96 protein-coding genes, 1 tRNA gene, 1 pseudogene and 1 riboswitch (2 of these 99 running past the window's edge) are annotated in these 115,343 nt (G+C 73.0%); of the genes and pseudogenes, 55 read left to right on the forward strand and 43 right to left on the reverse strand.

The annotated features are described in order from the left end of the window. Positions 1-420, reverse strand: partial view of an FAD-dependent oxidoreductase gene (locus ACIRQY_RS01135; RefSeq protein ID WP_403921347.1) — the start only. The gene continues 540 nt to the left of window position 1, outside the view; the window shows 420 of its 960 coding nt (coding positions 1-420); it begins with the start codon at positions 418-420; its stop codon lies off the left edge, out of view. Between the two features lie 82 nt (positions 421-502). On the opposite strand from ACIRQY_RS01135, the gene ACIRQY_RS01140 reads away from it, so the two are divergent. The 3 genes from ACIRQY_RS01140 (at position 503) to ACIRQY_RS01150 (ending at position 3,306) form a co-directional block, all read left to right on the forward strand. Continuing rightward, a complete protein-coding gene (locus ACIRQY_RS01140; protein ID WP_403921351.1) occupies positions 503-1,075 on the forward strand; it encodes a hypothetical protein in 573 nt (190 codons plus the stop codon). A 34-nt stretch (positions 1,076-1,109) separates the two neighbouring features. Continuing rightward, a complete protein-coding gene (locus tag ACIRQY_RS01145; RefSeq protein ID WP_403921354.1) occupies positions 1,110-2,747 on the forward strand; it encodes an ABC-F family ATP-binding cassette domain-containing protein in 1,638 nt (545 codons plus the stop codon). 151 nt (positions 2,748-2,898) lie between these two features. Then, positions 2,899-3,306, forward strand: coding sequence for a hypothetical protein (locus tag ACIRQY_RS01150; protein WP_403921357.1), 408 nt, complete (start codon positions 2,899-2,901; stop codon positions 3,304-3,306). A gap of 226 nt (positions 3,307-3,532) precedes the next feature. Here the strand turns inward: ACIRQY_RS01150 and ACIRQY_RS01155 are convergent, their stop codons facing one another. Both ACIRQY_RS01155 and ACIRQY_RS01160 read right to left on the reverse strand, forming a co-directional pair. Beyond that, on the reverse strand, positions 3,533-6,016 hold the full coding sequence (locus ACIRQY_RS01155) for a Tex family protein (protein ID WP_351779973.1): 2,484 nt from the start codon (positions 6,014-6,016) through the stop codon (positions 3,533-3,535). Positions 6,017-6,132: 116 nt separating this feature from the next. Next, positions 6,133-6,999, reverse strand: coding sequence for a hypothetical protein (locus ACIRQY_RS01160; RefSeq protein WP_403921359.1), 867 nt, complete (start codon positions 6,997-6,999; stop codon positions 6,133-6,135). A 140-nt stretch (positions 7,000-7,139) separates the two neighbouring features. On the opposite strand from ACIRQY_RS01160, the gene ACIRQY_RS01165 reads away from it, so the two are divergent. Together ACIRQY_RS01165 and ACIRQY_RS01170 are read left to right on the forward strand one after the other, a co-directional pair. Next, on the forward strand, positions 7,140-8,111 hold the full coding sequence (locus ACIRQY_RS01165; RefSeq protein ID WP_403921362.1) for a GlxA family transcriptional regulator: 972 nt from the start codon (positions 7,140-7,142) through the stop codon (positions 8,109-8,111). A 351-nt stretch (positions 8,112-8,462) separates the two neighbouring features. Next, positions 8,463-9,107, forward strand: a complete 645-nt coding sequence (locus ACIRQY_RS01170; RefSeq protein ID WP_403921365.1) for a DJ-1/PfpI family protein — start codon at positions 8,463-8,465, stop codon at positions 9,105-9,107. A 13-nt stretch (positions 9,108-9,120) separates the two neighbouring features. On the opposite strand, the gene ACIRQY_RS01175 is transcribed toward ACIRQY_RS01170, so the two are convergent. Beyond that, positions 9,121-9,864, reverse strand: coding sequence for an enoyl-CoA hydratase/isomerase family protein (locus tag ACIRQY_RS01175; RefSeq protein WP_351779961.1), 744 nt, complete (start codon positions 9,862-9,864; stop codon positions 9,121-9,123). A gap of 66 nt (positions 9,865-9,930) precedes the next feature. On the opposite strand from ACIRQY_RS01175, the gene ACIRQY_RS01180 reads away from it, so the two are divergent. After that, a complete protein-coding gene (locus ACIRQY_RS01180; protein ID WP_403921367.1) occupies positions 9,931-10,635 on the forward strand; it encodes an HdeD family acid-resistance protein in 705 nt (234 codons plus the stop codon). 130 nt (positions 10,636-10,765) lie between these two features. After that, the gene (locus tag ACIRQY_RS01185; RefSeq protein WP_403922260.1) at positions 10,766-11,287 is read left to right on the forward strand and encodes an ATP-binding protein; all 522 of its coding nucleotides are present in this window, start codon (positions 10,766-10,768) and stop codon (positions 11,285-11,287) included. Here ACIRQY_RS01185 and idi read toward each other — a convergent pair. From idi to ACIRQY_RS01200, 3 genes are all read right to left on the reverse strand, one after another. Then, the gene (idi, locus tag ACIRQY_RS01190) at positions 11,253-11,873 is read right to left on the reverse strand and encodes an isopentenyl-diphosphate Delta-isomerase (RefSeq protein ID WP_351779955.1); all 621 of its coding nucleotides are present in this window, start codon (positions 11,871-11,873) and stop codon (positions 11,253-11,255) included. The two genes, ACIRQY_RS01185 and idi, sit on opposite strands and share 35 nt — an antisense overlap. A gap of 152 nt (positions 11,874-12,025) precedes the next feature. Beyond that, positions 12,026-13,270 carry a GNAT family N-acetyltransferase gene (locus ACIRQY_RS01195; protein WP_403921370.1) on the reverse strand — a complete coding sequence of 415 codons (1,245 nt, stop codon included), beginning with the start codon at positions 13,268-13,270 and terminating at the stop codon, positions 12,026-12,028. A gap of 238 nt (positions 13,271-13,508) precedes the next feature. Then, positions 13,509-14,450, reverse strand: a complete 942-nt coding sequence (locus ACIRQY_RS01200) for a cation diffusion facilitator family transporter (protein ID WP_351779949.1) — start codon at positions 14,448-14,450, stop codon at positions 13,509-13,511. A gap of 416 nt (positions 14,451-14,866) precedes the next feature. On the opposite strand from ACIRQY_RS01200, the gene ACIRQY_RS01205 reads away from it, so the two are divergent. From ACIRQY_RS01205 to ACIRQY_RS01295, 19 genes are all read left to right on the forward strand, one after another. Beyond that, on the forward strand, positions 14,867-16,657 hold the full coding sequence (locus ACIRQY_RS01205; RefSeq protein WP_403922262.1) for a DUF5941 domain-containing protein: 1,791 nt from the start codon (positions 14,867-14,869) through the stop codon (positions 16,655-16,657). Continuing rightward, positions 16,654-17,391: a phosphocholine cytidylyltransferase family protein gene (locus tag ACIRQY_RS01210; protein WP_351779946.1), complete on the forward strand. Its 738-nt coding sequence runs from the start codon at positions 16,654-16,656 to the stop codon at positions 17,389-17,391. The genes ACIRQY_RS01205 and ACIRQY_RS01210 overlap by 4 nt, the downstream gene beginning before the upstream one ends. Continuing rightward, a complete protein-coding gene (locus ACIRQY_RS01215) occupies positions 17,379-18,440 on the forward strand; it encodes an iron-containing alcohol dehydrogenase family protein (protein WP_403921373.1) in 1,062 nt (353 codons plus the stop codon). The genes ACIRQY_RS01210 and ACIRQY_RS01215 overlap by 13 nt, the downstream gene beginning before the upstream one ends. Further along, positions 18,418-19,197, forward strand: a complete 780-nt coding sequence (locus ACIRQY_RS01220) for a CDP-alcohol phosphatidyltransferase family protein (protein WP_351779941.1) — start codon at positions 18,418-18,420, stop codon at positions 19,195-19,197. The genes ACIRQY_RS01215 and ACIRQY_RS01220 overlap by 23 nt, the downstream gene beginning before the upstream one ends. Before the next feature lie 8 nt (positions 19,198-19,205). Continuing rightward, a complete protein-coding gene (locus ACIRQY_RS01225) occupies positions 19,206-20,090 on the forward strand; it encodes a glycosyltransferase (protein WP_351779938.1) in 885 nt (294 codons plus the stop codon). A gap of 49 nt (positions 20,091-20,139) precedes the next feature. Further along, entirely contained in the window at positions 20,140-21,069 is a 930-nt protein-coding gene (locus tag ACIRQY_RS01230; protein ID WP_351779935.1) for an ABC transporter permease, read from the forward strand. Further along, on the forward strand, positions 21,062-21,847 hold the full coding sequence (locus tag ACIRQY_RS01235; protein WP_403921377.1) for an ABC transporter ATP-binding protein: 786 nt from the start codon (positions 21,062-21,064) through the stop codon (positions 21,845-21,847). The genes ACIRQY_RS01230 and ACIRQY_RS01235 overlap by 8 nt, the downstream gene beginning before the upstream one ends. A gap of 113 nt (positions 21,848-21,960) precedes the next feature. Then, a complete protein-coding gene (locus ACIRQY_RS01240; RefSeq protein WP_403921380.1) occupies positions 21,961-22,629 on the forward strand; it encodes a TetR/AcrR family transcriptional regulator in 669 nt (222 codons plus the stop codon). 313 nt (positions 22,630-22,942) lie between these two features. After that, on the forward strand, positions 22,943-23,854 hold the full coding sequence (hpnC, locus tag ACIRQY_RS01245) for a squalene synthase HpnC (protein WP_403921383.1): 912 nt from the start codon (positions 22,943-22,945) through the stop codon (positions 23,852-23,854). Further along, a complete protein-coding gene (gene hpnD / locus ACIRQY_RS01250) occupies positions 23,851-24,801 on the forward strand; it encodes a presqualene diphosphate synthase HpnD (protein WP_403921385.1) in 951 nt (316 codons plus the stop codon). The genes hpnC and hpnD overlap by 4 nt, the downstream gene beginning before the upstream one ends. Next, positions 24,801-24,932, forward strand: coding sequence for a hypothetical protein (locus ACIRQY_RS01255; protein ID WP_403921388.1), 132 nt, complete (start codon positions 24,801-24,803; stop codon positions 24,930-24,932). Before hpnD ends, ACIRQY_RS01255 begins: the two co-directional genes overlap by 1 nt. After that, entirely contained in the window at positions 24,929-26,329 is a 1,401-nt protein-coding gene (hpnE, locus tag ACIRQY_RS01260) for a hydroxysqualene dehydroxylase HpnE (protein WP_403921390.1), read from the forward strand. Before ACIRQY_RS01255 ends, hpnE begins: the two co-directional genes overlap by 4 nt. Beyond that, the gene (locus ACIRQY_RS01265) at positions 26,326-27,426 is read left to right on the forward strand and encodes a polyprenyl synthetase family protein (protein WP_403921392.1); all 1,101 of its coding nucleotides are present in this window, start codon (positions 26,326-26,328) and stop codon (positions 27,424-27,426) included. Before hpnE ends, ACIRQY_RS01265 begins: the two co-directional genes overlap by 4 nt. 109 nt (positions 27,427-27,535) lie before the next feature. Continuing rightward, positions 27,536-29,563 (forward strand): squalene--hopene cyclase, encoded by a 2,028-nt coding sequence (shc, locus tag ACIRQY_RS01270; RefSeq protein WP_403921395.1) that lies wholly within the window; start codon positions 27,536-27,538, stop codon positions 29,561-29,563. Continuing rightward, positions 29,563-30,234 carry a 1-hydroxy-2-methyl-2-butenyl 4-diphosphate reductase gene (locus ACIRQY_RS01275; RefSeq protein WP_403921398.1) on the forward strand — a complete coding sequence of 224 codons (672 nt, stop codon included), beginning with the start codon at positions 29,563-29,565 and terminating at the stop codon, positions 30,232-30,234. The genes shc and ACIRQY_RS01275 overlap by 1 nt, the downstream gene beginning before the upstream one ends. 7 nt (positions 30,235-30,241) lie before the next feature. Further along, positions 30,242-31,264 (forward strand): adenosyl-hopene transferase HpnH, encoded by a 1,023-nt coding sequence (gene hpnH / locus ACIRQY_RS01280; RefSeq protein ID WP_351779910.1) that lies wholly within the window; start codon positions 30,242-30,244, stop codon positions 31,262-31,264. A 7-nt stretch (positions 31,265-31,271) separates the two neighbouring features. Next, the gene (locus ACIRQY_RS01285; RefSeq protein ID WP_403921401.1) at positions 31,272-32,657 is read left to right on the forward strand and encodes an aspartate aminotransferase family protein; all 1,386 of its coding nucleotides are present in this window, start codon (positions 31,272-31,274) and stop codon (positions 32,655-32,657) included. A 128-nt stretch (positions 32,658-32,785) separates the two neighbouring features. Next, entirely contained in the window at positions 32,786-33,415 is a 630-nt protein-coding gene (locus ACIRQY_RS01290) for an XRE family transcriptional regulator (protein WP_351779906.1), read from the forward strand. 32 nt (positions 33,416-33,447) lie between these two features. Further along, complete coding sequence (locus ACIRQY_RS01295; RefSeq protein WP_351779903.1) at positions 33,448-33,600, forward strand: DUF6126 family protein; 153 nt, start codon at positions 33,448-33,450, stop codon at positions 33,598-33,600. 259 nt (positions 33,601-33,859) lie between these two features. On the opposite strand, the gene ACIRQY_RS01300 is transcribed toward ACIRQY_RS01295, so the two are convergent. Beyond that, positions 33,860-34,681, reverse strand: coding sequence for a tyrosine-protein phosphatase (locus ACIRQY_RS01300; RefSeq protein WP_403921406.1), 822 nt, complete (start codon positions 34,679-34,681; stop codon positions 33,860-33,862). 392 nt (positions 34,682-35,073) lie between these two features. After that, positions 35,074-35,229: riboswitch (cyclic di-AMP (ydaO/yuaA leader) on the forward strand. A gap of 4 nt (positions 35,230-35,233) precedes the next feature. Here ACIRQY_RS01300 and ACIRQY_RS01305 point away from each other — a divergent pair. Beyond that, complete coding sequence (locus ACIRQY_RS01305) at positions 35,234-36,208, forward strand: peptidoglycan DD-metalloendopeptidase family protein (RefSeq protein WP_403921409.1); 975 nt, start codon at positions 35,234-35,236, stop codon at positions 36,206-36,208. A 153-nt stretch (positions 36,209-36,361) separates the two neighbouring features. Further along, positions 36,362-37,156, forward strand: a complete 795-nt coding sequence (locus tag ACIRQY_RS01310; RefSeq protein WP_351791688.1) for an SGNH/GDSL hydrolase family protein — start codon at positions 36,362-36,364, stop codon at positions 37,154-37,156. On the opposite strand, the gene ACIRQY_RS01315 is transcribed toward ACIRQY_RS01310, so the two are convergent. From ACIRQY_RS01315 to ACIRQY_RS01335, 5 genes are read right to left on the reverse strand one after another with little or no spacing between them, the layout of a single operon-like run. Continuing rightward, positions 37,143-38,003: an STM4011 family radical SAM protein gene (locus tag ACIRQY_RS01315; RefSeq protein WP_403921412.1), complete on the reverse strand. Its 861-nt coding sequence runs from the start codon at positions 38,001-38,003 to the stop codon at positions 37,143-37,145. The two genes, ACIRQY_RS01310 and ACIRQY_RS01315, sit on opposite strands and share 14 nt — an antisense overlap. 9 nt (positions 38,004-38,012) lie before the next feature. After that, the gene (locus ACIRQY_RS01320) at positions 38,013-39,359 is read right to left on the reverse strand and encodes an STM4012 family radical SAM protein (protein ID WP_403921415.1); all 1,347 of its coding nucleotides are present in this window, start codon (positions 39,357-39,359) and stop codon (positions 38,013-38,015) included. After that, complete coding sequence (locus ACIRQY_RS01325) at positions 39,356-40,177, reverse strand: STM4013/SEN3800 family hydrolase (RefSeq protein ID WP_351791882.1); 822 nt, start codon at positions 40,175-40,177, stop codon at positions 39,356-39,358. The genes ACIRQY_RS01320 and ACIRQY_RS01325 overlap by 4 nt, the downstream gene beginning before the upstream one ends. A 56-nt stretch (positions 40,178-40,233) precedes the next feature. After that, on the reverse strand, positions 40,234-41,400 hold the full coding sequence (locus ACIRQY_RS01330) for an STM4014 family protein (protein ID WP_403921418.1): 1,167 nt from the start codon (positions 41,398-41,400) through the stop codon (positions 40,234-40,236). Beyond that, a complete protein-coding gene (locus tag ACIRQY_RS01335) occupies positions 41,397-42,356 on the reverse strand; it encodes an STM4015 family protein (RefSeq protein WP_403921421.1) in 960 nt (319 codons plus the stop codon). Before ACIRQY_RS01335 ends, ACIRQY_RS01330 begins: the two co-directional genes overlap by 4 nt. 182 nt (positions 42,357-42,538) lie before the next feature. On the opposite strand from ACIRQY_RS01335, the gene ACIRQY_RS01340 reads away from it, so the two are divergent. The 3 genes from ACIRQY_RS01340 (at position 42,539) to ACIRQY_RS01350 (ending at position 45,175) form a co-directional block, all read left to right on the forward strand. Beyond that, positions 42,539-42,865, forward strand: coding sequence for a hypothetical protein (locus ACIRQY_RS01340; protein ID WP_351791702.1), 327 nt, complete (start codon positions 42,539-42,541; stop codon positions 42,863-42,865). Between the two features lie 347 nt (positions 42,866-43,212). After that, on the forward strand, positions 43,213-44,229 hold the full coding sequence (locus tag ACIRQY_RS01345; protein ID WP_403921424.1) for a DUF6745 domain-containing protein: 1,017 nt from the start codon (positions 43,213-43,215) through the stop codon (positions 44,227-44,229). Between the two features lie 175 nt (positions 44,230-44,404). Continuing rightward, the gene (locus ACIRQY_RS01350) at positions 44,405-45,175 is read left to right on the forward strand and encodes an SIMPL domain-containing protein (RefSeq protein WP_403921427.1); all 771 of its coding nucleotides are present in this window, start codon (positions 44,405-44,407) and stop codon (positions 45,173-45,175) included. 496 nt (positions 45,176-45,671) lie between these two features. Here ACIRQY_RS01350 and ACIRQY_RS01355 read toward each other — a convergent pair whose 3' ends face one another. Then, on the reverse strand, positions 45,672-46,373 hold the full coding sequence (locus ACIRQY_RS01355; RefSeq protein WP_403921430.1) for a TetR/AcrR family transcriptional regulator: 702 nt from the start codon (positions 46,371-46,373) through the stop codon (positions 45,672-45,674). Positions 46,374-46,542: 169 nt separating this feature from the next. Beyond that, positions 46,543-47,721, reverse strand: a complete 1,179-nt coding sequence (locus ACIRQY_RS01360; RefSeq protein ID WP_403921433.1) for a Glu/Leu/Phe/Val dehydrogenase dimerization domain-containing protein — start codon at positions 47,719-47,721, stop codon at positions 46,543-46,545. Between the two features lie 520 nt (positions 47,722-48,241). Between ACIRQY_RS01360 and ACIRQY_RS01365 the strand changes: the two genes are divergently transcribed. From ACIRQY_RS01365 to ACIRQY_RS01395, 7 genes are all read left to right on the forward strand, one after another. Further along, positions 48,242-49,525, forward strand: a complete 1,284-nt coding sequence (locus ACIRQY_RS01365) for an MBL fold metallo-hydrolase (protein ID WP_403921435.1) — start codon at positions 48,242-48,244, stop codon at positions 49,523-49,525. A gap of 393 nt (positions 49,526-49,918) precedes the next feature. Continuing rightward, positions 49,919-51,775 (forward strand): ATP-binding protein, encoded by a 1,857-nt coding sequence (locus ACIRQY_RS01370; RefSeq protein WP_403921438.1) that lies wholly within the window; start codon positions 49,919-49,921, stop codon positions 51,773-51,775. Positions 51,776-51,782: 7 nt separating this feature from the next. Next, the gene (locus ACIRQY_RS01375; protein WP_351791721.1) at positions 51,783-52,223 is read left to right on the forward strand and encodes a roadblock/LC7 domain-containing protein; all 441 of its coding nucleotides are present in this window, start codon (positions 51,783-51,785) and stop codon (positions 52,221-52,223) included. Continuing rightward, the gene (locus ACIRQY_RS01380; protein WP_351791724.1) at positions 52,220-52,591 is read left to right on the forward strand and encodes a DUF742 domain-containing protein; all 372 of its coding nucleotides are present in this window, start codon (positions 52,220-52,222) and stop codon (positions 52,589-52,591) included. The genes ACIRQY_RS01375 and ACIRQY_RS01380 overlap by 4 nt, the downstream gene beginning before the upstream one ends. Continuing rightward, positions 52,569-53,192: an ATP/GTP-binding protein gene (locus ACIRQY_RS01385; protein ID WP_351791727.1), complete on the forward strand. Its 624-nt coding sequence runs from the start codon at positions 52,569-52,571 to the stop codon at positions 53,190-53,192. The genes ACIRQY_RS01380 and ACIRQY_RS01385 overlap by 23 nt, the downstream gene beginning before the upstream one ends. Beyond that, positions 53,189-53,770 (forward strand): GAF domain-containing protein, encoded by a 582-nt coding sequence (locus ACIRQY_RS01390; RefSeq protein ID WP_351791730.1) that lies wholly within the window; start codon positions 53,189-53,191, stop codon positions 53,768-53,770. The genes ACIRQY_RS01385 and ACIRQY_RS01390 overlap by 4 nt, the downstream gene beginning before the upstream one ends. Positions 53,771-53,873: 103 nt before the next feature. After that, positions 53,874-53,947, forward strand: a tRNA-Pro gene (locus tag ACIRQY_RS01395). Between the two features lie 738 nt (positions 53,948-54,685). Here the strand turns inward: ACIRQY_RS01395 and lanKC are convergent. Beyond that, positions 54,686-57,274, reverse strand: a complete 2,589-nt coding sequence (gene lanKC / locus ACIRQY_RS01400) for a class III lanthionine synthetase LanKC (protein WP_403921443.1) — start codon at positions 57,272-57,274, stop codon at positions 54,686-54,688. 536 nt (positions 57,275-57,810) lie between these two features. Here lanKC and ACIRQY_RS01405 point away from each other — a divergent pair. The 5 genes from ACIRQY_RS01405 to ACIRQY_RS01425 all read left to right on the forward strand — a co-directional run bounded on the left by ACIRQY_RS01405 (position 57,811) and on the right by ACIRQY_RS01425 (position 63,841). After that, entirely contained in the window at positions 57,811-58,203 is a 393-nt protein-coding gene (locus tag ACIRQY_RS01405) for a hypothetical protein (protein ID WP_403921446.1), read from the forward strand. Positions 58,204-58,998: 795 nt separating this feature from the next. Beyond that, on the forward strand, positions 58,999-59,385 hold the full coding sequence (locus tag ACIRQY_RS01410) for a glyoxalase (RefSeq protein WP_403921449.1): 387 nt from the start codon (positions 58,999-59,001) through the stop codon (positions 59,383-59,385). Between the two features lie 225 nt (positions 59,386-59,610). Then, entirely contained in the window at positions 59,611-60,279 is a 669-nt protein-coding gene (locus ACIRQY_RS01415; protein WP_403921452.1) for a DUF4097 family beta strand repeat-containing protein, read from the forward strand. 144 nt (positions 60,280-60,423) lie between these two features. Then, positions 60,424-62,700: a DPP IV N-terminal domain-containing protein gene (locus ACIRQY_RS01420; RefSeq protein ID WP_403921454.1), complete on the forward strand. Its 2,277-nt coding sequence runs from the start codon at positions 60,424-60,426 to the stop codon at positions 62,698-62,700. A 259-nt stretch (positions 62,701-62,959) separates the two neighbouring features. Continuing rightward, the gene (locus ACIRQY_RS01425; RefSeq protein WP_403921457.1) at positions 62,960-63,841 is read left to right on the forward strand and encodes a LysR family transcriptional regulator; all 882 of its coding nucleotides are present in this window, start codon (positions 62,960-62,962) and stop codon (positions 63,839-63,841) included. 258 nt (positions 63,842-64,099) lie between these two features. Here ACIRQY_RS01425 and ACIRQY_RS01430 read toward each other — a convergent pair whose 3' ends face one another. From ACIRQY_RS01430 to ACIRQY_RS01440, 3 genes are all read right to left on the reverse strand, one after another. Then, positions 64,100-65,272, reverse strand: a complete 1,173-nt coding sequence (locus ACIRQY_RS01430; protein ID WP_403921460.1) for a nuclear transport factor 2 family protein — start codon at positions 65,270-65,272, stop codon at positions 64,100-64,102. Between the two features lie 181 nt (positions 65,273-65,453). After that, on the reverse strand, positions 65,454-66,011 hold the full coding sequence (locus ACIRQY_RS01435; protein ID WP_403921463.1) for a flavodoxin family protein: 558 nt from the start codon (positions 66,009-66,011) through the stop codon (positions 65,454-65,456). A gap of 50 nt (positions 66,012-66,061) precedes the next feature. Then, entirely contained in the window at positions 66,062-66,898 is an 837-nt protein-coding gene (locus tag ACIRQY_RS01440; RefSeq protein WP_403921465.1) for a class I SAM-dependent methyltransferase, read from the reverse strand. Between the two features lie 171 nt (positions 66,899-67,069). Between ACIRQY_RS01440 and ACIRQY_RS01445 the strand changes: the two genes are divergently transcribed. Continuing rightward, entirely contained in the window at positions 67,070-68,023 is a 954-nt protein-coding gene (locus ACIRQY_RS01445; RefSeq protein ID WP_351791783.1) for a LuxR C-terminal-related transcriptional regulator, read from the forward strand. A 109-nt stretch (positions 68,024-68,132) separates the two neighbouring features. Here the strand turns inward: ACIRQY_RS01445 and ACIRQY_RS01450 are convergent, their stop codons facing one another. The 15 genes from ACIRQY_RS01450 to ACIRQY_RS01520 are packed head-to-tail and all read right to left on the reverse strand — an operon-like array spanning position 68,133 to position 87,501. Continuing rightward, on the reverse strand, positions 68,133-69,002 hold the full coding sequence (locus ACIRQY_RS01450) for a thioesterase II family protein (protein WP_403921469.1): 870 nt from the start codon (positions 69,000-69,002) through the stop codon (positions 68,133-68,135). Then, positions 68,999-70,006, reverse strand: a complete 1,008-nt coding sequence (locus ACIRQY_RS01455; RefSeq protein WP_403921472.1) for a 3-oxoacyl-ACP synthase III family protein — start codon at positions 70,004-70,006, stop codon at positions 68,999-69,001. The genes ACIRQY_RS01450 and ACIRQY_RS01455 overlap by 4 nt, the downstream gene beginning before the upstream one ends. Next, positions 70,003-71,070 (reverse strand): LLM class flavin-dependent oxidoreductase, encoded by a 1,068-nt coding sequence (locus ACIRQY_RS01460; protein WP_403921475.1) that lies wholly within the window; start codon positions 71,068-71,070, stop codon positions 70,003-70,005. Before ACIRQY_RS01460 ends, ACIRQY_RS01455 begins: the two co-directional genes overlap by 4 nt. A gap of 27 nt (positions 71,071-71,097) precedes the next feature. Continuing rightward, positions 71,098-72,342 (reverse strand): MFS transporter, encoded by a 1,245-nt coding sequence (locus ACIRQY_RS01465; RefSeq protein WP_351791793.1) that lies wholly within the window; start codon positions 72,340-72,342, stop codon positions 71,098-71,100. Next, the gene (locus tag ACIRQY_RS01470; RefSeq protein ID WP_403921478.1) at positions 72,326-73,966 is read right to left on the reverse strand and encodes an amino acid adenylation domain-containing protein; all 1,641 of its coding nucleotides are present in this window, start codon (positions 73,964-73,966) and stop codon (positions 72,326-72,328) included. Before ACIRQY_RS01470 ends, ACIRQY_RS01465 begins: the two co-directional genes overlap by 17 nt. After that, positions 73,959-75,095, reverse strand: coding sequence for an HAD-IIIC family phosphatase (locus ACIRQY_RS01475; RefSeq protein WP_403922264.1), 1,137 nt, complete (start codon positions 75,093-75,095; stop codon positions 73,959-73,961). Before ACIRQY_RS01475 ends, ACIRQY_RS01470 begins: the two co-directional genes overlap by 8 nt. Before the next feature lie 44 nt (positions 75,096-75,139). Then, entirely contained in the window at positions 75,140-76,180 is a 1,041-nt protein-coding gene (locus tag ACIRQY_RS01480) for a 3-oxoacyl-[acyl-carrier-protein] synthase III C-terminal domain-containing protein (RefSeq protein WP_403921481.1), read from the reverse strand. After that, on the reverse strand, positions 76,177-77,304 hold the full coding sequence (locus ACIRQY_RS01485) for an acyl-CoA dehydrogenase family protein (protein WP_403921484.1): 1,128 nt from the start codon (positions 77,302-77,304) through the stop codon (positions 76,177-76,179). The genes ACIRQY_RS01480 and ACIRQY_RS01485 overlap by 4 nt, the downstream gene beginning before the upstream one ends. After that, entirely contained in the window at positions 77,297-77,599 is a 303-nt protein-coding gene (locus ACIRQY_RS01490; RefSeq protein ID WP_403921487.1) for an acyl carrier protein, read from the reverse strand. Before ACIRQY_RS01490 ends, ACIRQY_RS01485 begins: the two co-directional genes overlap by 8 nt. Beyond that, a complete protein-coding gene (locus ACIRQY_RS01495; RefSeq protein WP_351791807.1) occupies positions 77,596-78,486 on the reverse strand; it encodes a 3-hydroxyacyl-CoA dehydrogenase family protein in 891 nt (296 codons plus the stop codon). The genes ACIRQY_RS01490 and ACIRQY_RS01495 overlap by 4 nt, the downstream gene beginning before the upstream one ends. Beyond that, positions 78,483-81,944, reverse strand: coding sequence for a thioester reductase domain-containing protein (locus ACIRQY_RS01500; RefSeq protein ID WP_403921490.1), 3,462 nt, complete (start codon positions 81,942-81,944; stop codon positions 78,483-78,485). Before ACIRQY_RS01500 ends, ACIRQY_RS01495 begins: the two co-directional genes overlap by 4 nt. Positions 81,945-81,961: 17 nt before the next feature. Continuing rightward, positions 81,962-82,315 (reverse strand): acyl carrier protein, encoded by a 354-nt coding sequence (locus ACIRQY_RS01505; RefSeq protein ID WP_403921493.1) that lies wholly within the window; start codon positions 82,313-82,315, stop codon positions 81,962-81,964. Further along, positions 82,312-85,371: a condensation domain-containing protein gene (locus tag ACIRQY_RS01510; RefSeq protein WP_403921495.1), complete on the reverse strand. Its 3,060-nt coding sequence runs from the start codon at positions 85,369-85,371 to the stop codon at positions 82,312-82,314. Before ACIRQY_RS01510 ends, ACIRQY_RS01505 begins: the two co-directional genes overlap by 4 nt. Continuing rightward, positions 85,368-87,218: an amino acid adenylation domain-containing protein gene (locus tag ACIRQY_RS01515; protein ID WP_403921498.1), complete on the reverse strand. Its 1,851-nt coding sequence runs from the start codon at positions 87,216-87,218 to the stop codon at positions 85,368-85,370. Before ACIRQY_RS01515 ends, ACIRQY_RS01510 begins: the two co-directional genes overlap by 4 nt. A gap of 52 nt (positions 87,219-87,270) precedes the next feature. Next, positions 87,271-87,501, reverse strand: coding sequence for a hypothetical protein (locus ACIRQY_RS01520; RefSeq protein ID WP_403921501.1), 231 nt, complete (start codon positions 87,499-87,501; stop codon positions 87,271-87,273). A gap of 273 nt (positions 87,502-87,774) precedes the next feature. On the opposite strand from ACIRQY_RS01520, the gene ACIRQY_RS01525 reads away from it, so the two are divergent. The 7 genes from ACIRQY_RS01525 (at position 87,775) to ACIRQY_RS01555 (ending at position 93,562) form a co-directional block, all read left to right on the forward strand. Beyond that, positions 87,775-88,320: a GNAT family N-acetyltransferase gene (locus ACIRQY_RS01525; protein ID WP_403921504.1), complete on the forward strand. Its 546-nt coding sequence runs from the start codon at positions 87,775-87,777 to the stop codon at positions 88,318-88,320. A 1,037-nt stretch (positions 88,321-89,357) separates the two neighbouring features. After that, a complete protein-coding gene (locus tag ACIRQY_RS01530; RefSeq protein ID WP_403921506.1) occupies positions 89,358-91,076 on the forward strand; it encodes an RNase A-like domain-containing protein in 1,719 nt (572 codons plus the stop codon). 10 nt (positions 91,077-91,086) lie between these two features. Then, positions 91,087-91,746, forward strand: a complete 660-nt coding sequence (locus ACIRQY_RS01535; RefSeq protein WP_403921511.1) for a hypothetical protein — start codon at positions 91,087-91,089, stop codon at positions 91,744-91,746. A 54-nt stretch (positions 91,747-91,800) separates the two neighbouring features. Beyond that, a complete protein-coding gene (locus ACIRQY_RS01540) occupies positions 91,801-92,202 on the forward strand; it encodes a WXG100 family type VII secretion target (protein WP_403921514.1) in 402 nt (133 codons plus the stop codon). A 40-nt stretch (positions 92,203-92,242) separates the two neighbouring features. Beyond that, positions 92,243-92,545: a WXG100 family type VII secretion target gene (locus tag ACIRQY_RS01545; protein ID WP_351791836.1), complete on the forward strand. Its 303-nt coding sequence runs from the start codon at positions 92,243-92,245 to the stop codon at positions 92,543-92,545. Position 92,546: 1 nt separating this feature from the next. Continuing rightward, entirely contained in the window at positions 92,547-92,912 is a 366-nt protein-coding gene (locus ACIRQY_RS01550; protein WP_351791839.1) for an RNase A-like domain-containing protein, read from the forward strand. 11 nt (positions 92,913-92,923) lie between these two features. After that, positions 92,924-93,562: a contact-dependent growth inhibition system immunity protein gene (locus ACIRQY_RS01555; RefSeq protein WP_403921518.1), complete on the forward strand. Its 639-nt coding sequence runs from the start codon at positions 92,924-92,926 to the stop codon at positions 93,560-93,562. Between the two features lie 153 nt (positions 93,563-93,715). Here ACIRQY_RS01555 and ACIRQY_RS01560 read toward each other — a convergent pair whose 3' ends face one another. The 6 genes from ACIRQY_RS01560 to ACIRQY_RS01585 all read right to left on the reverse strand — a co-directional run bounded on the left by ACIRQY_RS01560 (position 93,716) and on the right by ACIRQY_RS01585 (position 110,494). Continuing rightward, complete coding sequence (locus ACIRQY_RS01560; protein WP_403921521.1) at positions 93,716-94,957, reverse strand: cytochrome P450; 1,242 nt, start codon at positions 94,955-94,957, stop codon at positions 93,716-93,718. A 207-nt stretch (positions 94,958-95,164) separates the two neighbouring features. Continuing rightward, entirely contained in the window at positions 95,165-96,808 is a 1,644-nt protein-coding gene (locus tag ACIRQY_RS01565) for a phytoene desaturase family protein (protein ID WP_403922266.1), read from the reverse strand. A 40-nt stretch (positions 96,809-96,848) separates the two neighbouring features. Then, positions 96,849-98,534 carry a phytoene desaturase family protein gene (locus ACIRQY_RS01570; RefSeq protein WP_403921524.1) on the reverse strand — a complete coding sequence of 562 codons (1,686 nt, stop codon included), beginning with the start codon at positions 98,532-98,534 and terminating at the stop codon, positions 96,849-96,851. After that, positions 98,524-108,255 carry an amino acid adenylation domain-containing protein gene (locus tag ACIRQY_RS01575; protein ID WP_403921527.1) on the reverse strand — a complete coding sequence of 3,244 codons (9,732 nt, stop codon included), beginning with the start codon at positions 108,253-108,255 and terminating at the stop codon, positions 98,524-98,526. The genes ACIRQY_RS01570 and ACIRQY_RS01575 overlap by 11 nt, the downstream gene beginning before the upstream one ends. 112 nt (positions 108,256-108,367) lie before the next feature. Then, positions 108,368-109,222 carry a sterol desaturase family protein gene (locus tag ACIRQY_RS01580; RefSeq protein WP_403921530.1) on the reverse strand — a complete coding sequence of 285 codons (855 nt, stop codon included), beginning with the start codon at positions 109,220-109,222 and terminating at the stop codon, positions 108,368-108,370. Between the two features lie 630 nt (positions 109,223-109,852). Next, positions 109,853-110,494: a CatB-related O-acetyltransferase gene (locus tag ACIRQY_RS01585; protein WP_403921533.1), complete on the reverse strand. Its 642-nt coding sequence runs from the start codon at positions 110,492-110,494 to the stop codon at positions 109,853-109,855. 336 nt (positions 110,495-110,830) lie between these two features. Here ACIRQY_RS01585 and ACIRQY_RS01590 point away from each other — a divergent pair, with 336 nt between their 5' ends. Next, positions 110,831-111,892, forward strand: a complete 1,062-nt coding sequence (locus ACIRQY_RS01590) for an NAD-dependent epimerase/dehydratase family protein (protein WP_403921536.1) — start codon at positions 110,831-110,833, stop codon at positions 111,890-111,892. 45 nt (positions 111,893-111,937) lie between these two features. Here ACIRQY_RS01590 and ACIRQY_RS01595 read toward each other — a convergent pair. Beyond that, a pseudogene (locus ACIRQY_RS01595) lies at positions 111,938-112,143 on the reverse strand (two-component sensor histidine kinase); the annotation flags it as partial. Between the two features lie 141 nt (positions 112,144-112,284). Here ACIRQY_RS01595 and ACIRQY_RS01600 point away from each other — a divergent pair. The 3 genes from ACIRQY_RS01600 to ACIRQY_RS01610 are packed head-to-tail and all read left to right on the forward strand — an operon-like array spanning position 112,285 to position 114,259. After that, positions 112,285-112,962 carry a glycosyltransferase family 2 protein gene (locus ACIRQY_RS01600; protein ID WP_403922268.1) on the forward strand — a complete coding sequence of 226 codons (678 nt, stop codon included), beginning with the start codon at positions 112,285-112,287 and terminating at the stop codon, positions 112,960-112,962. Then, complete coding sequence (locus ACIRQY_RS01605; protein ID WP_403921540.1) at positions 112,959-113,597, forward strand: DUF2064 domain-containing protein; 639 nt, start codon at positions 112,959-112,961, stop codon at positions 113,595-113,597. Before ACIRQY_RS01600 ends, ACIRQY_RS01605 begins: the two co-directional genes overlap by 4 nt. Before the next feature lie 5 nt (positions 113,598-113,602). Continuing rightward, the gene (locus ACIRQY_RS01610; RefSeq protein WP_403922270.1) at positions 113,603-114,259 is read left to right on the forward strand and encodes a class I SAM-dependent methyltransferase; all 657 of its coding nucleotides are present in this window, start codon (positions 113,603-113,605) and stop codon (positions 114,257-114,259) included. A gap of 313 nt (positions 114,260-114,572) precedes the next feature. On the opposite strand, the gene ACIRQY_RS01615 is transcribed toward ACIRQY_RS01610, so the two are convergent. Further along, a complete protein-coding gene (locus ACIRQY_RS01615; RefSeq protein WP_403921541.1) occupies positions 114,573-115,028 on the reverse strand; it encodes a hypothetical protein in 456 nt (151 codons plus the stop codon). Further along, on the reverse strand, positions 115,025-115,343 hold the 3' end of the coding sequence (locus ACIRQY_RS01620) for a molybdopterin-dependent oxidoreductase (protein WP_403921544.1). Its footprint extends 851 nt past the window's final position; only the last 319 of its 1,170 coding nucleotides appear in the window; the start codon falls outside the window, past its right edge; its stop codon occupies positions 115,025-115,027. The genes ACIRQY_RS01615 and ACIRQY_RS01620 overlap by 4 nt, the downstream gene beginning before the upstream one ends.

The raw sequence follows: 115,343 nt of genomic DNA on the forward strand, positions 1-115,343 counted from the left end.
CCGCAGCCATGCCAGATGCACCGGCATGTCGACCAGCGGGAGCCGCGCCGCGAGACCCGTCGCGTACGGCCCCGGCACCTCCTCCGGCGCCAACTGCCGGAGCCCCGGAACCTCCCGCGCCCACGGGCCCAGTTCCGTCAGGACGGTGTCGGCGTGCACCCCCGGCACCAGTCGCACCCCCGTCGTCCCGGGATCGTCGGCCAACTCCTCGTACACGCGCAGCGATTCCAGCGCCCACCGCCCCACCTCGGCCTCGGGCTCGATGCGGTACGGCCACCACAGCGCGCCCGCCACCGCCGAGGTCGTCGCGGTCACCTCCTCCCGCGACCAGACCCGTACCCGCAGTCCCCGCTCCGCGAGCGTCACCGCGGTCGTCAGACCCACGACCCCGCCACCCACCACGATCACGTCGTTCTCCATGGCCGGGACCGTACCGGGACCGGGACATTTCCGGGACCGATCAGCCATGGAACCGGAGGCTCCCCGGCGGAATGCTGGACTCATGCCGGTCCCGTACACGCCCCTCGACCTCACGCCCGCCGACCTCCCCGGCGGGACCGCCCCGGTACGCCCGCCGACCGGCGACGCACCCCCGCCGACCGGTCACACGGACCTTCCCGTCGGCGGAACGGACCGCACGGTCATCGACACGGGTCTCCCGCTCGACGACGAGGGCCTTCTTCTCGACGACGCGGACCTCCTGGTCGACGGCCGGTCCCTGCTCCTGCGGCTCGACGCCTGTGAGGGCGCCGACACCGTCTCACCGCTCGCGGGCGACCTCCGCCCCGTCCTGCGCGCCGAGCACATCCGGCTCCTCCTCGCCCCGGGCGCCGCCGCCCGCCGGGTGATCTACTCCTGCCCCGACTGCGACGACCCCGGCTGCGGAGCCGTCACCGCCGTCGTCGAGCGGGACGGCGACGACGTCGTCTGGCGCGACTTCCGCTGGCAGACCGGCCCCGACACCGACCCGGTCCGCGACGGATACCCCGGCGTCGGCCCGTACCGCTTCCACGGCCCCGGCTACCGGGCCGCCCTGCGGGCGCTCCCCGTCCCGGCCCCCGCCCCGCGCCCCTGAGCAGGTCCCGCCGTCACCTAGGATTCGTACCCTGATGACTGCAACCCTCGTCGCCAAGGACCTCGCCGCCGGCCACGGCGAACGCACCCTCTTCGCCCAGCTCGACCTGGTCGTCGCCCCCGGCGACGTCATCGGCCTCGTCGGCGTCAACGGCGCCGGCAAGTCGACGCTGCTGCGCCTGCTGGCCGGGACCGACACGCCGGAGGAGGGCGAGGTGCGGCTCTCCCCGCCCACCGCCGCCGTCGGCCACCTCCCGCAGGAGCCCGAGCGGCGCGCGGGCGAGACCGTCCGCGAGTTCCTCGCCCGGCGCACCGGTGTCGCCGACGCCCAGACCGCGATGGACGAGGCCACCCAGGGCCTGGTCGACGGCACGCCCGGCTCCGACGACGCCTACGCCACGACCCTGGAACGCTGGCTGAACCTCGGCGGCGCCGACCTCGACGAACGCGCCGAGGAGGTCGCGGCCTCCCTCGGCCTCACCGTCGGGCTCGACCAGCCCATGACCTCCCTCTCCGGCGGCCAGGCGGCCCGCGCGGGCCTCGCCTCCCTGCTGCTCTCCCGCTACGACGTCTTCCTGCTCGACGAGCCCACCAACGACCTCGACCTGGAGGGCCTGGAGCGCCTGGAGAGCTTCGTGAAGGGGCTGCGCGCGGGCACCGTCGTGATCAGCCACGACCGCGAGTTCCTCACCCGCACCGTCACCAAGGTCCTCGAACTCGACCTCGCCCAGCAGCAGATCACCCTCTACGGCGGCGGCTACCAGGCCTATCTGGAGGAGCGGGACACCGCCAGGCGCCACGCGCGCGAGGAGTACGACGAGTACGCGGGCCGCAAGGCCGCCCTCGAAGCACGCGGGCACATGCAGCGGTCCTGGATGGACAAGGGCGTCAAGAACGCCCGCCGCAAGTCCACCGACGGCGACAAGCTCGGCCGCAACGCGCGCAGCGAGGCCAGTGAGAAGCAGGCGGCGAAGGCCCGCCAGACCCAGCGCATGATCGAACGCCTCGACGTCGTCGACGAGCCCCGCAAGGAGTGGGAGCTGCGGATGGAGATCGCCCCCGCGCCGCGCTCCGGCTCGGTCGTCGCGACCCTCCGCGGGGCCGAGGTGCGCCGGGGCGACTTCGCCTTCGGCCCGGTGACCCTCCAGATCGACTGGGCCGACCGGGTCGCGGTCACCGGCGCCAACGGCGCGGGGAAGTCCACCCTGCTCGCCGCCCTCCTCGGGCGTCTGCCGCTGGACTCCGGCGACGCGGTCCTCGGCTCGGGTGTCGTCGTCGGCGAGGTCGACCAGGCCCGCAAGCTGTTCCACGGCACCGAGACGCTCCTGGAGGCGTTCTGCGCGGCCGTGCCCGACACGGAGCCCGCCGAGGTCCGCACCCTGCTCGCCAAGTTCGGTCTGAAGGCCGTCCACGTGCTGCGGCCCGCCACCACCCTGTCCCCGGGCGAGCGGACCCGGGCCGCCCTCGCCCTGCTGCAGGGCCGGGGCGTGAACCTGCTGGTCCTCGACGAGCCGACCAACCACCTGGACCTGGTGGCCATCGAGCAGCTGGAGTCCGCGCTCGACTCGTACACCGGCACGCTGCTGCTGGTCACCCACGACCGGCGGATGCTCGACGCGGTCCGCACCACCCGCCGGATCGAGGTCGCCGACGGCAAGGTGACCGAGCTCTGACGGCCCGCCCGGACGGCCGGGGCCCCGCCGCCCCGCACGGCCGCGGACCGGGCCGTGAACTGTACCCGTACGGCCCTCCACGGGCCGGGAACGCCGGGCCGGACGGCCCGGCACCCCCCTGTCCCGTGGACGGCGCACCTCTGGAGGCACCATGACCGACGACGGCATCATCACCCGGCTCCTCGCGATGCTGGACGACCTCGACGCGGACGTCGACGCCACGATCGACCTCGCCGACGAGATCACGGCGACGGGCGACCCGGCACTGCTCCCGCGGCTGACGGCCGAACTGGGGAAGGCGGTCGAGGAGCGCAACGGGTACGCCCGTGAGCTGCTCGGCGGGGTCGTCGCGGGCCTCGGCGGCGCCGAGACGCTGCCCGTCCTGGTGCGGGCCTCGGCGGTGGACCTCGGCGACGACCAGGACGGTCTGGCCGCCGAGATCGTCGATCTCGTCCAGGCCGACCCGCAGCGGGCCGGAAGCCTCCTCCGGCCGCTGAAGGAGGACGACGACCTCGCCGTCGCGCACCGCGCCGACTGGGCCCTGCGCTTCCTGCCGTAGCGCGAGGGGCTGCCACGGCGCACCCGACGGGTGCCGTTCGTACGGGTCCCGGACCGTGGTGCCCGTGCGAGCCTGGCGCGCGGGCGCTCGTACGGGCGGACCGTGGCGCTCGTACGGCGCCGGGCCGTGGCGCCCTCGCGTGCGCCCGGACCGTGTGTTCCCGCGTACCGGAGAGTGACACCCCCGCCCCCTCCCGGGGGAGGACGGCGTCACTCTCCGGGCAACTTCAGCGGCGCTTGCCGCCGCCCTCGTCCAGCAGGCCCGCCTTGCGCAGGGCGTCCGCCATGGCGCCGTTCGCGGGCGCGGGCGAGCCGGAGCGCTCCCGGCCTCCCTGACCGCCCTGAGCACCCCGGCCACCTTGACCGCCTTGAGTGCCCCGGCCGCCCTGACCGCTCTGGCCGCCGCGCTCGGAGCGGCGGCCACCGCCACCGCCCCCACCACCGCCCTGCCGCTGCTGCGGCGGACGGCCGGAACGGTCGCCCTGTCCCTGACCGCCCCGCTCCCGCCGCGACCCGCCCTCGGGAGCCTCGGCGCCCACCTGGTCGTCCAGCCGCAGCGTCAGCGAGATCCGCTTGCGCGGGACGTCCACGTCGAGCACCTTGACCTTGACCACGTCACCGGGCTTGACCACGTCACGCGGATCCTTGACGAAGGTCTTCGACATCGCCGAGACGTGCACCAGACCGTCCTGGTGCACCCCGATGTCCACGAACGCCCCGAAGGCGGCGGCGTTGGTGACGACCCCCTCCAGGACCATGCCCGGCTCCAGGTCCCCGATCTTCTCGACGCCGTCCTTGAAGGTGGCGGTGCGGAACGCCGGACGCGGGTCGCGGCCCGGCTTCTCCAGCTCGCGCAGGATGTCCGAGACCGTCGGCAGACCGAAGGTCTCGTCGACGAAGTCACCGGCCCGCAGCGAGCGCAGCCGGGACGTGTCACCGATGAGCGCGGCGACCTCGCCGCCCGCCGCCTTCACCATCCGGCGCACCACCGGGTACGCCTCCGGGTGCACCGAGGAGCCGTCCAGCGGGTCGTCACCGCCCCGGATGCGCAGGAAGCCCGCGCACTGCTCGTACGCCTTCGGGCCGAGCCTGGCCACGTCCTTGAGCGCCCGGCGGGAACGGAACGGACCGTTGGCGTCCCGGTGCGCCACGATGTTCTCGGCGAGGCCGGAGCTGATGCCCGAGACCCGGCAGAGCAGGGGCGCGGAGGCCGTGTTGACGTCCACGCCGACCCCGTTCACACAGTCCTCGACGACCGCGTCGAGGGAGCGCGAGAGCTTCACCTCGGCCAGGTCGTGCTGGTACTGGCCGACGCCGATGGACTTCGGGTCGATCTTCACCAGCTCGGCCAGCGGGTCCTGGAGCCGCCGCGCGATGGAGACGGCACCGCGCAACGACACGTCCATGCCCGGGAGTTCCTGCGAGGCGAAGGCGGACGCGGAGTAGACCGAGGCGCCCGCCTCCGAGACCATCACCTTGGTCAGGTTCAGCTCGGGGTGCTTCGCCAGGAGTTCGGCCGCCAGTCTGTCGGTCTCGCGGGAGGCCGTGCCGTTGCCGATGGCGACCAGCTCGACCGCGTGCTCCTTCGCGAGCCGCGCCAGCCGTTCCAGGGCCTGGTCCCACTTGTTGGCGGGCACGTGCGGATGGATCGTGTCCGTGGCCACGACCTTGCCGGTCGCGTCGACCACGGCCACCTTCACACCGGTACGGAAACCGGGGTCGAGGCCCAGCGTCGCCCGGGTGCCCGCCGGTGCGGCGAGCAGCAGGTCGCGCAGGTTCGCCGCGAAGACCCGTACCGCCTCGTCCTCGGCGGCCGTCCGCAGCCGCAGCCGCAGGTCGATCCCCAGATGGACCTGGATACGGGTCCGCCAGGCCCAACGGACCGTGTCCTGAAGCCACTTGTCGCCGGGGCGCCCTCGGTCGGCGACGCCGAAACGCCCCGCGACGATCCCCTCGTACGAGGAGGGCCCCGGGGTCTCCGAGGGCTCCTCCGGCTCCAGTTCGAGGCTGAGGACGTCCTCCTTCTCGCCGCGCAGCATGGCGAGCACCCGGTGCGAGGGCAGCGCGGTGAACGGCTCCGCGACGTCGAAGTAGTCGGCGAACTTGGCGCCCGCCTCCTCCTGGCCCGCGCGGACCTTCGCCACCAGCCGGCCCCGGCCCCACATGCGCTCGCGCAGCTCCCCGATGAGGTCGGCGTCCTCGGAAAACTTCTCGGCGAGGATCGCCCGCGCGCCCTCCAGGGCGGCCGGGGCGTCCGCGACGCCCTTGTCCGCGTCGACGAAGGCCGCCGCCGCCGCGGCGGGCTCCGCCGACGGGTCGGCGAGCAGCCCCTCGGCCAGCGGGGTGAGCCCCGCCTCACGGGCGATCTGCGCCTTCGTCCGCCGCTTGGGCTTGAACGGCAGATAGATGTCCTCCAGGCGCGCCTTGGTGTCGGCGGCCCGGATCGCGGCCTCCAGCGGCTCGGTCAGCCTGCCCTGCTCGCGCACCGAGTCCAGGACCGCCGACCTGCGGTCCTCCAGTTCGCGCAGATAGCGCAGCCGCTCCTCCAGGGTGCGCAGCTGCGTGTCGTCGAGCGTCTCGGTCGCTTCCTTGCGGTAACGCGCGATGAACGGCACGGTCGAACCGCCGTCGAGCAGCTCGACGGCTGCCTTCACCTGTCGCTCGCGTACGCCGAGCTCCTCGGCGATCCTTGCTTCGATGGACGTCGTCACGGTGTCCCGACTCGCCTTCTCGTGCCTCAAGCTTGCGAGTGCATTGTGCCGGGTCGCTCACCCGTATGCGGTAACCGGCCCGTCCCGCGCGCGTCCCCGGCCGCTCCCCGCCCGGCTCAGCCCTTGCCGATGAGGTCCGGCGGGAAGGCCCCGGCACCGGCCGCCGTGACGAGGAAACCGCGCCCCAGCTCGGTCAGCCGCTCGACCCCGGCGGCGCCCAGGTGCTCGTAGGGGGCGGAGTCCAGGCGGTCCGTGTGGTCCTCCAGGTCGGCGCGCAGCGCCGTCCCGGACTCCGTCAGCTCTCCGTCGGCGTCGAGCAGCCCGCGCCCGCGCAGCCGCTCCGCCGCCGCGTCCCAGTCGGCCCGCCGCCAGCCCCGGGAGCCGAGGAACCAGCGCGGGGTCATGCCCTTGCCGGTGGCGGTGTGGGAGACGAGCGCCTCGACGGGGTCGAGCCCGGCGAAGAGCAGGGCCGCGAGATGTCCGTCGCCCCGGTGCTCGCGCAGCAGACCCGCGGCGTGCCAGTAGACGAGGTGCGGTTCCCCGGGCACCGGCAGGTCCGCGTGGGCCGAGTACAGCGGCCGGGCGTGCCGGGTGCAGGCCTCGGTGGCGCGCAGGGCGAGCCGCGCGGCCTCGGCCATCTCCGGGGAGGCGACGGTCTCCTCGCCGAGCAGGCGGCGCAGGGTGGTGTCGGCGGCCCGCAGCCGCGCGGCCAGCACCTCGGCGGGGGAGGCGGTCTCCCAGACGGCGGGGAGGTGCCGGGCGAGCAGCTCGTGGCTGTAGTTGTAGAAGGTGGCGGCCACGGTACCGGCGCCCACCGCGCCGAGCGCGGCGCTGCGCAGGGCGAGCCGGGCCGCGCTCTGGTCGGTGATGCCGAGGGCCGCGAACTCGCGGTCCAGGTCGGGTGAGAAGAAGAGCGAGGAGTGCAGCGGGTTGAGGGCGTTGTGGCAGCGTCGTCCCGCGCGCGGCGGCAGTCCGGTCGTCATGCCCCCGCACATTACCGACTGGTTGGTACGCCGTGAACCGTCCGGGCGGGACACCGTGTCCGCCGGAGGCGCGGGCGATGGCCGAAAAGGTGGGGCCGGCGTCATTGCGGTCGCCCGCGCCCGGCTCCGAGGATGGGGTCATGACGCAGCGACCCGTCCTCGTCGTCCTCTTCGAGGGCGTCCAGAGCCTCGACGTCACCGGCCCCTGCGAGGTGTTCGCCGGTGCCGGCCGGGCCACCGGCGACCCCTCCGCGTACCCCCTGCGCACCGCCTCCCTGGACGGCGGACCGGTCCGCACCCAGAGCGGTCTGCGCCTGCTGCCCGACACCACCCTCGCCGAGGCCGTCGCCGACGGGCCCCCGCACACCCTCGTGGTCCCCGGAGGCGAGGGCACCCGCACCCCCGAACCGGCGCTCGTCGACTGGCTGCGGGACCACGCCCCGGACGCCGGGCGGCTCGTCTCGGTCTGCACCGGGGCGCTGCTCCTCGCCGGGGCGGGACTCCTCGACGGACACCGGGTGACCACCCACTGGTACGCCTGCGAGCAGCTCGCCCGGGAGTACCCCCGGGTCGAGGTGGACCCCGACCCGATCTTCGTACGGGACGGGCGGCTCTCCACCTCCGCCGGGGTCACGGCCGGAATCGACCTGGCGCTGGCCCTCGTCGAGGAGGACCTCGGCCGGGACGTGGCCCTCGCGGTCGCCCGCCACCTGGTCGTCTTTCTGCGCCGCCCCGGCAACCAGGCCCAGTTCAGCGTCCAGTTGGCAGCCCAGACCGCCCACCGGGAGCCGCTGCGGGACCTCCAGCAGTGGATCACCGAGCACCCGGGCGGCGATCTGTCGGTGGAGCGGCTCGCGGCCCGCGCCCGGCTGTCACCCCGGCACTTCGCGCGCGCCTTCCGGGCGGAGACCGGTACGAGCCCGGGCCGTTACGTCGACCGGGTCCGTCTCGAACACGCCCGGCGGCTCCTGGAGGAGACCACGCGCGGGGTCGAGGAGGTGGCCCGCTCCTCCGGCTACGGCACCCCCGAGGCGATGCGCCGCGCCTTCACCAAGGCCCTGGGCACCGCTCCGGCCGACTACCGCCGCCGCTTCCACGCCCCACTCGCCTGAGCCCGCCGCGCCCATGCCCGGCCGACCCGGCCCGACCGTACTGACCGGCCGATCGCTCCGGCGGCCCGGCCCGGCCCGGCCCGCCGTCCGGCCGCACCGGCCCACCCCACCGTCCGGCCCACCGGCCCAAGCGCCACCACCGACCCTCCCGCGACCGGCCCCACCAGGCCGGGCAGCCGGGGGGCACACCGACACCCCCGCGGCCGCCCCGTCGGCAGGACGGCCGTGGGGGCACCGTACGCACCGCGACCGTTCCCCGGGCCCCGGCCGACCCGGCTCCGGCCCGTTCGGCCCGACCCGTCCGTCCCAGCCGACCCGTCCGTTCCACCCGATCCGTCCGAAGGGACTCCCATGCAGATCGCTATCCTGCTCTACCCCGGCTTCACCGCGCTCGACGCCGTCGGCCCGTACGAGATGCTCGCCCGGCTGCCCGGAACCGAGACCGTCTTCGTGGCCAAGGAGGCCGGACCCGTCCGGGGCGACCAGGCCAGCCTCGCCCTGGTCGCGGACCGGACGCTCGCCCAGGTCCCGCGCCCGGACATCGTCCTCGTCCCCGGTGGCCCCGAGACCCGGGAGGTCATGGACGACCCGGAGGTCCGGGCGTGGCTGCGGACCGCCGACGAGACCAGCACCTGGACCACCTCGGTCTGCACCGGCTCCCTGGTCCTCGCCGCCGCGGGTCTCCTCACCGGCCGCCGGGCCACCACCCACTGGCTGGCGTACGAGGAGCTGAGGGCGCTGGGCGTCGAGCCCACCGGGGAGCGGGTCGTCTTCGACGGCAAGTACGTCACCGCCGCGGGCGTCTCCTCCGGCATCGACATGGGGCTGCACCTGGTCGGCCGGATCGCCGGAGACGAGACCGCGCAGACCGTCCAGCTCCTCACCGAGTACGACCCGCAGCCCCCGTACGACGCGGGTTCGCCGGAGAAGGCACCGGCCGGGATCGTCGCCCGGTGGCGGGCCGAGCAGGCGGCGGGCACGGCGGTGGAGGGCTGACCCCAGGGGCCGCTCAGCGCCCGTAGGTGAAGCGGGGCGCGCGGCGCTCAAGGAAGGCGGCGACCCCCTCGGCGGTGTCGCCGCTGCCGTGCGCCCGCTCCTCCCAGTGGGCCTCCCGGTCCGGGCGGCCGTCGATGAACTCCTTGGCCGCCGCCTGGGTCAGCAGCGAGCGGGAGGCCAGCACGCGGGCGAACCCGGTCACCCGCCCGTCGAGTTCGCCCACCGGGTGCAGCTCGTCCACGAACCCGGTGCGCAGGGCCCGCTCCCCGTCGATCAACTCGCCGGAGAACAGCAGGAACTTGGCGGTCGAAGGGCCCACCAGGGCGGCCAGCCTGCGGGTGGAGGAGGCCGGGTAGACGATGCCGAGCTTCGCCGGGGTGATCCCGAAGCGGGCGCCCTCCTCGGCGAAGCGCAGGTCGCAGGCGGCCGCGAGCTGACTGCCGCCGCCGACGCAGAAGCCCCGGACGGCGGCGAGGGTCGGCCGGGGGAAGGCGGCGAGGGCCTCCTCGGCGCGCACGGCGAGGAGGCGCTGCTCGTCGCCGGGCTCACGGAGCCCCGCGATGTCGGCCCCGGCGCAGAAGGTGTCGCCCTCGCCGGTGAGGACGAGGACCCGGACCGAGGGGTCCCCGGCGAGCCGTTCCAGCACACCGGGGAACGCGCGCCACATGTCCGGGGTCATCGCGTTGCGCTTGGCGGGGTGGGAGATGACGACGGTGGCGACGCCGTCCGTGACGCTGTCCCTCAGCTGCGGCTCCATGGGCCGGATGCTATCCGCCGGACCCGAACGTACGATCAGGAAGGGGCCGTCCCGAGGAGGCACCGCATGGCCGAGGACGCCCAGGAGAGGTCCGGGGAGCGCGACCCCGTCCAGGAGATGGCCCGGGAGGGCAAGCGGCTCCACCGTGACTTCGGCTGGCTCGCCGCACTCGGCGTCCTGCTGGTGATCGGCGGTGCCGTCGGTCTGGTCTACACGGGCGTCGCCACCCTCACCTCGATGCTGCTCTTCGGCTGGCTGCTCCTGATCGGCGGTGTGGTGGGCCTGCTCCAGGCGGTCCAGTCACGGGGCACCAGCTACTTCTGGCTCGCCGCGGTGGTGGCCGCCCTGAACATCGCGGCCGGTGTCGTGGTGATCAAGCATCCGGAGGGCTCGGCGGAGGCGCTGACGATGTTCGCCGCGCTGCTGTTCCTGACCGGCGGGCTCTTCCGCCTGGTGGGGAGCGTGGTGGTGCGGGGGCCGCAGTTCGGCTGGACCCTGCTCCAGGGCGCGTTCGGGCTGCTCCTGGGCCTCCTCGTGCTGTTCGACTGGCCGTCCAGCAGCCGGTACGTCCTGGGGTTCTTCTTCTCGCTCGCGCTGCTCTTCGACGGCCTCGGCCTGATCGCGATCGGGGTGGGCGGGCGGAGGATCGTGAGCATGGTGACACCGGCTCACGACCCGGGCCGCGACCCGGCTTCGGACCCGTCGAGGGACCCGGCTGAGGGCGCTCCACCCGAGGTGACAGAAAGCGCACCCGATCAGTCGAAGAACTGACACGGGCCTACGTACTCGATCAGAAGGCAGCCGATAAGTATCGACTTCTGGTCAGTAGGCCGGTCCGACTCCGTGTATTGCCAAGACTCGATCCGTGGCGAGAATCGAGCACGAGGGTGGAAACCGGACCGTGGAGAACCACGGGGGCGTCCCCGCCCGGCAACCGTCCTACGAAGGAGTCTGGCGCTTCACCGCTGCCGCGGTCGACGTCTCCGTCCCCCAGGCCCGGCACGCCGTGCGCGACCTGTTGGTCCGCCAGGGCGTACCGGTCCACGAGGAGATCACGGACGGCCTGCTGCTGATCGTCTCCGAGCTGGTCACCAACGCCGTACGGCACGCGGCGCTGCTCTCCCCGCAGATAGCGGTGGAGGTGGCCGTCGGCCCCGAGTGGATCCGGGTGTCCGTCGAGGACAACCACCCGTACCGCCCCAAGGCCCTGGAGGCGGACTACGGGCAGACCGGGGGCCGCGGTCTGCTGCTGGTCCGGGAGATCGCGGCGGAGGCCGGCGGCACGTGCGACGTCGAGCACACCGCGACCGGCGGGAAGATCATCTGGGCGGCGCTGCCCCTGGCTCCGATGGCACCGGGGCCGGGGGCGGCGCTCGGGCTTCCGGCGGTCACCAGCCCCCGGACGGACCCGTCAGCTCCCTGACGGCCGGACGGGCCGCGTCGAGCACCGTCATGAACCAGGCGGAGAACGGTGCCTCGGCGTGCCGCTCGGCCAGTTCCCCGGGGGTGACGAAGGCGGTGTCCTCGATCTCCTCCGGGTCGGGGACCGGAGCGGCCTGCACGAGGCCGACGAAGAGGTGGTTGAACTCCTGCTCCACCAGGCCCGAGGCGGGGTCCGGGTGGTTGTAGCGGACGGTGCCCGCCTCCGCGAGCAGCGTCGGGGAGACGCCGAGCTCCTCGAAGGTGCGCCGGGCGGCCGCGGCGAACGGCGCCTCACCCGGGTAGGGGTGGCCGCAGCAGGTGTTCGACCACACACCGGGGGAGTGGTACTTGCCGAGCGCCCGGCGCTGGAGCAGCAGCCGCCCCGACTCGTCGAAGAGGAAGACGGAGAAGGCGCGGTGGAGCTGTCCGGGCGCCTGGTGGGCGGCGAGCTTCTCGGCGGTGCCGATGGTCGTCCCGTCCTCGTCGACCAGTTCGAGCATGATCGGCGCCGGGGCTCCGGACGGCTGGACACCGTTCGACGTGATCTCCGGCGAGATCTGTGCCGCGGTGGCTGGTGTGGTCGGCATACCCATCCTTCGCTTCGGTCCTCCGCCCCGGTGGGGCCTGCTCAGTCTGCCGTACAAAAGCGGCTTGTCCGTACTTCGACGGCCGGACGTGGCCGCTCCTGTCGCACGGGGCCGACCCCGGTGCGACAGGAGCGGGAGGCTCCGAGGGGTCCCTACACCCCGAAAGCCGCCGGATAAGCGATCGTCCCGGACGGAACGGGCATCGAATCGTCGAGGACCAGCGCCATCATCGCCTCGTCCGGCACCTCGAAACCTGGCCGGATTGCATACTCGGACGCACGTACGAACCCGAACCGCGGGTAGTACTCCGGATGGCCCAGTACGAGCACCAGCCGCTCCCCGCGCAGCCTGGCCGCGTCGAGCACCGCCCGTACGACGGCCTGTCCGGCCCCCGTCCGCTGGTGCCCGGGAGCCACCGAGACCGGTGCGAGCGCCGCCGCGGGGGCGTCGCCCACCCGGCAGCGGGTGATCAGGGCGTGCGCGGCGACCGAACCGTCCGGGGCCTCGGCCACGTAGGAGAGGTCCGGCAGCCAGGCGTCGGGGTCCCGGCGGAGCGCGTCGACCAGATCGGCCTCGTCCGTCGAGCCGAAGGCCGCCGCGGTGATCTCCCGCACCTCCCCGGCCTCGCCGTCCCGCTCGGGGCGGACCGGCCAGCGCGGGTCCACCGGCCGCAGGACGAAGCCCGCGTACCCGTACGAGCTGCCGTGCTCGCGGCGCAGGGCGATCTCGGCGCGAGCGCCCGCCACCGCCTCCGCCATGCCGGGGACCGCGGTGTCGGCGGCGTCGGCGCGTGCGGCGAGCGGCCCGTAGTACGCCTCCCAGTCGCTCTCCGGCTGGGTGAAGGAGCCGAGGACGTGCCAGCCCGCCCCGATCGCCGCCGCCGCGTTCCCGGCGACGGTACGGAGCGGGTACACCTCCGACCAGAAGGCGCGGGCCGCCGGGTCGGGATCGGGAGTGGTCCAGACGCACTCGGTCAGGACGAGCGTGCCCCCGGGGGCCAGCAGCCGCCGCCACGCGGCGAGCGCCCGGTCGAAGCCGAGGACGTAGGCCGAACTCTCGGCCCAGACGACGTCGAAGGAGCCGTCGGGGAACGGCAGGGCGCCCATGTCGGCGCGGACGGTACGGATCGAGCCGCCGAGACCCCGGGCGGCGGCGGTCTCCCGCAGCTCGGCGAGGAACGGCTCGTGGAGGTCCACGGCGGTCACCTCGGCCCCCGCGGAGGCCAGGAGCAGCGCGCCGCTGCCGGGGCCGCAGCCCAGGTCGAGGACGCGCGGACGCTCGGGGAGCGGCCCGGCGAGCGAGAGCAGCCGCCGGGTGGTGGAGTCGGAGCCGGGGCCCTGCCGGGGAAGACCGTGGTGCAGGGCGAAGAAGGCGTGGTGCTGGGCGTTGTCGGACAACGTGGAGAACCCTTGGTGTGAGGGTCCCGGCCGACGACGAGACGTACCGGTGGAACCGGAGTCAGGTCAGCCGGAGACCCGGAGGAAGAGGAAGGACCGGGTGCTGCCGCTCGGGGCAGCCTCCATCGCGACGGTCATCAACCTCAGCTCCTCTCTCACACGTACCGGACATCCAGGCTAACAGGCGGCGGCACCGGCGCCGGGCCCGTGAGCCCGCCGCCGGTGCCGCCGCCCGTGGTCACAGGCAGAGCTTCCCCTCGTGCTCCGCGTGCCCGGCCGGCTCCAGCTGGAAGGTGCAGTGCTCCACGTCGAAGTGGGAGCCCAGGCAGCCCTGGAGCGAGTGCAGCATCTTCTCGTGCCCCACCGCGTCCAGCGCCCCCTGGTCCACGACCACGTGCGCCGACAGCACCGGCATTCCCGAGGTGATCGTCCAGGCGTGCAGGTCGTGCACGTCCTCGACGCCCGGCAGGGCCAGGATGTGGGCCCGCACCTCCGCCATGTCGACACCCTTGGGCGCCGCCTCCAGGAGCACGTCCAGCGTCTCCCGCAGCAGCTTGACCGTCCTCGGCACGATCATCAGGCCGATCACGATCGAGGCGATCGGGTCCGCGTACTGCCAGCCCGTCAGCAGGATGACCGAGGCCGCGACGATCACGGTGACCGAACCCAGGGCGTCCGCGAGGACCTCCAGGTACGCCCCGCGCACGTTCAGGCTCTCCTTCTGCCCCCGCATCAGCAGCGACAGCGAGATCACGTTCGCGACCAGACCGACCAGCGCGAACGCGATGGCGAGCCCGCCCTTGGTCTCCGCGGGCTCCATGAACCGCTGGATCGCCTCGTACAGCACGTAGCCGCCCACGCCCAGGAGCAGCAGACAGTTGGCCAGCGCCGCCAGGATCTCGGCCCGCGCGAAGCCGAAGGTGCGGTTCCCCGACGGCGGCCGGTTGGCGAAGTGGATGGCGAGCAGCGCCATCCCGAGGCCGACCGCGTCGGTCGCCATGTGGGCCGCGTCCGCGATCAGCGCGAGCGAGTCGGCGAGCACTCCGCCGATGATCTCGACCACCATCACGGACAGTGTGATGCCCAGCGCGATCCGCAGCCGGTTCCGGTAGGCGAGGCCCGCCGTCCCGGTGGGCGCCGGGCCGCCGTGACTGTGCCCGTGGTCGTGTCCAGCCCCCATCGCATGGCCTCCAGATCATGTGGTCCACAAGTGCTCCGATGCGCAAGTGAACTACGGGTGGGGGGTATGCGCAACACGGTACTGAACACCGTTGTCATATGCTCTGACCTGCGACGATGTATTCAGGACGGGGAGTGGCGGGAAGGCGTTGTGCGGGGGTCGGACCCCGCCCCGGGACCGGGGTTTGTGAGCCGGGCCGCCGATCACCGATGATGATCTACGCAGGACGCGGCGCACCCGTACGCACACGGGTGGGCCCGGGGGCGTCCTGCCCGCGAAGCCTCGGTGAACTCACGCTTCTGTTCATCCGATAGCCTCAGCCGACGTGTCGCCGCCCGGTGCCGGGCCGCACCGCCGTGTCCGGGGCCGCCATGGGTTCCGCCGGCCCCTCCGTCAGCTCCAAGGAGTGAGTTCGTCTGTCGACCGCCATCCTCACCGGCCCCCCGGCACCCGGCTCCTCGCTCGACGGAGACCTGCGGTCGCTCGGCTTCGACGTCAGGGCCGCCTCCGGCGCCGACGAGGCCGCCGCGCTGCTGGCCACCGTCCCCGCGGGTGAACGGGTCGCCCTCGTCGACGCCCGGTTCGTCGGCCACCGCCACGCGCTGCGCCTCGCCCTCACCGACCCCCGGTTCCCCGCCGCCGCCGCACCCGGCGCGCTCACCGCGCAGCCCGGGGCCCGCCCCGCGCTCACCCGCGCCCTGAGCACCGCGACCGCCCACGGCTCCGACGACCTCACCGGCACCCTCGCCGACGCCCTCGACGCCGACGGCGTCGCCGTGCACCGGCCCCAGCTCGGCACCCTGGTCGCCGCCGTCCCCACCGACGCCGAGGCCCGCCACCGGGCCCGTACCGCCGTGGACGCCGTCGACGAGGAGGCCGTCCGCCTGCGCTCCGCCGTCAAGGCCCACGACGGCTTCTTCACCACCTTCTTCATCAGCCCGTACTCCCGGCACATCGCCCGCTGGTGCGCCCGCCGCGGACTGACCCCCAACCAGGTCACCACCGCCTCACTGCTCACCGCCCTGGTCGCGGCGGGCTGCGCCGCGACCGGCGACCGCGCCGGATACGTGGCGGCGGGCGTCCTCCTCCTCGTCTCCTTCGTCCTCGACTGCGCCGACGGGCAGCTCGCCCGCTACGCCCTCAAGTACTCGACGATGGGCGCCTGGCTCGACGCGACCTTCGACCGGGCCAAGGAGTACGCCTTCTACGCGGGCCTCGCCCTCGGCGCCGCCCGGAACGGCGACGACGTCTGGGCCCTGGCGCTGGGCGCGATGGTCCTCATGACCTGCCGGCACGTCGTGGACTTCTCGTTCAACGAGGCCAACCACGACGCCACCGCCAACACCAGCCCCACCGCCGCCCTCTCCGACCGGCTCGACGGCCTCGGCTGGACCGTCTGGGCCCGCCGCATGATCATCCTGCCGATCGGTGAGCGCTGGGCGATGATCGCCGTCCTCACCGCCGTCACCAGCCCCCGGATCGTCTTCTGGGCGCTGATCGTCGGCTGCGCCTTCGGCGCCTGCTACACCACGGCGGGCCGGGTCCTGCGCTCCCTGACCCGCAAGGCGAAGCGCACCGACCGCGCCGCCCAGGCGCTGGCCGACCTCGCGGACTCCGGTCCGCTCGCCGGGATCGCGGGCCGCGCCCTGCGCCGTACCGGCATCCTGGTGCTCCCGCCGCTGGTCCTCGCGCTGATCGCCACGGGCGCCCTGCTCGCCGCGGTCCTCGCCGGCCCGTTCGGCGCCACCCAGACGGTCGTCGCCGCGGTCTTCTACGTGGTGTTCGCCGGCGCGGCCGTCGCCCGCCCCCTCAAGGGCGCCCTCGACTGGCTGCTCCCGCCGCTCTTCCGCGCCGCCGAGTACACCACCGTCCTCGTCCTCGCGGCCCGCTCCGACTCCCCGGGCGCCCTCCCCGCGGCGTTCGGGCTGGTCGCGGCGGTCGCCTACCATCACTACGACACGGTGTACCGCATCCGCGGCGGCACCGGCGCGCCGCCCGCCTGGCTGGTGCGCGTCACCGGCGGACACGAGGGGCGCACGCTCCTGGTGACCGTCCTCGCCGCCCTGCTGGCGGATCGCGGTGACGACTTCACCCTGGCCCTGACCGCCCTGGCGGTGGCCGTCGCGCTCGTGGTGCTCGTGGAGTCCATCCGTTTCTGGGTCTCCTCCGGAGCACCCGCCGTTCACGACGAAGGAGAAACAGCATGATCGGCCTCGTACTCGCAGCCGGTGCCGGACGGCGACTGCGTCCCTACACCGACACGCTCCCGAAGGCCCTCGTGCCTGTCGACGGCGACACCACGATCCTCGACCTCACCCTGAAGAACTTCGCCGAGATCGGCCTCACCGAGGTCGCGATCGTCGTCGGCTACCGCAAGGAGGCCGTCTACGCCCGCAAGGAGGCGCTGGAGGCGCGGTACGGCCTCAGCATCACCCTGGTCGACAACGACAAGGCCGAGGAGTGGAACAACGCCTACTCCCTGTGGTGCGCCCGTGAGGTCCTCAAGCGCGGTGTGATCCTCGCCAACGGCGACACCGTCCACCCCGTCTCCGTCGAGAAGACCCTGCTCGCCGCCCGCGGCGACGGCAAGAAGATCATCCTCGCCCTCGACACGGTGAAGCACCTCGCCGACGAGGAGATGAAGGTCATCACCGCCGAGGGCAAGGGCGTCCAGCGCATCACCAAGCTGATGGACCCGGCGACCGCCACCGGCGAGTACATCGGTGTCACCCTGATCGAGGCCGAGGCCGCCGAGGCACTGGCCGACGCCCTCAAGGCCACCTTCGAGCGCGACCCCGACCTGTACTACGAGGACGGCTACCAGGAGCTCGTCGACCGGGGCTTCACCGTGGACGTCGAGCCCATCGGCGACGTCAAGTGGGTCGAGATCGACAACCACGACGACCTCACGAAGGGCCGGGGGATCGCGTGCCAGTACTGACCCGGCTGATCCCCTCGCCGGTCGTCGTCGACATCCGCAGGGGAGCGCTGGACGACCTGTCCGCGCTCCTCGCGGACCAGCGGATCTCCAGCAACGGCAAGATCGCCGTCGCCATCAGCGGCGGCTCGGGCCTCAAGCTGCGCGACCACTTCGCCCCCGAGCTGCCCGGCGCCGACTGGTACCCGGTCTCCGGCGGCACCATCGACGAGGCCGTCAAGCTCGCCGACGCCATGCGCGGCAAGCGGTACGACGCCGTGGTCGCCCTCGGCGGCGGCAAGATCATCGACGTGACCAAGTACGCGGCGGCCCGGGTCGGGCTGCCGCTGGTGGCCATCGCCACCAACCTGTCGCACGACGGGATCTGCTCCCCGATCTCCACCCTGGACAACGACAACGGCCGGGGCTCCTACGGCGTACCCACCCCGATCGCCCTCGTCATCGACCTGGACGTGATCAGGGAGGCCCCGGTGCGCTACGTGCGCTCCGGCATCGGCGACGCGATCTCCAACATCTCCGCCCTCGCCGACTGGGAGCTGTCCCACCGGGTGAACGGGGAGCCCGTCGACGGCCTCGCGGCGGCCATGGCCCGCAGCGCGGGCGAGGCAGTGCTCCGCCACCCCGGCGGCGTCGGCGACGACGACTTCCTCGTCACCCTCTCCGAGGGCCTCGTGATGTCCGGCATCGCCATGTCGATCAGCGGGGACAGCCGTCCCTCCTCGGGCGCCTGCCACGAGATCAGCCACGCCTTCGACCTGCTCTTCCCGACCCGCGCCGCCAGCCACGGCGAGCAGTGCGGACTCGGCGCGGCCTTCGCCATGCACCTGCGCGGCGCCCAGGAGGGCACCGCGCGGATAGTGGAGACCCTGCGCAGGCACGGCCTGCCCGTCGTGCCGCAGGAGATGGGCTTCACCGTGGACGAATTCGTCCAGGCGGTGTCCTTCGCCCCGCAGACCAGGCCGGGCCGCTTCACCATCCTCGAACACCTCGACCTGTCCGACGACCAGATCAGGGACGCGTACGCCGACTATGCCAAAGCCATCCGTAGCTGAGCTCCGCCCGGTCGTCCACCCGCCGGGTGTGAAGGACCGCCGCAGCGGAGAGCACTGGGGCGGCCGCCTGTACATGCGGGAGATCTCGCTCCGGATCACCCGCCGGCTCGTCGGCACCAGGATCACGCCGAACCAGCTGACGTACGTGATGACCCTCGCGGGCGTCCTCGCGGCCCCCGCACTGCTGGTGCCGGGCATCCCCGGAGCGCTGCTCGGCGCGCTCATGGTCCAGCTCTACCTGCTGCTCGACTGCGTCGACGGCGAGGTGGCCCGCTGGAAGAAGCAGTTCTCGCTCAGCGGCGTGTACCTGGACCGGGTCGGCGCCTATCTGTGCGACGCGGCCGTGCTCGTGGGCTTCGGCCTGCGCGCCGCCGACCTGTGGGGCTCGGGCCGGATCGACTGGCTGTGGGCCTTCCTGGGCACGCTCGCCGCGCTCGGCGCCATCCTGATCAAGGCCGAGACCGACCTCGTCGGCGTGGCCCGGCACCAGGGCGGTCTGCCGCCGGTCAAGGAGTCGGCCTCCGAGCCGCGCTCCTCCGGCATGGCGCTGGCCCGCCGGGCCGCCGGTGCGCTGAAGTTCCACCGGCTGGTCCTCGGCATCGAGGCCTCGCTGCTCATCGTGGCCCTGGCGGTCGCGGACCAGATCCGCGGCGATCTGTTCTTCACCCGGCTCGGCGTGGCCGTGCTCGCCGGGATCGCACTCCTGCAGACCGTGCTGCACCTGGTGTCCATCATGGTCTCCAGCAGGCTGAAGTGAGGCCCGCCGTGAGCAGTCCGCTGAAGGTCGGCGCCGTCGTCATCACGATGGGCAACCGCCCGGACGACCTGCGCGCGCTGATCGACTCGGTCGCCAAGCAGGAGGGCGACCCCGTCGAGATCGTCGTCGTCGGCCAGGGCACCCCGGTCACCGGGGTGCCCGACGGGGTCCGCACCGTCGACCTGCCCGAGAACGTCGGCATCCCCGCCGGCCGGAACGTCGGCATCGAGGCCTTCGGCCCCGGCGGCACCGACGTGGACGTCCTGCTCTTCCTCGACGACGACGGGCTGCTCGCGCACTCCGACACCGCCGAGCTGGTCCGGCAGGCGTTCACCGCCGACCCGCGCCTGGGCATCATCACCTTCCGGATCGCCGACCCGGTGACCGGCGAGACCCAGCGGCGGCACGTGCCGAGGCTGCGCGCCTCCGACCCGATGCGCTCCTCGCGGGTCACCACCTTCCTCGGCGGCGCCAACGCGGTCCGCACGAAGGTCTTCGCCGAAGTCGGCGGTCTGCCGGACGAGTTCTTCTACGCGCACGAGGAGACCGACCTCGCCTGGCGGGCGCTCGACGCCGACTGGATGATCGACTACCGTTCCGACATGGTGCTGTTGCACCCCACCACAGCACCTTCCCGGCACGCCTCGTACCACTTCAACGTGGCCCGCAACCGAGTCTGGCTGGCACGTCGCAATCTGCCCGCGCCCCTGGTGCCGGTGTATCTCGGCGTCTGGCTCCTGCTCACCCTGGCCCGTCGGCCCTCGGTCCCCGCCCTCAAGGCGTGGTTCGGCGGATTCCGCGCCGGCTGGAGCACTCCCTGCGGACCGCGCCGCCCCATGAGGTGGCGTACGGTGTGGCGGCTGACCCGGCTGGGCCGCCCCCCGGTCGTCTGACATCGTGGTACCGACGTGCCGCCCATCTTGAACACGAAAGTTTCGACTTGTGAGTGACACACAGCAGGGCGGGGCGGTCGCGACGAGCGCGCCCCCGTCCGTCGACGCGGGTCTGACGCCCGCCGCGCTCGCCGAGAAGTACGGTCTGGCGGTCAGCGGTGCCCGGCCCGGACTGCTCGAGTACGTCCGTGAGCTGTGGAGCCGCCGCCACTTCATCCTGGCCTTCTCCTCGGCCAAGCTCGCCGCGCAGTACAGCCAGGCGAAGCTCGGTCAGGTGTGGCAGGTGGCGACCCCGCTGCTCAACGCCCTGGTCTACTACCTGATCTTCGGGCTCATCCTGGGTGCCGGGCAAGGCATGAGCAAGGACGTGTACATCCCGTTCCTGGTCACCGGCATCTTCGTGTTCACCTTCACCCAGAGCTCGGTCATGGCCGGAGTGCGGGCCATCTCCGGGAACCTGGGCCTGGTGCGGGCCCTGCACTTCCCCCGGGCGACCCTGCCGATCTCGTTCTCCCTCCAGCAGCTCCAGCAGCTGCTGTACTCGATGATCGTGCTCGTCGCGATCGCGATCTTCTTCGGCAGCTACCCCTCGCCCCGCTGGCTGCTGCTCCTCCCCGCCCTGTTCCTGCAGTTCGTGTTCAACATCGGCCTGGCCATGATCATGGCCAGGATGGGCTCCAAGACGCCCGACCTGGCCCAGCTGATGCCGTTCGTCATGCGTACGTGGATGTACGCGTCCGGAGTGATGTTCTCGCTCCGGACGATGCTCGCCGACAAGCCGGCGTGGATCTCCGACATCCTCATGTACAACCCGGCGGCGATCTACATGGACATCGTCCGGTTCGCCCTCATCGACGGCTACGGCTCCGAGAACCTGCCCGCGCACGTCTGGCTGACCGCCCTGATCTGGGCCGTAGTCTTCGGCGTCGGCGGCTTCGTCTACTTCTGGAAGGCCGAGGAGAGGTACGGCCGTGGCTGACACGAACCGGTCCAACGTCCCCACCGTCATCTGCGACGACGTCCACATCGTCTACCGCGTCAACGCCGGTGGCGGCGGCAAGGGCAGTGCCACGGCCGCCATGAGCCGCATCATCGGCCGGGGCAAGGCCGAGGTCAGCCGGGGCGTCCGCAAGGTGCACGCGGTGCGCGGGGTCACCTTCACCGCCTACCGGGGCGAGGCCATCGGCCTCATCGGCACCAACGGCTCGGGCAAGTCCACCCTGCTGCGTGCCATCGCCGGACTGCTGCCCACCGAGAGCGGCAAGGTCTACACCGACGGCCAGCCCTCGCTCCTGGGCGTCAACGCGGCGCTGATGAACGACCTCACCGGTGAGCGCAACGTGATCCTGGGCGGTCTCGCCATGGGCATGAGCCGCGAAGAGGTGCGCTCGCGCTACGAGGGGATCGTCGACTTCTCCGGCATCAACGAGAAGGGCGACTTCATCAGCCTGCCCATGCGCACGTACTCCTCCGGCATGGGCGCCCGGCTCCGCTTCGCCATCGCGGCCGCCAAGAACCACGACGTCCTCCTCATCGACGAGGCGCTGGCGACCGGCGACCGCAAGTTCCAGATCCGCTCCGAGGAGCGCATCCGCGAGCTGCGCAAGGAGGCCGGCACGGTCTTCCTGGTGAGCCACAGCAACAAGTCCATCCGGGACACCTGCGACCGGGTGCTCTGGCTGGAGAAGGGCCAGCTCCTGATGGACGGGCCCACGGAAGAGGTCCTGAAGGCGTACGAGCGGGAGACCGCCCGCTGAGCCGCCCCCGGCCCCGTACCGCCCCCACTGTTCCGGTGGGGGCGGTTCCGTTTTTTGCCCCTCGCCCGGTCGCCTGGAATGTTCATGCGGTCAACATCGGGCAGGATGAGCCCATGGCAGCGAACTCGGGGGGCAAGACCTATCACCACGGCGATCTGCGCAATGCGCTGATCTGCGCCGCCGTGGACCTCGCCACCGAAGGCGGCCCCGAACGGGTCGTGCTGCGGGAGGCGGCCCGCCGGGTCGGCGTCTCACCCACCGCCGCCTACCGGCACTTCGACGGCAGGGGCGAGCTCCTGCACACCGTCAGGACCCACGCCCAGCGGGTCCTGGCCGAGGCCATGGAGCACGCCGCCGCCCGCGAGCCCGGCGCCGACGACCCCGCCCTCGCCGCCGAGCGCAGACTCGGGGCCCTGTGCCGGGCGTACGTCGGCTTCGCCGTGGAGCACCCCGGGCTCTACCGGGCCGCGTTCTGCGCCCCCCGGCCGACCGGCGCGGACCTGACGGCCGGGGAGTTCCGGGCACCGGGGCCCGCGCAGGACCGGCAGCCCGCCGAGCCCGAGATCCGCGCCTTCACCCTGCTCCGCGAAGCACTCGAAGCCCTCGCGGGCAACCCCAGGCCGGGCGCCCGCGCCGCCGGGGGAGCCGCCGCGTGGTCGGCCGTGCACGGACTGTCGCTCCTCCTGCTCGACGGCCCCCTGCGCCGCCTCCCCGCCCAGCGGAGGAACGCGGTGGTCGAGACCACGCTCGCCATGGTCGTCTCCGGGACCCGCACTTCCTGACCTCCGCCTCTGCCCGAACTCCCCTTGATCCAGAGCCGGTTGGCGGGGCGTTCGGGAGGGCGGCGGAGCAGCTGCCACCCCGGAACGCCGACGGACGTCGTACAACGTAAGCTGGACCGGTCTGTTTCGCGGCAAGTAGGGCGATACTCCACAGTCATCGGGCGCCGTGACGGCGGCGCTCCGCGCGGGGGTCGGCGGCGTGTCCGAAATAGGATGGATTGGATCGGCAGTGTAGAACGGGAGACGTGACGGCCATGACGCAGAATCTCCAGCTCCACGAGGGTGTCGCCGTCCCTCCGTCGGGCAGTGCCCTGTGACGGACACCCGGCAGGGGCGCCCCGACGCCTCCGCGCGCGCCACGCTCGGCAAGGCGGCGGACGAGAACTTCCCGGTGGCCCCCTTCTTCCTGCCCAGGGCCTGGCGCGACGACCTCATGGCCGTCTACGGCTTCGCCCGCCTCGTCGACGACATCGGCGACGGCGACCTCGCCCCCGGCGGCTCCGACGCCCGCCACCTCGGGCTCGACCCCGAGACGGCCCGTGACCGGCTGGCCCTCCTCGACGCCTTCGAGGAGGACCTCCACCGGGTCTTCGACGGCGTCCCCCGCCACCCCCTGCTGCGCGCCCTCCAGCCGACCGTACGGCGCTGCGGGCTGACCCCCGCGCCCTTCCTCGGCCTCGTCGCCGCCAACCGCCAGGACCAGTCGGTCAGCCGCTACGAGACGTACGACGAGCTCCTCGCGTACTGCGAGCTGTCCGCCAACCCGGTCGGCAGGCTCGTCCTCGCGATCACCGGGACGGACACCCCCGAGCGGATCCGCCGCTCCGACGAGATCTGCACCGCCCTCCAGATCGTCGAACACCTCCAGGACGTTGCCGAGGACCTCGCCGACGGCCGCGTCTACCTCCCCGCCGAGGACCTCAGGCGCTTCCACGTCACCGAGGACGACCTCGCCCGGCCCACCGCCGGAGCGTCCGTGCGCGCCCTGATCGCCTTCGAGGCGCAGCGCGCCCGCGACCTGCTCCACGCGGGCGGCCCGCTCGTCGGCAGCGTCCACGGACGGCTCCGCCTGCTCCTCGCCGGATTCACGGCGGGCGGCCACGCGGCGCTCGACGCGATCACCGACGCCGGTTACGACGTGCTGGCCGGGGCACCGAAGTCCACCAAGCCGAGCCTGATGCGCCAGGCTGGAGCGGTCCTGCTCCGGGCGCGGAAAGAGGGGTGAGCGCGACCGTGGAGGCACAGCCCCAGCCGTCCGCACCGGTACTGGCCGCCTACAGCTACTGCGAGGCCGTCACCGGACAGCAGGCGCGGAACTTCGCCTACGGGATCCGGCTGCTGCCGACCGAGAAGCGACAGGCGATGTCCGCGCTGTACGCCTTCTCCCGGCGCGTCGACGACATCGGCGACGGCCCGCTCCCGCCCGAGGTCAAGCGCGACCGCCTGGAGGCCACCCGCGCCCTCCTGGACCGCGTCCGCGCCGACAAGGTCGACGAGGACGACACCGACCCCGTCGCCGTCGCCCTCGCGGACTCCGCCCGCCGCTTCCCGATCCCGCTCGACGGACTCGACGAACTCATCGACGGCGTCCTCATGGACGTGCGCGGCGCGACCTACGAGACCTGGGACGACCTCAAGGTCTACTGCCGCTGCGTCGCCGGGGCCATCGGCAGGCTCTCCCTCGGCGTCTTCGGCACCGCGCCCGGCGCCCAGGGCGCCGACCGCGCCCCCGAGTACGCCGACACCCTGGGCCTCGCGCTCCAACTCACCAACATCCTCAGGGACGTACGCGAGGACGCGGGCAACGGACGCGTCTACCTGCCCGCCGACGACCTCGCCAAGTTCGGCTGCGGCGAAGGCTTCGGCGGCGGCACCCCGCCGCCCGGCTCCGACTTCGCGGGCCTCGTCCACTTCGAAGTGCGGCGCGCCCGCGCCCTGTTCGCCGAGGGCTACCGGCTCCTGCCCATGCTCGACCGGCGCAGCGGTGCCTGTGTCGCCGCCATGGCCGGGATCTACCGGCGCCTCCTCGACCGGATCGAGCGCGATCCCGAGGCCGTGCTGCGCGGCCGCGTCTCGCTGCCCGGCCGCGAGAAGGCGTACGTCGCGGTGCGCGGCCTCTCCGGCCTCGACACCCGGCACATCGCCCGGCGCACCGTGAGGAGGCGCGTCTGATGGCGCCGTCCTCCCCCGGCCGCCGCGCAACCGCGGGCGCCGCCCCGGCGTCCCTGCTCGCGGCGGCCCCGGCCGCCCCGGCGGCGACCGCGCCCCGCCCGCCCGAGACGACCCGAACGGAGACCGCGTGACCCACGACGCGACCGAGCGGACCGACCGGCAGCCCCGCGCCGTCGTCGTCGGCGGCGGACTCGCGGGCGTCACCGCCGCGCTCCGGCTCGCCGAGGCGGGACTCGGCGTCACCCTCCTCGAAGGCCGTCCCCGGCTCGGCGGCCTCGTCTTCTCGTTCCGGCGCGGCGACCTGTCCGTCGACAACGGCCAGCACGTCTACCTGCGCTGCTGCACCGCCTACCGCTGGTTCCTCGACCGGATCGACGGCGCCCGGCTCGCCCCGCTCCAGGACCGCCTCGACGTGCCCGTGCTCGACGTCGGCGGGCCCGCGGGCCCCCGCCTGGGCCGGATCCGCCGCGACGCCCTGCCGGTGCCGCTGCACCTCGCGCGCGGCCTCGCCGGCTACCCGCACCTCTCGCTCGCCGAGCGCGCCTCCGTGGGCCGCGCCGCGCTCGCCCTGAAGAAGCTCGACCCCGCCGACCCAGCCCTCGACGGCATCGACTTCGCCACCTGGCTCGGCCGGTACGGACAGTCCCCGCGGGCCGTCGAGGCGCTGTGGGACCTCATCGGCGTCCCCACCCTCAACGCCCCCGCGGCGGAGTCCTCCATGGGGCTGGCCGCGATGGTCTTCAAGACCGGGCTGCTCTCCGAGCCCGGCGCCGCCGACATCGGCTGGGCCCACGTCCCGCTCGGCGAACTCCACGACACCCGGGCCGCGAAGGAACTGGACGCCCTCGGGGTCCGTACCGTGCTCCGCACCAAGGCCGAGCGGATCTCCCGCACCGACGGCGGGCGTTGGACCGTGGAGGTGCCCGGCGAGACCCTGGAAGCGGACGTCGTCGTGCTGGCCGTGCCGCAGCAGGAGACCCACGGTCTGCTGCCCGAGGGCGCCCTCGACGACCCCGACCGGCTCCTCGACATCGGTACGGCACCGATCCTCAACCTGCACGTGGTGTACGGCCGCAAGGTGCTGAAGCGCCCCTTCTTCACCGCCCTCGGCTCCCCGGTGCAGTGGGTCTTCGACCGCACCGAGTCCTCCGGGCTGACCGGCGGCGGCCAGTACCTCGCCGTCTCCCAGTCGGCCGCCCAGGACGAGATCGACGAGCCCGTCGCCGCCCTGCGCGCCAAGTACCTCCCCGAGATGGAGCGGCTGCTGCCCGCCGCCCGGGGCGCGGGCGTCCGCGACTTCTTCGTCACCAGGGAGCGGACGGCGACGTTCGCCCCCGCACCGGGTGTCGGCCGGCTCCGCCCCGGTGCCCGCACCCGGGCCCGGGGGCTTTACCTGGCCGGGGCCTGGACCGCCACCGGCTGGCCCGCGACCATGGAGGGTGCGGTGCGCAGCGGTCTGAGCGCCGCGGGCGCCGCGCTCTCCACCCTCGGCCGCCGCCATGACCATCCGCTGCAGGAGGCGGCATGAGTGTGAGTACCGGAACAAGAGGAGAGACCGTGCCGACTGTGCCGCCGGGTAATCCGGCCGTCGACACCGCGGACGTGTCCGCACTGCTGGAGCGGGGGCGGACCCTGTCCACCCCCGTACTGCGGGCGGCCGTCGACCGCCTCGCGCCGCCCATGGACACCGTGGCCGCCTACCACTTCGGCTGGATCGACGCGCAGGGCAACCCGGCCGACGGCGACGGCGGCAAGGCCGTCCGCCCCGCGCTCGCCCTGCTGTCGGCCGAGGTCGCGGGCGCCGCGCCCGAGGTCGGGATCCCCGGCGCCGTCGCCGTGGAGCTCGTCCACAACTTCTCGCTGCTGCACGACGACCTGATGGACGGCGACGAGCAGCGGCGCCACCGGGACACCGTGTGGAAGGTGCACGGCCCCGCGCAGGCCATCCTCGTCGGCGACGCGCTGTTCGCGCTCGCCAACGAACTGCTCCTCGAACTCGGCACCGTCGAGGCGGGCCGGGCCACCCGCCGCCTCACCACCGCCACCCGCAAGCTCATCGACGGGCAGGCCCAGGACATCTCGTACGAGCACCGCGAGCGGGTCACCGTCGAGGAGTGCCTGGAGATGGAGGGCAACAAGACGGGCGCCCTGCTCGCCTGCGCGGTGTCCATCGGCGCCGTCCTGGGCGGCGCCGACGACCGCACCGCCGACAAGCTGGAGGAGTACGGCTACCACCTCGGCCTCGCCTTCCAGGCGGTGGACGACCTCCTCGGCATCTGGGGCGACCCGGAGGCCACCGGCAAGCAGACCTGGAGCGACCTGCGCCAGCGCAAGAAGTCCCTGCCGGTCGTCGCCGCCCTCGCGGCGGGCGGCCCGGCGTCCGAGCAGCTCGGTGAACTCCTCGCCGCGGACGCCAAGTCCACCGACTTCGACAGCTTCTCCGAGGAGGAGTTCGCCGCCCGCGCCGCCCTCATCGAGGAGGCCGGAGGACGCGAGTGGACCGCCCAGGAGGCCCGGCGGCAGCACGCCGTCGCGATCGGGGCCCTGAACGAGGTGGACATGCCGGCCACCCTGCGGTCCCAGCTCGTCGCACTCGCCGACTTCGTCGTCGTACGGAAGAGATGATCACCATCACCCTGATATGAGTTCGCGGTCGCCGGCCGGTGCCTCACGGCGCCGGCCGACGGCAGACCCGTGGAAGCAGAAGCAATCCGACTGCCGCAAAGGGGAAGCCATGACAGCGACGACCGACGGAAGCGCGGGGGCCGTGGGCCCCCGGGCGGCCGCGGCCAGCACCACGCACGACACCGACGCCTCCGGCGCCGACGGCCCCGCCGCACGGGCCCTGGAAAGGGGCGTCGGGCACCTGCTCGCCCACCAGGACCCGGCGGGCTGGTGGAAGGGCGACCTGGAGACCAACGTCACCATGGACGCCGAGGACCTCCTCCTCCGCCAGTTCCTCGGCATCCTCGACGCCGACACCACCCGGGCCACCGCCCTCCACGTCCGCCGCCTCCAGTACGAGGACGGTTCCTGGCCCACCTTCCACGACGGGCCCGGCGAGATCTCCGCCACCGTCGAGGCCTACGTGGCGCTGCGGCTCGCCGGGGACCCGCCCGAAGCCCCGCACATGGCCCGCGCCTCCGCCTGGGTCAGGGCGCGCGGCGGCATCGCCTCCGCCCGGGTCTTCACCCGGATCTGGCTCGCCCTCTTCGGCTGGTGGCGCTGGGACGACCTGCCGGAGCTGCCGCCGGAACTGCTCTTCCTGCCGAAGTGGTTCCCGCTCAACATCTACGACTTCGGCTGCTGGGCCCGGCAGACGATCGTGCCGCTCACCGTCGTCTCCGCGACGCGCCCGGTCCGCCCCGCGCCCTTCCCGCTCGACGAACTCCACACCGACCCCGCCCGGCCGAACCCGCCCCGGCCACTGGCCCCCGCGACCGGCTGGGACGGGCTCTTCCAGCGCCTCGACAAGGCGCTGCGCCTCTACCACCGGGTGGCGCCCCGCGCCGTCCGCCGCACGGCCATGAACCTCGCCGCCCGCTGGATCGTGGAGCGCCAGGAGAACGACGGCTGCTGGGGCGGCATCCAGCCCCCCGCCGTCTACTCGATCATCGCCCTGCACCTCCTCGGCTACGACCTGGGGCACCCCGTCGTGCGGGCAGGTCTCGAATCCCTCGACCGGTTCGCGGTGCGGGGCGAGGACGGTTCACGGATGATCGAGGCCTGCCAGTCACCGGTCTGGGACACCTGTCTCGCCACCATCGCCCTCGCCGACGCGGGGCTCAGCCCCGACCACCCGGCCCTGGTGAAGGCCGTGGACTGGATGCTCGACGAGGAGATCACCCGGACCGGGGACTGGGCGGTGCAGCGACCCGGACTGCCCCCGGGCGGCTGGGCGTTCGAGTTCCACAACGACACCTACCCCGACATCGACGACACCGCCGAAGTCCTGCTGGCCCTGCGCCGGGTGGACCACCCGAACCCTGCCCGGGTGCGGGCCGCCGCCGAGCGGGGCATCCGCTGGACCCTCGGGATGCAGTCGCGGAACGGCGCCTGGGGGGCCTTCGACGCCGACAACACCAGCGCGTTCCCCAACAAGCTGCCGTTCTGCGACTTCGGCGAGGTGATCGACCCGCCCTCCGCCGACGTCACCGCCCACGTCGTGGAGATGCTCGCCCACGAGGGCCTGGCCAAGGACCCCCGCACCCGCCGGGGCATCGCCTGGCTGCTCGCCGAACAGGAGCCCAACGGCGCCTGGTTCGGCCGCTGGGGCGTCAACTACGTCTACGGGACCGGCTCGGTGCTGCCCGCCCTCACCGCCGCCGGACTGCCCGTCACCCACCCGGCCGTGCGCCGGGCCGTCGACTGGCTCGGGACCGTGCAGAACGAGGACGGCGGCTGGGGCGAGGACCTCCGCTCGTACCGGGAGGAGGAGTGGATCGGCCGAGGCGCCTCCACCGCCTCCCAGACCGCCTGGGCGCTCATCGCGCTGCTCGCCGCCGGGGAGCGGGAGTCCGAGGCCGTCCGGCGGGGCGTCGACTGGCTCGCCGCCACCCAGCGGGAGGACGGCTCCTGGGACGAGCCCCACTTCACCGGCACCGGCTTCCCCTGGGACTTCTCCATCAACTACCACCTCTACCGCCAGGTCTTCCCGGTCACCGCGCTCGGCCGGTACGTCCACGGGGAGCCCGCGCCCGGCGGCGCGCCCGCGGGCGCGCCGGGTGCCCCGGTCGGCGCCTCGCTCGGCGGGGACCGCTGATGGGGCGGGAGCCGGGCCCCGCCGCCCCGCCGCCGCTGCTGATCGCCTGCGCGCTCGGCATCGAGCAGCTCGCCCTGCGCAGCGGCGACCGGGGCGGCGCCCCCGGGCCGGTCACCGTGCTCCGCACCGGGATGGGCCCCGAGCGGGCCCGTACGGCCGTGTCCCGGGCCCTCACGGCGGAGGGGGGCCGGGAGGCGGCCGTCATCGCCTCCGGCTTCTGCGCGGGCCTCGCCCCCGGAATGCACCCGGGTGACCTGGTCGTCGCCGGGGAGACCCGGGGAGCGGACGGCACGACGCTCTGCACCGGCGTGGAGCTCCTGGTGAAGGCCCTGGTCAGGGCGGTGCCGGGGCGGGCCGTCCACACCGGGCCGCTGATCGGCTCCGACCATGTGGTGCGCGGGCCCGAGCGGGCCGCGCTGCGGGCCACCGGGGCCGTCGCCGTCGACATGGAGTCCGCCGCGACCCTGGGAGCCGCCCGCGCCGCCGGGGGCCCCTGGGGCGGTCCGGACGTGCGCCCGGTTGCGGCCGTCCGGGTGGTCGTGGACGCTCCTGAACATGAGCTGGTCCGGATCGGCACGGTACGCGGGGGAATATCGGCCTTCCGTGTCCTTCGCGCAGTCCTTCCCGCGTTTCTCGAATGGCACCGTTCTTTGCTGCTCCCCAGGAGGTGAACGAGTTATGGCCATGCCGCTCCGTCAGTCCGTCCGGGTCGGGACCTACCTCTTCGAACAGAAGCTCCGCAAGCGGGACAAGTTCCCGCTCATCGTCGAGCTGGAGCCGCTGTTCGCCTGCAACCTCAAATGCGAGGGCTGCGGCAAGATCCAGCATCCGGCGGGCGTCCTCAAGCAGCGGATGCCGGTCGCCCAGGCGGTCGGCGCGGTCCTCGAATCCGGCGCCCCGATGGTCTCCATCGCGGGCGGCGAACCCCTGATGCATCCTCAGATCGACGAGATCGTCCGCCAGTTGGTGGCCAAGAAGAAGTACGTCTTCCTCTGCACCAACGCGATGCTGATGCGCAAGAAGCTGGAGAACTTCACCCCCTCGCCGTACTTCGCCTTCGCCGTGCACATCGACGGCCTGCGCGAGCGGCACGACGAGTCCGTCGCCAAGGAGGGCGTGTTCGACGAGGCGGTGGCGGCCATCAAGGAGGCCAAGCGGCGCGGCTTCCGGGTCACCACCAATTCCACCTTCTTCAACACCGACACCCCGCAGACGATCATCGAGGTCCTCAATTTCCTCAACGACGACCTCCAGGTCGACGAAATGATGATCTCGCCCGCCTACGCCTACGAGAAGGCACCCGACCAGGAGCACTTCCTCGGCGTCGAGCAGACCCGGGAACTCTTCAGGAAGGCCTTCGCCGGAGGGAACAGGCGCCGCTGGCGGCTCAACCACTCGCCGCTCTTCCTGGACTTCCTGGAAGGAAAGGCGGACTTCCCGTGCACCGCCTGGGCCATTCCCAACTACTCGCTCTTCGGCTGGCAGCGCCCCTGCTATCTGATGAGCGACGGCTACGTCCCCACGTACCGCGAACTCGTCGAGGACACCGACTGGGACAAGTACGGCCGAGGCAAGGACCCGCGCTGCGCCAACTGCATGGCCCACTGCGGATACGAGCCCACCGCCGTCCTCGCCACCATGGGCTCCCTCAAGGAGTCCCTGCGCGCGGTCCGGGAGACCGTCTCGGGGAACAACGGGTGAGCGACGCGTGAAGGGCGAGTTCGACCTGCGGGCGCTGCTCGCCGAGCGCGGCGGCGAGGGCTACGAGCTGCACGCCCGCCACCTCAACCACCAGCTGCCGCGCATGCTCCGCACCATCGGCTTCGACAAGGTCTACGAGAGGGCCGAGGGCGCCCACTTCTGGGACGCCGACGGCGTCGACCACCTCGACATGCTCGCGGGTTTCGGAGTGATGGGCCTCGGACGGCACCACCCGGTCGTCCGCAAGGCCCTCCACGACGTCCTCGACGCCCAGCTCGCCGACCTCACCCGGTTCGACTGCCAGCCGCTGCCGGGGCTGCTCGCCGAGCGCCTGCTGGCGCACAGCCCCCATCTCGACCGGGTCTTCTTCGGCAACAGCGGCACCGAGGCGGTCGAGACCGCCCTGAAGTTCGCCCGGTACGCCACCGGGCGCCCCAGGGTCCTGCACTGCTCCCACGCCTTCCACGGGCTCACCGTCGGCTCCCTCTCCGTCAACGGTGAGAAGGGCTTCCGGGACGGCTTCGCCCCGCTGCTGCCCGACACGGCGATCGAGCTGGGCGACCTCGACGCGCTGGAGCGGGAGCTGCGCGGGGGCGACGTGGCCGCCTTCGTCGTCGAGCCCGTCCAGGGCAAGGGCGTCCAGGAGTCCCCGCCCGGCTTCCTGCGGGCGGCCCAGGAGCTGCTGCACCGGCACGGGGCCCTGCTCGTCGCCGACGAGGTGCAGACCGGTCTGGGCCGGACCGGCGACTTCTACGCCTATCAGCACGAGGAGGGCGTCGAGCCGGACCTGGTCTGTGTCGCCAAGGCGCTCTCCGGCGGCTACGTGCCGGTCGGCGCCACCCTCGGCAAGGACTGGATCTTCAAGAAGGTCTACTCGTCGATGGACCGGGTCCTGGTCCACTCGGCGAGCTTCGGCTCGAACGCGCAGGCCATGACCGCCGGGCTCGCCGTCCTCTCGGTCATGGAGAACGAGGGCACGGTCGCCCACGCGCGCCGGATGGGCGACCTGCTCTCCGGACGGCTCAAGGAGCTGGTGCCCCGGTACGAGCTGCTGCGCGAGATCCGCGGGCGCGGTCTGATGATCGGGATCGAGTTCGGCCGTCCGTCCTCACTGGGACTGCGCGGGCGCTGGACGATGCTCCAGGCGGCCCGCAAGGGTCTCTTCGCCCAGATGGTCGTCGTCCCGCTGCTCCAGCGCCACCACATCCTGACCCAGGTCTCGGGGGACCGCCTGGAGGTGATCAAACTGATTCCGCCGCTGGTCATCGACGAGGCGGACGTGGACCGGTTCGTCACCGCCTTCACCGCGGTCATGGACGACGCCCACAGCGGTGGCGGGCTGATGTGGGACTTCGGCAGGACACTGGTCAAACAGGCGGTCGCCCAGCGCTGACCCGCGCGTCGCCGGGCCCCGGCCCCGGGGTCGTATCTCTCCGTGGCCGGGCCCGTACCCGCTCCCCGGGCTTTTGCCTCTGGGGCAAGAAACTTGCCTCAGAGGCACGATCCTGGCGGAATGGACCCATGGACCATGTCCCCGGGGACAACACCCCGGCCCCCGCCCTTCCCGACGTCCTGCCGGACGTCGCCCCGCAGCTGCGGGGCCTGCGCCGCCGCCGGGGACTGACCCTGGAGACCGCCGCCCAGCGCGCCGGTCTCTCGCCCGCCCACCTCTCGCGGCTGGAGACGGGCAACCGGCAGCCCTCGCTGCCCATGCTGCTCGCCCTCTCCCGCATCTACGGTACGACGGTCTCCGAGCTGCTGGGGGAGACGCCCCCCGAACGGGACCCCGTGGTCCGCGCCGGACGCTCCGAGCCCGTCGAGGCGGACGGCTGGATCTACCGGCAGGCCGGCAGCGCCGGGCGCGCCCTCCAGTGCCTGCGGGTCCACGTGCCGTACGCCACCCGTGCGGACATCGTGCGGGTCCACTCCGGTGAGGAGTGGATCCACGTCCTGGAGGGCCGGGTGCGCCTGGCGCTCGGCGAAGCCGTCCACATCCTCGACCCCGGGGACAGCGCGCACTTCGACTCGCTCACCCCGCACCGCATCGGCGCCGCGACCTCCAGCGGGGCCGAGCTGCTCTTCGTCCACACCCTGATGCAGAGCCCCGTCGCCGAGCTGTGCCTCGGCGACGGAACTCCGCACCGTCGCTGACCCCGCCTGATCCTTCCTCCGAAAGGTTCGACATGTCCGAGAAGCACGCAGCGGTCACCGGCGAGGAGCGCGGTGAGGGCAAGTTCCCCAAGGGCCTGGTGCTCCGCCTCTTCGCCTACCTGGTGGCGGGCCACCTCTTCGCCGGCTTCCTGTACCTGCTCTTCATGATGGGCGGGCAGAACTAGGGCCCGTCTGACAATTCCCGTCGTCGCCCGCAGGGCGGCCGCGCGGCGTCAGGTGCGTGCTCTCGGCGTGCTGGCCCCAGGCCCTCGTACTGGACGTACGTGGGTCTGGGGACGGTGCGCCGAGAGTGCGTGCATGGCGTCGTGAGGCAGGCGGGAATTGTCAGACGGGCCCTAGGGCGCGGTCGGCGAGAGGCGGTGGGCCCGTACGGGTTCGCCAGGGCCGCGCTCCACGGAGTCGGCGCGGCCCGGAGGGTCCGGCTCAGACCTCGGTGAGCAGGCGCTCCCGCAGTCGGCCGAGGGTCTCCGGGGTCAGCTTGAGGCCCTCGGCGAGGTAGGTGTCCACCGAGCCCCAGGTCTCCTCGATCGTCTCGAAGGCACCTCGCAGATACTCCACCCGCGCGTCGAACAGCGGGCTCAGCAGCTCCATCACCTCGGGCGACATGGCGTCCGAGGCGGTGGAGCTGCGGCTCACCTTGTACCGGCGGTGCGGGTCGTTCGACTTCACGTAGTCGGCCTCTATCGCCGAACGCTCGACCCCGAGGGCGAGCAGGGTGATCGCGATCGAGAGCCCGGCGCGGTCCTTGCCCGCCGCGCAGTGCATCAGCGCGGGGACGCTGTCCTCCGCGAGCGCGTGCAGGATGCGGCTGTGGTCGGCGGTCCGCTCGACCACCATCTTCCGATAGGAATCGGCCATCCGGTCGGCGGCCTTGTCCCCGCCGAGGATCTCCCGCAGCTGGGCGATGTCCCCGTCCCGCACCAGCCGCCAGAACTCCTTGCCGTCGGCCGGGTCGTTCAGGGGTATGTTCACGTTGCGCACGCCCGGAAGGTCGACGTCCGCCCCCTCGACGCGCACGTCGGCCTGGTTGCGGAAGTCGAAGACGGTGTGCAGGTCCAGCGAGGCGAGGAAGGCGGCGTCCTCCTCGGTCGCGTGGGCGAGGTGGCCGCTGCGGAACAGGCGGCCGGAGCGCACCGCGCGCCCGTCCGTCGTCGGCAGGCCGCCCACGTCCCGGAAATTGCGGACCTCGGCCAGCTCGGGCTCGTTCGCTTCGACGGGCGGGACCTGCGGCAGCTGCTGCGTCACGGATGCTCCTGGAGAAAGTGGCGTTCGGGTACGGCACGGGGCCGATTCCAAGGGTCAATCATCCAGGCAGGACGAACGGGGCGCACCCCCTGGATAGGAATGGGCGATCTGTCCGTATTCACACGTTCCGGATAACACGCCCTGATTGCAGATGAGATGGGAATCGGAGCGTGAGCAGCGTCATAGAAGTGACGGATCGTGCCCGGGCGCGCGACGCAATCGCCCTACGGAAAAAGGGAGTCGAAGCAGTGCCATCCACGGAGGGTGACCGGAATTCCGGGCCCGGCGGCGAGTGGGCGCGGAACTGATAAAGCATCGGCTTGTTCGCACCGAAACGCTCGTCTAGCGTCACCGTCAATCCGGTCGGACCGCCGAATCCTGCCACCGTCCGGAATTCCCACTCATCCCATGCATGGCAGGAGCGGGGGACCCATGAAGTACGCCGGTCCCGCGACGCAGGACGGCTCGGGGTGAAGTCGCGCGAGAGCGCGGCCGGACATCTCCCGTCCGAACCCGACAGCTCACCTCGCAGGCGCCGGAGAGGAATTCGCCATGCCCGCGAAGGGTAAGCACCGCCGTCCCAGGAACAACCCCCTCACCCGGGGCATCGCCGCCGCCGGTACGGGAGGCGCCGTCGTCGCCCTCCCGCTCCTCGGCGCCACCGGGGCCCACGCCGCCGAGCAGGCGGCCCCGACCGCCCCCGCGCGGACCGTCACCGTCGCCGCCCAGGCCAAGGCCCCTGCGGCGGCTCCGGTCACCGCCCCGGCCACGCCGAAGACATACGCCGTCGTCCGCGGCGACCACCTCTCGAAGATCGCCGCCGAGCACCGCCTGACCGGTGGCTGGCAGCGGCTCTACGCGGACAACCGCCAGGTCGTCGGCGAGAACCCCTCGTTCATCCTGCCCGGCATGAAGCTCACCCTCGGGGCGAGGAGCACCGCTCCCGCCGCCGTCCCGGCGAGCCCCGCCAAGGCCGCCCCGAAGGCCGAGCACAAGGCCCCCGCGCAGGGCTCCGGCGACTCCACGCAGACCAGCCGGAGCTCCGAGCGCCCGGCGGCCCAGGCCACCACCCCGGACTCCGGCTCGGCCACGACGCAGTCCTCCGGCTCCTCGGCCTCCTCCTCCGGCTGGGTCAAGCCCGTCAGCGGCGGCTTCTCCACCCCGTACCGCGCCTCCGGCTCCATGTGGTCCTCCGGCTACCACACCGGTGTCGACTTCATCGCCTCCTCCGGCACCACCGTCCGCGCCGTCGGCGCGGGCACGGTCGTCTCGGCGGGCTGGAGCGGCGCCTACGGCAACGAGGTCGTCATCCAGCACGCCGACGGCAACTACTCGCAGTACGCCCACCTCTCCTCGCTCGCCGTCTCGGCGGGCCAGGCGGTCTCCGGCGGGCAGCAGATCGGCCTCTCCGGCTCCACCGGCAATTCGACCGGACCCCACCTCCACTTCGAGATCCGCACCTCGTCGGGCTACGGCTCCGACATCGACCCGCTGGCCTACCTCCGCCAGCACGGCGTCTCCGTCTGACGCACCCGCCCCACCGAAGGCCCGGCACCCCCGTGTGCCGGGCCTCCGGCGTATTCCGGCTTGGCAATTTCTTTATCGGTGTCATATGTCACCCGGCGTCAACCCCTCCTTACGGTCGCGTAGGTCACATCCGAAAGGGAAGGATGTCGCTCCGTGGCAGACGATTCGAGATCAACAGACAAGAACGCATTCGGGTCGTACGCGGCGATCGGTGACAGCTTCACCGAGGGTGTCGGAGACCCCGGACCCGACGGGACGTACGTCGGATGGGCGGACCGCTTCGCGGTACTGCTCGCCGACCAGCTGCCGGAGCACGACGCCTTCCGCTATGCCAACCTGGCCGTACGCGGGCGTCTCCTCGACCAGATCGTGGCGGAACAGGTCCCCCGGGCGAAGGAACTCGCCCCCGACCTGGTGACCTTCTGCGCCGGTGGCAACGACATCATCCGCCCCGGCACGGACCCCGACGACGTCGCCGAGCGCTTCGAGCGCGCCGTCGCCGACCTGACCTCCGCCGTCGGCACCGTCATGGTGACCACCGGCTTCGACACCCGTGACATCCCCGTGCTCAAGCACCTGCGCGGCAAGATCGCCACGTACACCGCCCACGTCCGGTCCATCGCCGACCGCTACGACTGCCCGGTCCTCGACCTGTGGTCGCTGCGGTCCGTGCAGGACCGGCGGGCCTGGGACGACGACCGGCTGCACCTCTCGGCCGAGGGCCACACCCGGGTCGCGCTGCGCGCCGCCCAGGTCCTCGGTCTTCCGGTGCCCGCCGACCCGGACCAGACCTGGCCGCCGGTCCCGCCGCGCGGCACGCTCGAAGTGCGGCGCGACGACATCCACTGGGCGAAGGAGTACCTCGTGCCGTGGATCGGGCGCAGGCTGCGCGGCGAGAGCTCCGGCGACCACGTCGAGGCCAAGCGTCCGGACCTCATGCCCCTCTGAGCGGCGCCGCGGCGGGGATGCGCTCCAGGACCCCACCGGCGAACACGTCGTACAGCGGCAGCGTCTCCAGGTGGACGTAGCCGATGTGGCAGTCGCAGACGGAGAGGGGGCAGGCGCGGGGCCGCAGGGCCGCACGGTACGAACCGTCGTACAGGTTCCCCAGCTCGGCCCGGACGAAGTGGCAGCGCCGGACCGTGCCCTCGCCGTCCACCGAGATCACCGACTCCCCGGTGCGGCAGGGCAGCCCCGCCGAGCGGTGCGGCTGTCTGCTGTACGGGAAGAGGGGGTCCAGCTCCGTCCACCGCGCGGCCTCCGCGTCGGTGTACGTGTGCCCCTCGGCCGCGTTCACCCACAGGTACACGTGCGGCGGCAGCGCCTCCCGCAGCCGCCGCGCGTGCTCCAGGTGCTCGGGCAGCCCGACCACCCCGACGCTGAACCTGACCCCGAGGTCCGCCAGCTCCCCGCACTTGCCGAGGAACCGCTCGTACGGGGTCTGCCCGGGGTGGTACGTGCACCAGAGCGCCACGCTCTCCCGGTCCGCCTCGGCCAGCCAGTCGGTCCGGCAGCTCAGGTTCGTCTGGATCGCCACCCGCTCGATGTGCGCGAGCCGGGACAGGTCGACCAGCGCCCGCCGGTACCAGGACCGGACCAGGCCCTCGCCCCACGGGGTGAACAGCACGCGCAGCCGGTCCTCGGCCCGGTCGGCCGCCCACCCGGTGAACCGGTCGAGCGCCGCCCGGTCCGCACGCAGCAGCTCCTTGCTGTCACGGCGCTTGGCGAAGGGACAGTAGGGACAGTCGAAGTCGCAGGAGGCGAGCGGCCCCCGGTAGAGCAGGGTCAGGTCCACGGCCGCCCCCTACTTCGGCTCGTACGCGGCCATCGCCGCCCGCACGGCGGGGGAGAACAGCTCGGGGCCGAGTCCGTCGGAGTGCGCGAGCCCTTCCGGCGACAGCCGCAGCAGCCCCTCGGGCGCCCCCGCGTCCAGCCAGCCCCGTGCCTCGAACCGGGCCAGCTCCCCGGGGAAGTCGGCGAACGGCGAGGAACCGAACCGCTCCTCGTACCCCGCCACCGGCATCCCCGCCGCCTGGAGCAGCGACTGCAGCAGATGACGGCGACGGGCCTCCCCGGCGTCCACCCGTCTGCCCACCTCCGCGCGCGAGAAGTCCGCCGTCCCCGTGTACACGTCGATGATCGAGCGGATCTCCCGCATGTCCACCGCGTAGTCGAAGGAGTAGTGGAGCTCCGAGGTGTACGACCGGGCCCCGCAGCCCAGGCCGATCATCCCGTCGGTCTGGCAGGCGTGGTCGTCCGGACCCAGCGGCGCCGCGTCCACCCGCCGGAACATCCGCATCGACACCTGGGCGTAGCCCCGTGCCAGGAGATGGTCGCGGCCGTACCGGTACAGGCGCAGCCGGTGCGCGTCCCACTCCAGGTCCGCAGCCCCGCGCCCGGCAGCCGAGAGCCTGCCGAGCCCGGTCAGCGGCCGGACGTACAAGGGGTACAGATACAGTTCCTCCGGCTCCCAGGCGAGGGCCGCGTCCAGCGAGGCGCGCCAGCTCCGCTCCGTCTGCCCGTCGATCCCGTAGATCAGGTCGATGTTCAGCACCGGCACGCCGGTGTCCCGGATGCGGCCGAGGGCCGCCTCCACGTCGGCGCGGCGCTGCGGCCGGACCGCCGCCCGCGCCTCGGCCTCCACGAAGCTCTGCACTCCGATGCTGAGCCGGGTCGCGCCCCGCTCGGCGAGGACCGCGAGCCGGTCGGCGGTCGCCGTCGCGGGCGAGGTCTCCACGGACAGGGGGATCGCCCGCAGATCGGCCCCCATGCGCTTCTCCGCGATGTCGCAGAGCCGCTCCAGCTCGGCGGCGGTGAGGAAGGTCGGCGTGCCGCCGCCGAAGGCCGCCGTGGCGAACCGCACCGGTGATCCGTCCCCGAGGGCCTCGCGCACCGCCGTGGCCTGGCGGTCGAGCGCGTCGAGGTAGCGGGCGGTCAGCTCGTCCGGGGCGCCGATACGGGTGAAGAGGTTGCAGAACCCGCAGCGGACCTCGCAGAACGGTATGTGGGCGTAGAGGGAGAGCGCGTCCTTCGGCTCGTCCGCCCAGAGCGCGGCGAGCGGGGGCTTCGGACCGGGGAGCGGCCGGTACGAGGTCTTGTGCGGGTACGCGTACACATAGGCGCGGTACGGGCGGAGGGCGTCGTCCGTCATGCCGTGGCCTCCTGTCCGGGGCCCGCCAGCGCGAACTGCGCGTACGGGACGGTCCAGACCACCTCGTGGCCGAGACGGTGGCCGGTGTACCCGTCCTCCCCGTACGCCGTGCCGTGGTCGGAGCAGACGACCGCGAAGCACGGGCGGCGGCTGCTCATCGCGTCGAACAGCCGCCCGATGTGCCGGTCGACGTACTCCAGTGCCGCCGCGTGGGTGGCCCGGGAGTCGCCGGTCTCGCGGGTCGCGCCGGGCAGATGGAACCAGTTGGGCTGGTGCAGCGCCGACACGTTGACGAAGAGGAAGAGCTTCCGCTCGGGCGGCAGGGCGGCGACGACCTCCTCGGCGCACGCCACCTGCGACTCGAAGGACGTCGGGGAGGCCACGCCGAACGACGGCTCCCAGTGGCTCTCCTGGAACAGGTCCGGCAGCACGCTCCCGAGCGGCGGCCGCCTGTTGAAGAAGCCGACCCCGCCGACGCACACCGTCCGGTAGCCCGCGTCCGCGAGGCCCGAGACGAAGTCCGGGGTGTCATGGACCCAGGTGCCGTCGGCGGTCGACTCGCTGCCCGCGAAACGCGCCGCGAACAGGCGCGGATGCGGCCCCTGACCGGTCGGCGTCGGCAGGAACCCCGCGAAGATCGCCTGGTGAGAGGCGTAGGTGAAGCTGCCCGGCGCGTGCCGCCGCTCCCAGACCCCGCCGGGAAGATGCCGGGCCAGGTGCGGGATGCGGCCCTCGGCGGCCAGCTCCGCCGCCACGTCGTACCGGAGCGTGTCGAGGGTGACCAGGAGCAGGTCGTGGCTTCCGACGATCACGTTCATGTCGGGCCGGGGCATGTCGGGCCGGGTCGCGTGGTGCTGCTTCACATGGTGCTCGTTCACGTGGTGCTCGTTCCTGCGGTGCGGTCGTGGTGCCCCGGGGCCGGGGCACCTTGCGGTGGACGGAAGTCCGGGAACTGGGCGGCGACCTGCGCCGCGTAGGTGTCGAGGCCCTCGGCTCCGCTGCCGGGCAGCCCGGTGAGACCGGGCAGCAGATCGCCGAAGGCGTTGACCTCGCCCACGGCGAACCGGCGCCAGCCCGAGCCGGGCAGCAGGTCCACGCCCACGCACCGGGTGCCGGGGAAGACGGCGGCGGCCCGCTCGCACACCTCCAGCGCGTCTGTCCACCGTCCGCCCGCCGCCGCGATCGCGTCCCGTGCCGCCGCCAGATCGCCCCGGGCACCGCCCAGGTGCAGATTGGTCATGGGCGAGCGGCTGGTGCGGACGACGGCGTGGGTGGCCCGCCCGTCGACGACGACCACCCTCAGATCGGCCGCCCGGCCGCCCTGCGCCGCCTTGGGCAGCCACCGCTCGACGTGCAGACCGTCGGGAGCCAGGGCGTCCACGATCGCGGCGATCTCGTCCTCGCGCGAGTAGCGCCGGACCCGCAGCGAGTTGAACAGCCGCCCGTCGGACCCGCGCTCCACCGACGTGGTCGCCTGACACCGCCCCGCGCCGTTCGTCTCGACCGCGAGGACCCCCGAGGCGGACGAGCCGTGCGCGGGCTTCACGAACACCCGGCGCAGCCCCGGCCGCCCGGTCAGCTCCCTGAGGTCCGCCCAGCCGCGCACCGCCGGAGCGGCGGGCCCCGACGTCGGGGACTCCGGCACCGGCACCCCGGCCGCACGGAGCAGACCGTGGGTCAGCCGTTTGTCGAACAGGACCGCCAGCTCCGCCGGATCGTCCACCAGCGTGGCGCCCGCCGCTGCCACGGTCCGGCCGAGGTCCGCCGCCGCGGCGACGAACCGCGCGTACCAGCGGCCGGTGCCCTCGACCCGCGCCGGATCGTCGAGCCCCCGCAGCAGCCGGTCGGCCTCCGGGTCCTCCCCGGGCGAGTCCAGCCGCACGGTCTCGCCCGCCGCGAACCGCGCGGTGCCGCGCAGCACCTCGGGCCAGGACACCGCCCGCGCCTCGGGCAGTCCGGCGGCCCGCAGGGCGTCCTGGAAGAACGCGACGCGGCGGCCCGCCGGATCACCGACGACCACGAGGCGCGGGCGGGCGGTCATTCGGCGACCGCGACGTACCGGAAGACGTCGCCGTCGCCGTCGTCCTCCGGCTCCTGCGCGTCACTGAGATCGACGGTCACACCGTGCGGTTCGAGCGCGGCGAGCACCCGCAGCCGCACCGCGTCCGAGACGTAGTGGTGGGAGAGGTCGAGATGGCTGAGGTGCGTCAGCGGCTGCCCTTCGAGCAGCGCCGTCGCGCCCTCGTCGGTGAGCACCCCCATGGAGAGGTCGAGCCGCTCGATCCGGGCGACCACCGGGGCGCCCGCCACGGCGGCGGCCACCTCGTCCTGGATCAGGCTGTTGCGCAGCGCCAGTCTGCGCAGGGCCGGGAGGGACGAACCGTCGAGCACCGGGGCCAGGTCGTCCGGCGTGCTGTCGCCGCCGTACTCGTCGGTGCCGAGCCACAGTTCCAGGTCCTCCAGGGCGGGCAGGTCGCTGCCCGCGATCCCGCGCACCACCTCGGCGGGCAGACCGCCCGTCTCCACCACCAGCCCCCGCAGCCCGGTGTGCCGGACCGGCGGGAACACCAGACCCGTGCCCCCGCGCACACCGAGCCCGCGCAGCTCCGGGTAGGCGGCCAGCAACGGCGTCACGTCGGACTGGACGATCCACGAGATCTCGCAGTCCTCCACGACCATGTCGCCCAGGAAGACCGCTTCGAGCCCGGAGAGCCGGTCGTTGGCGCCGATCAGCGCCGTCACGACCTCCGCCGACGAGGTGTCGTACGCCTCGTTCCAGCCACCGACCACGAGGGCCCGCACCCGGCCCGCGTCGACCGCCTTCAGGAACCGCTCGAAGCGCGGTGCCCACTGCTCGTCCCGGGGGCCGCAGTACGTGGGGGCGGAGATCCGCCAGGCGACCGCCCCCGCGTCGGGCAGTTCGACCCGGGCTTCCGCGTCCGGGAACTCGAACACGGGCAGGCCGTGGAACTCCTGCAAGTAGTGGCCAATGGTCATGACTGCGCTCCCGGACGACGGATGACGTACGACGTACGCCGTGGATCGACTGACGCCAAGAGTTGTACCAAGCGCCGCTGACAACGCCCCCCGCCGGGTCGGTCCGGAGCCGATTGTCAGTGCCGGGCCCTAGCGTCGTTCCCGTGTCCGGCCACCGGTGCCGGACGGGGATGGGGAGAGCCATGTACCGGCAGGGAGACGTACTGATCGCGCCCGTCGACGAGACGGCCGTTCCGGCGCGTGCCAGGACCGCCCAGGGGGAACCCAGGGACGCCAGGGGCCGTATGGTCCTCGCCCTGGGCGAGGTCACCCGGCACGCCCACGCCGTCCCCGGGCCGGGCAGGCTCGTCAGGGAGCCGGGCCTCTTCGGCCCGCTGCTGCTCGAACTGCCCGAGGGCGGCCGGGTGGTGCACGAGGAGCACGCGCCGATAGCGCTGCCGAAGGGCTGGTACCGGGTGGTGCGTCAGCGGGAGTACGTGCCCGGCGCGTTCCGGATCGTCGCGGACTGACCGAGCGGGATCGGGCCGAGCGGCGAACCGGCCGGGATCCGGCCGCGCTCGAAGGCCCGGCCTAGGCACGCGGACCGGGGATCTGGTTGAACGGCCACCTGGCCGCCCGGCTGAACGGCCACCTGGCCGGGAGCCGTCTGTCGGGAGACCCGTCTGTCCGCAGACCCGGCCCGACGGAGAACCGGCGAATCCGGCCGAGCCGCCACCGGCCGGGCCCCGGCCGCTCGGACACCGCCCGACAGGGACTCCGCCGGACAGAGGTCCGACAGGGGTTCCGAGAATCCGACACAGATCCGACACAGACCCGGCCGGGACCCGGCCGGACAGAGACCTGGGGGGACACCGACATGAACCACACCACCGCACTCGACAAGTGGCGGTCCGTCGCCGCCGCCACCGGGCCCGCCGACCGGGCGGCCGCCGAGGCGGGAGTCCGGCACGCCTACCGGACGGCGGGGCTCCCCGCGCCGGAACACCTCGTCTGGGCCGACTCGCCGCTGGCCGCCGTCACCCTCGTACCGGCCTTGGCGGACCGGGGCCGCTCGGTACGGGACGAGGTGCGCACCCGGCCGTGGGCCGAGGAGCGCCGCCGCCTCCACGACGCGCTCGGCCCGGCGGGCTGGGCAGACCACTGGCGGAGCACCGGGGCCGTCCTGTGGGACCTCACCCGGATGCTCGCCGACCGGATAAGGGCCGGGGTGACGGACGCCTTGGAGGGCGCGGAGCGGACGCGGGAGACGGGCGACGCCCGCCTCCTGCTGCTCGACGCGGTGCTGGGCCAGCACGACGCCGCCTGGCTCGTCGCCTTCGAAGGACACGGGGAGCGGCTCGCGGGTCTCGCCGCCGTCGCCGAGCACGCGGGCTGGTGGTGGCCCTACGAGAACGCCGTCGTGCTCTGCGAGCGGCCCGTCACGCTGCACCGCGACGAAGCCGGCCGCCTCGACCGGGGCGACGGGCCCGCGCTGGCCTTCGCCGACGGCTTCGCCCTGCACGCCTGGCACGGCATGCCCGTGCCCGCCGCGTTCCTCGCCGGGCTCGCCGACCTCACCCCCGAGCGGATACGGGAGGAGGAGAACGCCGAACTGAGGCGCGTGATGCTGGAGCACTACGGCTACGACCGCTACCTCGCCGCCTCCGGCGCCCGGCACCAGCACCGCGACGAGACCGGCAGGCTCTGGCGGATCGCACTGAACGGCGACGAGGACGTGGTGATGGTCGAGGTCGTCAACTCCACGCCCGAACCGGACGGCAGCCACCGCACCTACTGGCTCCGGGTACCGCCCACCACCCGGACCGCCCGCGAAGGAGTCGCCTGGACCTTCGGACTGCACGCCGACGCCTACCGGCCGCTCGTCGAGACCTGAGCACCCGGCCGGGGACGGACAGTCCGTTCGGGACGAACCGGCTGGGAGCGGACAGCGCGAGGGGTACGGAAGAGTGAAGGGGACCGTTGCCAGGTGTGGCGTACGGGTGGTGGCGGCGCCGGGTGCTGGGATGTGCCCGCCGGAGCCCCGGCACCCATTCCCGAAGGGACCGCCCGTGACGATCCGACGGCCCAGTGCCGCCCGTACCGCCCGACTGCTCGCCGCCACCGCCGTGCTCGGCGGCCTCCTGGCCGCCCCCGCCGCCCCCGCCCTGGCCGCCACGCCCGAGCGGTCCGTCCCCCGCGCCACGGCCCCGGCGGAGACGCCCGCGACGGTCTCCGTCACCGGCAACGGACGGGCCGCCGCCGCGCCCGACCTGGCGATCCTGTCCGTCGGCGTCGAGGCCACCCGCAAGACGGCGAAGGAGGCGATGGCCGCCCAGAGCAAGGCGTCCGAAGCCCTCCTGGACGTCCTGCGCAGACAGGGCATCGAGCAGCGGGACATCCGCACCGACAGCCTCTCGCTCGCCCCGGTCTACACCCAGAACACCGAGGGGGAGAGCAAGGTGACCGGCTACCAGGCGGGCCAGACCTTCTCGGTGAAGGTCCGGGACATCGACCGGACGGGCCATGTCATCGGCGTCGTCAACGACGCCACGGGGGAGGAGGGCCGGATCAACGGAGTCGTCTTCGACGTCGCCGACCCGACCTCGCTGCGGGTGAAGGCCCGGGAGGCGGCCTACCGGGACGCGCACGACAAGGCGGAGCAGCACGCCCGGCTGAGCGGCCACCGGCTCGGCCGTCTGGTCTCCCTCAGCGAGGGCGAGTCGGTACGCCCGGGCCCCGGCGCCGCGCCCGGCATGTCGGCCGACGAGCCGAGCGTGCCGCTGGCTCCCGGTGAGATCGAGGAGCAGATCACGGTCTCGGCGGTCTTCGAACTGGTCTGAACGGAGAACGGCCACGAGCGGCCGACCCGAACCGGCGAGGCCCACGGGCGGACCCGGCGGCCGGCCGGACCCGATGAGGGCCACGGTCATGGGCGAGCGGGGCGCTCGGTCCCACGGTCCGAGGGGCGGTGGGCCACCGGGCCCTGAGGGCCCATGCGGCCGCGCGTCGGTGGTCGGCCCCGAGGCCGCTCCCGCCGCGACGGTCCGCCGGTTCCCGCCCCGGTGCGGTCCGTCGGTCGACCGTCCGGCAGACACCGCCGCCTGCCGGTGCCCGGACCGGCGGACGCCGTCCGACCGGTCCGCGTACCGGCCGGACGACGACGGCCGTCAGCCGGTCGCCGGTCACGCGGTCGGACGCCGCGCCGGTCGATCCGTCGGTCCGTCGGTCCTTCGGTCCGTCGGTCGACGGCCGGACGATCACGCCTCGCCTCACCGCTGGGGCGGCCGTTGTCCCGGAGGCCGGGGGTCGACGGTCGGCCCGTGCGCTCCCCGGCGGTCACGTGCGCCCGTTCGCCCCGGGTTCCTCGGCCGGTGCGCCGGGCGCCCGCGTCTCGGTCGTGGCGGTCGCCTTCTCGTCGGTCGTGCCGCCGCCGTCGCTCCCGGGGGCCGGGAGCCCGAGTTCACGGACGAGTGCGGCGTCCGCCCAGCGCAGCATCGCGGCGCGGGAGAGGCCCCCGGGGTAGGCGGTCGTCTGCACCGCGAGGCCGTCGAGGAAGGCGGTGAGCCGCCATGCCGCCGCCATCGGGTCCGCGCAGTGGAACTCCCCGGTGGCGGTCCCCTCCGTGATCACTTCCACCAGCGACCGCTTCCACTCCTGGTCGAGGGTGTGCGCGACCTGTCGCAGCTCCGGGTCACGCAGTGAGGCCGCCCAGCCCTCGATCCACAGCCGCCAGCCCTTGGCCTGTCCCGTCGGGGCGTACCAGCGGACGGCGGCGCGCAGCCGCCGCACCGCGCTCGAGCGGCGCCGGAGGATCTGCCGGAGCTGGGTGAGGTCACCCTCGGCGGCATGGGTGAAGGCGGCCGCGACCAGCTGTTCCTTCGAGGAGAAGTGATAGAGCACCAGGGCGTTGCTGACACCCAGCGCGGTGGCGACGTCGGAGATCCGGACGGCCGCGACGCCCCGGGCCTCGATCTGCTCGACGGCGGCCCGGAGCAGTTCCTCCCGCCGTTCGGCCACGCTCAACCGCACTCTTGCCACCCGGGCAGCCTACACAGCACATGACACGGGCATGATCATCACAAGGGTCTGCCCCGTACGGTCCGCCACGCGACGCCCGCCGTTCCCACCCGTCAGGGGCCATGCACCGCCCCTTTCGGCCGGTGCTGCCGGGGGCGTGTGAGCCCGTCCCGTACCGCTTTCGGTGGACTCAGTACCAGCCGTAGCGCTCGGCGATCACCGGCAGCCGTTCCGCGACCAGCGCGTGTGCCGCGGCGCGCGGGCTCGTGCCGTCCGCCTCCGCGCGGTCGAGCATCCCGCCGACGAGCGCCCTCATGGCTCCGCGTACCCGGTCGAAGGCCTGGTCGGCGTCGGCCTCGATGTCACCGAAGAGCGTCCACCACCACCAGGCGTTGGTGCACGAGTTCACGACCACGTCGGGCAGGACCGTCACACCGCGCGCGGTGAGCGCCTCCTCGGCGTCCGGCAGGACCGGCATGTTGGCGGCCTCGGCGATCCAGCGGGCCGTGATCCGGCCCTGGTTCCCGGCGTCGATCGCGTACGAGACGGCCGCCGGGACCAGTACCTCCGCGTCGGCCGCGAGCCAGGCCTCGCCGGGTTCCTCCCGGTCACCGGGCCCCAGGGCCGCGCGGTCGACGGCCCCGTGGGCGTCCCGTGCGGCGAGCAGGGCCTCGACGTCCAGGCCCCCGGGGTTCACGATGGTGCCCCGGACGTCGGCGACGGCCACCACCAGAAGACCCGCCCGCGCCAGGAACCGGGCGGTCGCCCCGCCCATCGTGCCGAGCCCCTGCACGGCAACCCGGGTCCCGAGGTGCTCCCGCCCGGCCCGGTCGAGGGCGACCAGTACGGACTCGGCGACCCCGAGACCGCCGACCAGCGCGTCGAGCCCCATGCCGTCCACCCGGACCGCGAAGGCGTCCGCGAGCCGTTTCCGGGCGGCGGCCTCGTCGTCGAGGAGCGGGTACACGGCCTGCACGGAGGAGACGAGACCCGCCTCGGCCACGGCCCGGTCCACCACCTCCTGGGTGAGCCCCAGGTCCTCACCGGTGGTCCAGAACCGCTCGACGTACGGACGCATCGCGCGCAGATACCGCACCAGTACGCCGTACGCCTCGGGGGACCGGGGGTCACAGTCGACGCCGCCCTTGGCGCCGCCCAGCGGCACGTACCGGGCGGTCTCGTCGTAGTGCAGGGCCTCCTTCATGGTCATGCCACGGGCGAGTCCGGCGACCTCCGCCTCCGTACAGCCCTCCCTCATCCGCAGTCCACCGCTGGCCACCCCGCGCACCAGTCGGTCCACCACGAGGTACCCCCGGCGCCCGGTCACATGATCGGTCCAGCGGACGGACATCAGGGGGGCGGCACTCATGACGGGACTCCTCCGGGTGGGACGGACCGCGCGGCCCACACCGACCGCGGCCGCCCATACTGAACAGTGATTCAGTATGAAGGGTGATCCGGCGCACCGGACGCTCGCCCTCCGGCGACCGTGGCCGTCCCGCAGACGAACGCGACCTCCCCGCCGACGAGCGCGACCGGCCGCGGCCCGCACCTCCCACCGTCAGCCTGCCCTCCCTGCCGTCCCTGCCGTCCCTGCCCTCCGGTCACGACCGGACGGTCCTGTCCGGTCGGCGGGCACCGGCGGGCCGGTCCGTGCCCTCCCGCCGGCCACGAACCGACCACCTCGCCCTTCCCCGGTACCGGCCGGACCGTGCCTGCGGCGATCGACCACCCCATGCCGCCCCCGGCCACCCCGCTCTCTCACCGCCCAGAACACCCGCCCCGGCCCCTCCTCCCGCCCATCAGCGATCTCCTCCGCCCCTCCCGCCCCCGTCGTCCTTCGCGGGAGCCGCCCATAATGGAACGACCCCCAGAGATCAGGAGGTCCTGTGACCGGTACCGGCTCCGACCGTTCGCCGCGGGCGCGGCTGCGCGCGCTGCGCCCCGAGTCCTTCGGCGCGGACCCCACGGGTGCGCGCCTCGCCCGCATCCGGCGCTCGCCGAACTTCGCGGACGGAATCTTCCAGAACCCCGAACAGGCCCGCCGGGGCCCCTCCGGCTCCGGCGTCGAGTTCGCCAAGATCTACTTCGACAAGGAAGGCCGCTCGCGCCGCGCCCCCACCGGCACGATCCCGGTCCACCCCACCACCGTCGCCGACCTGGCCCGCCCCCCGGCCACCGGCCTGCGGCTGACCTGGATGGGGCATTCCGGCGTCCTCGCCGAGATCGACGGCCACCGGGTCCTCTTCGACCCGGTCTGGGGCGAGCGCTGCTCCCCGTTCCCGTTCGCGGGGCCGAAGCGCCTCCACCCGGTGCCCGCGCCGCTCGCCGCGCTCGGCCCGGTCGACGTCGTCGTGATCTCGCACGACCACTACGACCACCTGGACCTGCCGACGATCAAGGAGCTGGCCGCCACCGACACCGTCTTCGCGGTGCCGCTCGGCGTCGGCGCGCACCTGGAACGCTGGGGCGTCCCCGCCTCCCGGCTGCGCGAGCTGGACTGGAACGAGTCCACCGTGATCGGTGACCTGCGGCTGACCGCCACCCCCGCCCGGCACTTCTGCGGCCGGGGCCTGCGCAACCGCCAGATGACCCTGTGGGCGTCCTGGGCGGTCGCCGGGCCCGAGCACCGTGTCTTCCACAGCGGCGACACGGGCTACTTCCCGGGGTTCAAGGACATCGGCGAGGCCCACGGGCCCTTCGACGCCACCATGATCCAGATCGGCGCCTATTCGGAGTTCTGGACCGACATCCACATGACGCCCGAGGAGGGGATGCGGGCCCATCTGGACCTCCAGGGCGGCGGTCCCGCCGGAGTGATGCTGCCGATCCACTGGGGCACCTTCAACCTGGCCCCGCACCCGTGGGCCGAACCGGGGGAGGGCACGGTGACGGCCGCCGCCGGGGCCGTCCAGCGCATCGCCCTGCCGATCCCCGGCCAGCCCTTCGAGCCCGGCGCCGAGCGGCTGCCGGACACCCCGTGGTGGCGGCCGGTCGCCAAGGCCCCCCAGGGCGGATGGAACACCACGGGCGTAACAGAGGGTGACGGTCACCCCAGGGGTGTGGCCGGAGCGGATGCGGACGAAAAGGCCGCCACGGGGGCCGGGACCTCTCCCGGGGGTCCCGGTACGGACTCCGGCCGGGGCGCCCCGGAGGCCGCGCGGACCCCCTGACGCAGGGAAGCGGACCGAGTGGGTCCGCTTCTGTCCCGGAGGCGTACGAGAGCCAGGCCGGGGGCGATTTCCGCAGAGGGCGGAGGTGTGACGACACCTCCGCCCTCTGTCGTTCCAGCCCGTCCAGCCCGTCCAGCCCGTCCAGACGGTTCTTCCCGGCCATGCCGTTCGCTTTCGGCCGGTGTTCTCGGTCAGCCGTGCGAGCGGCAATACCAGACGAGGTAGCTCTACGGGTGAGTTTGCCAACTGCGCATCGCGCGTGAACGGTTGGCGACTACAGTGTGTGGTCGGTGATCATCGGTAGGTTCATCGCACCCCGCCGTCGACCCCGTGAAGAATCCACCCTCAGCGACCCCCGCAACGCCGATTCCTGGGCACGTACCAAGGACACTCATGTCTCAACTTCGCGCACCCGCCCCGCGGTCCGATCGCCGCGAGGGCGGGCGGCACGGCCGGCCGGGCGCCCGGCCCGCCTCCGGCGGCAACACCCCCCAGGTGCAGCCCCCCGCGTCGCACACGACGGAAGCCCGCATACGCCCCCAACTCCTGCGGACCTCGGTGCTCCCCGCCGTCGCGGTGGCGCTCGGCTGGGCCGCGGCCGTCCTGTTCACCATCCGGTCCACCGGTGCCGAACCCACCTCCGGCCTCTGGATCGCGCTCACCGGCGCCGCCGCGCTCACCGTCGCCTCCGTGACCGCCGCCGCGCTCGGCGCGGACCGCGCCGCGAGAGCCGTGCGCGACCGCTGCGAAGCCCTGCGCCGCTCCGGTGTCAGGGGACAGTCCGAACTCCGCACCATCGTCGAACAGTTGAGCAAGGGGGAGCAGCTCCCGGCCCGCGCGGCCCTTCCGCCGAACACCGCGGGAGACGACGAGTTCGACCTGCTCGCCCGGGAACTGGCCCGCTCTCAGGAAGCCGCCGTGGCCGCCGTCGTCCAGGCCGCGAAGCTCGCCGGTCCCACCGGCAACGAGCAGAAGGTCGAGGTCTTCGTCCACCTCGCCCGGCGCCTGCAGTCCCTCGTCCACCGCGAGATCCAGCTCCTCGACGAACTGGAGAACGAGGTCGAGGACCCCGACCTGCTCAAGGGCCTGTTCCACGTCGACCACCTGGCCACCCGGGTCCGTCGGCACGCCGAGAACCTGGCGGTGCTCGGCGGCGCCGTCTCCCGCCGCCAGTGGTCGAACCCCGTCAGCATGACCGAGGTGCTGCGCTCCTCCATCGCGGAGGTCGAGCAGTACCCCCGGGTGAAACTGGTCCCGCCGATCGACGGCACCCTCCGTGGCCACGCCGTCGCCGACGTCATCCACCTCCTCGCCGAGCTGGTCGAGAACGCCACGCTCTTCTCCGCGCCGCACACCACCGTCCTGCTCCGCGCGCAGTACGTCTCGGCGGGCCTCGCGATCGAGGTCGAGGACCGCGGCCTCGGTATGCCCGTCACCGAACAGGCCAGGATGAACACCCTGCTCGCCGACCCCGACCAGGTCAGCGCCGCGCACCTGCTCCAGGACGGCCGCATCGGACTGTTCGTCGTCTCCGCACTGGCCCGCCGCCACGGCATCACCGCACGCCTCCAGTCCAACATCTACGGCGGTGTCCAGGCCGTCCTCGTCCTCCCCCAGGGCCTCCTCGGCACCGACGCCGACTGCCTGTCCACACCCGAGCGCCGGCCCTCCGCCCACCCCGTACCCCCGGTGCCCGCACCCGGCCAGAGCCCGGCACCGACCGCCTCGACACCCCCGCCGAGGCCCGCGCCCCAGACCCCCACCCCTCTTCCGGCCCCCACCCCCCACAGTCACCCGGAGCCCGCCCGCGCCCGGAGGAGGAGGAACGGATACGGCGAGCAGCCCCGTACCTCCACGTCCGGCCCCTACGACGACCCCAGCCGCACCCCCGCGCCCACCGGGTACACGGAGCCCCCTCGCCCCCCGGCCCCCCACGGCCACCCCGACCCCACCCGTACCCCCGCCGCCGCCCCCACCCGGTCCGACGACGCCCCTACGGGGCCGCCCGCATCCCTCCTCGCGCCGCTCCCCACAGCGCCCGCGGACGGTGGGCGGCCCCTGCTCCCCAGGCGACGCGCCCAGGAACACATCGCGCCCCAACTGCGTGACGAACCCCTGGCCCGCAAGCCCGAGGACCACGCCCTGCACGACCCCGGCCTGATGGCCGCGTTCCAGCGCGGCATCGGTCTCGCAGAATCCCAGCCGACCCCCCACGAACCGTCGCTCCCCGGCGACGCGCACAAGGAGTAGATGCACCATGGCGAGCAGTGTGCCAACCGGCCATTCCTCGGACCTCGACTGGTTGCTGAGCGGACTCGTCCAGCGGGTCCCCTACACCCGTAACGCCGTCCTGCTCTCCTCCGACGGACTGGTGAAATCCGTCCACGGCCTCGACCCCGACGCCGCCGACCACATGGCCGCCCTGGCCTCCGGCCTCTACTCGCTCGGGCGCAGCGCGGGCGCCCGTTTCGGCGACGGCGGCGAGGTCCGCCAGGTCGTCGTGGAACTCGACTCCACCCTCCTCTTCGTCTCCACCGCGGGCTCCGGCACCTGTCTCGCGGTCCTCGCCGGCCGGGAGGCGGACGCCGCGGTCCTCGGGTACGAGATGGCGATGCTGGTCAAGAGCGTCCGGCCGTACCTGGTCACTCCCGCGCGGCAGGCGGCCGGTGCGATGGGCGGCTACGGGCAGCCCGCGTGACCCTGACCCCGGAAGGGCCCTGGCTCGACGACGCGGCGGGCCGCCTGATCCGTCCGTACACCGTCAGCGGGGGCCGGACCGAGCCGACCACCGCACTGGACCTGCTGTCCATGGTGATGGCGACCGGAGCGTCGCCGCAGGCCCACCTGGGGCCCGAGCACAGTCTGGCCCTCGGGCTGTGCGAGGGACCCACCTCGGTGGCCGAGATCGCGGCGCACCTGCGCCTCCCCGCCGTGGTCACCAAGATCCTCCTCTCCGACCTCGTGGACTGCGGCGCGCTCACCGCCCGCGCGCCGCTGCACCACGCCCATCCGACCGACCGTTCCTTGCTGGAGGCAGTGCTCGATGGCCTACGACGACGGCTCTGAGCGCCGCGAAACGCCCGCGACCGATACCTTTCCCACCGCGCTGAAGATCCTGGTGGCGGGCGGTTTCGGCGTGGGCAAGACCACCCTCGTGGGTGCCGTCAGCGAGATCGCGCCGCTGAGCACCGAGGAACTGCTGACCTCGATCAGCGTGGCCACCGACAGCCTGGTGGGGGTGGAGTCCAAGACGACGACCACCGTCGCGATGGACTTCGGCCGCATCACGCTCGACGACCGGCACGTCCTCTACCTCTTCGGGACCCCGGGCCAGGAGCGCTTCTGGTTCATGTGGGACGAGCTCTCCGAGGGCGCCCTCGGAGCGGTCGTGCTGGTCGACACCCGCAGGCTCCAGGACTGCTTCTCGGCGGTGGACTTCTTCGAACGGCGGGGCATCCAGTTCGTCGTCGCGGTCAACGAGTTCGACGGGGCGTTCCGGTACGAACCGGACGAGGTGCGGGCCGCGCTCGACCTCAGGCCGGAGGTACCGGTCGTGCTGTGCGACGCCCGTACGTCCAGCTCCGGCATCCGCACCCTGCTGACCCTCGTCCAGTACCTGCTCGCCGCCCTCCCGGCCGGTGCGCCGAGCTACGGAGCCATGCCATGACGTACGACCCGACGTGCCACCTGCTGCTGACCCCGGTGGACAGGGAGGCGCCGGTCCGCGCCCGGCGGCTGCGCGAGCTGGGCCTCGGGGAACGGGCGGACCCGGCGTTCGACGCGTTCGCCCAGCGGCTCGCCGAGGTGACCGGGGCGCCCTTCTCGATGGTCAACTTCATCGACGAGAACCGCCAGTTCTTCGCGGGGCTCCACACCCCCGAGGGCACCCTCTCGGGGAGCGACCTGGGCGCGGCGGCGGCAGGCGCCGCGGCGGCGGGCAGTCTGGGCCGCCAGCTGGCCCGCGACCGGGGCTACTGCCCGTACGTGGTCGTCCGCCGCAAGGCGCTGGTCCTGGAGGACGTCTGCGACTACCCGCGCTTCGCGGGGAACCCGGTGGTGGACGAGATCGGCGTCCGCTCGTACATGGGGGCCCCGCTGATCGACCGCACGGGGGTCGCTCTCGGTGCCGTCTGCGTGTTCGACACCGAGGTGCGGGCCTGGGGGCGCGCGGGGCTGGAGACGATCAAGGCGATGGCCGCCGAACTGGTGGAACAGATCCACCGCCGCGAGGAGGGCCTGCTCTGACCCCGGCACCTCACCGCCCGGAAAGGGGTTCGTGACCACCGGGGAAAGTGCGGTATTGTTCTCATGCACGCCGGGCCAGGGAAACCGCAGGTCAGACGGGCATCGGGACGTGGCGCAGCTTGGTAGCGCACTTGACTGGGGGTCAAGGGGTCGCAGGTTCAAATCCTGTCGTCCCGACTTTTCGAAGTCGGATACCGAGGGGCCGTTTCAGAGAGATCTGAAACGGCCCCTCGGCCGTTTTGGGGACCGGTCGGGGACCGGCTCGCCTTGACCCGGGTCAGCGGGCCCCGACGATCGGGCTCGGCAGGACACGGGGCGCGCGGAGCACGCTGAGGTGGGCGAAGAGGACGACCTCGCTCCAGCCCTGGTACTCGCCGTGGGAGGCGGCTACGGGTGCGTCGGCCGGTCGGGCAAGTGATGTCCGGTGGAAGGGCCCGCGCTCGCGGGTCGAGGAGCTCGCCCCCGGCCTGCTCGTACAGCTTCTGTAAGCCCGTCACGCGTGCGGGGTCGACCTTGATGATGCCGTCGCGGACCGCCTGCTCCATGACCGCGCCTCCTCTTCGGTGTCTCTCCTTCGGAAAGGAATTGCGGCGCTTGGTCGTTGGGGCGAACCAGCGGACACCGGCGCGGGGTGGGGCCGGGGCCGGTGGGGGAGCACCGGCCCCGGCCCACCGGGAGCGAACCCGTTACATCGGCTCGGGGAAGATGTCGCTGATGCTCCAGGCGACGCTGAAGCACGGGAAGGCTTCTTCCTCCTGATCGGTCTCCAGGACCTGGAGCGCGAGGATCTGGCTCATGGATGATCTCCTCTTCCTGATGGTTCTCGTCGGAGCGGTGCCGGTCGGTCACCGCGCGCCCCGCCACGGAGCTGCTCGCCGCCGTGCCGGGGAGTTCAGGGGAGGCCGCGCGGTGCCGTCAGACGGCGGCCGGGAGTCCGGGGCGCGCGGGCCGGGGCCCGTCAAGGAGCGGTCCGGCCAGCAGACGGTGGAGGACCAGCAGGACCCCGGCGCCGCCGCTGGACAGGTCCGCGGTGAACCGTTGCGAACCGGCGCCGAGGAAGCGGACGCCGCGCCGGTACGGGACGGCGTACTTCAGCAGGCCGGTCGCGGCCCGCACGGCGTCCTCGCGCGCGGTGTCCGTGCCGGTGAGCTCGGCGTGCACGGTCAGGGACCAGACCAGCCCGGCCAGCCCCCGGTGCAGTCCCGCCTCCTTCGTGGCTCGGGAGACCCGGATCCCGGCCACCAGCCGGGGCAGCGCCGTGGCGCAGCGCTCGTCCGCAGCGGTCGCGGCGTAGTGCGTGAGCACGGCGACGAGCCCGGCCGCTCCCGTGCCCAGGTACGGCATGGCACGGGTGAGGCGCGCGTCGTCGGAGAGCGACAGGGAACCGTCGTCCAGCGCGAAGGTCCGGTCCAGTTCCTCGTGGAGCAGCAGTCGGCCCGCGTCCAGGAAACGGCCCTCGCCGGTGACGTCGGCCAGGCGGTGCAGGAAGAGGGCGAGCCCCGAGCGGCCGTGCAGCAGGCCGCGGGCGTCGTGCTCGCCGAGGACGGCCGCGAGGTCGGCGGTACGCAGCTCTTCCCCCGCTGCCGCCGCCCTCCGCAGGTGTCCGTCCTCCCCGGTCAGCCGGTGCAGGGCGAGCCACGCCAGACCGACCCCGGCGCGTCCCCCGGCCAGTGTCCCGCAGGAGGCGGTGAGCGGATGGGCGTCGGCGTCCCGGAGCAGGTCGACGGCCTCGTCCAGCCGACCCAGGCCGGCCAGCACCCGCGCCACGCCGGCCGAGCCGACGAGCATGCCCGGGGGCAGCGCGCCGCGCAGGGCCAGCGCGTCGCGGCGCAGCCGCTCGAGGACCGGGCCCGGCACCGGGGACCCGGCGCGGTGCAGGGCGTGCACCACCCCGGCCGTACCGTGGGCCAGGCACACGTTGTTGGTCCGGAACGCCTCCGGCGAGGGCGGGAAGGCCCACTCCGGCCGGTCGGGGTCGGCGGTCTCCAGCAGCCCCGCCGTCACGTGCCCGGCCAGCCGGGCGAGGCAGCCGCGCGGATCGGCGTCCACCTCGGCCGGGGACGGCGGACGGACGGGGCCGTTCCGCTCGCGCGACCGGTGCTCCGCCCGATGGAAGGCGGTCGCCCGCTCCCACAGGTCCGGCGGCGGAGCGGCGTCCGCCAGATCGTGGCGCAGGAGCGCCAGGTTGGCGGGCGCGTGCTCGGCGACCTCGTGGAAGGGCGCCAGGAAGGCGAGGGCTACCGCCGAGGCTCCGTAGCGGTCCTGGAGCAGCCGGTCGCCGTCGGTCCGCCGCAGTCCGGGCGGCGGCGTGAATCCCGGAGTGCCCAGCCCGGACGGGGTGTCGGACAGCGCCGAGGCCGCCTCGAAGTCCACGAGCCGGATCCCGCCGGACGGTGTGACCAGCACATTGCCCAGACTGAGGTCGCCGAAGCGGTGACCGGCGGCGTGCAGCCGCTCCAGCGAGGCGTCCAGCGAGTCCAGCAGCCGTCGGCACGCCTCGTAGTACGCGGCGACGGACCCGGCGGTGCGGTCCGCGCGGGCCAGCGGGGAGGACCGGCTCAGCCAGGCCACCAGCGGCTGCCCCGCGACGTGTTCGGTGACGAGGAAGTCGTGCTCCCACTCCGTGAAGTGGTCCAGCGGCTCGGGCCCCACCCCCGGGGCCGCCGCGTGCAGCGCGCACAGCACGTCGTACTCGTGGCGCAGCCGCCGCCGCGCGTCGGTCCCGTCGAAGACCAGGCCGTTGTGGGCGCGTGCCTCCTTGAGGAAGACGGTGCGGCCGGTCCGCCGGTCGCGGGCCCGGTAGGCCCCGCCCGCGTTGCTCAGGCGCACCGCGCGGATCACCTCGTAGTCGCGGATGAGGATCGGGCCCGCGTGCGGCGGCTCCTCCCGCTCCACGAAGGGGTCCGTGATCCCGGAGGGCAGGAGGAACGCGGGCAGCCGCGCGTCCACGACCTCGTGCCCCGAGCCGTCGAGGACCGTCCCCACGCGGGTGCCGTCGGGGCGGAGCAGGCTGCGGGCGCCGTCGAAGGAGCCGTAGCGGTAGTGGACCGTCCGGGAATCGCGGAAGCGCCGGTCGGTGAGGACGTACGGGCCCTCCTCCCCGTCGAGCGCGTCACGCAGCCTTTCGAGCAGTCGGTGCGCGGTCGCCGTGTCCGGCGGGTACACGGCGCAGAACTTGCCCGCCTGGGCCCGCGCGGCGTGCTTGTGATGGAGGAACAGGAAGAAGAACCGGGCCCTCAGGTGCTTGAACGGCACGCCCTCCGCGAAGCAGATGCCGGCGACCGTGTCGAGCACGTGCTGCGCCCGGTCGAGCCGCGCCGACACATGGATCTTCCAGCCCTGCCCGGCCCGCGGCGCGCCCCACACCGTCCAGATGCCCTGGTCGGAGCCGAGGACGCCCGACGGCACCTCGCGGGGGGCGAAGCGCGGCCCGGGGTCGCCGATGGCGGGCAGCGGCAGGTAGTACTCCGGGTCCGCGAGCGCCTCGCCGAAGCCTTCGAGCACGGGATCTCCTCACGGGGTGATGATGGGCCGCCCCAAAGATCTCCCGGGCCGGACGCGGTGACCGGCAGACGGGGAGGCGGTTCGGGCGGCGGTAGCGGACGGGCCGCCCGCACCACCGGGGCATTCGCCGCGCTGACCACGCGCTCAGGAGGCGTGCCGTGCCGCAGGCGATGCCGCTCCGGCGACCGAGGCCCGGCGGCGGTCGGAGACGTCACCGACCGGCCGGCGGCGAGTGTCCGGCCGACGATCCGATGACCGGATGACCTTCGGAGGAAGAGAGGCCGAGTCCGTCCGATGGGATGGGGAGTCCTGTCGCTCCCCACGGCGTGTGACGCAGGGCACGCGGCTGATCGCGGAACGCCCTCGTGACGTGGCTGGAAGGACGCGTCGGCGGCCCTGGCCGCCGCGCTGCCGACGGCCGTCCTGCTGGCCTCCCGCACTCCGCCCGGACGGGCGGGTCTCCGCTCCGCACCGGTGCGGAGGCGGTGGGGCCGGGTGATGTGCTCCCGTGGGATCCCGCCTGCTTGAATGCGGGAGTGATCGAACTGGTGGTTGGTGTGGTGGCCGCGGCCCTCGTCGGGTGGGTGATGCGCAGGAAGCGGCAGCAGAGGGCGACGGCCATGTCCGCCGGGCGTCCGGCAGGGGTCCCCTGCATGCTCAAGTGGTCTGCTCAGGGCTCCCGCTGGAAGGCGGGACGTCTGCTCATCGGCGCCGGCCCCCTCGTCTGGAAGTCTTCCCCGGGCAAGCGGGAAGTCACTCTGCCGCGCGATCTGGCTCAAGCGGGAGTGCGTTCGCCCTCCCTGCGCGAGGGGATGACGATCAACCCGGGATCACGGATCGTCACATGCGAGTCGTCCGGCGGCGAGGTCCTGATCGCGGTCATGCCGACGGAACTGCACCAGGTGACCAAGGCCCTGGAAGGCGCGTAGCCCCCGCTCGCGCCGTCGACGGGGGAGTGGTGGGCCAGCGGGTCGGCCGAGTCGTCACTCACCTGCGCGACCTCGCCCCACCGTATGACCAGACCAGCCCCAGAAGCGGCCCTGACCTGACTGCGGCGCGCTGAATCCCGGCCGCCGCGGCCTTCCGGCGGCATGTGAACCGCGACGGCTTCCCTCCGCTCCCCCACCACCGCCTGACCCTCATCCCGAACCGGGCCCGGTGCCCGGTACGCCCCGGATGCCCGCCCTCTCCCGCGTGATGCCGTGGCACCGGCATCCCTTCGACGGCCGCACCGGGCGCCGGTGGACGCGACGGCGGGCCCGCCGTGCCACCGGTCGACGGTGTCCTTGCCGTGTGGTGCGGGTCAGCGCATGCCGGTGACGGGCCAGGCGCGTCGGAGTCCGCGAGGACGAACCGGGTGGGACCGAGGGGGTCGCCGCCCAGAATGACCGATGGTCATCGTCGCTGATGGGGAACCCGCTGGTGAAGGCTGTCCGCAGGGCCGCTCGAAGGCACCGGCCGCGTGTCCGTGCGGCCGCTTCGGCATGGGCGGGACCGGCGCAGGCTGTCCCCGTGGACGTCGGCCGATCGGGGGTGTTTCGGTGCCGGGGTACAGGGCCGGGCGAGGGGAGCCGGTGCGGCGGCGTCGGCTTCGTGAACCCCGGGGTTAACGACCGTTGAGGGTCCGGCCGTTGTTCCTCCCGGGCGGTGGCGGGATTCTTGGTCCGTCCCCGAGAGCAGAGAGCAAGGAGCAGTGCCGACATGCCCCTCCATGGAGTCGCGAGGTGTCAGCCGAGGTGAACGTCACCGGTTCCACCGTGGTGCTGGACGTCGTGGATCCGCCCGCCTCCAGCCGGTTCTTCACCACCCACCTGGGATACCGGGAGGTGCTCGCGGGCGAGGACTTCGTGGTTCTCGCCCGCGGCGACCGCGCCCCGGATGTCCTGCTGCGGCAGCGGGACCTCGAACTGCCGCCCGCCCGGCCTGTCGGGGTGCTCGTCTCGTTCGCGGTCACCGGCATCGCCGCCGAGGACGAGCGGCTGCGGAGGGAGCGCGCCCACATCACCGTCCCCCTGCACAGGGAGCCGTGGGGCGCCCGGCAGCTGGAGCTGACGGGCCCCGAAGGATTCGTGGTCCAGCTCGTGGAGTGGACCGCCCCCGCCGGGGCCTGACCCTCCGGTGCGCGGCCCGGCCGCGCCCGCGCCCCCTCGTAGCGTTCGTGTTCATTTCAGCGCAACGAACGCGGGTCGATCGTTGCGTCAATCTACAGAGTCATTGCAACGAAAAATCGCTTTGAGTAGCCAATATTCCTAAATGAAGCGCACTTGGTGTTGCTCATAGTGTGAAGGCAACGTAGCGTTTCCAATGTCAGAAACAATGAGCCGAAGGGCAGAGCCATGCAGAGATTCGACACCCCCACCCCGGTCTCCCTCGTCCTGGACATCCCGGCGGGCGACATCCGGCTCGTCGCCGCGGACGGGGCCGACACCACCGTCGAGGTCCGTCCCGCCGACGCCTCGAAGGGGCGGGACGTCACGGCGGCCGAGCGGATCGTGACCGAGTACCGCGACGGCGTCCTCAAGGTCGCGGCCGAACCGGCGAAGAACCCTGTGCGGGGCGACTCGGGATCCGTGCGGGTGACGGTCGGGCTGCCCGCCGGCTCCCGCGTCGAGGCGAGGACCGCCGCCGCGACGATCCGGGGCGTGGGGCGGCTCGGTGACGTGGCCGTGGACGGCGCGCGGGGCTCCCTCCGGTTCGACGAGACCACGAGCGCCCGCCTGACCCTCCTCGCCGGGGACATCACGGTCGGCCGCCTGGGCGGCCCCGCCGAGATCGAGACCCAGCAGGGCGGGATCACCGTCGAGGAAGCCGTGCGCGGCACCGTCGCACTGCGCACCGCAGCCGGCCCGATCTCGGTCGCCGTCGCCGCGGGGGTGTCCGCCTCCCTGGACGCGGGCACCGCCCACGGCCGGATCAGCAACGCGCTCCGCAACGCCGACGGCAGTCCGACCCTGGAGATCCGCGCCACCACCTCCCACGGCGACATCACCGCCCGCGGCCTCTGAGCCCCGCCCAGCCCGATCACCCCGCCCGCCCGGCACCACACCACCAACCACCCATGACGCGAAACCCAGCACCACACCACCACCCATGACGCGACACCCGGCACCACCACACGACACCCGCACCACCACAGAAGGACGATGAGCATGAGCACCACTCAGGACTACCTCGCCGCGGAACAGCTCCTCCACCGGCCCGCCCGCCCCGGCCGGCTCGTGGTCGGCGACAGGATCCGGCCGCAGTGGATCGACGGGGGAGCCCGGTTCTGGTACGCCGTGGCCGACGGCCCCGGCCGACGGTTCGTGCTGGTCGACCCGGCGGCGGGAACCCGCGAACCGGCTTTCGACCACACCCGGCTCGCCGCCTCGCTGGCCGCCGCCTCCGGCAAGCCGGTCGACCCCGCGGCGCTGCCCTTCACGTTCATCGAACTCGACGGGGACGCGGTGGAGTTCGCCGCGCTCGACGCGTACTGGCGCTGCGAGCTCGACGGCTACGGCTGTGAGCGGACCGAGTTCACCCCGCCGGGCAGCCCACTGGAGGTCCGGTCGCCCGACGGCGGGCTCGCGGTGTCCCGGCGGGGGCACGATCTGTGGGCGCGCTCGCTGTCCGACGGACGCGAATGGGCGCTGACCGCCGACGGCGCGCCCGACCACCAGTACGGCACCGGTCCGGACTGCACGGCCAACACCGTCCTGCTGAGCAAGATAGGTCTGCCGCACCTGCCGCCCGCGGTGGCCTGGTCGCCCGACTCGACCAAGGTGCTGGCCCACCGGACCGACGAGCGCCTCGTACGGCGGACCCACCTCCTCCAGGCCCGGCCCGCCGACGGTGGCGCGCCCCTCCTGCACACCCGGCGGTACGCCCACGCCGGGGACGAGCACATGCCCCTGGCCGAACTGGTCGTCCTGGACGTCACCACGGGGACGGTGGTCCGCTCGCAGGCCGCGCCGCTGCTGATGCCGCTGCTGTCGCCGATCGCGGCCAAGTGGGCGTGGTGGGCCCCGGACGGCTCGGCCGTGTACTACCTCGACCGGCCCCGCGACCTGCGCACGCTCACCCTCAACCGGCTCGACCCCGTCAGCGGCGAGGTCACCACCGTCGTCACCGAGACCGGACCCACCCGCGTCGAGCCCAACCAGTGGGCGTACGAGCCGCCGATCGTGCGGGTGCTGGCCGACGAGGTGCTCTGGTACTCGCAGCGGGACGGCTGGGGCCACCTGTACCGGTACGACCTGCACACCGGCGAACTGCTCGGGCAGGTCACCTCCGGACCCTGGGCGGTGCGGCAGATCCTGCGAGTCGACGAGACGGCGCGGGAGGTCTTCTTCACCGCCTCCGGGCTCGTCCAGGACGACCCCTACCGGCGCACGGTGTGCCGCGTCGGCCTCGACGGCTCCGGCTTCACGAAGGTCACGGACGACGACGCGGACCACGTCCCCACCATGCCGCCCGGGCAGGGCTACTTCGTGGACTCCGCCTCCACCGTGGACACCCCGCCCGTGACCCGGGTGCGTGACTGGAACGGCCGCGTGCTGGCCGAGCTGGAGCGCGCCGATGTGAGCCGGCTCGCCGCCACCGGCTGGACGCCGCCCGAGCGCTTCAGGACCAAGGCGGCCGACGGGGTCACCGACATCTACGGCGTGCTGTACCGGCCGCGCGGCTTCGACCCCGCCCGGCGCTACCCGGTGGTGGACAACGTCTACCCCGGCCCACAGCTCAACCGGGTCCTCCCGAGCTTCGACCCCGGTGGCCTGGGCATGGACGCCGAACCCCTCGCCGCGCTCGGATTCGTCGTGGTCGCCGTCGACGGCCGGGGAACCCCGGGCCGCAGCAAGGCGTTCCACGACTTCTCCGACGGCCGCCTGGCCGACGCGGGCGGTCTGGCCGACCACGTCGCGGCACTGCGGGAGCTGGCCCTGACCCGGCCGTGGATGGACCTCGACCGGGTCGGCGTCCTCGGCCACTCCGGCGGCGGATACGCCGCGGTACGGGCCATGGCCGACTTCCCCGAGGTGTACAAGGCGGGTGCCGCCCTCTCCGGCTCGCACGACACCCCCCACTTCAACCTCGGCTTCGTGGAGGCGTACGACGGGGCGGACAACCCCGAGGCATGGGCCCGCTCCTCCAACCTCGCCCTCGCCGACCGGCTGGCAGGCCCGCTGCTGCTCGTCCACGGCGGCATGGACGACCAGGTCCACCCGGACCACACGCTGCGGCTCGCTGACGCGCTCATCGCCGCCGACAAGGACTTCGAACTCCTCGTCGTACCCGGCGCCGAGCACACCTTCATCGACTGCGTCTCCTACGTCCGCAAGCGCTGCTGGGACTTCCTGGTGCGCGAGCTGATGGGCACCCGCCCGCCCGCCCACCGCCCCGCGCCCTTCCCCCTCGGACCCGAACTGCTCGCCGAGCTGTTCGCCTGACCCCGTCGTACCGCCGGGGCGCCACCTCATCGAACCGCCGGGCCGGACACGACCGGCCGGAGGCCAGGCGCCCCCCAGGCGTGCCCGAGGGCCACGCACGCCGAGACCGGCTCCGCGAACCCCGCCGAACCGACGGTCTCCCGCCGAGGACGACCAGCCGCGGCACACCTCCGCTTTGCCCCGCACCGCGCGCGCGTGCCAGGCTGGCCCGCGCTGCACCCGGCCCACGGGCCGGCAGCTGACCAACGGGGTGAGAAAAATGGAACTGCGGGACATCGAGATATTTCTGCCGCTCGCCGAAGAACTGCACTTCGGACGGACCGCCCAGCGGCTCTACGTGTCGACCGCACGGGTCAGCCAGGCCATCAAACAACAGGAGCGCGGCATCGGCGCGGAGCTGTTCCGCCGCGACAGCCGCAACGTACGGCTGACACCGGTCGGCGAACAACTGCGCGCCGACCTGCTGCCCGTCCACCGCGGCCTGCGGGAGAGCCTGGAGCGGGCCAGACTGGCCGCCCGGGGCAAGACCGACGCGCTGCGCATCGGCATGATCTCCAGCAACGCCCACGAACTGCGCCCCTACTGGGACGCCTTCCGCTCCCGCCACCCCCAATGGGGTCTGAGACTGCGGCACGCACCCTTCGCGGAGCCCTTCGCCGGGCTGCGCCGCGGGGACGTGGACATCCTGGTCTGCTGGCTGCCGGTGCTGGAGCCCGACCTCGTCGTCGGCCCGACGTTCTTCACGGAATCACGCGTGCTCGCCGTGTCGATCGACCACGAGCTGGCCGGACACGCCACGGGAAGCCTGGAGATGCTGGGCGACTTCCAGGTCCCGACGGGCCTCTCGCTGCCCGGCTACTGGGTCGACGCCTACACACCACCGCACACCCCGAAGGGCCGCGTGATCGAGCGCACCCAGCCGGTGGAGAACATCGACGACATCTTCGCCCTCATCAGCGCCGGCGAGAACATCAACCCCTTCCCCGCCCACGTGAGCCGCTACTGGGCCCGCCCGGACATCGCCTGGCTGCCCCTCCCCGACATGGACACCCTCGACTTCGGACTGGTCTGGCGCGGCGAGGCGGAGAACGGCCTCGTACGAGCCTTCGCTCAGGTCGTGCGCGACCTGGCCGTGAACTGAGCCCCCGGCCTCCTCCGGGAGGATCACGCCCCCGGGCATCCCACGGGACGGGCGGGGCCACGCCGAAAGTGGCCCTCCCGGCCCCCACCCGCGGCACCGGCACGGTCTCCGGCGCCGCCGGGACGTCCGCCGGACGCGTGGGGGGCGGCGAGCGCCCCGCCCCTGTCGTGTCGGCGCTCTCTCTCGCGGTCGGCGGCCAGTGAGCACTGGCCGCCGAGGTGGATTCATGTGCGCGCGAGGGAGCTGGGGCGGCTCCGTTCAGGAGTGGCGGTGGTACGCCTTGTTGGCGATGCGCCAGCCGTCCTCGACACGTACCAGCAGGAAGACGTCGGTGAAGGTGTCCGCGCCGTGCGCCAGCGTCATGGTCGCCGTCGCGACGGAGCCGTGGACGTCCACGGCGTCGATCCGGCGTGACCGGCCGGCCTCGTCGGGGGCGGGCGTGCCGTGGAAGAGGGCGCAGTACGTGTCCAGGGGCCACGAGACGAACGCGCCCTCCCGGATTCCCTCGATGTGGGCGCTGGGAAGGAACGCCTCACGGAAGTGTGCGGGGTCGCCGGTGGCATGGCCGCGGACGTAGGCGCGGAGGGGTTCGAGCACCGCGTCCGGCACGGCGGGGACCGTGGCGGCGAGGGCGATGTCCGACTCGGCACCGACCGCGGCGTCGGCGGGGAGGTCCATCAGTCCGGCCGCACCGCGCAGGGGCAGGCCCGAGGCGTCGGCCAGCAGCGCCATGTCCTTGGCCAGTGCGCCGATCGTGAACTCGGCCGGGGGTGAAACCGGTTCGGAGACCAGGAAGGCGCGCTTGCGGGCCACGAGGCCGCCGAGCTGGCCGAGTTCGAGGACATCGAGCACCTGGGCGCGCGGCAGTCCGAGCGCGTCGGCCTGCCGGAGCGTGTCGCGCAGGGCGAGAACGGCCCCGGAGAGACTGTTGTTGGCGATCAGCTTCAGCGCCGCGGCGGTGGCCGCGTCGTCCACGGGCCGTACGGTGCCCAGGACGTCCAGCACCGGCCGGACCCGGTCCAGCGTGTCGCTGTCGGCCGCGGCGGCGAGGATCTGCAGGGCGCCCGCCGCGACCGCCGACACGGAGCCGAGCACCGGCGCGTGGACATAGGACGGGCCGAGGCGCGCGGCCAGCTTCGCCGCCTCGGCGGGCGCGATGGTGCTGACGTTCACGACCGTCGTGTCCGGGCGCAACGAGCCCTGGACGTCGTCGAGGACCTGGCGGCAGGCCGGGCCGTCGAACAGCGCCAGGACGACGAGGTCGGCCCGCGCCACCGCGTCGTGCGCGTCGGAGGTCGTCTTCACGGCGTCGGAACCGCGCCCGGAGCGGGTCCAGCCGACGACGTTCCGGTTCTGGGCGGTGAGGCGGGCCGCTATCGCGTCGCCCATGCGCCCGAGGCCGAGGACGGCGATCGTGTGTGCTGCAGTCATAGGGGCCACCTTGGTGTACGGGGCGGAGGGCGACAAGTGGAGATCACGCGGGGCTCGTTCCGGCCGGTGGGTTCGTTCTCCTCGGTGAGTCCGGTGAGTCCGGTGAGTCCGGTGAGTCCGGTGAGTCCGGTGAGTCCGGTGAGTCCGGTGAGTCCGGCGGGATCGGCCCGGATCGGCGGGTTCAGTCGGTCAGGTCGAAGAACTCCGCCGCGCGGGCCAGTGCCGACGGGTCCGCCTCCAGGTCGCCCTCGCCGTGGGCGCGGGCCAGCAGCGCGCCACGCCAGTTCATGCCGAGGTAGTCGGCCGTACGGCGGAGCATCCCGGTGAGCGGTTCGGTGTCGGTGTCGTCACCGCGCGCGTACGCGGTGACGGCCCACAGGTTCTTGCCCCGCATCCGCTCCCGGAAGCCGACGTCCGGAAGGCCGCCCCAGCGGGCCCAGTAGTCGAGGTAGAGCTTCGTGGCGGCGGAGACGCTGTACCAGTGCAGCGGGGACGCGAGGACGATGTCCGTGCTGTCCAGGGTCGCGTCGAGCAGCACCCTCTCCGGACCGTCCAGGAGCGGTCCGGACGGGCGGGCGGGGAGCGGCAGTTCGCTCAGGCTGAGCCAGCCCGCGGCGGTGTCCGAGGGGAGGCCCTCGGCGGCGTACCGGGCCAGGGTCTCGGTGTTCCCGCCGCCGCGCGGGCTGCCCAGGATGAAGGTGAAACTCCGGCTGCGTACCGATTCGAGCGTGGCAGTCACAGCAGTCCTCACTGCTCGTGGTGGTCGGGCGGAGTGGTCGGGCACGGCGGTCAGGCCGGGCGGTCGGCCACCAGCCGGAGGTGGTCCCGGGCGTCGCTGTGCAGCTGGTCCGAGTAGTCGATGGCTCCGCCGGGGCCCGCGTACCGGAGCTTGCGCGCCCCGGAGGTGCGGCGCAGGATCGTGACGCTGTTCTGCATGAGCTTCTGCGACTCCAGCAGGCTGACGACCTCCAGCTCGCCCGGGTGACGCTCCTGGAACTTCGCGATGTAGCGGCGGACCGCGTCGCCCTCCGGGTACGTCATCAGGTAGTGCATGACGACGAGGCCGCCGTCCGGGTCGATGAGCGGCCAGAAGTGGTCGAAGAACCACAGGCACTCCCAGGCGTCGACCCAGGCGAAGTCGATGGGGGTCAGCTCCTCGGGGAGCTTGTCCAGCGAGTCCTTCAGATCGGCGTTGACGACGGTGACCCGCTCGTCCAGGCCCAGTTCGGCGAGCACCTCGCGGACCCGGCCGGCGGAGGACTCGGCGATGGACAGGTTGTCCACGGCGGCCAGCATCGGACGGTACGGCTCCAGATGTGAGGCGGGCGTGACGAGCGGGGGCTCGGCGAGCAGCCAGCCGTCGTCGAGCGGGCGTCCGGCGTCCAGGTGCTCACGGGTCTTCGCGGCGAGCGCGAGGGACTCGGCGGCGACCGTCCGCTCGGCCTCGGCGAGCGCGGCGGCGAGGAAGGGCGTCGTATACCCCATCCCGACCTCCAACACCCGCTGCGGACGCAGAAGTTGCACGAGGTTGGCGAGAAGTGGACCGACCACCTCCGTGCCCATTCCGGGCACCGACAGCCGGGCGACCGCCGTGCGGAACTCTTCGCTGTGAATCGAATGAGGCATTTCCATCCCTTGGTAAATGCGGTGTCGAACTGCTGGGAGTGGGCCCACTCATGCTTTCCGGCGCACAGTTGCTGCAACAACTTTCTGACCTAACATGTATGCGCAGCGCATGATCACGCAGGGGGGCAAATGTTGCAAACAGGGTGTGTGGGTGCACGGTGTGGACCAGGGTTGTGCGAGTCGGGACTACGCCGTTACGAAAGCGCCGTCACCGGTGGGCCGGTCCCGGCCGAGCCGCCGGTCCGTTGCGCGACCGAGCTGGGACTGCTGGTGCCGGTGCCGGGGGAGCCGGGGCTCCTGGCGCCGGTCGCGCCGACGATAGCCGCCGGCCGGACGCTGGCTCCGCTGGAGCGGGAACTCGCGGACAGCAGACGCCGTTTGGAGGCTCTGGCCAAGACGTTCGAGACGGCGGAGGCCGTGTACACCGAGGGCCGCCAGGGTGGCCCGCAGTCGTCGAGGGTGCTGCGCGGTGCCGCCGAGATCGCCGAGACGATCGACACCGCGGTCGGACTGTGCAAGGCGGAGCTGCTGACCGCCCAGCCGGGCGGCCGACGGCCACCGCAGATCCTGGAAACGGTCGTCCGGCGCAATCTGGACCTCCTGTCGAGGGGCGTCTCGCAGCGCACTCTCTATCAACATGCCGTATGGAACCATCCGCCTACGGCGGAATACATCCGCACTGTGGTGGAAGCTGGTGGCGGAATCCGGACCGTTGATGAAATGTTCGACCGGGTCATTATCTGTGACCGTGCGGTGGCATTCATTCCGACGCTTTCCGATTCTCCGGACGAGGCTTTGGAAGTACGTGATCCACATGTCGTCCGTTATCTCGCCAATGTCTTCGAGTACGCCTGGGCCCGCGGCACTCCGGTGGACCCGGCCGCCGGGAAAAGGCCGGAGATCGTCGTCTCCGAGCTGGAGCAGAGCATCGTCCGCTTCCTGGTCGCCGGACACACGGAGGAGAAGATCGCCCGCGGACTCGGTATCAGCCGCCGGACCGTGGCCGAGTACATCAGCCGGATCTCGCGGCGTCTCGGCAGTGTCAGCCGGGCCCAGCTCGGCTATCTGATCGCGACCAAGGGGCTGTTGTCGGAGCCGCAGAACGAACGGGACTGCCCGTCGTGACGGTTACCGGTGGTGGTCCGGAATGCCGACTTCCCCCGTGGTGGTGACGTCGTCGGTGATCTCTTCGGAATGTCCTCGGCCGCGGACTTCGGGAGAAGGAGACGATGTGTCATGAATGCCGCACCGCAAGGGAGTCGAGGGTCCGCCGACGGGCGCGGGCCGCGGTGATGTCACGGACGACGGCCCCGCAGACCGCCGCCGTGTGTTCGTACAGGTAGAAGTGGCCACCGGGCCAGGAGTGCCGCTCGGCCGGGGCGGTGGTGCGGTCGGCCCAGGGCGCGGCGAGCGCCGGATGGGCGACCGGGTCGTCCGCGCCGGTGAACAGGGAGAGCGGCACCTCCAGCGGCGGGCCGGGCCGTTCCTCGTACGTGTCGACGACGGCGAGGTCCCCGCGCAGCGCCTCCACCATCGGTCCGACGATGTCGGGGACCGCGAGCACCTCCTCCGGGGTGCCGCCCAGGTCCCGCAGGAAGCGGGTCAGCCGCTCCCGCGACCACAGGTGCCGCTGGGCGCGGTCGGGGCGATGACCGGGCGCGGGCGCGCCGGAGAGCCCGACCCAGACGGGCGGCCGGCCATCCCCGGAGAGCTCCCGGGCCAGTTCGTACGCGACGAGGGCGCCCATGCTGTGGCCGAAGACGCCGTACGGGCCGTCGAGCAGCCGCCGGGTGAGCGGGGCGAGCCAGGCCACCGCCTCGGTGGTGGAGTGGAAGCCGCCCTCGCCCATGGCCATCAGGCGGCCGGGGAGGTCCACGGCGAGCAGCCGCCAGTCGGTGGGCAGGTGCCGTGGCAGCGGGGCGAAGGCCGCCGCCGATCCGCCGGCGTGATGGACGAACAGCAGCGTGAACGGCGCCTCGGCGGCCCGGTCGGACGTGCCCGCGGAGCTGTCGTCGCCGACCGGTCGGGCCGGGGGCGCGGTGACCGGGGCGAGGAGGCCCCGCAGGTCCTTCCAGCCCGCGTACGGGTATGCGGGAGCGGTCACCGGCCTCGGTACTCCAGTGCCGTCACGCTCCAGCTGAAGCCCATGCCGCTGGCGGCGACCAGGACCAGGTCCCCGGGCCGTATCCGCTCGTCCGCGATCAGGTCGCCGAGCGCGATGAACGGGTCGGAGCCGCCCATGTGCCCGTACCGGTGGTAGTTGAAGACGCTCTTCTCGGGCGGGACGCCGAGCCTGGCGAGCAGCTTCTCGTGCATCCCCTTGTCGCCCTGGTTGACGAGGAACCAGTCGACGTCGGCGATCCGCCTGCCGAGGGTGGTGAGCACGTCGTCGACGCGGGCCGGGAAGTTCTCCAGATAGGCGTCCCCGAGCCCCTGCCGACGGCCGCGGCGGCGCATCAGGACCCGGTCGTCCTCCACGTCGCCGGAGTAGTAGTCGGCCCACGAAGGGTCGGTGCGCATCGACGAGGTCAGCACGTCGAGAAGGCAGTTCTCGCGTCCGATGAGCAGCGCGGCCGGGGCGTCGCCGAAGTTGAACAGGGCTTTGGACTCGGGGTCCTCGTGGTCGACCAGCCGGCTGAGCCGGTCGCCGATGAGCACGAGGGCGTACGGCGCGGTGCCCAGGGCGAGTTCGGCCAGGGCGGTGCGGACGGCCGTCATCCCGCCGTTGCAGAAGTTGGCGATCTCGAAGCAGTGGGCGCCGCCGATGCCCAGCTCGTCGGCGACCTTGGCGGCGGGCGACCAGAACGGCAGGTCCCACTCGCCCGAACCCGCGTAGACGACGAGGCCGATGTCGTCCGGGTCGATTCCCTGGCGCTCCAGGACGGTACGGGCGGCGGTCGCGGCCAGCTCCCACGCGGCCTCGTCCTCGTCGAGGGCGGGGAACCGCTCGGTGTGCGTGATGGCCAGGATGTCGTCCACGGACACGCCGGAGGACTCGTGCAGCTCCCGCACGTCCACCGCCGACGACGGGAACACCACCTCGAAGTCGACGATCCCGCCCGGGGCCCGTACCCCTGCCCTACCGGTGTGCTCGACGCGTTCGGTCATGACGTGCTGCCCTCTCCGTCGATCGAGGTGTTCCGGCGCAGCCGGTTCAGGTGCTCCAGGCTCGCCAGGACGGTGGGCGTGGGCAGCCCGAAGTCGATCAGGCAGGCGATCTCGTCCACGCCGATCGCCCGGAAGCGTTCCACCATGCGCTCCGCCTTGTCGACGGTGCCGAGCAGTCCGCCGTCGTCGAAGTAGCGGTCGAAGGAGCGTGCCACGATGAAGTCGACGTCCTCCGGCGACAGCTTGGACGCGTCGAAGCGCCTGCCGTCGAGCCGCGAGCCCAGCAGCAGCCCGAGCGAGCTGCGCAGGTAGTCGCCGAGCGGGGCCCGTACGGTCTCGCGGACGGCGTCCTCGTCCGGGCCGAGGAAGGCGTGCACCATCAGGGCGACGTGCCCGGTCCAGCCGTCGGGGCGGCCGAGTTCCGCGACCTCCTTGCGGTACTCGGCGATCTTGTGGGCGAGGTCGTCGAGGTCCTGGCCGAGCAGATGCGTCAGCAGACCGGAACCGGACCGGCCCGCGTTGCGGAAGGTCTCGACACCACCGGCGCTGGTCACCCAGACCGGAAGCTCGGGCTGCACCGGCGGCGGGTAGATCCCGAGCCGCTGCTCGCTGCCGACCCCGTCGGTGACCGTGATCCGCTCGCCGCGCCACAGCGCGCGGACCTGCTCCACCTGCTCCAGGAGGATCTCGCGGCGGTTCTCGTAGTTCTCCGGGCGCAGCGCGAAGTCCGCGGCGTGCCAGCCGGAGGCGAAGGAGAGACCGACGCGGCCGCCGGAGATGTTGTCGACGACCGACCACTCCTCGGCGATGCGCAGCGGATGGTGGAGCGGGGCGACGACGCTGCCCGCCCGGATGCCGATGCGCTCGGTCACGGCGGCGATGGCCGCGCCGGTCACCGAGGGATTGGGGTAGAGGCCCCCGAAGGGGTGGAAGTGGCGCTCCGGGGTCCACACCGCGCTGAAGCCGTTGCGGTCGGCGAACTTGGCTCCTTCCAGGAGCAGTTCGTAGCGGTTGGCGGTGGACTCGGTGCTGTCGTTGGCGAAGTAGAAGAGGCTGAAGTCCATGGCGTGCGTTCTCCGTTCGGGCGGCGGTCAGGAGGTGACGGCCGCTGCGGTGCCCGTCCCGGGGGCCGGTTCACGGGTGCGTTCGGCCCAGGAGGCCACCGCGGGCGCGGCGAGTCCGGCGCCGAGGAGCAGGGCCGCGAAGATGATCCAGGCCGGCCAGCCGAACTGCACGATGAGCAGCGTGGCGAGCGCGGGGGTGACCATCGAGCCGAGCTGGGTCGACATGCCGAACATGCCCTGGTACTGCCCCTGCGCGTGATCGGGGGCCAGGCCGAAGGCCAGCGACCAGGAACCGGCGCTGTAGAGCATCTCGCCGATCACGTGCACGGCGGCTCCGGCGAGCAGCGCGGCGACCGCGACCCACACCGGCCGGTCGGCGGCGAGTGCGAAGAACCCGCAGCACACCGCGAGGAAGACTCCGGACCGGCGCAGGGTGCGGGCGCCGCCGCGGACGTCCTCGCTGCCCTTGCCGGCGCGGACCTGGAAGAGCACGACCATGATCGTGTTGAGGATGAGGATCACCGAGTACAGCCACTTCGGCGCGTTGGTGTGGCCGGTGATCCAGATGGGCAGCGCGACCGTGAGGATGGCGACGTTCATCACCAGGACGGAGTTGAGCAGGGCCACCGCCGCGTACGGCAGGTCGCGCAGGACCACCCACTTGGGGCCGGTGCTCTCCTTCGGCACCGGAGCGACCGACGGCACGGTCGTGTAGGCGGCTCCGGCGATCAGGAACATCACACCGCCCGCGACGAGCAGGCCGATGTAGGCGGGCCGGTTGTCGAACCAGAGCGCGACGGCCCCGGCGGCGGCGCCGAGCGTCACCCCGAGGTTGCTGACGGCGCGCATGTACGACCAGGCGCGGACGCGGTCCTCCTGCGGGATGAGTCCGGCGATCAGCGCGCCGCGGGCGGCGTCCGTCGACGACTCGGCCATCAGCGCCAGGCTGGTGACCACGACGAGGGCGGCGAAGCTCTCGACGAAGGCGTACGCGCCGACGAACACGCCGAGCAGCAGCAGGAATCCGACGGTCGTGTTGCGCGGGCCCAGGATGTCGGCGAGCCGGCCGGCCGGGATGCTCGCGGCCATCGCCATCGCCGCGCCGATGCTCAGCGCGAGCCCGACCTGCACGGCGGGGATGCCGACGGTACGGGTGAAGAACAGCACGCTGACCGCCATCAGGACACCGTGGCCCGCGGTCTTGGCGAAGTTGCTCAGGCACAGGGTCCGAACGATGCCCGGTGGCGGGATGATGTCATCGAGAAACGCCATGATGGCCTCCACTGCCGCCGGCCGGTCCGGCCGCGGCGAGGTCGGGGGACTGGAGATCGCCGGTGATGCGTGGCCGGTCGATCTTGCCGTTGGGGTTCAGCGGCAGGGAGTCCAGGTGCCGGAACCGCCGGGGCACCATGTGGACCGGGATCCGCTTGCGAAGCCAGCGCCCGAGCTGCTGCGGTTCGACGGGCGTGCCGGTGTGGCAGCCGACGAGTTCGACGTCGTCGCCCCGCTTCAGCGCGATGACGACGGCCTGGTCGAGGTCCGGGTGGCGGCGCATGGCGGCCTCGATCTCGCCGAGTTCGACGCGGTAGCCGCGCACCTTGACCTGGTTGTCGAGCCGGCCGAGGTGCACGAGCCGGCCGGACTCCCAGCGCACCCGGTCACCGGTGCGGTAGTAGTGCTCCGCGGTGAGCGGGCCCTCCCCGTCGTACGGCGTGGCGCCGTCCTCGTCATGGCTGAGGAAGCGTCCTCGGTTGTCGGCCGGATCGAGATAGCCGTCGAAGCGCTGGGAACCCCGGACGACCAGCTCGCCCTCCTCGGCGGGGCGGCCCGCCTCGTCGAGCACCAGGTGGTCCAGGAAGTCGTAGACGGGCCCGACCGGCACGGTGTCGTTGGAGGTGGCGGGCCAGTCGGCCGGATCGGCGGCCAACGCGAACTCGGTGCACGCCACGGTCAGTTCGGTGGGGCCGTAGACGTTCTCGATCGACGCCTGCGGGGCGACCGCGTGCCAGGCCCGTGCCTGGTCGTAGGACAGCTGCTCGCCGATGAACACGCTCATCCGCAGGTCCGTCGCCAACCCGGTCGGCAGATTGCCGAGCTGGGCACTGACGGAGACCACGGACGGCACCGAGAACCAGTGCGTGACGCCGTTCTCCACGATGTAGTCGACCGGCGAGAGGAGTTCGGCTCGGCCCGGTACCACCAGCGTTGCTCCGCCGCCCCAGGTGACGAAGAGGTCGAACACCGAAGGGTCGAAGGTCAGATCGAAGGTGTGCGAGGTGCGGCAGCCGGGCCCGATGCCGTAGCGCTCGATGTTGTGCCCCAGGTACGGGCTCAGATTGCGGTGCCGGATCGGCACGCCCTTGGGGCGGCCGGTCGAGCCCGAGGTGAACAGGACGTACGCGACCTCGTCCGGCCCCGTGGTGTACGGCGGCAGCTCCGACGCGGGGGTGGCCGCCGTTCGCCCGGCGGCGGCCACCTCGGCCGTGTCCAGCCGCAGTTCGGTGGCCGCGCAGCCGCCGAGACCGCCGTCGAGCTGCGCCGCGTCCTCGGCGTCCACGATCAGCACCTCGGCGCCCGCCAGCTCCACGATCATCCGGTTGCGCTGCACCGGGAAGGAGGGGTTGACCGGGGTGACGCACGCGCCGAGCCGCTGACCCGCCAGATAGGCGGCGAGGACCGCCACCGAACGGGTCGCCATCACGGAGATCCGGCGGGGCGCGGAGCCGTGCGCCGCCAGGATCCGCGCGGCGATGTGCTCGGCGGCCCGCCGCAGCTCGCCGTAGCTCAGCACGGTGCCACCGGCCTCGACGGCGGGCTCCTCCGGGTGCCGCTCGACGGTCCGGTCGAACCACTCGTACAGGGTGCCGGGCAGCTCCCCCGGGGCGGGCTCAGCCATGCGACACCTCGGCGGCGACGACCGTACCGGCCCCGGCGCGCGGGACGGCCAGGTCGGGGGCGTCCAGGCGCATGGTGGTCGGTGGCTCCTGCCGTACGGGCTCGATGTGCAGCAGCTCGATGCCGTCCCGGTCCGGGCCGGTGACCGCGGCGGCGCACGGGCAGGCGTCGCCGGTGAAGCCCCCGAAGCGGTAGGCGACCTCCATCATCCGGTTGCGCTCGGTGCGCCGGAAGTCGGCGGCGAGGTGCACGCCCGCGGCCGCGGCCCGGTCGGTCAGCCAGCGCAGGATCACCGAGCCGGCGCCGAAGGAGACCACCCGGCAGGAGGTGGCGAGCAGCTTGAGGTGCCAGACGCCGGGGAGCCGTTCGAGCAGCAGGATGCCGACGGCTCCGTGGTCGCCGAAGCGGTCGCTCAACGTGACGACCAGTACCTCGTGCCCCGGGTCGGCGAGCAGCGCGCGCAGCTCGGCGTCGCCGTAGTGCACTCCGGTGGCGTTCATCTGGCTGGTGCGCAGGGTGAGTTCCTCGACCCGGGTCAGGTCGGCTTCGTCGGCCCGCCGGATCGTCATGACCAGGGCCAGCGTGCGCAGGAACTCCTCGTCGGCGCCGGTGAAGTCCTGGCGGGCCGCCTCCCGGCGGGATCCTGCCTGGTACATCTCGCGGCGGCGGCGCGAGTCGGCGGTGACGACCGGGCTGAACTCCGGGCGTCCGGTGAGTTCCAGCGCCTCCTCGGCCCGGTAGCGGCGCACCTCGGGGAGGTGATGGCCGACCTCGGCCCGCTCGGCCGGCTGGTCGTCGATGAACGCGAGGGTGGTGAGGGCGAAGTTCAGCTGCTCGGCGATGGCGCGCACGGAACCGGACTTGGGGCCCCAGCCGATCTGCGGGTGTACGAAGTACTGGGCCAGGCCCAGCTGTTCGAGCTGCCCCCAGGCGTGGTCGTGGTCGTTCTTGCTCGCCACGGCCTGGAGGATGCCGCGCTCGTCGAGGGTGGTGATCACCTGTCGGATCTCGTCGGGGAGCACGACCTCGCCGTCCTCGAGCAGGGTGCCCCGCCACAGCGTGTTGTCGAGGTCCCACACCAGGCACTTGACGGTCGTCACGGGGGCGGTCCCGGAGGAGTCCGGGGACACGGGGGAGTCGGGGATCTCGGAAGTCCCGGCGTTCTGGAGCACGGTCACACCTCCCACAGGGTCACGGCCCAGGCCGCGACCGGGCTGTTGTTGAGCACGAGCACGAGGTCCCCCGGGGCGAGTTCGCCGCGCGCGAGGAGCCGGTCGAGGTTGAGCACCACGTCCATGGCGCCGAGGTGCCCGTACACGGCGAGATGCTCGCCGCACACCGGATGGATCGGCAGGCCGAGCAGCGTCTCGTAGAACTGGTACGCGCTCGCGGTGACGTTCTGCATCAGCGTCGTGGCGACGGCGTCCTTGTCGACGCCCGCCTCCGCGAGCACCTCGTCGACCATCCGGGCCAGCCGCATCCGGCTGTTCATGGCCAGTTCGAAGCGGTACCGGTCGGCCGAGGAGCACTCCTCGCGCCACTCGTAGGACGGCACCTGCTTGTAGTCGACCCGGAACAGGTCGTGGAAGGTGCCGTCGGTCTCCTGGCGGTGGGCCCGCAGCACCGGCCGGCCGCCCCGGACCAGGGTCATCGCGTAGGCCCCGTCACCGATCACGGTGACCGGGTACCGGACCCGGTCCAGGCCGGTCGGGCGGCTGCCGTGGGCGATGAGCACGCTCTGCCGCGACGGGTCGGCGAGCAGCAGGTCACGGCCGAGCGCCCAGGCGGCGCTGGACCCGGTGCAGCCGAGCCCGTCGAGGGTGAAGGCGAAGGCGCCGTCGAGCTTCGCCTCGGCCTGCACCCGGCAGGCGTCCGAGCCGAGCAGGACGTCGGGGGCGCGCGGCCCGACCAGCATCAGGGTGTCGGGCCGGGCAACGGCGGGCCCGTTCCCGGCGAGCCCGTCCAGCCGGTCCAGCAGACCGCGTACGGCCAGGGCGGCCAGGTCACCCGCGGTCGTGTCCTCCAGGACGCCGACCGTACCGATGCCGCTGCCGCACACGAACTCTGCTGCCTGCGGGTCGAGTTCGGAGAACTCGGGCAGGTCGACGGGCGCGGTGAGGACGGTGGGCAGGACGGTGTGGACGACGCCGATGCCGATACGGGTGTCCGCGCCGGTCCCGGTCTCGCTGGCGCCCCTGTCTGAGGTGCGGCTCATGACCACACCGCCAGGGCGTGCTTGCCGAGCAGCAGCTGGCTGATCTCGTTGCTGCCCTCGATGATCTCCATCAGCTTGGCGTCCCGGTAGGCACGGGCCACCGGGCCGCCGTCCCGGGCGCCCGCCGAGGCGAGCACCTGCACGGCCGTGGCCGCGCCGCGTGCGGCGTGCCCCGCGGCGAGGTGCTTGGCGGTGACGGCGGAGGTGACCAGCTCGGGGGTGTTCTCGTCCCAGCAGCGGCTGGCCTGCTCGGCGCAGCGGGCCGATGCCTCGTGGGCGACGTGCAGCTCGGCCAGGTGCCGGGCGACCAGCTGGTGGTCGGCGAGCGGCGCGCCGAACTGACGCCGGGTCGCGGCGTGCGAGGCCGTGGCCCGCAGACAGGCCCGCAGGATGCCGACGCAGCCCCAGGCCACGGAGACCCGGCCGAAGGTGAGCGCCGAGGTCACCAGCCAGTCGACCGGGAGCCCGGCGCCGCCGAGCAGCCGGTCGGCCGGCAGCCGCACCCCGTCGAAGGTGATGTCGGCGTGTCCGGCGGCCCGGCAGCCCATCGGGTCAGCGACCCGCTCCACGGTCACGCCAGGTGCGTCCGTGGGGACGACCACCGCGCCCGCCCCGGCGCCGTGGCGGCCGAAGACGACGAGCAGGTCGGCGTAGGCGCCCACGGTGATCCAGGACTTGCGGCCGTCCAGGACGATCGTGTCGCCCTCGGTGCGGATCGTGGTGCCCATCGCGCCGAGGTCACTGCCCGCGCCGGGCTCGCTGAACGCCACCCCGGCCAGTCGGCCGGAGGTCAGCTCACGCAGGTGGACGGCCTTCTGCTCGTCGCTGCCGAGCCGCTCGACGGTCCAGGCGGCCATGCCCTGCGAGGTCATCACGCTGCGCAGGGAGGAGCACAGGGCGCCCACGTGGGCGGTCAGCTCGCCGTTGTCGGCGCTGCTCAGACCCAGACCGCCGTACGCGGCGGGGACCTGGGCGCAGAGCATCCCCTTGCCGCCGAGCTCTCGCAGCACGTCGAGCGGCAGCTCACCGGACCGGTCCCAGCCGTCTGCGCGGTCGCCGATCAGCTCGGAGGCCAGCAGCTGCGCCTCGGCGCGGGCATTGCCGCCCGCCGTCGGCTCACTCATCGACGCCGTCCCGCAGCCGCAGTACGAGCGCGGTCATGGCGTCCACGCTGCGGAAGTTGTCGAGCGTGAGGTCGGGGCCGCCGACCTGCACCCCGAAGGACCGCTCGACGTGCACCAGCAGCTCCATCGCGAACAGGGAGGTGACCAGACCGGTGGAGAACAGGTCGACGTCGGCGGTGACCTCGGTCTTGGTGCGCTGCTCCAGGAACGCGGTGAGCGTCTCGCGGATGGCGGCGGTGTCCTGCCCGGCCGCGCCCTGCCCGGTGGCGTCCTGCTGAGTGGTGGGGGTGCTCATGTCGTGCTTCCTCCGTAGGCGAAGAATCCGCGGCCGGTCTTGCGGCCGAAGTCGCCGGCGGCGACCTTTTCCAGGAGCAGGGCGCAGGGCTCGTAGCCCGCGTCCCCGGTGCGCTCGTGCAGGACGCGCAGGGAGTCGACCACGTTGTCGAGACCGATGAGGTCGGCGGTGGCCAGCGGGCCGGTGGCGTGGCCGAGGCAGCCCTCGAAGGCGGCGTCGACGGACGCCGGGTCGGCCACGTCCTCGGCGACGATCCGGGCGGCCTCGTTGATCATGCGCTGCAGGATCCGGTTGATCACGAAGCCGGGCCCGTCGCCCACCACGACCCCGCGCTGGCCCAGGGCCTCCAGGAGCACCTGGGCGGCGGCGACGGCGGCCTCGCCGCTGCGGGGCCCGCGTATCAGCTCGGAGGTGTGGATCAGATAGGGCGGGTTCATGAAGTGGATGCCGACCAGGTCCTCCGGCCGGGCCACCGAGTCGGCCTGCTCGTCGATCGGCACGGCCGAGGTGTTGGAGATCAGCAGGGTCCCGGGGGCGACCACCGCCGACACCTCGGCGAGCACCTTCGCCTTGAGCGGGGCCAGTTCGGTGACGGCCTCGACGACGGCGGTCGCCCCGGCCACGTCCCCGATGAGGGTGGTGGTGACCAGCTCGCCGGTCGCTCCCTCGCGCGGCAGCTTGCCCATCATCCGGGCGAACCGCAGCTGCCCGGTGGCCGCGGTACGGGCCTTGGCAAGGATCTCCTCGGAGACGTCGACGAGGATCACGTCGATGCCACGGCCCAGGGCCAGTGTGGTGATGCCGGTGCCCATGACGCCCGCGCCGATGACGGCGAGCCGGTGCGGGGCGGCGTTCTCGTCGCCGGACGGCGTCGGGTCGTCGCTCACTTCTCCCCCTCGATGCCCGTGCCCGCGCCCTCGGCCGCCAAGGCGGGCAGGAGCGAGCCGATGTCCTCGGTGCGGTGGGCCAGGAAGGCCAGTCCGCCGCGCAGCTGCTCGCCGGTGACCAGCGGGGAGAGCCCGGCCTTCCGCAGCCACGGCTGCCAGCCGCGCGCCTGCACTCCGGCCTCGTCCAGCTCGTGGCCCTCCATCTCGTAGAGGGCGGTCGCCGCCAGTACCTTGCTGCCGGTGGCCGTGGCGCGCTCCGCGACCAGCCGCTGCCACTCGGTCAGCGGCACGGTGCGGGTCGGAAGTCCCGCTTCCTCCAGCGCCTCGAAGAGGTCTTCCAGGCTCGGCGAGATCTCGTCGACGAGGTGGTAGGCGCGGCCCACCGACTTTCCGGACAGGGCGAGTTCGGCGACCGCGCGGGCCAGCACGTCCACCGGGGAGACCGGCATCCCGCGGTCGTCGACCGGACGGGCGCCGACCACCAGGCCGCTGGCGAGCAGGAACCAGATGAGGTCCTTGTCGTTGCAGGCGCCGGTCGTGCTGGAGGCCATGATCAGGCCGGGACGGAACACCCGTACCCGCATCCCGTCCTGGTCGGCGCGCTCCAGGAGCCGCTCGCCGACCCACTTGCTGACGCCGTAGCCGCCGAGCTGCGGGTCGAGCGGCTGCTCGCGGGTCTCCATCAGCCGTCCGTCGGTGCCCGCGGGGGCGGTGGCGGCGACGGTGGAGATGAAACTGATGTCACGGATGCCGAGCGGACGCATCCAGTTCAGCAGCGCGACCAGCGGCAGGATGTTGTCCTCGCGCAACATGCGGTACGGCTCGGTGAAGACGACCTTGGCGGCGCAGTGCAGCACATGGCCGACCCGCTCCGCGAGTTCACCGCCTCGGTACGTCGCGCAGACCTCGGCGATGCCGCGCAGGTCGCCGGGGACGGCGTGGACGCGCTCCGGGTCGGGCTCGGCCAGCCCGAACTTGGCGGCCGTCGCCCGCAGCCGGGCCATGCCCTCGGCCTCGTCGGCGGCCCGGACCACGCAGTAGACACGGCCCTTGGAGGCGCGCACCAGCTCGTCGAGGAGGAAGGCGCCGAGGTAGCCGGTGGCACCGGTGAGCAGGACGTCCTTGCCGGGCGCGGTCTTCTTGGCGAGCGGCTCCAGGGCGATCTGCAGGTCGGCGTCGACGAGCGCGCCGTCGCCGTCGGACGCCGGGTCGACCTCCTCGTCGCCGAGGCCCGCGCCGTTCAGCAGGCCCTCGACGATGGTGGTGAGGCGGCGGACGGTGGCCTGGCTGCCGCCCGCCCGGTGGATGTTCACCAGGACGCCGAAGCGCTGCTGGATCTCCAGGACCAGCTGCACGGACAGCAGCGAGGTGCCGCCGAGCGAGGCGAACTCGTCGTCCAGGCCGATGGTCTCGTGGCCGAACAGGTCCTTCCACAGCTGGATCAGACCGGCCTCGACGCTGCCCTCGGCCGCGGTGGACGCGGTGCCGGTGACGGCGGGCGCGGCGGCGACCGGCCCGTCGTAGCTGAGGTGGTCGAGCGCCCAGTGACGCTTGCGGGTGAAGGGGTACGTCGGCAGCGCGACGCGGCGGCCCCGTCGGCCGTCGAGCGCGGACCAGTCCACCTCGGCGCCGTGCAGCCACGCGGTGGTCACCGCGTCGTCGAGGAGCTCGGCGAGGGCCTCCTCGTCCAGCGGGTCGGCCAGGGCCACCACATGACGGCCCTTCGCGGGCTCGCCGTGACCGACGAGGATCGGGAACCGACCCTCGGGCACGCTGTCCTGAGAATCCGTCAGGGATTCCCCCAGCTCGGGCAGTGCGGCCCGCAGACCGGCCAAGAGCGCGGCCGACGGCTGCGGGGCGTCCGTCGAGGGCAGGACGAGGACGGGGCGGCGGCCCGCGGCCCGCTCGGTCCGCACGGCGGGCGGCCGTGGCATCCGGAGCGCGGCGGCCAGGCGCTCGCGGGGCGCGCTGACCACGCGCCGCTCGTCGAAGACGGCCCGGCCCGCCCGCAGGGTGTGGGCGACGTCCCCGGCGTCGAGGTCACCCTCGTCGAGGGCGTCGGCGAGCCTGCGGCAGGCCTGGTCGAGCTCGGCGCGGGTACGGGCCGACAGCACGAGGCGCACGGTGGCGCGGCTCGGGGCCGAGGGGCGCACCGGCTCCGGCGGGGCGGCCAGCACGATGGCCGCGTTGGTGCCGCCGACCCCCATGGAGTTCACCAGGACGTGCCGGTCGGCGTCGGCGCACTCCTCGCCGGTGGTGGTGACGAAGAACGGGCTCTCGTCCAGGATGCCCGGGTCGCGCGGCCGCTCGAAGGTCGGGTGCGGCGGGATCTTGCCGGTGCGGGCGACGTGCACGGCCTTGATGAAACCGGCGATGCCGGCGGCCGGACCGGTGTGACCGATGTTGGACATCACCGAACCGAGCGCGCAGTACGAGGTCTTGTCGGTGCTGGCGCGGAACGCCCGGTCGAGCGCGATCAGTTCGATGTTGTCGCCGACCGGTGTCGCGGTGCCGTGCGCCTCCACGTAACGGAGCTTGTCCGCGCCGACCCCGGCGGTGCCGAGGGCCGCGGCGACGACGTCGGCGACACCGCGCGGGCTGGGCGCGATGAATCCGAGCCGGTCGCCGCCGTCGTTGCCCACGGCGCTGCCCCGGATGACCGCGAGCACGTTGTCGCCGTCGGCGAGCGCGTCGTCGAGGCGGCGCAGCGCGACGACGCCGACGCCCGAGCTGTAGGTGGTGCCGGTCGACGAGGCGTCGAAGGAACGGCAGTAGCCGTCCTCGGACAGGACGCCGCCGGGCTGGTGGCGGTAGCCGCGGAAGGGTTCGAGGACCGTCGCGCCGCCTGCCAGGGCGATGTCGCACTCGCCGGACAGCAGGCTCAGGGTGGCGTAGTGCACACCGTACAGAGAGGAGGAGCAGCCGGTCTGGAGGCTGACGGCGGGGCCGCGCAGTCCCAGCTTGTAGGCCGCGCGCGAGGTCATGAAGTCGGCCTGCCCGCCGACGGTGAGTTCGAGGTCGTCGACGGCCGCGCGCAGCCCGGACTCACGGGCCTTCGCGGCGAGCAGGGCGGCGGAGTAGTTTCCGGCGGCGCTGCCCGCGAACACACCGACGACGGGGCCGTTCTTGCTCGCGGGGTGCCCGGCGCTCTCCAGCGCCTCCCAGCAGGCCTCCAGGAAGATCCGCTGCTGCGGGTCGATGGTCTCGGCCTCGCGGGGCGGGTAGCCGAAGAACGGGGAGGCGAAGTCCTCGACGCCGGGCAGCGAGGTGGCGACGCTGACGAAGGCGGGGTCGGCGAGCATTTCCTCGCTGACACCGGAGGACTTCAGCTGCTCCGGGGACATCTCGCGCATGGAGACGACGCCCCGGTCGATGTTGCGCCAGAACTCCTCGGGAGTGGTGGCGTCGGGGTAGCGCAGGCCGATGCCGATGACGGCGATGTCGGTGGCGTTGCTCATGGTCCGGGTTCCCTCGCTCACTCGGAGACGCTCTGGTCGCGGCGCGCGCGGCCGAGCAGGCCGGCGCGGTTGCGCGCGCCCAGGTCGGTCAGCCGCTCCTCGGCGCCGGAGGTGTCGGCCAGCAGGGCCACCTGGGCCTTGACGGTGCTGTGCTGGAACAGGTCGGAGACCTTCAAGGTCCGTTCCGTCAGCGGTTCCAGCTCCTCCCACAGCATGATGAGCAGCAGTGAACTGCCGCCCGCCTCAAGGAAGTTGACGCCCTCGGGTACCTGATCGGCACTGTCCAGGTCGAGCACGTCGGCCCAGGCCTGCCGGACCCGGTCGAGCAGGTCGGCCTCGCTGAGCGGGGTCGTGGCCACGGTGTTGTTCACGAGATGCTCCTGGTGAAGGGGTGGGAGTCGGGGGCGGCGGCGAGGTCTTCGGCGGCGGCGACCACGTCGCTGAGGAGCGTCTCGGCCGTGTCCCGGGTGAAGAGGTTGACGGCGTACGCCAGGCAGAGGTCCAGCTGGTCCTCCGTGGCCTCGGTGGCGACGAGTTCGAGCTCGTACTTGATGTGCAGCGGTTCCAGCGGGAGGAGCCGGGCACCGACGCCGTCGGCGAGGGCGGCCGGTCCGGTGTCGCCGCTCCGGGCGCTGAGGAACACCGGGGTGAGGGCGGGTCTGCTGAGGTCGCGGTCGCTGTGCAGTTCGTTGGCGAGGACGTCCAGGGCCACGTCGGCGTGCCGGTAGGAGACGGAGCAGCTCTCCCTGACGCGGCTGAGGAGCTCGCGCCAGGTGGGTTCGCCGCGCAGGTCGAGCCGGAGGATCAGGGTGTTCACGAACATCCCGATCGCCTCGGTGGCGGACGGCTCCTCGCGGCCCGCCCACGGGAAGGCGAAGAGGAAGTCACGCTGGCTGCCGCGCCGGGCCAGGGCCACGGCGAGCAGTGCCGCCGTGGTCATGAAGAGCGTGCAGCCGTTGACCTCGGCGGCCACGGCGCGCAGCCGGGCGGCGGTCTTCTCGGGCAGTCGGGCGGTCAGCGAGACCGCCTCGGTGGACTGGAGTTCGGCTCGCGGCCAGTCGTGCGGCAGCGCGATGTCGTTCGGCGCGCCGTCGAGGTGTTCGAGGAGCGCGGTGGCCTGCTCCCGCTCCCGCGCGGGGGCGGCCGGACCGAGGCGGGCCGGGTGGGTGGGTTCGGCGAGTACGGGCGTGGCGCCGGTGGAGAGGGCGCGGTAGGCCGTGCCGATCTCCGCGAGCAGCAGGTCGCGCGACCAGCCGTCGGCGACGATGTGGTGGACCACCAGGGCGAGCACGGTCCGGTCGGGGCCGAATCCGAGGATCTCGGCGCGGGCGGGCGCCTCCCGCGCGAGGTCCATCGGCGCCCAGCACAGCTGGGACAGCCTGCCGCGCAGCCGGTCGGGATGCCAGTTCGCGGCGTCGGTGACCTCGACCGGAGCCGGAGTGGCCGTGGTGCGGTAGGCGACGTGGCGCTTGCGCCGGTCGAGACAGAACACCGAGGACAGCGCGGGGTGGCGGGTGAGGACGAGGTCCACGGCCCTGCGCAGGACATCGCGGTCGACGGCTCCGGCGTACTCGACGAGGGTGGGGATCAGATAGGCGGAGCGCAGCGACGGCAGCCGGTCGAGGAACCAGAAGCGCTGCTGCACCGGAGAGGCCTGGTGCGTCTCGGTGTCCCCGCCGGCGGGCGGCGCGGTGGGCCGCTCGGCGGGCTCGGGCGTGACCCCGGCGGCCCGTGCCTCGGTGAGGAGACGGGCGAGACCGGCGACCGTGGGCCGTGGGAGGAAGGCCCGCGGCGAGACGGCGAGTCCGTGCCGCCGCTTGGCCTCGGCGAGCATGCTGACCGCGAGCAGCGAGTGCCCGCCGAGCGCGAAGAAGTCGGTGTCCGCGGTGAGCGCCGCCGCCGGGGGTACGGGCCCGAGCCCGCCGCGCTGGGCGAGCGCGGTGACGAAGAGTTCGGCTGCCTCGGCCTCGGCTCCGCCGAGTGCCGGACCGAGCGCCGCACCGGGCGTCGGGGGCGCGTCGGCCGCTCGGCCGCCGTCCGGGACGGTGGTGTGGGTGACCGGCTCGGGCGGCGGGGGCAGTTCGTCGGCCCGTGGCTGGCCCGGCAGTTCCGGCAGCGCGTCCAGCGGCGCGTCCGGATCCGCGACCGCCGCGTCGAGCAGCGCGGCCACGCCCTCGGCGAGGGCCCGCACGGAGGATCGGCGGTACAGCTCGGTGTCGTACTCGACGGTGACGTCCAGACCGGCGGGCCCGTCCTCGAGGATCAGCAGGAGGTCGAACTTGGCGGTCCCGGTCCCCAGGACGGCGGGCGCGGTCCAGCCGCTGCCGCCGGACCGGGGCGAAGGCGCGTTCTGGTAGACGAATCCGACCTCGACCAGCGGCCGACGGCCCGCCGCGTGCGCGGCGGCCACGGCCGCGGTGAGCCGGTCGAACGGCACCCGCTGGTGCGACAGCGAGCGGAACGCCTCCTTGCGGGTGGCCTTGCACAGGCCCCGGAACGAGTCCGCCGGATCGATCCGGCAGCGCAGCGGCGTGTTGTTGACGAAGAAGCCGACGGCCTCCTCGAGGCCCGGGTGGTCCCGATTGGCCGTCATCGTGCCGAGCAGGAAGTCGTCACGGCCCGACCAGCGACGCAGGACCGTCTGGACGGCCGCGGTGAGCACCACGTACGGAGTGACGCGCAGGGCGCGGGCGAACTCCTCGACCCGGCCGCGGACCTGCGGCGGGACGGTGACGGTGAGCTGCTCGCCGGACCGGGTGCCGTCCGGGAGGGCCGTCCGGTCGGCGCGGCCCGCCAGCCGGAGGCCGGGGGCGACCCGCAGCATCTCGGCGACGCGCTCGTCCAGGGCCCGCACGTTCGCCGCGTCGTGCTCGGCAGCGCGTTCGAGCGCGGCGAAGTCGGCGTAACGGGTCGGCAGCGCGGGCAGCTCCGCCGGATCTCCGGCGGCCACCGCCTCGTAGGCGCGGGCCAGGTCGTCGAAGAGCGGTGCCAACGACCATCCGTCCACCGCGATGTGATGGATGGTCAGCAGCACGGCGTCGCCCTCGGGCAGGCCCCGCCACAGTGTGCACCGCACCAGCGGACCGGTCGCCAGGTCGAAGGGCGCCCGGCCGCGTTCCCGTGCCTCCCGCTCGACCCGGCTCGCCGCCTCCGGCTCACCGGTGAGGTCGACGACCTCGACCGGCACCGGCTCGGCCGGGCGCACCTCCTGCACCGGGCGGCCGTCGACGAGGCCGTAGACGGTGCGCAGCGGCTCGTGCCGCCCGGCCACCGCCCCCAGGGCGAGGGAGAGGACCTCGGGGTCGAGCGGTCCCGGGGCGCGGAAGAACAACGGGACGTTGTACGTCGGGTTGCCCGGCGAGGTGGCGTCGGCGAACCACAGGCGCTCCTGGGCGAAGGAGAGCGGTGAGGGCCGGTTTCCGGTCATGAGGCGCCCGCCAGGGAGGTCGAGGCCACATGCGCGGCCAGCTCGTCGAGGCTGTCGGTCAGCAGCACCGCACCGGCGTCGACCCGGACGCCGAGGCGTTCCCTCACCCGTACGGTCATCTGCATGGCGAGGATGGAGTTGCCGCCGAGGTCGATGAAGTTGGCGGTCGGCTCCACGGACTCGGTGCCGAGCACCTCGCGCCAGATGTCCTGGAGCACGGCGAGCGCCGGGGCGTGGCCGGGCACGGCGTCGGGGCCGGTGCCGGTGGAGACCTCCGGCGCCGGTCCGCCGGGCGGCGCGGCGGGCGCGTCGAGGAGCCGCAGCAGCTGCGTACGGTCGGCCTTGCCGGTCGAGCCGAACGGGACCCGGTCGAGCACCAGCCAGCGCGACGGGAGCATGTAGCTCGGCAGGGTCTCGCCGAGCTGCCGGTGGAGGGCGGCGGGCAGCTCCGCGCGGCCGGTCCCCGCGTCGGCCTCGGGCGAGGGCAGGACGAAGCCGACGAGCGTGGCGGCGGCGCCGTCCCCGGTCTTCTCGACGAAGGCCGCGTCGGCGAGGCCGCCGGTCGTCGCGGCCCGCTCGATCTCCTCCAGCTCGATGCGGAAGCCGCGCAGCTTGACCTGCCGGTCGGTGCGGCCGAAGAGCTCGACGGCGCCGCTCGGGAGCAGGCGGCCGGTGTCGCCGGTGCGGTAGATCCGCGCACCGGTCGAGGGCAGTGTGACGAAGCGGTCCTTCGTCAGCTCGGGGCGGGCGAGATAGCCGAGCGCGACACCCGGCCCGCCGACGCACAGCTCACCGGTACCACCGGCCGGCACGTCGTTCAGCTCCGCGTCCAGGAGGTGCAGGGAGGTCTCCTGGAGCGGGAAGCCGACCGGCACCCGGTCGAGACCCGAAAGGCTCGCCTCGGTGCAGTCGAAGTACGCCGCGAAGGTGGTCGTCTCGGTCGGGCCGTAGCCGTTGACCAGCCGCCCCGGCGGTCGCGCCGCCAGCACCCTGCGCACCGCGCCCAGCTCCAGCTGCTCACCGCCGACCACGACGGTGCCCACGCCGGAGAAGGCGTCCGCGCTCTCGCGCGCCACCGTGTGGAAGAGCGAGGTGGTGAGGAACATGGCGTCGATCCGCTCGGTACGGATCAGCGCGGTCCACTCGTCCATCGCCAGCTCGGTCACGGACGGGAAGACCACGACCGTCGCGCCGCCGCAGAGCGCGTTCCACACCTCGAAGGTGGTCGCGTCGAAGGCCGGATTGGCGGAACTGGCCACTCGGTCGCCCGGTTCGACCGTGCAGAACAGCGCGTTGAGGGCGAGCCGCAGCACGGCCCGGTGCGGGACGACGACACCCTTGGGGCGGCCGGTCGAACCCGAGGTGAAGTTGACGTAGGCCGGGTCGTCGGCGTCACCCGTCGGCGCGGGCACCGGCAGACCCGGGTCGTGCTCGGGCTGGTCGAGCGGCTCGACGCCCTCGGGCAGCCAGGAGGACAGTTCGGACCAGCGGCCCGTGTCGGCCCGCCGGGTCTCCGGAGCGCGGACGATCACCCGTGAGCCGGACTCGCGCACGATGTCGGCGAGCCGCCCGGTGGGGGCGAGGGCGTCGAGCGGGAGGTAGGCGGCGCCGCAGCGCAGGATGCCGAGGAAGGTGACGATCAGGTCGACCGAGCGGTCCTGCGCGACCGGTACGAGATCGCCCCGGCCGACACCCCGGCGGGCCAGCTCGGCGGCCAGCCAGCCGGAGCGCCGCCACAGCTCCCGGTACGAGAGTGCCCGGCCGCCCGCCGGTTCGCGTACCGCGCAGACGTCGGGCGCCCGCTCGACCCACTGAGCCACGACGTGGTGCACGCCGACTGCCGTCATTTCCTGCCTCTCCGCTGAAATCGAAAGCAACTGTGCGTCGAACGGGACCGGATCATCCCCAGCCGTGGTCCTCGGTTCCGCCGGCGAGGGCGAGAAGGCCGTCCTCCGCCGCGGGCTCGATGCCGATGAACCGGCCCCAGCCGTGGTCCGCCACATTCCGGCCGGTCGTCTCGGCCAGGGAACCGGCACCCGCCAGGAGATCACCCGAGACAGCCGGAGCGGTCGCGAGGAAAATGGCCGAGACGGCCAATCCCGTGGACTTGACTAACCGGTGGGTACGCATCGTTCTCCGTTTCGGTCGACGGCCTTCGAAGGTTTTCGGCCGCGTTCGCTTTCCGACCTCCACATCGTGTGATGAGCGAGGAGCGCGGATCAATGAACCGTGATCGCATACCTGTGCGGCGCATCATCATGCGGACCGGTGAAACGGGCATCCCGGACTGCCCAGGTGAGCGGGCTCGTCGGCGCTCACCTAGGCTGGGCAGCGTTCACCGGAGGGGCGGGCGCGCGTCATCTGCCCGTCGTGGCAACCGGATCCGACTCGAAGGAGGCTCGTGTGACACTCTTCGGCCACGACCTGACAGACTCCGCCCAATTGCGCCCACTGGAACCGTGGCAGGCGGAAGAATTCGCCGAGTACGTCGCCCGGGTACGGCCGCATCTCGCGCCGTGGCTGCCCTGGGCGCACTTCGTCGTGGACGCGGAATCCGCCCGCACGTTTCTCCAGCGGTACGCGGACACGCAGAGTCAGGACGGCGGCCGGATCTTCGGCATCTGGGTCGACGGCAGAATGGAGGGCGGGGCGCTGTTCCGTATTTTCGACACGCCGACCGGCGTGTGCGAAATGGGTGTCTGGCTCTCCCCGGACGTCCAGGGAAAGGGCCTCGTCACACGCGCCGCCGAGTATCTCGCCGACTGGGCACTTCGGGTGCGCGGAATGCACCGGGTGGAATGGCGGGTGACACCGGCCAACGAGCGGAGCATTGCCGTGGCGAAACGGCTCGGAATGCGGTACGAGGGCACGCTGCGTGAGGTTTTCGCGTTCAACGGCGCGCGGCAGGACCTGGAGGTCTGGGCGTTGCTCGCGGGGGACCGAGGCTGACAGGACGTTCACGGCGGCCGTTGGCCGTGTGACCGTCGGCCGAACGCGGGGAACCGGCCCGGCGGGTGGGCCCGGCCCCCTGCCGCCCCGCTGAACAGGACTCCGGTCGGCGCGGCGGCCGGACAGGTCGGGGACGGCGATCGGTCCGGGCCATGGCAGGGCGGCTCGGCGGCGCCTGGAGTGGCCCCAGACCGGTCGGCCGAGCACGTCCGGGCAAGTACGCGCCACACTGTGCCGACGGGCAGGGCATCCCGCTCACCGCGTCCCTGACCGGCCGAAACCGCGACGACATCACCCGGCTGCCGCCCTCGCCCGGGAAGAACCCGCCCCTGGGCCGGCGCGTCCGGCGGGAACGCGGACCATCCCTCCAGCCTCCAGCCGCCGGGGGCCAGCCGCACCCCCCCGGCATCAGGCCGCCCCATGCTCCGTCACTCCGGTACACCCCGGAGCTCCGGGTGCCGCTCACCCGCCGGATCCGAGGCGCCGCAGCAGCCCGGTGCGTCGCCAGGCCGTGCCCCCGACCGTGACTGTTCCCCCTGCCGTCGCGCCCCGGTCCGTGCCCCCGTAGCGGCCAGGACCCCGATCGCCCGGTCGTCCACCGGAGTTCACCACCGGCTCGGCGGGACCGATGACCCACCTACGACTTCTTCAGGCCAACTCTGCTACGGCTCAAGTGAATTGACGCACCACCCTGCTAGCTTCGGCCACAGTCTGACGGAGTCGGGGGGGCTCATGGGACGGGAACGGGCCACACACACGCACTCCGGTGTGCCGAGCGCGACGTGCGGCACGGCCGGGACGTCCCGGTGAGTACGCCCATGCCGAGCCCGACCGGTACCGCGTCGCCGAGCACCAGCCCGAGCTCAAGCCCCCAGCCCACCACGTCACCGACCGCCGGGGCCAGTCCACCGCCACCGTCCGGACAACCCGGAGGTCCGTCCGGCTCCCAGCCGACGCCGTCGCCGGCCCCGAACGATCCGCCGGTCCCACCGGGCCCCGCTCCACCCGCCCAGTTGCCGCCGACGCCCCCGCCCGCCGTGAGCAACCCGTGGACGGCACCCGGCGGATTCGACGTACAGCCCTCGCACCTGTATCAGGTCTCCTCGGCCCTCGCCGTCGAGCAGCAGTCGTTCCACAGGGCGCTCGCACAGTTCCTCGACGTCCACTCCGGCTATTCCAAGGTCGGCGGATCCGGCACGGTCACGGTCGAGTTCGCCGCCCAGTACGCCGCGGTCCTCGCCCTGCTCATCGAGGTGCACGGCAAAGCGGTGGTCGCCATCGGCGGCGCGGCGGTCGGCTTCAGTACCACGGCCGACAACTTCCGGCAGGCGGACGCGGCCACCCATCCCTTCAACCCGCCCTTCACACCGCAACCGCCGCCCCAGGTCATCTCCACACCGCCGGTGTACGCGCCCCCGCCACCGTTCGGCGTCCGCGACGGCAACGCCGTCGACGACTTCGCTGACATCTTCGACGACGGAGACATCCCCGGCTCCCTGATGCGCACCGTGATCGAGGAGGCACTGCGCACCGGCCGCGCGCTGGAGATCCTCCCGCTCCCCAACTACCTCAGGGTCAACGAGCTCTCCCAGGCTTGGCTCCCGTACCAGACGGGCCTCGGCATCATCCAGGGGCAGCTCACCAGCACCGTCGACGCCATCACGGACCACTCCAACGGGGACTGGCACGGGGCGATGCTGCAGTTCGTGTCGTCGCTGTGGGGCACGACGGCCTGGGGACAGAACACGTCGGGCTACGCATGGGCACACACGCCGCCGACCGGCGCGGGCACGAGCCTCCCGGTCTTCGGCGTCCTCAGCACCACCGCCCAGATGCTGGCCCAGACGATCCGGTCCTACGCGGAAGCCGCCGAGAAGGTCCGCACGGAGCTGCGCGGGATCCTGTACAAGGCCATCAGAGATGCCTTGGCCCTCCTCGACCTCACCGACGCCAAGGACTTCTTCACGAACTTCTTCGAGCGCCTCAAGAAGTTGTGGAAAGGGCTGGGCGCCGCGGTCCTCCTCAGCATCGACACGGACGCCGTCAACCGGGCCGTCGACACCTACGAGACCGCGCTGCGCACCCAGACGCAGGAGGTCAAGAACCTCCTGGAGCCGCTCCGCGAGGCCGCCCGCGCGGTGCCGACCTTCCAGTCGCAGTCGGCCCGGGCGGAAGCGTTCGGCGCCCGCTCGCTCTTCGAGTTCGACCGGTCGATCGTCCCCCTCAACGAACAGTCCCGGGACCCGAACAACCGCTTCGGCATCGACCTCGCGTCCATGGAATGGGAGCGCAACGACTTCCAGCCACCGCCGCCCGACGCGCTGAGGCCCGGGAAGGAGGCCCACACGATCGACAAGCACATCGGGCTCACCCCGGAGCAGCTGATGCACCGGCTGCGGGACCAGGGCGGCGCGGACGCGTCGACCTTCCGTGACCTTCCGTCCGCCGAGCGGTACGTACAGGCCGCGGTGAACGAACCAGCGAAGGCGTCCGAGTTGCAGACCTGGATGCGCAACCAGGAACAGAAGGTGGCCAACGGCACTTTCAAGCCCGGGTCGGTCAAGGCCTGGGACTTCCCCGTCACGGACGCGAACGGGCAGGCGGTGGCCGTCGGCACCTCCGTGAGCCAGGCGGACTTCTCCGCGTCGGGCTTCTCGGCCCAGCCCAAGAACGTGCACACGGTGCACGTGGTCCTCGCCTACTCGCCCGAGTCGAAGTCCTTCTACGTGCTGACCGCCTACCCGAAGGCCCCCTAACATGCGTCAGGTGACCGAACCGACTGACGCCCTCCTCACCAGCGGGGTGCTGGCCCGCCTCGTCGGCCTCGCCGCTGCCTCGCGGAACCCGGGGGCCGCCCCCTTGGAGGACGAACTCCAGCGGTTCTCCCGGCTGATGCGGGACTCGCACACGATCGCCTGGGTCATGCCCTTCGAGGCGGTGGCCTCGCTCCTCGACGGCCTCGCGGACGAGTGCGGCACGGAGCGGTTCACCACCAGACCGGCAGTGTTCCGGGACCGGCTCGCCCGCGCGGCCGGTGACGAACCCGCCGACGCCTTCCTGCGTTCCCTGGCGGAACTCGTCCGCGACCCCTGGTTCGGCGTCGCCCCGGGGTATGACGAACTTCCGCTCTCGCAGTGGGAGGCACTCGCCCGCTTCGACGTCGTCAACGAGTTCGCGTCACAGCTGCCCACCGGCGAGTACGGCATCGACCCGGAGGCGGAGGCACGTGACCTGGTCGCCATGGACCACCCTGACTGCCACGACAGGATCGCCGATCTCGCGGGCCAGGCGCAGCGCCTCCTCTGTATGTTCCGTTCGCCCGCCGAACTCGACGCGGCCTTCGCACCCGTCATGCCGTCGGTGACCGACGCCCGGCTGAGGCTCCTCCTCGCCGCCGTCCACGCCCACTTCGCCGAGCAGCACTGACCCGGCGCCCCACCACCCCACCCACCCCCCGCCGTCACGGAAGGAGCCACCGCGATGCCCCACCAGCCCGACCTCGCCGTGACGGAAGAGGACCTGAAGTGTCTCGCCGACGACCTGGACGCCATGCGTACGCACATCGACGGACAGGTGCGCAGGATGGACGCGATCGTCGACCGGGCCGAGGCGCGATGGCGCAGCGAGGCGGCGACGGCGTACCGGAAGCTGCACCGGGAGGCCGGTGCGGACGCCGTACGGGTCCGGGAGATCCTCGGCGTCCTGGCGGAGGCGGTCCGGATGAGCCGGGACGGGTTCACCCGGCAGGAGCTGGACGCCCTGCGGCGCTTCCGGGCCGAGTCGAAGGGGGTCGACGTCGACGCGGAGGTACGAGCACTGTCCGGGGAGGCGCCGGGCGGTGGTGGCGGGACGGCGCCGACCAGCAGGATCCACGACATCTGAACGTACGCCCGAACACGAACACCCGTGAGGCAGGGGGAACATGAACGACGACGGCTCGATCACGGTCGACCTGGTCGCGCTGCGCGAGATGGCGGGCGACCTGGAGGACATCGTGAAGTCGCTCAACGAGCGCCTGGCCGCGCTGTACGAACGCGCGGTGCCGGTCGTCCTGGCCTGGCAGGGCGAGGCCCGCGAGGCGTTCGTCGACGAACTCGACCGCTGGGACCGGCAGATGGAGGATCTGCAGGCCGCGCAGAAATGGCTGCACGCCATCGCCGCGACCGGGCACGCCAACTACTCCGCCGCCCAGCGGGCCTCCCTGCGCGGCTGGGGCGGGGCCTGACATGACTTCCGGTACGACCCCCGACCTGACGAAACCGCCCGCGCCACCCGTTCGCGCGCGCGCCGACCGCGCCGCGACCTTCCCGGACCGGGCGACCGCCCGGTGGGCCACCCAGCAGGCCATCGAGCTGAACGAGCAGCTCATCCACCGCTGGCTCGCCCAGTCCACCCGGCGGCGACTGGTCATCGAGGCCACCTGGCCCTCACGGCCCGATCCGGTGGGCACGCTGCTCACCAACGGGATGGCGCTGGCGGGCCAGGAGCCCGTCCCGGTGCGCGCCGTCCGGGTCGTGCTCCGCCGGACCGGATCCGGCGGGCCCGGCGGGCCTCCCTTCACCGTGCACTCCTCCCTGCCCATCGTCCTGTAGAGGCCGCTTCCGTGTCCCTGAACCCCGCCGAGCACGACCGCAAGTACGGCGAGCTCGACCAGGTCGTCCGCTCCCACCTGGGTGTCGGTCCGCACGCGCCCGAGGCGGTGACGGGCTATCTGCGGCAGACCTGGCGCACCCGGCCCTGGGCCATCGCGGTCGCGGCGGAGCAACTGCGGGTCTACGCCGACAATCCGCCGGGGCGGCTGCGGTTGCGGCTCGGCGAGTACTACCGGCTGCCCGACGTGGGACTGCCGCCCGAGGAGATCCGGGGCTGGCTCACGGGCCTCGCCGACCGTCTCGACGCGAGCCTGGTGAACGGCGAGGCTCCACCGCCCGGCGCGCCGGAGAGCCCCTGGGAGTGGCGGGCCCGCTTCCCCGAGCTGGCGCAACTGCTCGGGGGCTGGTTCACGCAGGACATGCCGGAGGAGTACGACGATCACGAGGCGGCGCTCGCCGACTATCTGGACGGCACCGATCCGGGCCTGGTCGCCCAGGTGACGGGGGAGCTGTACGACCTCCTGGCCCTCGGCCTCGACGAGGACGGCCTGGCGCTGGCCCTGGTGACGCTCGGCGCGGAGGTCGAGCCCCCGGCGCCGTACACCCCGGGCGCCTGGCTGGCCACACTCGCCGCCCGCCTGCGCGGCTGACCGGCCCCGCCCCGGTCACGGCGTACGGCGCGGGCACCGTACGGCCCGGCCGTGACCGGCACGGGTCCGTACGGTGTGCCGGCGGCCGGGGCCGACCCGACCCCGACACTCCACGTCATCGCGCGAGCCGCCTCGGCCCGCCTCCCCCGTGGCTCACCAGGTGACCGGCAGGGAGCGCAGGCCGCTGAAGAACTCCTTCGAGCGCCAGCGCAGTTCCTTCTCCGGGACGGCCAGGCGCAGGCCGGGCAGGCGGGCCGTGACGCGTTCCAGGGTCGTCTGGAGTTCCAGGCGGGCCAGATGGGCACCCAGGCAGTAGTGGATGCCGTGTCCGAAGCTGATGTGCGGGGTGCCCGGCCGGTCGAGCACGATGCGGTCGGGGGACGGGAAGGCGACCGGATCGTGGTTGGCGGCCGCCTGGGAGACCACGACCGGCTCGCCCGCCCGCACCAGGACCCCGCCGAGGTCCACGTCCTCCTCCGCGTACCGGGGCAGGGTCAGACCGTTGAGCAGCGGTACGAGCCGCAGGAGTTCCTCGACCGCGCGGGGGATCACCTCGGGCCGCTCGCGCAGCGTCGTGAGCAGCTCCGCGCCGCCACCGCCCGCCTCGCGCGGGAGCAGCAGGACCGCGAAGAAGTTGGCGATCTGGTTGGTGGTGGTGACGAAGCCGCCGATCAGGACCTCGTTCAGCAGACCCATCAGCTCGTCCGCCGTCAGGGCGCCCTCATCGGCGGCCCTGACCAGGACGGTGATCAGGTCGTCGGCGGGGGTCCTGCGGCGCGTCTCGACCCAGTCGTTCATACGGCCGAAGAAGTCCTGCGCGTGGCGGCGTACCACCTCGGGGGTCACACTGCCGGAACACACGGTGTCCGCCCAGGTCCGCAGTCCCGGCTGATCGGCCTCCGGTACGCCCACGATCTCGCAGATCAGCGTCATGGGCAGGGGGAACGCGAGGTCCTCCACGAGGTCGGCGGGCGGGCCCGCCGCCACGATCCGGTCGAGGAGCCCGTCGGCCACCTCACGGACCCGGCCGCGCAGCGGCTCCATCCGGCGGGCCGTGAACTCCTTCGCGAGGAGCGTGCGCAGCCGTGTGTGGTGCGGGGCGTCGAGCGCGATGAGACCTCCGCCGGCCCGGGGCATCGGGCCGATCCTGGGCTGGTCGCGGCGGACGGCCTCCGCGAGGCTGAAGCGGGGGTCCGACAGGACGGCGCGGACGTCCTCGTAGCTGGTCGCGAGCCAGGCCTCGTCCCCGTACGGCAGCCGGACACGGACGGGGGGCCCGTCGCGCAGCTGCCCGTAGCCCTCGGGCAGACCCAGTCCGTCGCTCGTCCAGAACGGGTACGCGAGGGGCTCCGGGGTGGCTTCCGGGGCGGGGCGGACATCAGGGGGCAAGGTCACGGGACGCCTTTCTGGGCGGTGCCGAATGCACAGCGGTGCGGATTCTCGGGCGGTGCGGCTTCTCGGTGGTGCGGGTACTCAGCGGATGCTCGGGCGGTGCGGATGCTCGCGTGGCACGGTCCCTCCCGTACCGCCGGAACACCCGGCCTTGCGGGGCTCCGGCGGTACGGGACTCCGGCGATACGGGACCCCCGGCGGTACGGATCCTCAGCGGTGCGGGCCCACCGGGACGTCGACATGGGTAGGGAGCGGGGCACTGGTGTCGACGGAGGCGGTGAAGTCGAGCCCGTCGTCCCGGCAGATGAACTGCATGACCTGCCGCCCGGCCGCCGCCGCGCGGATCAGGCCGCCGGTGGTGGCCCAGACCCCGGAGAGGTAGAAGTTCCCCAGGCCGGGCAGGACGGGCCCGTTCTTCTTGACGAGCTCCTCCATCGCCTCGCCGCTCTCCACGAAGGGCTGCCAGCCCAGGAAGGTGCCCTCGAAGCTGTTGGTGTAGCGGATCTGGGTGAGCGGGGTGCAGGTGTCGCGGACGGCGACGGAGTCCTTGAGCCCCGGATACAGCCCGTCGAGGTAGTCGACCACGGCGTCCCGCGTCCGCCGCTTGGCGAGGGTGTACGCCTTGCCGCGCTTCACCGGCAGGGTGTGCAGCTCCGTCCCCCGGCGGGCGCGGCTGAGCCGCTCCGGCCCTTCGGCCAGCTCCCGCCAGGGCGCGGTGTCGGAGAAGTAGGTGGCGTAGACGACGCCGGTGCCCTCGGGCGACAGCTCGGGGTAGAAGTGGTTGCGGAACTGCACGTTGAGGCTGGGATGGCGGATGCCGGTCAGCCGGGACGCCGTCTCCTCGTCGAGCAGGTGTGTCGTCGTCGGGTCGGCGTCCGGGAACGGCCGGCGCAGACCGAGGAACACGCTCGCGTAGCCGGGGAAGACCATGCCCGGCTGGTGCAGCGTCTCCCGGTACAGGGTGGCGTACTCGCCCTCCAGATAGCGGCCGTCGAGCAGTTCGAGCAGCGTGGTCGGACCGTCGCAGGCCGAGACGATGATGTCGGCGTAGTGGTCCTCGCCGTTGGAGAGGCGCACTCCGACGGCCCGGTCGTCCTTGACGAGGATCTCCTCGACCATCGCGTTGTACGTGATGTCGCCGCCGAGGGCCAGATAACGCTGCTCGATGGAGCGCGCCAGGCCCAGCGAGCCGCCCTCGGGGACCCCGGCCGAGCGGTGCGCCTGGGCGGCCATCTGGAAGTAGAACGGCAGGACGGGGAAGCCGGGATGCTTCTCGTACAGGATGTAGTTGAAGGCGTCCCTGAGGAGCGGGTCCTTGAAACGGGCCGAGTACTCCGTCATCAGCACGGACATCGACGTGCGGAAGAGATTGAAGTACGGCAGGAAACCGGCCAGCATCCGCCACCGCTCCCGGCGGCTCATCAGCCCCACCGGCTTGAGGAACGGATACGAGGGCAGACAGGCGATGAACTTGCGCAGCCCCGCGCAGAAGTTGCGGATCGCCCGTGCGTCGGGCGGGGACAGCGACAGCAGATGGCTCTCCAGCCGGTCGGGGTCGCAGTAGAAGTACACGGTGCGGCCGTCCCTGCCGCGCACGGTGTTGAACACGTCGAAGTGACGCATCTCCTTGCCCTGGAGCGCCCCGAGTTCGAGCCAGATCTGATGCATCTCGTTGCCCGGACCGTTGCCGAGCAGCCAGCTGATGCAGGCGTCGAAGGTGTAGTCGCCGCGCCCCCATCCGGTGCAGCAGCCGCCGGGGATCTCGTGCATCTCGAAGACCCGGGTGCGGTACCCGTTCATCTGGCCGTACGCACCGGTGGAGAGACCGCCGAGGCCCCCACCGATGATGATCATGCTCTTCCTGCGTGTCGTGGTCGTCGCGGTCACGTGACCGTCACCTCACCCTGCGGGTCTCGAGCTGGGGCAGCCGTCCGAGCCTGTCCGGATGCCAGGGGACCGTTCCGCGGCTCTCCCAGGCGCGGAAGTCAAGACCCAGGTCCTTGCACAGGTACTGGGTGACGAACCGGCCGCTCGCGGCGGCGCGGATCAGGCTGCCGCCGCCGAACCACTGGCCCGCCATGGAGAAGCCGTCCAGGCCGGGCAGCCGCATCCGGTCCTTGTTGATCAGGCCCGTGATGACGTCGTCGGCCGGGGTGAAGGACTTCCAGCCGAGGATGCTGCCGTTGCGCACCCCGGTGTACCGCTCGGTGGTCGTGGGAGAGGCCACGTCCACGACCTCGATGGAGGCGCCGATGCCCGGGTGGTGCCGCTCCAGGAAGCCCCGGACGAAGTCGGCCGCCTCCTGCTTGCGGGCCCAGTAGGCCTTGCGGTCCGTCGTGCGCAGCTGCTTCCAGGACGCGTAGTCGCTGAAGTAGGTGCAGTGGACGACGGACTTGCCGGGCGGCGCGAATCCGTCGGAGTAGCGCGACCGCATCTGGACGACGAGGCTGTTCTGCAGGACCCCCGGCAGTGCCGCGCTGTCCTCGTCGGAGAGCAGGTACGTGGTGCTGTGCCGGGCCGACGGGTCCAGTTCGCCGTCGAGGCCCACGAAGACCGACACCACCCCCGGATAGAGCACGTCCGGCTGCTCCATCATCTCGCTGAAGAGCTTGTCGATCTTCGGGCTCGTGTACCGGCCGCCGAGCAGCCGGTCGATGGTGGTCGCGCCGTCGCAGGCCGAGACGACGTGATCGGCGAAGTGCCGCTCACCGCCCCGCAGTTCCACGCCGACCGCTCGGTCGTTCTCCACCAGGATCCGTTCCACCCGCGACCGGTAGTCGATCCGTCCGCCGAGTGCCGTGTACCGCTCCTCGACCGAGCGGGCCAGGCCCAGCGAACCGCCCTGCGGGAAACCGGCGTTGAGGTGGAAGGCGCTCGCCATGTTGAACAGATAGGGGAGCAGCGGGAAGACCTCGTGGTCCTGGAAGAAGATGAACGGGAACGCCCGGCGCAGCAGCGGGTCCTCGAACCGGTCGCAGAACTTCTCCATCCGGGTCACTGCGGTGCGCCAGAGCAGCGCGAAGGACGGCAGGACCGCCCGCAGCATGGCCAGCTTCTCGCCCGCGGACTGGAGCGGCGGCGGGGTCAGGAACGGGTACAGGTTGATCCGGGTGAACCGCCGCAGGTCACGGCAGAACGCACGGATCGGACGGGCGTCCCCGGGGGAGATCTCCAGGAGGTGCGCTTCGAGCCGGTCGGGGTCGTTGTAGAAGGTGACCGAGCGGCCGGTCTCGTCGGTGACGGTGTTGAACATCTCGAAGTTGGCGATGGTCTTGCCGTCGAGCGCGCCGAGCTCCCGCCAGACCCGGCTCGCGTCGTTGTTCCGCCCGGTGCCGGTGAGCCACTCGATGCAGTAGTCGAAGACGTAGTCCTGGCGGGACCACGCGGTGCAGCAGCCGCCGGGCAGGACGTGGCGCTCGAAGATCCGGGTCTCCGCGCCGCTCATCTGCGCGTAGCAGCCGGTGGAGAGGCCGCCGATGCCCGCGCCGATGACGATCACCCGGGGCGTCTCCCCGGGGGTGCGCCCGCCGGGCTGCCACGGTCCCCGGTCCTCCCAGACGGGCCTGTCGTCACGCGCCATGGGATGCCCCGTCCGTGTGGTCGTCCGCCGGGGAGGCGGAACGCTCCCGGGCGGTGCTCGTGAGGGACTCGTCGAGCGCGGAGAGCACCAGGGACGCGTTGCGCCCGGCGGGCTTCTCGTCGAGCATCTCCGCGTGCAGTCCCGCGCCGCGGACCACTCTGCTCGCGCTGGTGGACGCCGAGTGCCAGCTGCCGCGCCGACCCGCCCCGTAGAACTGCGCCTTCGCCTCGTCGGCGATCACGGTGACCGTCGCGGTGACCACCCCGTGGTTCGGGGTGCGCCCGCAGTACGCCAGGTAGTCCCTGGCCTGTTCGAGGGTCTGCGCGGTGACGGTCTCGGACTGGGTGTGGCGGCGCAGGTGGTCCCGCAGCTCGTGCTCGAAGGCCTCGGTGTGCTCGACCGAGATGCCGTACTCCTCCTCGATGCGGTACGAGTCCATGATCACGACATGGGCCACCTCCCGGCCCCGTTCCTCCAGCCGCTTGGCGACCTCGAAGGCGAGGTTGCCGCCGAGCGAGTAGCCCAGGAGCAGGCAGGGCCCCTCGGGCTGGAGCGACTCCACGAGGTCGGCGTACCGGACGCCCTTGTCCCCGTCGACGTGGTTGAAGGCGATCAGCTCGTACGACCGCAGGTGCGTGGCGAAGTGGCGGTAGACGAGACCGTGGCCACCGGCGGGCGGGAAGCAGAAGAGCAGGGGCCCCTCACCCGTGTTGAAGGAGAGGTGGGAGAGGTTGCCGGAGACCCGGCCGGTGACGATGTCCTCGACGGTACGGGCCATGCCGTGCAGGGTGGTCACCTTGAAGAGCAGCCCCACGGGGATGGCGATGCCGAACTCCTTCTGGAGCCGGTGGATCAGCTCGATCAGGGTGATGGAGCTGCCGCCGGAATCGAAGAAGTCGCTGTGGAGGCCGACCAGTTCGAGACCGATCACGGCCTTCCAGTGGGCCGCGACCCGCTCCTCGTAGAGGGTGACGGGAGGCTCGTGGTCCTCCTGGGCGGACACGACCCGGGGCGCGGGGAGCGCCGTCGGGTCCACCTTTCCGTTCGGGGTCAGGGGCAGTGCCTCCACCGTCTCCAGGAAGGCGGGAATGAGGTACGTGGGCAGATGGGCGGCGAGATGGCGGCGCAGGGCCCGGGGGTCCGGATCGGCCCCGTCGGCGCGCACCACATAGGCGCAGAGGGCGGGTTCGCCGCCGGGATCGGTCCGCACCAGGGCGTACGCCTCCGCGACCTCGGGGAGCGCCGTCAGGAGCGACTCGATCTCCCCGGGCTCGATGCGGTGGCCCCGCAGCTTGATCTGGGCGTCGGCCCGGCCGAGCAGATGGAGGTGGCCCAGGGCGTCCCTGCGCGCCAGGTCCCCGGTGCGGTAGAACCGCTCGGGCACCGCGTCGGGGCCCGGGTCCAGGGTGAGCGTCACGAAGCGGCGCTCGGTCTGCTCGGGGTCACCCGCGTACCCCAGGGCGAGTCCGGCCCCGCCGGCCCACAGCTCCCCGGTGACCCCGGGTGGCACGGGCCGCAGGTGGGAGTCGAGGACGTGCAGGACGCAGTTGGGCAGCGGCGCCCCGATGGGGACCGTGCTGTTCGGGTCGAGGCCGGTGGTGGGGCCGTCGAAGCAGGCGCTGTCGACGGTCGCCTCGGTCAGCCCGTAGGAGTTGACGACCCGGGTGTCCGGGCCGCAGAGCCCGCGCAGCCGGTCGTACTCCGCGACCTTCCAGGTGTCGGAGCCCACGATCACGAGCCGCATGAAGTCCAGCCGGTGGCCGCCCTCCTCGCAGTGCGTCATCAGGGCACGGGCCACGGCGGGCACGAACTCGGCGCGGTCGACGCCCTCGGCGGTCATCACCTCGTGCAGCCGGGCCGAGTTGAGGAGGAGGTCACGGTCGGCGAGCACCAGCCGCCCGCCCGAGCCGAGGGCGCGGACCAGGTCTCCGGTGAACACGTCGAAGGAGACCCCGGCCATCTGGAGGTGCACTCCGGGCACGTCCTGCGGGCCGTACTCCTCCCGCCAGGCGGCGCACAGGGCCGCGAGAGCGCCGTGGGACACCTGGACCGCTTTGGGGCGGCCCGTCGATCCGGAGGTGTGGATGACGTACGCGGGCGTCTCGGGTCCCACCTCCGCGTCCCCGTCGGGGAGTTCTCCGGCATCGGCCGGGACGCCGGTGACCTCCGGGTCCTCCGCCAGTACGTCGGTGATCAGTTCGGCACCGGGCACGTCGAGACGTCCCGTGTTCGCCGGGTCGGTGAGGACCAGCCGCGCCGACACGTTCCCCGCCATGTAGGCGAGCCGCTCCGCCGGGTGGTCGGGATCGAGGGGCAGATAGGCGGCCCCCGCGCGCAGGACGGCGAGGAGCGCGACGATCAGCTCCGGCGACTTCGGCAGGCACACCGCTACGGCGCCACCGCCACCGCCACCGCCACCGCCCGCGCCCCGCGCCCGCAGCCGCCGGGCCAGCACCGCCGAGGCCCGGTCCAGCTCCGCGTAGGTCAGATGGCGGGCCGTGCCGTCCGCCCCCGTGGCCGGAACAGTGACGGCGACCGCGTCGGGAGTACGGGCCGCCGCCTCCGCGAACAGCCGGTGCACCGGAGGCTCGGGCTCCAGGACGCGCCCCCGGGCGGCCGGACCGTGCAGGATCTCGTGCCGCTCGGCCGCGCCGAGCATGTCGAGTCCCGCCACCGCACCCCCGCCGGGAGCGCGGGTCAGCGCGTCCAGGAGGTTGCGGTAGTGCCGGGCCAGCCGCTCGGCGGTCTCGGGCCGGAAGAGGTCGGTGTTGTACTTCAGGACGCAGTGGAACCGGTGCTCGGACTCGTCCTCGTACGCCGACAGGGTCAGGTCGAACTGGCCTTCCTCCTCGGGCAGTTCGATGTAGTCGAGGTGGTAGCCGTATTGCTGCGAGGAGACCTTGTGGGCGAGCAGGATGAACATCGCCTGGAAGACCGCCGAGCGGCTGGGGTCGTGCTGGAGGCCCAGCTTCTCCACCAGCAGCACGAACGGGTACTCCTGGTGGTCGATGCCCCCGAGCACCGTCCCCCGGACCTGGGTCAGCAGCTCGGCCACGGTCGGGTCACCGGCCAGACTCGCGTACAGCGGCAGGGGGTTGACGAAGTAGCCGTACACGGACGACAGGTCCTCGTCGGTGCGCCCGGTCACCGGACTGCCGACAACCAGGTCGTCCTGACCGGAATAGCGGTGCAGCAGCAGGTAGTAGGCGGACAGGAGCACCATGAAGACGGTCACGTCGTGCTGCCGCGCCAGGGCGTGGACCCGGGCGCTCAGATCCTCGTCCAGGACGAAGAACTCCGAGGCGCCGTTGTGGGTCTGGACGGCGGGCCGGGGCGCGTCGGTGTGCAGGGTGAGCGGCGGCACCTCGGCGGGCAGGGCACCCCGCCAGTACTCCAGCATCCGTTCGGCGTCGGGTGAGGCGAGGAACTGGTTCTGCCGGTTCAGGAAGTCGACGTAACGCCCCCGGACCGGGGCGAGTTCGACGGCTCGGCCCGATCGCATCCCCTCGTACAGGGAGAGCAGTTCCTCGATGAAGGTGAACGTGGAGATCGCGTCCGAGACGATGTGGTGGACCGCCTTCATCAGCACCCAGCGGTCCGGCCCGCGCCGGAAGAGCCGGAACCGCATCAGCCGGTCCCGCGCCAGGTCGTACGGCCTGCGGTACTCCTCGACGATCAGCTCACGGATGTCCTCCCACTCCCAGCCCTCGACGTCGAAGACGGCCATGTCCGGTTCGACGTCCTCCGAGACGATCTGGAGAGGCCGGCCGTCCTCCATCACGAAGTTGGCCCGCAGCACCGGATGCCGCTCCACCAGGGTGCGGACGGCGGCGCTCATCAGCTCCGGGTCGATCTCGGTGCGCACCTCGACCGCGCCGCCGATGTTGTACGCGAAGCCGTCCGGGTGGAGCTGCTTCAGGAACCACAGGGCCTTCTGGTTCTGGGTCAGGGGGTGGCGGGACGCGTCCTCGTGGACCTCCACCGCCGCCCCCGTGTCGGGGCCCGCCGCCCGCGCGGCGAGCTCCGCCGTGGCGTCGCGGAGCTGCGCGGTGAGCTCGCGCAGCGGAGCCCCGCTCAGCAGGGCCACGACCGGCAGGGCGACCCCGGTCGCCGCCTGGAGCCGGGCCCGCAGCTCCATGGCGAGGAGCGAGTCGATGCCGTGCGCGTTGAGGCCCGCGTCCGGGTCGAGCCGGTCCGCGCCGATCCGCAGGACGGCCGAGGCGCAGCCCAGCAGCAGATCCGCGACCAGCGCGGTCCGCTCCTCCTCGTCGGCGGCGGCACGGAAGCGGTCCAGATAGCGGGTGTCCCGCGAACCGGCCGCGGCCGGGTCCGTGGCGCTCGCCGCCTCGGCCGCCAGCTCTCTGACGAGCGGGGGCGGCGACGGGTACCAGGCGAGGAACGTCGTCCAGTCGACGACGGTGGCGATCAGCAGCTGGGCGCGGTCCTGGCCGAGGACCCGCTCCAGGACGGCCATGCCCGCCGCCGGGGAGAGCGAGGTCATGCCCCGGACGACCCGGTAGTGCTCGACCAGGCTCAGTTCCTCGATCATTCCGGTCGCCCAGGGACCCCAGTCCAGGCTCAGGGCGGGCAGCCCCAGCGCCCTGCGGTGCTGTGCCAGGGCGTCGAGGAAGGCGTTGCCCGCCGCGTAGTTCGTCTGGCCCGTCGTGGTGAGCAGGGACGCGACGGACGCGAAGAGGACGAAGTGGTCGAGCGGCTCGTCGCGCAGATGGTGGTGGAGGAGCCAGGCGCCCGCCGCCTTCGGGTGGAACACGGAGTCGAAGGTGGCGCGGTCCATGGCCGGGACGGGGGTGTCCCGTACGTGCCCGGCCAGGTGGAAGACGCCCCGGACGGGCGGAGCGTCCCGGTCCCGGTAGTCGGCCAGCCATTCCGTGAGCGCCTGCTCGTCGGAGATGTCGATGGCGGCGTGGACGGGATGGGCGCCGAGGGCCTCCAGCTCCTTGACGAAGCCCACCGGGTCGCTCGCCGGGGAGTCCGGGGCGAGGGCGCGCCAGGTGGCACGGTCGGGGAGCGGTGTACGCCCGATGAGGATCAGGTGCCGGGCGCCCCGCTGGACGAGATAGCGGCACAGCAGCCTGCCGAGCGCGCCGAACGCGCCGGTGACGAGGTACGCGCCGTCCGGACGGAGCCGGGGCGGGAAGGGACGGGTGAGTTCCTCGGGGCGGGTGAGCCCGCTGACGAGACGGCGTCCCTCCCGCAGGGCCACCTCGTCCCGGGGCAGGTCGGGGGAGTCCGGGGCGAGGATCTCACGGAACAGCGCCTCGGCTTCGGCGTCGGCTCCGGCTTGGGCGCCGGTCGCCGCTCCGGTTCCGGCGTACGCACCGGCCTCGGCGTCCGTCGGCACCCCGGCCCGCGTCCGCGCTTCCGTGGCATCCGGGTGCCCGGAAGCCGTTCGGGTTCCGGCACCGGACTCCGCTCCCGCGGTCTGCGGCCGTTCCCGGACGGCACCACCGGCGGCGGCTCCCGGTGCGAGCGGCAGGTCGATCAGCTTGCCCCGGTGCGCGGTCAGCTCCTGGTGCCGCAGCACCCGGCCGATGCCCCAGGCGGGCGCGCCGAGAGGGGACACCGGCTCACCGGGCACGGCAGCCTGGGCCCCCCGGGTGACCAGGTGCAGCGCGGCGGGCGCGGCCGTCTGGCGGGGGTCGTCGTGGAGGGCCTGGGCCAGCGCGATCACCGAGTAGGCGCCCACCGCGCCGTGCGCGTCCAGGTCCTTCCTGGCGGTGTCCTCCAGGGCGGGCAGGTCCAGGTTCCACAGATGGACGACGGTGTCGGGCGCGGGGGCGTCCGCGTCGACGGCCGCCAGGTCGGCGAGGAGTCTGCGCAGGTCGTCGGCGCTGCCGGGGACGACCCGGGAGTCCCGGCCGGCCGGGTCGAAGGCATAGGCGTCACCCGGCCGTACGAGATGGCAGCGCGCGCCGACCGCACCCGCGAGCGCGGACAGCCGGTCCGCCACTCCGCCGGGCCGGTCCGCGAGCAGCAGCCAGCCGCCACCCACCGGGGGTGCCGGTTCCACGGCGGTGTCCCGGCCGTCGGCGCCGCTCTCCAGGGGCGCTTCCGACCAGGTGAGTTCGGCGAGCCAGCCGTCGATGGTGGACACCGACACCGTCGACGAGACCTGCTCCACGTCGGCGGCACGGAATCCCCGCACGTGCCCGAGCGGCTCTCCGTCCTCCGTGTAGAGGGCGATGTCGCCGACGAGTTCGTCGTCCGCGCGCCGGGTGACGGTGGCGTGCGCCCACAGCGGACGGTCGCCCACCGGGACCGTCCGCACCGCTTCGATGGTGAGCGGCAGCAGCATTCCGCCGCCGGGCTCGTCCGTGGCGTCGGGCAGCCCCGCGACCAGCAGGGCCTGGAAGCAGGCGTCGAGCAGCACCGGGTGCACATGGTGCTCCGCCGCCCCGTCCACGGTCGGCCGGATCAGGGCGAGCGCCTCGCCGGACGTCCGCCAGACCTCCGCGATGCCCTGGAACGCCGGTCCGTAGTCGTAACCGCGGGCGCTCAGCGTCTCGTAGCACGCGGTCGCGTCGAGGTGCCGGTCCGCCCGTGCCCGGACGCCCTCGGCGTCCAGCGGAGCGGTACGCGCCGCCGGGGCCCCGCCGCGCACCACACCGCAGGCGTGCACGGTCGGCGTGTCGCCCTCGGTGGCCACGGTGAAGGCGGAGGTCTGCGTCGAGAGCGACACCTGGACGGCCCGGGGCGCGTCGTCGGGCAGGAAGAGGGCCTTGCGCAGCTCGATGTCGCCCAGCTCCGCGTCGGTCCCCCCGGTCAGCGCCCGGAGGGCCTGGTACGCCATCTCGACGTATCCGGCGCCAGGGAAGAGGGTCCTTCCCTGGATGCGGTGATCGGCGAGGTACGGGGTGGTCTCGACGTCGAGGGCGACTTCCCAGGCGGGTTCCGCCGTGGCGAGGCGCCGACCGAGCAGCGGATGGTCGATCCGGCCGAGCCTGATCTGCGCCACGGGCTCGGGTTCGGTCCAGTACCGGTCGCGCTTCCACGGGTACCGGGGCAGCGGCACGCGCCGCCCGTCCGGGTGGAGCGCCGTCCAGTCCACGGCGCAGCCGAGGGCGTACAGCGCGGCCAGGGAGGTGGTGAAGCGCAGGGCCTCGCCCTCGGCACGGCGGATCGACGGCACGGTGGTCACGGCCGTGGGGTCGCCCTCGCGGGCGGCGACGCATTCCCTGACGGAATGGCCGAGCACCGGGTGGGGGCCGATCTCCAGGAACGTGCGGTGCCCGTCGGCGAGCAGGGCGTCGACGGCCGCGCGGAACCGCACGGTGTCACGGACGTTGCTCCACCAGTAGTCCGCGTCGAGTTCGGGCCCCTCGGCGCGGCCCTCACGGCCGGTGAGGTACAGCGGGAGCCGCGCGGGCCGGGGCTCGATGTCGGCCAGCTCCGCCAGCAGCTCGGCTCTGATCTCCTCCATCACGGCGCTGTGGTACGGGACTTCCACGTCCAGGAACTTGGCGAACACGCCGTCGGCGCGGAGCGCTTCGGCGTACTCGGCGAGCGCCTCCCGCTCCCCGGCCAGGGTCAGGGCGCCGGGGCTGTTCACGGCGGCCACGGACAGCCGGTCGCCGAAGGGCGCGGCGCGCCGGACTGCCTCGTCCTCGGGCAGACCGACGGCCAGCATGGTGCCGGTGCCCGCGAGCCGCTGCTGGAGGCGGCTGCGCTGCAGCACGATCTTCACCGCGTCCCGCAGGCTGTAGACCCCGGCCTCGTAGAACGCGGCGATCTCGCCGGTGCTGTGCCCGACGATCGCGGAGGGGTGCACTCCATGGGCGTGCCAGAGGGCGGAAAGGCCCACCTGGACGGCGAAGTTGGCGGGCTGGGCGAGCCAGGTCTCCGCCATCCGGGACGCGGCCTCGTCGGCGTTCAGCTCGGCGGTCAGCGACCAGCCCGCCTGGGCGAGGATCTCCCGGTCGACGGCCTCGACGGCCTCCCGGTAGACGGGCGAGGTCTTGAACAGCTCGCGGCCCATGCCCCACCACTGCGGTCCCATGCCGGTGAAGACCCAGGCGGGCGCGGTGTGCCGGCCCTCGCGGTGCCTGCCGAGCAGGACACGGGAGTGTTCCTCGCCCCGCGCGTACGCGGCCAGCGCCTCGTCGAGGTCCTCGCCGGTCTCGTACACCACGGAGAGCCGGGCGTCGTGGTGCTGCCGGTGCCGGGCGAGGGAGTGGGCCAGGTCCGTCAGGGCGCCGGGGGCCGCCGGGTCGTGCGGGTCGGCCAGTTCCGCGCGGACGGCCTCGGCCAGCTCCGGAAGCACCGAGGCGTCGTGGGCGCTGAGGGGGAGCACGCGGTACGCGAGGCCGTCGGTGGCGGAGCGCTGCCCGGACACGGGCGCCCGCCGCTCCTCGGCGGTGCGCGGGGGCGCCGCTTCGAGGAGCACGTGCGCGTTGGTGCCGCCGAAGCCGAAGGAGTTGACCCCCGCGCGCGCGGGCCCCTCGTGCTCGGGCCAGGGGGTGACCCGGTCCGGGATCTCGTAGGGCGCGGCCTCCAGGTCGATCGCCGGGTTGACGTTCTCCAGGTTGATGTGCGGCGGGATCAGCCGGTGTTCCAGGCTGAGCGCCGTCTTGATGAGACCGGCGATCCCGGCGGCGGACTCGGTGTGCCCGATGTTCGTCTTGACGGAACCGATGTAGCACCGGGCGCCCGGCTCGCGGCCGACGGCCAGGGCGCTCGCGAGGGCGTTGGCCTCGATCGGGTCGCCCACCGGGGTGGAGGTGCCGTGCGCCTCCACGTACTGGAGGCTGCCGGGGGTGATCCCGGCCCGGGCGCAGACCTGCTCGATGAGGGTGGCCTGGGCGTCGGCACTGGGCACGGTGATGCCGTTGGTGCGGCCGTCCTGGTTGACCCCGGTCTCGGTGATCACGGCGTGGATCGGGTCGCCGTCGCGGAGCGCCTCCGAGAGGAGCTTGAGGACCACGATGCCGACGCCCTCGGCGCGCACATAGCCGTCGGCCCCGGCGTCGAAGGTGCGGGAGCGGCCCTCGGGGGAGAGGAATCCGCCCTTGGTCTCGGCGATCGTGTACTGCGGGGTGAGGTGCAGCAGGGTGCCGCCGGCCAGCGCCAGTGAACTCTCGCCCCGGCGCAGGCTGTCGCACGCGAGGTGCACCGCGACGAGGGAGGAGCTGCAGGCGGAGTCGATGGAGAGGCTCGGCCCCCGGAAGTCGAAGCAGTGCGAGAGGCGGTTGGAGACCATCGTCATCATCGTCCCCGTCGCCGTGTGGGCTTCGAGGGTGTCGAACCTGAGGTCGGCGAACTGGAGGATCTTGTAGTCCAGGGTGAACGCCCCGACGAAGACGCCGACGTCCCGCCCGGCCAGTTCCGCCGGTTTCTGTCCGCCGTCCTCCAGCGCCTCCCAGGTGACCTCCAGGAGCTTGCGCTGCTGCGGGTCCATGGCGTGCGCCTCGCGGGGGCTGATGCCGAAGAACGCCGGGTCGAACTCGTCGAAGCCGTCGATGTAGCCACCGCGTCCGCCCACGAGACGGCCTGGTTTCGCCTTGTCCTTGCTGCCCAGGCCCGCGACGTCGTACCGGTCGGCCGGTGTGGGGGTGATGCAGTCCTTCCCGTCGACCAGGTTGCGCCAGAAGGAACGGTGGTCGTTCGCTCCGCCGGGGAATCGGCAGCCGATGCCGATGACGGCGACCTTCTCGGGGGGTGTGGGGGGAGTGACCGGCGGGGACGTACGGGCTTGTGTGGACATGAGCCTTCCTTGAGCCGCGAAACAGGCGCGCGCGAGGGGAGTGACGCGCGCCGCACGAACGTGAGCGGGGAGGGAAACGGAGCGGTGGAGGAGATACGGGGAACGGGCCCGGTCACCCGGTGGAACGGCGCCAGGGGTGGACGAGCGTGGTGAGGATGCGGCCGGTGGCCGGGAAGGCGCGCGGGTCGGTCAGGCCGACCGCCTCCGGCTCACGGCCGGGGCGCCAGGTGAACGTGTGGAAGACCCTGTCCCACAGGGCCAGGTCAGAGCTGTAGTGACCGGCTTCGGACAGATCGGTGCTGTGGTGGAGCCGGTGCTGTTCCGGGCCGGCGAGGACGTGGTTGAAGGGGCCGAGCCGCACGCGGATGTTCGCGTGGACGAAGTACCCCTGGGCGACGACGAAGAGCCCCACGGCGAAGACCGCGCGCTCGGAGAAGCCGACCAGCGCGAGGGAGAGCTGGACGAAGCCCTGCGAGATGACGACGTCGGCGACGTGGTTGACGCCGTTGTTGGCGACGTTGACCTTGCTCGGCACGTGATGCACGCCGTGCAGCCGCCACAGCCAGGAGTAGGTGTGTCCTGCCCGGTGCACCGCGTAGCTCGCGAGGGAGCCGATCAGGAGCGCCAGCGGGATCTCGGCCCACAGGGGGAGCAGCGGACGCGGATTGGCCAACGCGCCGACGCCGAGGAGTACGAGGCTCTGCCCGAGCGTCCCGCCGGTGGCGGTGAGGACGTAATACACACCGTAGTACCCCCACTCCCGCCGGTCCGGACGCCAGGAGGCGTCGTACGGGATCAGGAACTCCAGCAGCACGAGAAAGCCGAGCACCGCGAACTGGAACATGAAGGTGGCCATGCCCGGTTCCCATCCGCGCCACTGGGTGAGGGCGAAGACGGTGACGACGGCGAGCAGCAGGACGGGCTGGACGGCCACGGTCAGTGCCTCTCGCGTCGGTAACCAGGGCATGGCACGCCTCATTCACAGGGACGACGGGTCGGATGAGAGCGCTTTCGGCACGACGGAGGCCTAGGCGTCAATCACAGTATGGAGTCTGGAGACTACGGACAGCAACAGATCCACACCCGGCGCGCGGTGTGGCGGGCGCCGGTCCAGTGCCCCCCGCGCGCCCCCTGTTCACCACCGAAGATCATCTCAACCCGGCATGTTTCGCGGAATGTTGACGGGCGGGCGAGAGGAATCGATTCCTCGCGGCCGGACGGGACCGGCGATCGAGGTCGCTGTGAGGGGCGTGTGCCGTACGCGTGCCAGCCATGTGCGAAGTTGCGGGTGGGGCGGATGGTCGATGAGTGCGGTTCGGTTGCCCGGGGCCCTCGGGGTTGCCTTCGTGGGTGATGTGGTGTCGGTTATGGGATGAGTTGTGTGGTGCTTCCCGGTGGCTGAGGGGCTTGCCTGAACGCTCCGGCGGTCGCCGGAATGATCATCAGCTCGACTCGTGCGGCGGGTTCGGTGCCCTGGACGGGTGCGGACGCCGTCCAGGGCCCGGTCCGGGGCTGGTCGGAGCGCTCGGTGGCTCCGGGGCCGAGGGAACTCGCGGCGCCCGTGCCGTCCGGGCGTGAGGGCCGGCGGGTCGGTACGTCACGCGTGCGGGGAGGCGGCCTCCAGGGCGGCGACGGTGCCCGACATGATCGTCCGGATGTGGTCGGTGATGTGCGTGGCGGGCCAGTCCCACCAGGCCACCGCGAGCAGCCGGGCGACGTCCTCCTCGTCGTACCGGACGCGGAGGAGCCGTGCCGGATTGCCGCCGACGACTCCGTAGTCGGGCACGTCCCCGGTCACCACCGAGCCCGCGCCGATCACCGCTCCGTGGCCGATGCGCACGCCCGGCAGCACGGTGACGCCGTGCCCGAACCAGACGTCGTTGCCGACGACGGTGTCACCCCGGGAGGGCAGGCCGGTCAGCAGGTCGAAGTGGTCCGACCACGAGCCGCCCATGGTCGGGAAGGGGAAGGTGGACGGGCCGTCCATCCGGTGGTTGGCCCCGTTCATGAGGAAGCGCACCCCCGTGCCCAGCGCGCAGAACCTGCCGATGACCAGTTTCTCCGGCCCGTAGTGGTAGAGCACGTTGCGGGTTTCGAAGGCGGTCGGATCGTCCGGGTCGTCGTAGTAGGAGTACTCCCCGACCTCGATCAGCGGGGACTTCACCAGCGGTCTGAGCAGCACCACGCGCGGTTGTCCCGGCATCGGGTGGAGGACCGTCGGGTCGGCGGGCACGGGCATGGGAACGTCTCCTCGGAGGGTCGCGGTCCGGTCCCGGCCCATGATCGCGGCACGGCGGCGCCGGGAACACCGGGTTTCCGTGGCGCGGCGATCGCCACGGTGGGTGGGCGTTCCCCGCCGCCCTGCCCCCTCTGCCCTCCCTGCCCCCTTCCCCCCTGCCCTCCCGCCCTTCGAGGTCCGCTGTCCTGACCTGTTCCGTTCTGGCCGGGTGCGGTTGCCAGTGGCGCGCGCCCCGCCCCGCGCCCCGCCCCGGGGGCCGTCCGGGTGGATGACGGACGTCTTACGGACCGGCGCGCTCCGGTCCGGGGGCCGGTGCGGGTCCGTAGCGTCCGGGGCATGCGCGTACTCGTCACCGGCGGAGCCGGGTTCATCGGCTCCCACATCGTCACCGCCCTACTGCGGGCCCGCCATGAGCCCGTGGTCCTCGACGCCCTGCTGCCGGGGGTGCATCCGGTCGCGCCGGACCCGCCCGCCGCGGAGTTCGTCCGGGCGGACGTGCGCGATGCGTCGGCCGTGCGTGCCGCGCTGACCGGGGTCGACGCGGTCTGCCACCAGGCCGCCATGGTCGGCCTCGGACAGGACTTCGCCGACACCCCGGAGTACGTGAGCTGCAACGACCTGGGCACCGCCGTCCTCCTCGCGGCCATGGCGGAGACCGGTGTGCGGCGGCTCGTCCTCGCGGGCTCGATGGTGGTGTACGGGGAGGGGCGGTACGAGTGCCCCCGGCACGGTCTCGTCCGGCCGGACCCGCGCCGACCGGAGGACCTCGCCGCGGGCCGCTTCGAACCCCGCTGCGGGCGGTGCGGATCGGAGCTGGTTCCCGGTCTGGTGGCGGAGGACGCCCCGGCGGACCCCCGGAACGTGTACGCCGCGACGAAGCTCGCCCAGGAACACCTGGCGGCGGCCTGGGCCAGGACCGTGGCGGGGACGGCGCTGTCGCTGCGCTACCACAACGTGTACGGCCCCGGGATGCCACGGGACACCCCGTACGCGGGCGTGGCCTCCTTCTTCCGTTCGGCGCTGGCCCGGGGCGAGGCGCCCCGCGTCTTCGAGGACGGCCGTCAGCGCCGGGACTTCGTGCACGTACGGGACGTGGCCCGCGCCAACGTACGCGCCCTGGAAGCCGTCTCGGGACCGCCGACCGGCGGCCTCGTCCCGTACAACGCGGGCAGCGGCGAGCCACGGACCATCGGTGAGACGGCCGAGGCCCTGGCCGTCGCGTACGGCGGCCCGGCGCCGGTGGTGACCGGGGAGTTCCGGCTCGGCGACGTCCGGCACATCACCGCGGACTCCGCCCGGCTGCGGCGGGACCTGGGCTGGCGGCCGGAGGTCGGCTTCACCGAGGGGATGGCGGAGTTCGCCCGGGCGGGACAGCGGGCCCCGGCCGTCGCCGGATAGCGCCGCCGTACGGCCCCGCACGGCGGGCGGGGATCCCGGCGGCCCTCAGCCCGGCGCGGCGGGCAGCGTCACCTCGAAGCGGCAGCCCCCGCCACGTTCCGCACCTCCGCGCGGGCCTCGGCGATGCCCCGGACGGTGGCGAGCCCGAGGCCCGCCCCCGCAGGTGGGGTGCGGGCGTCGGTGACCACCTCCGTCACCGTCGGGCCGTCGTCCACCACCAGGATCCGGCCGGAGTCCCCGGACCGCCGTGCTCGTTCATGACGCCACCCCGGCACCCGCCGGGCCCCGGCGGCCACGCCCAGCCGGGGGTACGCGGGACGACGTCCGCGTTTCGTGAGGAGCGGAAGGGCCCCGGAGGGCCCCGCGGTTCCTACGGTGAGCGTGTGACACCCATGAGCGTAGATGTCGTCCTTCCCTGTCTCGACGAGGCCGAGGCCCTGCCCTGGGTCCTCGCCCGCGTCCCCGCCGGATGGCGGCCGATCGTCGTCGACAACGGCTCCACCGACGGCTCGGCCGCGCTCGCGGCCGAGCTGGGGGCCACCGTCGTCCACGAGCCCCGGCGCGGCTTCGGCGCCGCCTGCCACGCCGGACTGCTCGCCTCCGACGCCGAGTTCGTCTGCTTCTGCGACTGCGACGCCTCCCTCGACCCCGGACTGCTGCCCGGCATGGTCGGCACGGTCGCGGAGGGTGCGGCGGACCTCGTCCTCGGACGGCGCAGGCCCACCGCGCGGGGCGCCTGGCCCGCCCACGCCCGCGCGGGGAACCTCGCCCTGTCCTGGCTGCTGCGCCGCCGCACCGGCCTGCGGCTGCGCGACCTCGGGCCGCTGCGGGCCGCCCGGCGCGAGGCGCTCCTCGGCCTCGGGCTCTCCGACCGGCGCAGCGGCTACCCGCTCCAGATGGTCGTCAGGGCCGCCGACGCGGGATGGAAGGTGCGCGAGGTCGACGTACCGTACGCGCCCCGGGCGGGCCGCTCCAAGGTCACCGGGACCTGGAAGGGCACCTGGCAGGCCGTCCACGACATGCGGCGGGTGCTCGACGAGCCGGTGGCGGCGGGCGGGGGCCGGGCGTGACCGCCCTCCTCGTCATCGCGAAGCAGCCGCTGCCGGGCCGGGTGAAGACCCGGCTCACGCCTCCGTTCACCCCGGACGAGGCCGCCGCGCTCGCGGAGGCGGCCCTCGCCGACACGCTCGCCGCCGTCGCCGCCGTCCCCGCGACCCGTCACGTCCTCGTCCTCGACGGGGCCCCCGGACCGTGGCTGCCGCCCGGATTCACCGTCGTCCCCCAGACCACGGGCGGTCTCGACGCCCGGCTCGCCGCCGCGTTCGGCGCCTGCGCGGGACCCGCCTTCCTCGTCGGCATGGACACCCCGCAGCTCACCCCGGCGCTGCTGTGCCGCGCCCTCGAATGGGAGGACCACGACGCCTGGTTCGGCCCGGCGGCCGACGGGGGCTTCTGGGGCCTCGGGCTCGCCGCGCCCGACCCCGGCCTTCTGCTCGGCGTCCCGATGTCCCGGCCGGACACCGGTGCCGCCCAGTACGTGCGGCTGCGCGCGGCGGGCCTCAGGACCGGCGTCCTGCCCGTCCTGCGGGACGTGGACACCGCCGAGGACGCGCGGCAGGTGGCCGCCGAGGCGCCCGGCACGCGCTTCGCGGCCCGCCACGCCGCACTGGCGCCCCGCCCCGAGCCGACGGGAGCGGTCGCGTGACCGCAATGACGACCTGGCGGGCCGACGCGTACACCGAGGCATTGCGGACCGGGCGGGGCCCCCTCTTCCTCCGCAGGGACGACGGCTGGCTCCTGCCCCTGGAGGTCGAGCGGTGGTGCGAGGCACCGGACGCGGCCGACCGGTCCGTCCTGGACCGCTGCCACGGCACGGTCCTGGACATCGGCTGCGGCCCGGGGCGGCTCGTCGCCGCCCTCGCGGCCGAGGGCCGCCGCGCGCTGGGCATCGACATCAGCCCGGAGGCCGTGACCCGTACGGAACTCCTCGGCGGCACGGCCCTGTGCCGGTCGGTCTTCGACCCGCTGCCCGCCGAGGGCCGCTGGGACACCGTGCTGCTGATCGACGGCAACGCCGGGATCGGCGGAGACCCGGCCGCGCTGCTGCGCCGGCTCCGGCGGATCACCGCCCGCACCGGTCTCGTCCTCGCCGAATGCGCCCCGGTGGACGTCGACGAACGCTGCGAGGTACGGGTGGACGACGGCCGTGGCGGTCTCGGTACGCCGTTCCCCTGGGCCCGCGCGGGCGTCCGGGCCCTGTCCGCCCTCGCGGCCGGGACGGGCTGGTCGGTGTCCGAGACGTGGACGGTCACCGGTCGGCCCTTCCTCGCCCTCGCGCCACAGCCGTGTGCGGCCGGGTCCGGCTGAGCCCCGGCCCGTCCGTTGCCGGGTCCCGCTGAGCCCGGCTCGCCCCGGGTGCGGCCGTGCTCCGCCGGACCTGAGCCGGGCGTGGCGGGGCCCCGCGAGTCCTTGGCCTACGGGGGCATGGCCGTGCCCCGCCGCGCCCGGATCCGCACCTGGGCCTGGGCCTGGACCGGGGGCTTGCCCGAGTCGTCCGTCGCCGTGCCCGACCGAGCCCCGGCCGTCCGTTGCCGTGCCCGGCCGTCCGTCGCCGGGCCTGCTGGGCGCCCGCCTCAGCCGTCCGCCGCCGCGCCGTGCTCGGCCCCGCCCGGTTCGCGCCTCAGCCGTCCGGTTGCCGCTCGGTCCGGGCCCCGGCCTCCACCACGGGGGGACGCGGCCGCGCCCCACCCCGCCGTCGCCGCACCAGCATCGTCCCACCCGTCACCACGGCCACACAGGCGAGCACGATCAGGAGGTTGCGCCCGTACGGAAGGGGGAGCACCGACGGGTTGGGCGCGGGGCGCGGGGCGAGGAGCGCCGGGAGCGTCAGGAAGACCACGGCACCCGCAACGACCAGCGCCCCCCGCACCAGGCCGCGCCCGGCGCGCCCCGCGAGCAGCAGGCCCACGGCGAGGACCACCGGGGCGATGATCCCGTCGTGCAGGACCAGCGCTCCGGCCAGCCACACCAGCACACCCACCGGATCCGGCTGGTCCGCCACCAGCCACCCGCCGAGACCGATCAGACCGAGCCCGAGCCCGCCGAGCACGTACCGCGCCACGTTCGTCCCGCTCACAGCACCTCCAGCCGGTGGACCCACTTGGTCTGCAGGACCCCGGGCCGGTTCGGGGCGATGATCCGCGCCGGGAACCCGTGGTCGAGGGAGAGCCGCCGCCCGTTGAGACCCAGCGCCAGGAGGGTCAGCGGATCCTCGGCGTACTCCGTGCCCATCTCCATCACCCGGTAGGACCCGGCGACCTCCAGGGACGTCACCCTGAGGCCGTTCACCCCCGGCCGTCCGCCCGCCCGCTCGATCAGCTCGCGGACCCGCACCCCGGTCCACTCGGCCTCCACGCTCCAGCCCTCCACACAGGCGATGGGCAGCCGCACC

The organism is Streptomyces sp. NPDC101490, assembly GCF_044767145.1.
In the GTDB taxonomy this organism is placed as follows: domain Bacteria; phylum Actinomycetota; class Actinomycetes; order Streptomycetales; family Streptomycetaceae; genus Streptomyces.

Coding starts and splice junctions, on each gene's coding strand:
- ACIRQY_RS01140 (WP_403921351.1), top strand. CDS start 503: ATGCCGGTCCCGTACACGCCCCTCGACCTCACGCCCGCCGACCTCCCC.
- ACIRQY_RS01145 (WP_403921354.1), top strand. CDS start 1,110: ATGACTGCAACCCTCGTCGCCAAGGACCTCGCCGCCGGCCACGGCGAA.
- ACIRQY_RS01150 (WP_403921357.1), top strand. CDS start 2,899: ATGACCGACGACGGCATCATCACCCGGCTCCTCGCGATGCTGGACGAC.
- ACIRQY_RS01160 (WP_403921359.1), bottom strand. CDS start 6,999: ATGACGACCGGACTGCCGCCGCGCGCGGGACGACGCTGCCACAACGCC.
- ACIRQY_RS01165 (WP_403921362.1), top strand. CDS start 7,140: ATGACGCAGCGACCCGTCCTCGTCGTCCTCTTCGAGGGCGTCCAGAGC.
- ACIRQY_RS01170 (WP_403921365.1), top strand. CDS start 8,463: ATGCAGATCGCTATCCTGCTCTACCCCGGCTTCACCGCGCTCGACGCC.
- ACIRQY_RS01175 (WP_351779961.1), bottom strand. CDS start 9,864: ATGGAGCCGCAGCTGAGGGACAGCGTCACGGACGGCGTCGCCACCGTC.
- ACIRQY_RS01180 (WP_403921367.1), top strand. CDS start 9,931: ATGGCCGAGGACGCCCAGGAGAGGTCCGGGGAGCGCGACCCCGTCCAG.
- idi (WP_351779955.1), bottom strand. CDS start 11,873: ATGCCGACCACACCAGCCACCGCGGCACAGATCTCGCCGGAGATCACG.
- ACIRQY_RS01200 (WP_351779949.1), bottom strand. CDS start 14,450: ATGGGGGCTGGACACGACCACGGGCACAGTCACGGCGGCCCGGCGCCC.
- ACIRQY_RS01210 (WP_351779946.1), top strand. CDS start 16,654: ATGATCGGCCTCGTACTCGCAGCCGGTGCCGGACGGCGACTGCGTCCC.
- ACIRQY_RS01220 (WP_351779941.1), top strand. CDS start 18,418: ATGCCAAAGCCATCCGTAGCTGAGCTCCGCCCGGTCGTCCACCCGCCG.
- ACIRQY_RS01240 (WP_403921380.1), top strand. CDS start 21,961: ATGGCAGCGAACTCGGGGGGCAAGACCTATCACCACGGCGATCTGCGC.
- ACIRQY_RS01255 (WP_403921388.1), top strand. CDS start 24,801: ATGGCGCCGTCCTCCCCCGGCCGCCGCGCAACCGCGGGCGCCGCCCCG.
- ACIRQY_RS01265 (WP_403921392.1), top strand. CDS start 26,326: ATGAGTGTGAGTACCGGAACAAGAGGAGAGACCGTGCCGACTGTGCCG.
- shc (WP_403921395.1), top strand. CDS start 27,536: ATGACAGCGACGACCGACGGAAGCGCGGGGGCCGTGGGCCCCCGGGCG.
- ACIRQY_RS01275 (WP_403921398.1), top strand. CDS start 29,563: ATGGGGCGGGAGCCGGGCCCCGCCGCCCCGCCGCCGCTGCTGATCGCC.
- hpnH (WP_351779910.1), top strand. CDS start 30,242: ATGGCCATGCCGCTCCGTCAGTCCGTCCGGGTCGGGACCTACCTCTTC.
- ACIRQY_RS01290 (WP_351779906.1), top strand. CDS start 32,786: ATGGACCATGTCCCCGGGGACAACACCCCGGCCCCCGCCCTTCCCGAC.
- ACIRQY_RS01295 (WP_351779903.1), top strand. CDS start 33,448: ATGTCCGAGAAGCACGCAGCGGTCACCGGCGAGGAGCGCGGTGAGGGC.
- ACIRQY_RS01305 (WP_403921409.1), top strand. CDS start 35,234: ATGCCCGCGAAGGGTAAGCACCGCCGTCCCAGGAACAACCCCCTCACC.
- ACIRQY_RS01320 (WP_403921415.1), bottom strand. CDS start 39,359: ATGACGGACGACGCCCTCCGCCCGTACCGCGCCTATGTGTACGCGTAC.
- ACIRQY_RS01325 (WP_351791882.1), bottom strand. CDS start 40,177: ATGAACGTGATCGTCGGAAGCCACGACCTGCTCCTGGTCACCCTCGAC.
- ACIRQY_RS01330 (WP_403921418.1), bottom strand. CDS start 41,400: ATGACCGCCCGCCCGCGCCTCGTGGTCGTCGGTGATCCGGCGGGCCGC.
- ACIRQY_RS01335 (WP_403921421.1), bottom strand. CDS start 42,356: ATGACCATTGGCCACTACTTGCAGGAGTTCCACGGCCTGCCCGTGTTC.
- ACIRQY_RS01340 (WP_351791702.1), top strand. CDS start 42,539: ATGTACCGGCAGGGAGACGTACTGATCGCGCCCGTCGACGAGACGGCC.
- ACIRQY_RS01345 (WP_403921424.1), top strand. CDS start 43,213: ATGAACCACACCACCGCACTCGACAAGTGGCGGTCCGTCGCCGCCGCC.
- ACIRQY_RS01360 (WP_403921433.1), bottom strand. CDS start 47,721: ATGAGTGCCGCCCCCCTGATGTCCGTCCGCTGGACCGATCATGTGACC.
- ACIRQY_RS01370 (WP_403921438.1), top strand. CDS start 49,919: ATGTCTCAACTTCGCGCACCCGCCCCGCGGTCCGATCGCCGCGAGGGC.
- ACIRQY_RS01375 (WP_351791721.1), top strand. CDS start 51,783: ATGGCGAGCAGTGTGCCAACCGGCCATTCCTCGGACCTCGACTGGTTG.
- ACIRQY_RS01385 (WP_351791727.1), top strand. CDS start 52,569: ATGGCCTACGACGACGGCTCTGAGCGCCGCGAAACGCCCGCGACCGAT.
- ACIRQY_RS01390 (WP_351791730.1), top strand. CDS start 53,189: ATGACGTACGACCCGACGTGCCACCTGCTGCTGACCCCGGTGGACAGG.
- ACIRQY_RS01415 (WP_403921452.1), top strand. CDS start 59,611: ATGCAGAGATTCGACACCCCCACCCCGGTCTCCCTCGTCCTGGACATC.
- ACIRQY_RS01420 (WP_403921454.1), top strand. CDS start 60,424: ATGAGCACCACTCAGGACTACCTCGCCGCGGAACAGCTCCTCCACCGG.
- ACIRQY_RS01425 (WP_403921457.1), top strand. CDS start 62,960: ATGGAACTGCGGGACATCGAGATATTTCTGCCGCTCGCCGAAGAACTG.
- ACIRQY_RS01430 (WP_403921460.1), bottom strand. CDS start 65,272: ATGACTGCAGCACACACGATCGCCGTCCTCGGCCTCGGGCGCATGGGC.
- ACIRQY_RS01440 (WP_403921465.1), bottom strand. CDS start 66,898: ATGCCTCATTCGATTCACAGCGAAGAGTTCCGCACGGCGGTCGCCCGG.
- ACIRQY_RS01455 (WP_403921472.1), bottom strand. CDS start 70,006: ATGACCGAACGCGTCGAGCACACCGGTAGGGCAGGGGTACGGGCCCCG.
- ACIRQY_RS01460 (WP_403921475.1), bottom strand. CDS start 71,070: ATGGACTTCAGCCTCTTCTACTTCGCCAACGACAGCACCGAGTCCACC.
- ACIRQY_RS01465 (WP_351791793.1), bottom strand. CDS start 72,342: ATGGCGTTTCTCGATGACATCATCCCGCCACCGGGCATCGTTCGGACC.
- ACIRQY_RS01470 (WP_403921478.1), bottom strand. CDS start 73,966: ATGGCTGAGCCCGCCCCGGGGGAGCTGCCCGGCACCCTGTACGAGTGG.
- ACIRQY_RS01480 (WP_403921481.1), bottom strand. CDS start 76,180: ATGAGCCGCACCTCAGACAGGGGCGCCAGCGAGACCGGGACCGGCGCG.
- ACIRQY_RS01485 (WP_403921484.1), bottom strand. CDS start 77,304: ATGAGTGAGCCGACGGCGGGCGGCAATGCCCGCGCCGAGGCGCAGCTG.
- ACIRQY_RS01490 (WP_403921487.1), bottom strand. CDS start 77,599: ATGAGCACCCCCACCACTCAGCAGGACGCCACCGGGCAGGGCGCGGCC.
- ACIRQY_RS01500 (WP_403921490.1), bottom strand. CDS start 81,944: ATGAGCAACGCCACCGACATCGCCGTCATCGGCATCGGCCTGCGCTAC.
- ACIRQY_RS01510 (WP_403921495.1), bottom strand. CDS start 85,371: ATGACCGGAAACCGGCCCTCACCGCTCTCCTTCGCCCAGGAGCGCCTG.
- ACIRQY_RS01515 (WP_403921498.1), bottom strand. CDS start 87,218: ATGACGGCAGTCGGCGTGCACCACGTCGTGGCTCAGTGGGTCGAGCGG.
- ACIRQY_RS01520 (WP_403921501.1), bottom strand. CDS start 87,501: ATGCGTACCCACCGGTTAGTCAAGTCCACGGGATTGGCCGTCTCGGCC.
- ACIRQY_RS01540 (WP_403921514.1), top strand. CDS start 91,801: ATGCCCCACCAGCCCGACCTCGCCGTGACGGAAGAGGACCTGAAGTGT.
- ACIRQY_RS01545 (WP_351791836.1), top strand. CDS start 92,243: ATGAACGACGACGGCTCGATCACGGTCGACCTGGTCGCGCTGCGCGAG.
- ACIRQY_RS01550 (WP_351791839.1), top strand. CDS start 92,547: ATGACTTCCGGTACGACCCCCGACCTGACGAAACCGCCCGCGCCACCC.
- ACIRQY_RS01565 (WP_403922266.1), bottom strand. CDS start 96,808: ATGATCATCATCGGTGGGGGCCTCGGCGGTCTCTCCACCGGTGCGTAC.
- ACIRQY_RS01570 (WP_403921524.1), bottom strand. CDS start 98,534: ATGGCGCGTGACGACAGGCCCGTCTGGGAGGACCGGGGACCGTGGCAG.
- ACIRQY_RS01575 (WP_403921527.1), bottom strand. CDS start 108,255: ATGTCCACACAAGCCCGTACGTCCCCGCCGGTCACTCCCCCCACACCC.
- ACIRQY_RS01580 (WP_403921530.1), bottom strand. CDS start 109,222: ATGCCCTGGTTACCGACGCGAGAGGCACTGACCGTGGCCGTCCAGCCC.
- ACIRQY_RS01585 (WP_403921533.1), bottom strand. CDS start 110,494: ATGCCCGTGCCCGCCGACCCGACGGTCCTCCACCCGATGCCGGGACAA.
- ACIRQY_RS01590 (WP_403921536.1), top strand. CDS start 110,831: ATGCGCGTACTCGTCACCGGCGGAGCCGGGTTCATCGGCTCCCACATC.
- ACIRQY_RS01600 (WP_403922268.1), top strand. CDS start 112,285: ATGAGCGTAGATGTCGTCCTTCCCTGTCTCGACGAGGCCGAGGCCCTG.
- ACIRQY_RS01610 (WP_403922270.1), top strand. CDS start 113,603: ATGACGACCTGGCGGGCCGACGCGTACACCGAGGCATTGCGGACCGGG.